Source organism: Streptomyces sp. NBC_00647, from assembly GCF_045207245.1.
Taxonomy (GTDB): domain Bacteria; phylum Actinomycetota; class Actinomycetes; order Streptomycetales; family Streptomycetaceae; genus Streptomyces.
In genome coordinates this window covers 3839730-3955072 of sequence record NZ_CP109040.1, presented here as the reverse complement: position 1 = coordinate 3955072, position 115343 = coordinate 3839730, and the positions used below count along the sequence as shown (strand labels likewise).

General features: G+C 69.6%; 93 protein-coding genes, 4 tRNA genes and 2 pseudogenes (3 of these 99 running past the window's edge). 70 read left to right on the top strand and 29 right to left on the bottom strand.

Features of this window, described 5'->3' with window-relative positions:
* Positions 1-17, bottom strand: a pseudogene (locus OG788_RS17335) (ABC transporter ATP-binding protein); its annotated part reaches 712 nt to the left of the window's first position; the annotation flags it as partial.
* Positions 1-1087, bottom strand: partial view of an ABC transporter permease gene (locus OG788_RS17330; protein ID WP_406371823.1) — the 5' portion only. It extends 8 nt beyond the left edge of the window; 1087 of the gene's 1095 nt are visible here — the first part of the coding sequence; it begins with the start codon at positions 1085-1087; its stop codon lies off the left edge, out of view. The pseudogene OG788_RS17335 and the gene OG788_RS17330, both read right to left, overlap by 25 nt.
* Before the next feature lie 5 nt (positions 1088-1092).
* Positions 1093-2196, bottom strand: coding sequence for an ABC transporter substrate-binding protein (locus tag OG788_RS17325; RefSeq protein ID WP_406371821.1), 1104 nt, complete (start codon positions 2194-2196; stop codon positions 1093-1095).
* Between the two features lie 646 nt (positions 2197-2842).
* Positions 2843-4039 (bottom strand): ROK family protein, encoded by a 1197-nt coding sequence (locus OG788_RS17320; protein WP_406371820.1) that lies wholly within the window; start codon positions 4037-4039, stop codon positions 2843-2845.
* Between the two features lie 587 nt (positions 4040-4626).
* Between OG788_RS17320 and OG788_RS17315 the strand changes: the two genes are divergently transcribed.
* Positions 4627-5211, top strand: coding sequence for a biotin transporter BioY (locus tag OG788_RS17315; protein WP_266758755.1), 585 nt, complete (start codon positions 4627-4629; stop codon positions 5209-5211).
* Between the two features lie 122 nt (positions 5212-5333).
* Here the strand turns inward: OG788_RS17315 and OG788_RS17310 are convergent, their stop codons facing one another.
* A complete protein-coding gene (locus OG788_RS17310) occupies positions 5334-6053 on the bottom strand; it encodes a hypothetical protein (RefSeq protein WP_351548184.1) in 720 nt (239 codons plus the stop codon).
* Between the two features lie 231 nt (positions 6054-6284).
* On the opposite strand from OG788_RS17310, the gene OG788_RS17305 reads away from it, so the two are divergent.
* Complete coding sequence (locus OG788_RS17305; RefSeq protein WP_406376778.1) at positions 6285-9524, top strand: protein kinase domain-containing protein; 3240 nt, start codon at positions 6285-6287, stop codon at positions 9522-9524.
* A 124-nt stretch (positions 9525-9648) separates the two neighbouring features.
* Here the strand turns inward: OG788_RS17305 and OG788_RS17300 are convergent, their stop codons facing one another.
* Positions 9649-11136, bottom strand: coding sequence for an amino acid permease (locus OG788_RS17300; RefSeq protein WP_406371818.1), 1488 nt, complete (start codon positions 11134-11136; stop codon positions 9649-9651).
* 259 nt (positions 11137-11395) lie between these two features.
* Here OG788_RS17300 and OG788_RS17295 point away from each other — a divergent pair, with 259 nt between their 5' ends.
* Together OG788_RS17295 and OG788_RS17290 are read left to right on the top strand one after the other, a co-directional pair.
* On the top strand, positions 11396-11890 hold the full coding sequence (locus tag OG788_RS17295; protein WP_406371816.1) for a ribose-5-phosphate isomerase: 495 nt from the start codon (positions 11396-11398) through the stop codon (positions 11888-11890).
* A 47-nt stretch (positions 11891-11937) separates the two neighbouring features.
* Positions 11938-12747, top strand: a complete 810-nt coding sequence (locus OG788_RS17290; protein ID WP_406371815.1) for an Fpg/Nei family DNA glycosylase — start codon at positions 11938-11940, stop codon at positions 12745-12747.
* Positions 12748-12750: 3 nt separating this feature from the next.
* Here the strand turns inward: OG788_RS17290 and OG788_RS17285 are convergent, their stop codons facing one another.
* Positions 12751-13980, bottom strand: coding sequence for a GNAT family N-acetyltransferase (locus OG788_RS17285; protein ID WP_351548193.1), 1230 nt, complete (start codon positions 13978-13980; stop codon positions 12751-12753).
* A gap of 171 nt (positions 13981-14151) precedes the next feature.
* Between OG788_RS17285 and OG788_RS17280 the strand changes: the two genes are divergently transcribed.
* Both OG788_RS17280 and OG788_RS17275 read left to right on the top strand, forming a co-directional pair.
* The gene (locus OG788_RS17280; protein WP_266758744.1) at positions 14152-15324 is read left to right on the top strand and encodes a PP2C family protein-serine/threonine phosphatase; all 1173 of its coding nucleotides are present in this window, start codon (positions 14152-14154) and stop codon (positions 15322-15324) included.
* 62 nt (positions 15325-15386) lie between these two features.
* The gene (locus OG788_RS17275) at positions 15387-15842 is read left to right on the top strand and encodes an HD domain-containing protein (protein WP_356752662.1); all 456 of its coding nucleotides are present in this window, start codon (positions 15387-15389) and stop codon (positions 15840-15842) included.
* A 127-nt stretch (positions 15843-15969) separates the two neighbouring features.
* Here OG788_RS17275 and OG788_RS17270 read toward each other — a convergent pair whose 3' ends face one another.
* Positions 15970-17145 carry an acyltransferase family protein gene (locus OG788_RS17270; RefSeq protein WP_406371813.1) on the bottom strand — a complete coding sequence of 392 codons (1176 nt, stop codon included), beginning with the start codon at positions 17143-17145 and terminating at the stop codon, positions 15970-15972.
* A 645-nt stretch (positions 17146-17790) separates the two neighbouring features.
* Between OG788_RS17270 and OG788_RS17265 the strand changes: the two genes are divergently transcribed.
* Both OG788_RS17265 and OG788_RS17260 read left to right on the top strand, forming a co-directional pair.
* Complete coding sequence (locus OG788_RS17265; protein ID WP_016435177.1) at positions 17791-17985, top strand: hypothetical protein; 195 nt, start codon at positions 17791-17793, stop codon at positions 17983-17985.
* 198 nt (positions 17986-18183) lie between these two features.
* Positions 18184-18630: an NUDIX domain-containing protein gene (locus tag OG788_RS17260; RefSeq protein WP_406371812.1), complete on the top strand. Its 447-nt coding sequence runs from the start codon at positions 18184-18186 to the stop codon at positions 18628-18630.
* A 113-nt stretch (positions 18631-18743) separates the two neighbouring features.
* Here OG788_RS17260 and OG788_RS17255 read toward each other — a convergent pair.
* A tRNA-Gly gene (locus tag OG788_RS17255) sits at positions 18744-18817 on the bottom strand.
* Between the two features lie 151 nt (positions 18818-18968).
* Between OG788_RS17255 and OG788_RS17250 the strand changes: the two genes are divergently transcribed.
* From OG788_RS17250 to clpX, 5 genes are all read left to right on the top strand, one after another.
* Positions 18969-19045 (top strand) — tRNA-Pro (locus OG788_RS17250).
* Positions 19046-19247: 202 nt separating this feature from the next.
* Positions 19248-20621 carry a trigger factor gene (gene tig, locus OG788_RS17245; RefSeq protein WP_406371810.1) on the top strand — a complete coding sequence of 458 codons (1374 nt, stop codon included), beginning with the start codon at positions 19248-19250 and terminating at the stop codon, positions 20619-20621.
* A 465-nt stretch (positions 20622-21086) separates the two neighbouring features.
* A complete protein-coding gene (locus OG788_RS17240) occupies positions 21087-21692 on the top strand; it encodes an ATP-dependent Clp protease proteolytic subunit (protein ID WP_328558268.1) in 606 nt (201 codons plus the stop codon).
* A gap of 117 nt (positions 21693-21809) precedes the next feature.
* Positions 21810-22490, top strand: coding sequence for an ATP-dependent Clp protease proteolytic subunit (locus OG788_RS17235; RefSeq protein WP_266758730.1), 681 nt, complete (start codon positions 21810-21812; stop codon positions 22488-22490).
* 160 nt (positions 22491-22650) lie between these two features.
* Complete coding sequence (gene clpX / locus OG788_RS17230) at positions 22651-23937, top strand: ATP-dependent Clp protease ATP-binding subunit ClpX (RefSeq protein WP_266758728.1); 1287 nt, start codon at positions 22651-22653, stop codon at positions 23935-23937.
* Between the two features lie 294 nt (positions 23938-24231).
* Here clpX and OG788_RS17225 read toward each other — a convergent pair whose 3' ends face one another.
* Positions 24232-25194: a hypothetical protein gene (locus OG788_RS17225; protein WP_351548209.1), complete on the bottom strand. Its 963-nt coding sequence runs from the start codon at positions 25192-25194 to the stop codon at positions 24232-24234.
* Positions 25195-25330: 136 nt separating this feature from the next.
* Here OG788_RS17225 and OG788_RS17220 point away from each other — a divergent pair, with 136 nt between their 5' ends.
* The 11 genes from OG788_RS17220 to OG788_RS17170 all read left to right on the top strand — a co-directional run bounded on the left by OG788_RS17220 (position 25331) and on the right by OG788_RS17170 (position 41820).
* Positions 25331-27982: a valine--tRNA ligase gene (locus tag OG788_RS17220; RefSeq protein WP_351548212.1), complete on the top strand. Its 2652-nt coding sequence runs from the start codon at positions 25331-25333 to the stop codon at positions 27980-27982.
* Between the two features lie 340 nt (positions 27983-28322).
* Positions 28323-29858, top strand: coding sequence for a bifunctional folylpolyglutamate synthase/dihydrofolate synthase (locus OG788_RS17215; RefSeq protein WP_406371808.1), 1536 nt, complete (start codon positions 28323-28325; stop codon positions 29856-29858).
* Positions 29859-29863: 5 nt separating this feature from the next.
* Positions 29864-30229 (top strand): DUF4233 domain-containing protein, encoded by a 366-nt coding sequence (locus tag OG788_RS17210; protein ID WP_351548218.1) that lies wholly within the window; start codon positions 29864-29866, stop codon positions 30227-30229.
* A 254-nt stretch (positions 30230-30483) separates the two neighbouring features.
* Positions 30484-30897, top strand: a complete 414-nt coding sequence (ndk, locus tag OG788_RS17205; protein ID WP_059205347.1) for a nucleoside-diphosphate kinase — start codon at positions 30484-30486, stop codon at positions 30895-30897.
* A gap of 426 nt (positions 30898-31323) precedes the next feature.
* Positions 31324-32343, top strand: a complete 1020-nt coding sequence (locus OG788_RS17200; RefSeq protein ID WP_351548224.1) for a rod shape-determining protein — start codon at positions 31324-31326, stop codon at positions 32341-32343.
* Positions 32344-32565: 222 nt separating this feature from the next.
* The gene (mreC, locus tag OG788_RS17195; protein ID WP_406371805.1) at positions 32566-33504 is read left to right on the top strand and encodes a rod shape-determining protein MreC; all 939 of its coding nucleotides are present in this window, start codon (positions 32566-32568) and stop codon (positions 33502-33504) included.
* 18 nt (positions 33505-33522) lie between these two features.
* Positions 33523-34194: a rod shape-determining protein MreD gene (gene mreD, locus OG788_RS17190; RefSeq protein WP_351548232.1), complete on the top strand. Its 672-nt coding sequence runs from the start codon at positions 33523-33525 to the stop codon at positions 34192-34194.
* A gap of 140 nt (positions 34195-34334) precedes the next feature.
* On the top strand, positions 34335-36593 hold the full coding sequence (mrdA, locus tag OG788_RS17185) for a penicillin-binding protein 2 (protein WP_356752644.1): 2259 nt from the start codon (positions 34335-34337) through the stop codon (positions 36591-36593).
* 34 nt (positions 36594-36627) lie between these two features.
* Entirely contained in the window at positions 36628-37827 is a 1200-nt protein-coding gene (gene rodA / locus OG788_RS17180; RefSeq protein WP_351548240.1) for a rod shape-determining protein RodA, read from the top strand.
* Between the two features lie 127 nt (positions 37828-37954).
* On the top strand, positions 37955-39466 hold the full coding sequence (locus OG788_RS17175) for a CHAD domain-containing protein (protein WP_406371803.1): 1512 nt from the start codon (positions 37955-37957) through the stop codon (positions 39464-39466).
* Between the two features lie 383 nt (positions 39467-39849).
* Positions 39850-41820, top strand: coding sequence for a TIGR03960 family B12-binding radical SAM protein (locus tag OG788_RS17170; protein ID WP_406371801.1), 1971 nt, complete (start codon positions 39850-39852; stop codon positions 41818-41820).
* Between the two features lie 273 nt (positions 41821-42093).
* On the opposite strand, the gene OG788_RS17165 is transcribed toward OG788_RS17170, so the two are convergent.
* Together OG788_RS17165 and OG788_RS17160 are read right to left on the bottom strand one after the other, a co-directional pair.
* Entirely contained in the window at positions 42094-42765 is a 672-nt protein-coding gene (locus OG788_RS17165; RefSeq protein ID WP_406371800.1) for an enoyl-CoA hydratase-related protein, read from the bottom strand.
* A 126-nt stretch (positions 42766-42891) separates the two neighbouring features.
* Positions 42892-43332 (bottom strand): 4-oxalocrotonate tautomerase family protein, encoded by a 441-nt coding sequence (locus tag OG788_RS17160; RefSeq protein ID WP_406371798.1) that lies wholly within the window; start codon positions 43330-43332, stop codon positions 42892-42894.
* 103 nt (positions 43333-43435) lie between these two features.
* On the opposite strand from OG788_RS17160, the gene OG788_RS17155 reads away from it, so the two are divergent.
* A complete protein-coding gene (locus tag OG788_RS17155) occupies positions 43436-44020 on the top strand; it encodes a TetR/AcrR family transcriptional regulator (protein ID WP_406371796.1) in 585 nt (194 codons plus the stop codon).
* 564 nt (positions 44021-44584) lie between these two features.
* Here OG788_RS17155 and OG788_RS17150 read toward each other — a convergent pair.
* The 4 genes from OG788_RS17150 to OG788_RS17135 all read right to left on the bottom strand — a co-directional run bounded on the left by OG788_RS17150 (position 44585) and on the right by OG788_RS17135 (position 48317).
* A complete protein-coding gene (locus tag OG788_RS17150) occupies positions 44585-45508 on the bottom strand; it encodes a TauD/TfdA dioxygenase family protein (RefSeq protein ID WP_406371794.1) in 924 nt (307 codons plus the stop codon).
* Positions 45509-45622: 114 nt separating this feature from the next.
* Positions 45623-46225, bottom strand: a complete 603-nt coding sequence (locus tag OG788_RS17145) for a TetR/AcrR family transcriptional regulator (protein WP_406371792.1) — start codon at positions 46223-46225, stop codon at positions 45623-45625.
* A 146-nt stretch (positions 46226-46371) separates the two neighbouring features.
* On the bottom strand, positions 46372-47043 hold the full coding sequence (locus OG788_RS17140) for an enoyl-CoA hydratase-related protein (protein WP_406371790.1): 672 nt from the start codon (positions 47041-47043) through the stop codon (positions 46372-46374).
* A gap of 338 nt (positions 47044-47381) precedes the next feature.
* The gene (locus OG788_RS17135) at positions 47382-48317 is read right to left on the bottom strand and encodes an XRE family transcriptional regulator (protein ID WP_406371788.1); all 936 of its coding nucleotides are present in this window, start codon (positions 48315-48317) and stop codon (positions 47382-47384) included.
* A gap of 135 nt (positions 48318-48452) precedes the next feature.
* Here OG788_RS17135 and OG788_RS17130 point away from each other — a divergent pair, with 135 nt between their 5' ends.
* The 3 genes from OG788_RS17130 to OG788_RS17120 all read left to right on the top strand — a co-directional run bounded on the left by OG788_RS17130 (position 48453) and on the right by OG788_RS17120 (position 50052).
* Positions 48453-48608 carry a hypothetical protein gene (locus tag OG788_RS17130; protein ID WP_406371787.1) on the top strand — a complete coding sequence of 52 codons (156 nt, stop codon included), beginning with the start codon at positions 48453-48455 and terminating at the stop codon, positions 48606-48608.
* Between the two features lie 256 nt (positions 48609-48864).
* Positions 48865-49431, top strand: a complete 567-nt coding sequence (locus OG788_RS17125) for an ATP-binding protein (protein ID WP_406371785.1) — start codon at positions 48865-48867, stop codon at positions 49429-49431.
* A gap of 324 nt (positions 49432-49755) precedes the next feature.
* On the top strand, positions 49756-50052 hold the full coding sequence (locus OG788_RS17120) for a hypothetical protein (protein ID WP_406371784.1): 297 nt from the start codon (positions 49756-49758) through the stop codon (positions 50050-50052).
* Positions 50053-50486: 434 nt separating this feature from the next.
* Here OG788_RS17120 and OG788_RS17115 read toward each other — a convergent pair whose 3' ends face one another.
* Positions 50487-51242 (bottom strand): GntR family transcriptional regulator, encoded by a 756-nt coding sequence (locus OG788_RS17115; protein ID WP_406371782.1) that lies wholly within the window; start codon positions 51240-51242, stop codon positions 50487-50489.
* A gap of 162 nt (positions 51243-51404) precedes the next feature.
* On the opposite strand from OG788_RS17115, the gene OG788_RS17110 reads away from it, so the two are divergent.
* From OG788_RS17110 to OG788_RS17090, 5 genes are all read left to right on the top strand, one after another.
* Positions 51405-51755, top strand: a complete 351-nt coding sequence (locus tag OG788_RS17110; RefSeq protein WP_406371780.1) for a hypothetical protein — start codon at positions 51405-51407, stop codon at positions 51753-51755.
* Entirely contained in the window at positions 51755-53056 is a 1302-nt protein-coding gene (locus OG788_RS17105) for an FtsK/SpoIIIE domain-containing protein (protein WP_406376777.1), read from the top strand. Before OG788_RS17110 ends, OG788_RS17105 begins: the two co-directional genes overlap by 1 nt.
* Positions 53053-53250: a hypothetical protein gene (locus tag OG788_RS17100; protein ID WP_406371779.1), complete on the top strand. Its 198-nt coding sequence runs from the start codon at positions 53053-53055 to the stop codon at positions 53248-53250. Before OG788_RS17105 ends, OG788_RS17100 begins: the two co-directional genes overlap by 4 nt.
* 299 nt (positions 53251-53549) lie before the next feature.
* Positions 53550-54911, top strand: coding sequence for a replication initiator (locus tag OG788_RS17095; RefSeq protein ID WP_406376776.1), 1362 nt, complete (start codon positions 53550-53552; stop codon positions 54909-54911).
* 860 nt (positions 54912-55771) lie between these two features.
* Positions 55772-57631: an SUMF1/EgtB/PvdO family nonheme iron enzyme gene (locus OG788_RS17090; protein WP_406371777.1), complete on the top strand. Its 1860-nt coding sequence runs from the start codon at positions 55772-55774 to the stop codon at positions 57629-57631.
* Between the two features lie 61 nt (positions 57632-57692).
* Here OG788_RS17090 and OG788_RS17085 read toward each other — a convergent pair whose 3' ends face one another.
* Positions 57693-59312 (bottom strand): recombinase family protein, encoded by a 1620-nt coding sequence (locus OG788_RS17085; protein ID WP_406371775.1) that lies wholly within the window; start codon positions 59310-59312, stop codon positions 57693-57695.
* Between the two features lie 507 nt (positions 59313-59819).
* Between OG788_RS17085 and OG788_RS17080 the strand changes: the two genes are divergently transcribed.
* A complete protein-coding gene (locus OG788_RS17080) occupies positions 59820-60149 on the top strand; it encodes a hypothetical protein (protein WP_406371774.1) in 330 nt (109 codons plus the stop codon).
* 373 nt (positions 60150-60522) lie between these two features.
* Positions 60523-62508, top strand: a complete 1986-nt coding sequence (locus OG788_RS17075) for a hypothetical protein (protein ID WP_406371772.1) — start codon at positions 60523-60525, stop codon at positions 62506-62508.
* A 214-nt stretch (positions 62509-62722) separates the two neighbouring features.
* Here the strand turns inward: OG788_RS17075 and OG788_RS17070 are convergent, their stop codons facing one another.
* Positions 62723-63193, bottom strand: a complete 471-nt coding sequence (locus OG788_RS17070; RefSeq protein WP_406371770.1) for a VOC family protein — start codon at positions 63191-63193, stop codon at positions 62723-62725.
* A gap of 319 nt (positions 63194-63512) precedes the next feature.
* On the opposite strand from OG788_RS17070, the gene OG788_RS17065 reads away from it, so the two are divergent.
* Entirely contained in the window at positions 63513-65033 is a 1521-nt protein-coding gene (locus tag OG788_RS17065; RefSeq protein WP_406371768.1) for an alkaline phosphatase family protein, read from the top strand.
* A gap of 538 nt (positions 65034-65571) precedes the next feature.
* On the opposite strand, the gene OG788_RS17060 is transcribed toward OG788_RS17065, so the two are convergent.
* Both OG788_RS17060 and OG788_RS17055 read right to left on the bottom strand, forming a co-directional pair.
* Positions 65572-66267 carry a DUF899 domain-containing protein gene (locus OG788_RS17060; RefSeq protein ID WP_406371766.1) on the bottom strand — a complete coding sequence of 232 codons (696 nt, stop codon included), beginning with the start codon at positions 66265-66267 and terminating at the stop codon, positions 65572-65574.
* Positions 66268-66372: 105 nt separating this feature from the next.
* Positions 66373-68127 carry a multicopper oxidase family protein gene (locus OG788_RS17055; RefSeq protein WP_406371765.1) on the bottom strand — a complete coding sequence of 585 codons (1755 nt, stop codon included), beginning with the start codon at positions 68125-68127 and terminating at the stop codon, positions 66373-66375.
* An 815-nt stretch (positions 68128-68942) separates the two neighbouring features.
* On the opposite strand from OG788_RS17055, the gene OG788_RS17050 reads away from it, so the two are divergent.
* Complete coding sequence (locus OG788_RS17050) at positions 68943-69467, top strand: potassium channel family protein (protein WP_406371763.1); 525 nt, start codon at positions 68943-68945, stop codon at positions 69465-69467.
* Between the two features lie 36 nt (positions 69468-69503).
* On the opposite strand, the gene OG788_RS17045 is transcribed toward OG788_RS17050, so the two are convergent.
* Positions 69504-70934, bottom strand: coding sequence for a DUF2252 domain-containing protein (locus OG788_RS17045; protein WP_406371761.1), 1431 nt, complete (start codon positions 70932-70934; stop codon positions 69504-69506).
* Between the two features lie 121 nt (positions 70935-71055).
* Complete coding sequence (locus OG788_RS17040) at positions 71056-71382, bottom strand: carboxymuconolactone decarboxylase family protein (protein ID WP_351538683.1); 327 nt, start codon at positions 71380-71382, stop codon at positions 71056-71058.
* A 310-nt stretch (positions 71383-71692) separates the two neighbouring features.
* On the opposite strand from OG788_RS17040, the gene OG788_RS17035 reads away from it, so the two are divergent.
* Together OG788_RS17035 and OG788_RS17030 are read left to right on the top strand one after the other, a co-directional pair.
* Complete coding sequence (locus OG788_RS17035) at positions 71693-73033, top strand: hypothetical protein (RefSeq protein ID WP_351538680.1); 1341 nt, start codon at positions 71693-71695, stop codon at positions 73031-73033.
* A 494-nt stretch (positions 73034-73527) separates the two neighbouring features.
* Positions 73528-74007 carry a barstar family protein gene (locus tag OG788_RS17030; protein ID WP_351538677.1) on the top strand — a complete coding sequence of 160 codons (480 nt, stop codon included), beginning with the start codon at positions 73528-73530 and terminating at the stop codon, positions 74005-74007.
* A gap of 139 nt (positions 74008-74146) precedes the next feature.
* Here the strand turns inward: OG788_RS17030 and OG788_RS17025 are convergent, their stop codons facing one another.
* Complete coding sequence (locus OG788_RS17025) at positions 74147-74986, bottom strand: hypothetical protein (protein WP_406371758.1); 840 nt, start codon at positions 74984-74986, stop codon at positions 74147-74149.
* A 260-nt stretch (positions 74987-75246) separates the two neighbouring features.
* On the opposite strand from OG788_RS17025, the gene OG788_RS17020 reads away from it, so the two are divergent.
* From OG788_RS17020 to obgE, 7 genes are all read left to right on the top strand, one after another.
* Entirely contained in the window at positions 75247-76389 is a 1143-nt protein-coding gene (locus tag OG788_RS17020) for a tetratricopeptide repeat protein (RefSeq protein WP_406371757.1), read from the top strand.
* Between the two features lie 233 nt (positions 76390-76622).
* Positions 76623-77807 (top strand): hypothetical protein, encoded by a 1185-nt coding sequence (locus OG788_RS17015; protein WP_406371755.1) that lies wholly within the window; start codon positions 76623-76625, stop codon positions 77805-77807.
* A 48-nt stretch (positions 77808-77855) separates the two neighbouring features.
* Positions 77856-78644 carry a TIGR03936 family radical SAM-associated protein gene (locus OG788_RS17010; protein WP_351538668.1) on the top strand — a complete coding sequence of 263 codons (789 nt, stop codon included), beginning with the start codon at positions 77856-77858 and terminating at the stop codon, positions 78642-78644.
* Between the two features lie 261 nt (positions 78645-78905).
* Entirely contained in the window at positions 78906-82946 is a 4041-nt protein-coding gene (locus OG788_RS17005; protein WP_406371754.1) for a ribonuclease E/G, read from the top strand.
* A 267-nt stretch (positions 82947-83213) separates the two neighbouring features.
* A complete protein-coding gene (rplU, locus tag OG788_RS17000; protein ID WP_164320786.1) occupies positions 83214-83534 on the top strand; it encodes a 50S ribosomal protein L21 in 321 nt (106 codons plus the stop codon).
* Positions 83535-83550: 16 nt separating this feature from the next.
* A complete protein-coding gene (gene rpmA, locus OG788_RS16995; RefSeq protein WP_030362615.1) occupies positions 83551-83805 on the top strand; it encodes a 50S ribosomal protein L27 in 255 nt (84 codons plus the stop codon).
* A 189-nt stretch (positions 83806-83994) separates the two neighbouring features.
* Entirely contained in the window at positions 83995-85431 is a 1437-nt protein-coding gene (gene obgE, locus OG788_RS16990; protein ID WP_351538662.1) for a GTPase ObgE, read from the top strand.
* Positions 85432-85828: 397 nt separating this feature from the next.
* Here the strand turns inward: obgE and OG788_RS16985 are convergent, their stop codons facing one another.
* A complete protein-coding gene (locus OG788_RS16985) occupies positions 85829-87937 on the bottom strand; it encodes a hypothetical protein (protein WP_406371752.1) in 2109 nt (702 codons plus the stop codon).
* Positions 87938-88346: 409 nt separating this feature from the next.
* On the opposite strand from OG788_RS16985, the gene proB reads away from it, so the two are divergent.
* The 5 genes from proB to OG788_RS16960 all read left to right on the top strand — a co-directional run bounded on the left by proB (position 88347) and on the right by OG788_RS16960 (position 93866).
* A complete protein-coding gene (proB, locus tag OG788_RS16980; RefSeq protein ID WP_351538657.1) occupies positions 88347-89486 on the top strand; it encodes a glutamate 5-kinase in 1140 nt (379 codons plus the stop codon).
* Between the two features lie 278 nt (positions 89487-89764).
* Entirely contained in the window at positions 89765-90223 is a 459-nt protein-coding gene (locus OG788_RS16975; protein WP_266765684.1) for a hypothetical protein, read from the top strand.
* A gap of 61 nt (positions 90224-90284) precedes the next feature.
* Positions 90285-91571, top strand: coding sequence for a glutamate-5-semialdehyde dehydrogenase (locus tag OG788_RS16970; RefSeq protein ID WP_406371751.1), 1287 nt, complete (start codon positions 90285-90287; stop codon positions 91569-91571).
* Positions 91572-92032: 461 nt separating this feature from the next.
* A complete protein-coding gene (locus OG788_RS16965; RefSeq protein ID WP_406371750.1) occupies positions 92033-92674 on the top strand; it encodes a hypothetical protein in 642 nt (213 codons plus the stop codon).
* A 124-nt stretch (positions 92675-92798) separates the two neighbouring features.
* Complete coding sequence (locus tag OG788_RS16960; protein WP_406371748.1) at positions 92799-93866, top strand: hypothetical protein; 1068 nt, start codon at positions 92799-92801, stop codon at positions 93864-93866.
* Positions 93867-93927: 61 nt separating this feature from the next.
* On the opposite strand, the gene OG788_RS16955 is transcribed toward OG788_RS16960, so the two are convergent.
* Positions 93928-95049 (bottom strand): M48 family metallopeptidase, encoded by a 1122-nt coding sequence (locus OG788_RS16955; protein WP_406371746.1) that lies wholly within the window; start codon positions 95047-95049, stop codon positions 93928-93930.
* Positions 95050-95119: 70 nt separating this feature from the next.
* Between OG788_RS16955 and OG788_RS16950 the strand changes: the two genes are divergently transcribed.
* From OG788_RS16950 to OG788_RS16920, 7 genes are all read left to right on the top strand, one after another.
* Positions 95120-95311, top strand: coding sequence for a hypothetical protein (locus tag OG788_RS16950; RefSeq protein WP_351538721.1), 192 nt, complete (start codon positions 95120-95122; stop codon positions 95309-95311).
* Between the two features lie 291 nt (positions 95312-95602).
* A complete protein-coding gene (locus OG788_RS16945; RefSeq protein WP_266758661.1) occupies positions 95603-95764 on the top strand; it encodes a hypothetical protein in 162 nt (53 codons plus the stop codon).
* A gap of 69 nt (positions 95765-95833) precedes the next feature.
* Complete coding sequence (nadD, locus tag OG788_RS16940; RefSeq protein ID WP_351538645.1) at positions 95834-96562, top strand: nicotinate-nucleotide adenylyltransferase; 729 nt, start codon at positions 95834-95836, stop codon at positions 96560-96562.
* Between the two features lie 19 nt (positions 96563-96581).
* Positions 96582-98354, top strand: a complete 1773-nt coding sequence (locus tag OG788_RS16935) for an LCP family protein (RefSeq protein WP_406371745.1) — start codon at positions 96582-96584, stop codon at positions 98352-98354.
* 112 nt (positions 98355-98466) lie between these two features.
* Positions 98467-98910, top strand: a complete 444-nt coding sequence (gene rsfS / locus OG788_RS16930; RefSeq protein ID WP_356462162.1) for a ribosome silencing factor — start codon at positions 98467-98469, stop codon at positions 98908-98910.
* Positions 98907-99593 carry a histidine phosphatase family protein gene (locus tag OG788_RS16925; protein ID WP_406371742.1) on the top strand — a complete coding sequence of 229 codons (687 nt, stop codon included), beginning with the start codon at positions 98907-98909 and terminating at the stop codon, positions 99591-99593. The genes rsfS and OG788_RS16925 overlap by 4 nt, the downstream gene beginning before the upstream one ends.
* Positions 99594-99709: 116 nt before the next feature.
* Positions 99710-99782, top strand: a tRNA-Ala gene (locus tag OG788_RS16920).
* 30 nt (positions 99783-99812) lie between these two features.
* Here the strand turns inward: OG788_RS16920 and OG788_RS16915 are convergent.
* Positions 99813-99986, bottom strand: coding sequence for a hypothetical protein (locus tag OG788_RS16915; RefSeq protein ID WP_406371740.1), 174 nt, complete (start codon positions 99984-99986; stop codon positions 99813-99815).
* Between the two features lie 77 nt (positions 99987-100063).
* On the opposite strand from OG788_RS16915, the pseudogene OG788_RS16910 reads away from it, so the two are divergent.
* The 4 genes and pseudogenes from OG788_RS16910 to OG788_RS16895 form a co-directional block, all read left to right on the top strand.
* Positions 100064-100261, top strand: a pseudogene (locus tag OG788_RS16910) (MFS transporter); the annotation flags it as partial.
* A 69-nt stretch (positions 100262-100330) separates the two neighbouring features.
* Positions 100331-100504 carry a hypothetical protein gene (locus OG788_RS16905; RefSeq protein WP_261702676.1) on the top strand — a complete coding sequence of 58 codons (174 nt, stop codon included), beginning with the start codon at positions 100331-100333 and terminating at the stop codon, positions 100502-100504.
* A 3-nt stretch (positions 100505-100507) separates the two neighbouring features.
* Positions 100508-100741 (top strand): hypothetical protein, encoded by a 234-nt coding sequence (locus OG788_RS16900; protein WP_010986886.1) that lies wholly within the window; start codon positions 100508-100510, stop codon positions 100739-100741.
* 436 nt (positions 100742-101177) lie between these two features.
* Positions 101178-101250: transfer RNA gene (locus tag OG788_RS16895), tRNA-Ala, on the top strand.
* A gap of 113 nt (positions 101251-101363) precedes the next feature.
* On the opposite strand, the gene OG788_RS16890 is transcribed toward OG788_RS16895, so the two are convergent.
* Positions 101364-102983 (bottom strand): NADH-quinone oxidoreductase subunit NuoF family protein, encoded by a 1620-nt coding sequence (locus OG788_RS16890; protein WP_266758651.1) that lies wholly within the window; start codon positions 102981-102983, stop codon positions 101364-101366.
* Positions 102984-104261, bottom strand: coding sequence for a cytochrome b/b6 domain-containing protein (locus OG788_RS16885; RefSeq protein ID WP_351538629.1), 1278 nt, complete (start codon positions 104259-104261; stop codon positions 102984-102986).
* Between the two features lie 424 nt (positions 104262-104685).
* Between OG788_RS16885 and leuS the strand changes: the two genes are divergently transcribed.
* The 8 genes from leuS to holA form a co-directional block, all read left to right on the top strand.
* A complete protein-coding gene (leuS, locus tag OG788_RS16880; protein WP_406371738.1) occupies positions 104686-107574 on the top strand; it encodes a leucine--tRNA ligase in 2889 nt (962 codons plus the stop codon).
* Positions 107575-107773: 199 nt separating this feature from the next.
* Complete coding sequence (locus OG788_RS16875; protein ID WP_351538623.1) at positions 107774-108508, top strand: hypothetical protein; 735 nt, start codon at positions 107774-107776, stop codon at positions 108506-108508.
* A gap of 72 nt (positions 108509-108580) precedes the next feature.
* Entirely contained in the window at positions 108581-109426 is an 846-nt protein-coding gene (locus tag OG788_RS16870; RefSeq protein WP_406371736.1) for a DegV family protein, read from the top strand.
* Between the two features lie 624 nt (positions 109427-110050).
* Positions 110051-110710 (top strand): helix-hairpin-helix domain-containing protein, encoded by a 660-nt coding sequence (locus tag OG788_RS16865; RefSeq protein ID WP_406371734.1) that lies wholly within the window; start codon positions 110051-110053, stop codon positions 110708-110710.
* Positions 110711-110910: 200 nt separating this feature from the next.
* Positions 110911-113460: a ComEC/Rec2 family competence protein gene (locus OG788_RS16860; RefSeq protein ID WP_406371733.1), complete on the top strand. Its 2550-nt coding sequence runs from the start codon at positions 110911-110913 to the stop codon at positions 113458-113460.
* 4 nt (positions 113461-113464) lie between these two features.
* Positions 113465-114295 (top strand): arylamine N-acetyltransferase, encoded by an 831-nt coding sequence (locus OG788_RS16855; protein WP_406371732.1) that lies wholly within the window; start codon positions 113465-113467, stop codon positions 114293-114295.
* Between the two features lie 88 nt (positions 114296-114383).
* Complete coding sequence (locus tag OG788_RS16850; RefSeq protein WP_351119563.1) at positions 114384-114629, top strand: hypothetical protein; 246 nt, start codon at positions 114384-114386, stop codon at positions 114627-114629.
* Positions 114630-114721: 92 nt separating this feature from the next.
* A protein-coding gene (gene holA, locus OG788_RS16845; RefSeq protein WP_406371731.1) for a DNA polymerase III subunit delta crosses the window boundary here: on the top strand, positions 114722-115343 show its 5' portion. It continues 365 nt past the right edge of the window; the window shows 622 of its 987 coding nt (coding positions 1-622); its start codon is at positions 114722-114724; the stop codon falls past the right edge of the window.

The following is a 115343-nucleotide window of genomic DNA, read 5'->3' as shown; positions in this document are numbered from 1 at the left end:
TGAGCGTGCGTCGCCATGACAGCACCTTCCGTTCGATGAGACGAACCGCGCTGTCGGAGACGAGCCCGAAGATGCCGTAGATCAGCAGGCCGACGAGGATGATGTCGGTCCGGCCGTAGTTCTGGGCCTGGAACATCATGTAGCCGAGGCCGCTGGTGGCGTTGATCTGCTCCAGGACGACCAGGGAGAGCCAGGAGCCGGTCACCCCGAGCCGGAGTCCCACGAAGAATCCGGGCAGCGCGCCGGGTATCACGATCTCCCGGACGAAACGGAGCCTCGACAGCCCCTGTACCTCGGCGAGTTCGACGTAGCGGTGATCGATTCCGGACAGGGCGGAGTGCAGGTTCAGATAGATGGGGATGTAGACGACGATGGCGATGATCGCGATCTTGAAGGTCTCGCCGATACCGAGCCAGAGGATGAACAGCGGGATCAGGCCGAGGGTCGGGATCGCCCGGTTGAGCTGCACGGTCCCGTCGATCAGCGCTTCCCCTACGCGGCTGAGCCCGGACGCGAGGGCGAGGACGACCCCGGCGCTCAGGCCGAGTGCGAACCCGTATCCCGCGCGCTCCAGCGAGGTCAGTACATCGGTGGGCAGGGTGCCGTCGGTCCACAGGTGACCGGTGGTCCTCAGCACCGTCCAGGGCGCGGGGATCGCGCCGGGATCGAGTTGCCCGGCGGCGGACGCGAGGGCCCACAGGGCGAAGAACAGTGCCGGCCCGATGAGCCGGGAGGCGGGCAGCCGCTTGCCGGGCGAGAGGCTGCGGCGCCGGGAACGGCGAGGGCGACGCAGCCGGTGGCTGTCCGCGCCGGCGTCGACCGGCGCCGCCGGGGCGACCGGGACAGAGGTCGGCTCGGTGCCGGTGCCGGTGCCGGTGCCGGTCTCGGTCTTTGTCTCGGTGGTTGCGTCCGGCTCGGGGGTCGCGACTGTCCTGGTGGTGGCGTCCGTCTCCGCGCTCGCGTCCGTCTCGGTGGGTGAGGTGGAGGTGGAGGTGGTGGTGGAGACAGAGGCGTCGTCGGTGATCGAGGCCGACGGTGTGGGGGAGGAGTGCGTGGTCGTGGTCCTGGGCGTGGTCCTGGTCGTCATGGCCGTCACCTCTGGTATTCCGCGGGTACGGCCTTGGCCGCGATGGCCTCGAAGCGCCGGTCGAAGAGCGAGTCGACCTTGAACCCCTTCACGAAGCCGCCCTCCGCCAGCAGATCGGCGGTCTCCTGTTCCCACTTGACGGCCTCGTCCCAACTCGGCGGGAAGAGCGGCTTGTTGGCGAGCTCGGTGATCGACTGAGCCTGTGCGAGCGTGAGGTTCTGCGTCTTGACGTAGAACTCCTCGTTCCAGGCGTCGGGGTGCTCGTACGCCCACACCTGGCCCTTCGCCCAGCGCGGGATGTACGCGGCGACCGCGGCGGCCTTCGCGCGGTCGGCCAGGACCGAGGTCGGCGCCCAGAGCAGGTTGAGCAGGTCCACGACATCGGTGTCGATGGTGTGGGCGCCCTTGGACCCGTACTGCTTGAGGTAGGCCGGCGCCTGGCTGTTGGCGAGCGGGGCGATGTCCACCTGGCCGGCCTGGAGCGCGGTCAGGAACTGGTTACTGGTGAGCGGTACCAGATTCACGTCGTCGTAGGCGATGCCGGCCTGCTTCAGGGCGCGCAGCAGGACGACCCCCTGCGCCTGGCCCTGCGAGAAGGCGAGCTTCTTGCCCTTGAAGTCCCGCACGTCCTTGATGTCGCTGCCGGGCTTGGTGGCGAACAGGTAGTTGGGCTTGCGGGTGATGTTGATCGCGACGATCTTCGCGTCGAAGCCCTGGTAGTGCGCCTGGATCGGCGGGATGCCCGCGTTGTTGCCGACGTCCAGGGACTTGGCGCGGAAGGCGTTGATGACATCGGGACCGGCGCCGATGTTCACCCAGTCGGAGACGGCGAACGGCAGATCGGCCAACCCCGCCAGCTTGAACTGGAGTTGCTGGACGCCTTGGTACGAGGCGATCGTCAGCTCGGTACCCCGCGGCACCTTCTCGGACAGGGGCGCGGACGTGTCCGCCTTGGAACCGGAGTCGGCGGCACTGGCGCCGGCGCAACCGCTCAGTCCGGCCGCGGCGGCGACACCGAGCAGGGAGGACAGGAACACGCGCCGGTCGACACCGGACCTGGAGACGGCGGATGCGGATGCGGCGGAGGACAAAGGGGACAGTGGTGGCATGGAAGGACTCCGGGGATTCCAAGTGGCGGGACGGCGCGCGGAGTTCCGGGCAGGGCGAAGCCGGAAGAGTGGAACGCGCGCCGAAAAGGACACACGCCGATGGCGTGCCGATGGGGACGAGCCGATCAGGGGCGACGGCAGCTGAACCGTCCGCGTCGCCACGACGCCGGACCGGCCCTCGGGGCGACGACGGCCGAGGAGACCACGGCACGACGACGGCCGAGGAGACCACGGCACGACGACGGGCCGGGTCGGTCCACGGGCGACGACAGTCGGATCGGTCTACGGAACGACGACAGCCGGATCAGGCTTCGGGGCGACGGCGGCCGGCCGATTCTCGGCTCGACGGCGGCCGAGCGGCCTTCGGAGTGAAGGCTGCCGAGTGAACCTCAGCGCTTCGGCGCGTCAGCGACCTGTCGGCGACACGGGGTCAGCAACAACGTGTGCGTGCGACCCGCATCAGGTCGACCACACGGCACTTGGTGAGCGGAACCTGCACCCGCGCGCTGCTCATGGACACGATGCTCCTGTCCGGGCACGAGCCCTGTCAACATTCCGAGTTTCTGAATTAATTCGCTCCCGGTGGGGGCCCCGGGGGAGTCCGGAGCTGCCCCGGGGCCCCCACGGCCCGGGAGGCAGGAGGCCTTCAACGGGCGGTGAAGCCCGCGGAACCCAGCGGATCGCGGTACAGGACATCGAGCGCGACCGATCCGCCCGCCACGGCCAGCACCGAATCCGGGAAGCTGGTCGGGGCGACCGCCGACGCCCGCTCCGGGCCCACCGCCTCCCGCAGCGCTCCGAGGCAGTCCTCCCGGTACATGGCACCGATCTCGGTGACGACGACCGTCTCCGGGTTGAGCACGTCGAGCAGCAGCCCCGCCGCCCGCCCGACCATCCGGGACCGCTCCATCAGCAGCCGTACGGCCAGTTGGTCACCGGCGGCCGCCGCGGAGACCACGTGCATCGGATTCGAGCCGTCTATGACACCCCGCTCCCGCGCCCGCCGGCACAGGGTCCGCTCGCTCAGCTCGGCCTGGAGGCACCCCGTCCGCCCGCAGTCGCACCGCTCCGACCCGCCGGCCAGGGGCAGATGGGCGATCGCCCCGGCCTGCGAGCGAGGCCCGTAGTGCACCTGGTCATGGGTGGCGAACGCGGCATCCACGACATTGCCGGCGAAGAGATGCAACACGCTCCGGCTGCCCCGGGCCTTCCCGAACAGCCGCTCGCCGTTGACCAACGCCCGCGCGTGCCCGTCCACATGGACCGGCAGCCCGGTGCGCGCCTCGATGACCTCCCGAACGGCGACGTCGCGCCAGCCCAGCAACGCGTGCTCCACGATCGTGCCGGAGTCCGGGTCGACCCAGCCGCCGGTCGCCACCCCGATGCCCAGGGGGGTACGGCCGGGAGCGTCCGCGAGGAGGGTGGCGAGCCCGGCGGCGGCGTTCGCCAGAACGAGGTGCGGCTCGGTGCGGTCGTGCCGCAACCGCTTCTCGGCGACGACGCGTCCGCGCAGGTCCAGCAGCGCGACGGTCGTGTACGGCACGGCCACGTGCACCCCGCCGACCACGAACCGGGCGCGGTCCAGGTCGATCGGGAGATGCGGCCGCCCGACCCCGCCCGACCGGTGGGGCGCGGCGGCCTCCCGGATCAGGCCCCGCTCGGTGAAGCGGGCGCAGTAGTCGGTGACCGACGCGGGGGAGAGCCCGGTGAGCCGGGCGATGGTGCTGCGCGCGACCGGCCCGTGCTCCAGCACGGACCGCAGGATCACGCTGGCGCTGGTCCGGCGCCGGTCGAGGACGGGAGAGGGCGGGGACGTCGAAGGGGGTGCCACGGTACTGGCCATGGAGTTCTTCCTCGGGAGCTGGTCCGGCACTGCGCCGTCACGTACGCCTCGTCACATCGGGTGCGACGTGCGACTGGTGTGGTGTGCTCTGGTCTCGTCTCGGCGAGCCGGATCCGCTCCGCCCCGCCTCAGGACGGGCGGCGACAGACGGCGGTGCCCTGGCGTCGCAGGTCGACATAGCGACGCGACGAGAAGTTCAGGGCCTGGGGAACCATGGGGTGAAGGGTAGGGGGCGGCCCGGGAGGCCTGCCAGGTGTGCCCAAGGGCCGGACAGGGCCGGGCACGTTCCCGCTCCGGCCCGCGCGCCGGAACGGCCCGCTCCGGTCGGGGTTCTCCTTTGGTGAGTCTCCACAGTCCCGGCGCGAACCGCCCCGTAGCGGAAACGACGTCACCTCAGTGACCAGCATCACCTTCGCGCAGGTGTACCGGGCACTCTTTGTAAGGAGCCCACCAAGGTCCGGATCCGCCCTTTGTCGAGCGCTGACGGTGATCACCCGTATACCCCTGGGATAGCGTCACCGTGTCCCGACCTGTCGTCCCCCTGGCTCCGCATGAGCGAGGGGGTATTCCCCTTCGCCGGAGTCCTCATGAGCACCGCTGCCGCCACGCCCTCCCGACCCGGCGAGGTCATCGCCGACCTCCTTCCGGCCTCCCGCGTCCGTGACGTCGCCCTCGTGCTCGGCGGTGCCGTGCTCACCGGCCTCGCCGCCCAGATCTCGCTGCCCGTCCCGGGTTCCCCGGTGCCGGTGACCGGCCAGACCTTCGCCGCGCTGCTCGTCGGCACGGCGCTCGGCGCGGGCCGCGGCTTCCTGTCGCTCGCGGTGTACGCGCTGGTCGGCATGGCCGGCGTCCCGTGGTTCGCGGGCGGGAGCTCCGGCGCGGCGGCGCCGTCGTTCGGCTACATCCTCGGCATGCTTCTGGCGTCCACCGTCGTGGGTGCCCTCGCCCGCCGCGGCGCCGACCGTTCCGTCCTGCGCATGGCGGGCACGATGCTGCTCGGCGAGGCGATCATCTACGCGGTCGGCGTTCCCTACCTGGGCATGGCCACCGGCATGTCGGCGAGCGCGGCGCTCGCGGCGGGTCTCACCCCGTTCCTGATCGGTGATGCCCTCAAGGCCGCCCTGGCGATGGGCGTCCTGCCCACGGCATGGAAGCTCGTCGACAAGAAGTGACGGCCGCGCCGCCCACCTGACGCAAGAGGCCCGCCGGGTCGGTCTTCGACCTCGACCCGGCGGGCCTCTGCGCGTTCCCGCTCGGTGCCGTGCCCGCCCCTAGGGGTGACGGCGCCGGGCGGTCAGTGTTCCTGCCGCGGCCTGCGGCCGGCCCACCACAGCCCCGCCGCTCCGGCCGAGAGCAGCGCCGCGCCCGCCATCCCGAGCGGCAGGACTTCGCCTCCGCCCCCGGTCTTCGGCAGCCGGTCGCCGCCGGGTGCCACCGGCTTGTTGTCGGTGCCCAGCAGCAGCGGGGTCGCCGGGGCGTTCGGCGACGGGTTCGTCGTGCCGAACGGAACCGGTCCCTGCTGCCAGTACGTCTTCTTCCCGTCGCTCGTCTGGACCGGGAGACAGATCTTGCCGGTCCTGCTCAGATCGAACGTCGCGTCGACGTCGTACGATTTCGATTTGCCTGCCGCGAGATTTCCGGTGGAACAGATGAAACCGCTGTTCGACCCCTCGGGCAGATCCTTCTTGGCCATGGCGGTACAGCCTTCGACGTTCTTGACCGTCAGGCCGTCGAAACCGACCACCAGCATCCTGATGTTGCCGCTTTCCTTGGTCCCTTCGTTCTTTACCGTGGCCGTGATCGCCGTTTTCTGCGTACTGTTGTCGACCGAGATCTTCTCCGGCAGCAGCGTGGTCACCTCGACGCCCGTCGGCGCCTTGTCCATCGCCTTTCCGCCCTTGCCGCTCCCCGGTCCCTGGTCGTCCGCGACGGCGGTGTAGGAAAGGATCATCACGGCCGAGAAGCACGCCGTGAGAAGCGATCCCGTAATGGTCGTCGTGCGACGAGAACTCATGTTCGTCCCCCTTGGCTGCGCCTGAATTCGCAGTACTTGAAGAGGTACCACAAGATTTCTCCGCACTATGCTGGTACGGCCTGAAGTGTGACCATTGTGTTTCTGCTGTGACGGGCGATTGTGGCTGATGTTGAGGGGGTGCAGAGATTGTCGGCGAACGTACAGGGTGGTGTTCCGGGATTATTGGTGACCGGACGTTATCGGCTGGTCGAGGTTATTGGTCAGGGGGGAATGGGGCGGGTGTGGCGAGCCGCCGACGAAATGCTCGACCGGCAGGTCGCGGTCAAGGAAATGCGGATAGACGGACTCGACCCCGAGGACACCCGCACGCGCCGGGAACGCACTCTGCGTGAAGCGAGGGCCACGGCCCGGATCGACCATCCCCATGTCGTCCGCATCTACGACGTCGTGGACGCGGGCGAGCGGCTGTGGATCGTCATGGAGCTCGTCGCCGGCCGCTCGCTCGAACGGATCGTGGTCGAGGACGGACCGCTGGACTCGCGCGAGGCTGCCCGCGTCGGCCTCGAACTCGTCGGGGCGCTGCGTCAGGTGCACGCCCAGGGAGTGCTGCACCGGGACATCAAGCCGGGCAATGTGCTGGTCGAGCACTCCGGACGGCACCGCGTCGTCCTCACCGACTTCGGCATCGCCGCGCTCCAGGACGCCGAGGCGCTCACCATGGCCGGCATGCTGGTCGGGTCCCCCGACTACATGGCCCCCGAGCGGATCTCCGGCCGTCCGCAGGGCCCGCCCTCCGACGTGTGGTCCCTCGGCGCCACGCTCTGCGCCGCCCTCGGCGGCCGCTCCCCGTTCTCCCGCTCCACCACCCTCGCGACCTTGCACGCGGTTCTCTACGAGGAGCCGGAACTTCCCGCCGGTGCGGGCGAGTTGCAGGAGATCCTGGCCGCCCTCCTGGAGAAGGACCCGTCCACACGGCCCGGTCTGGAGGAACTGGAGGCGGGACTGAGGGCGATCCTCCGTCCCCCGAGGACGAGCACCACTCCCTTCGGACCCCCGGCAGAGGGGCCCGAGTACGACTTCGCCTCCGGATTCGCCTACGGAACCGCGTACGAGACCCCGTACCGCCCCGTACCTGCATACGACCCCGGGCCTGCCTCGGAGCGGGGCCCCGACCAGGACCCCGGGCCCGTCCCTGAGCCGGGCCCCGACCACGACCCCGGGCCGGAACGCACCCCGGGGCCCGGGCCCGAACCGGAGCGTCAGCCCACTCCGGTGCACCAGCCGGCTCCGGGGGGCGAGGGTGCTCCTGGGGGCGACGGTGCGCCGGGGCGGCGCGAGGGCGAACCGGGGCGTGAAGGTGCGCCGGGGCGCGAGGGTGAGGCGGGGCGCGAGCCCGCTCAAGCGCGCGAAGCGGCGGCGGGGCACGGGGGTGAGGCGGGGCGCGACGGCGCGCCGGAGCGACCCGAAAGCACGACCGGGCAGGAAGCCGCGCCGGGGCAGGGGGGTCCGCCTGGGCAGGAAGGTGCGCCTGGGCAGGAAGGTGCGCCTGGGCAGGAAGGTGCGCCGGGGTACGAGGGCGAGGCGGGGCCCCAGGACCGCCCCGAGCCCACCCCTCGGCCCTACCCCACCCACCGACCCGCTACCGAGCTAGACCCCGCACAGCAACCCGCTACCGAGCCAGACCCCGCACAGCAACTCGCCCCTGAATCCGAGCCCTTGTCGGAACTGGCACCGGATCAGGACAGCGGCGCGGACCCGGAGCAGGCATCCGGCACGTCACCCGATCCGTCACCCGAGCCGTCTTCAGTAGCCGAGCCGACGCCGGGACGAGAGCCGACGCCGGGAGCCGAGCCGACGCCGGGACGAGAGCCGACGCCGGGAGCCGAGCCGACCCTGGCACCCGATCCGGCCCCGGAATCCGATCGGGACCAGCCGCCCCCCGAGCGTGACCGGCGCAAGTCGTCCGCGTCGGCCCCCGGGCACGGCCTGACGGATTCAGCCACGCCCGCCCTGCTCGACGCCCAGCTCGTGCGGGCGGCGCGGCAGCCCCCGGCGGATCTTCCCGAAGCCACTCCGCCGCCGGGCGAACGGCACATCGGCACAAGCGATCCGCGCAGGCCTGCCCCTCGACCCGAAGCCGGACTCGGACATGAAGCCGGACCCGGAACTGGGCCCGGCTCCGAACCTGTACCCGGCTCCGAACCTGTACCCGGCTCCGAACCTGTACCCGGCTCCGAACCTGTACCCGGACCCGGACCCGGACCCGGACCCGGACCCGGACCCGGGCCCGGGCCCGAACCGGAACCCGAACCCGGACTAGAACCCGAACCTGGACGCGGCCCCGGACTAGAACCCGAACCCGGACGCGGCCCGGGACGCGAGCCGGAGCGGCATTCCATAGAGGACGCCGTTCCGATCCAGCGGACTCCGACGCGGAAGCGCGCGCCCGACTTCCGGAAGCGTCCTCACGCACCCGACCCGGAGCACTCCGCGGTCCCCGGACCTGAAGCCGTCACCCGGGGCCCCGACCTGCCGGCGACGGCCAACGCCTCCACCGAGGTCCCCTCCGAACCGCGTACGGAGCCCAGTTCGCAGATCCCCTCGGAACCGCGCTCGGAGCCCGGCTCGCGCCGTGTCTCCCAACTACCCACGGCACCGGTGCCCGTGGTGACGTCCGCGGGTGAACTCCCCGGCCCCGCCGTGCCGTCCGGATCCGACGAGGGTCAGGGGTACGGCCTGTACGGGCAGGATCGTCGCCAGGGCCAGGGCCAGGGCCAGGGCCAGGGCCAGGGCCAGGGCCAGAGCCAGAGCCAGGGCCAGGGCCAGGGCCAGAGCGACGGTGACGACCTCGGCACCCGGGCGGGCTCGCGACGCGGCGGGCGCCGTACCGGTCTCGCCGCCGCGGTCGCGGTCGCGGCGGGAGCCGTCGCCTGGACCGTCGTCGCCCTGACCGGCGGATCGCCCGACGGCGGCAACGGGGCCTCCCGGGGCTCGTCCGCACCGACAGCCGCAGCCTCCACACGTGGCTCCACCGGTGCCTCCTCGTCCCCGGCGCCCACCGTCGAGGGCACCTCACGGCCGCCCAGCCCGCCCCCGGGGGCACGCCGGGAGGCCGGCGGCTACGCGTGGGTGACGCCCAAGGGGTGGCGGCGCGATCTGAAGACCGGCTCCGAGGTGCACTACACCTCGCCCGACGGCGCACAGGAACTGGCGGCCAAGTCCTCCCTCGCCAAAGGGAATCTGATGGACACCTGGCAGGTCTCCGAGCAGGACGCCCGCCAGGGGCGGGACTACCGGAAGATCCGGCTGGAGGAGACGACGTTCCGGGGCCGGAAGGCGATCGTCTGGGAGTACACCTTCACGCTCTCGGGCGTGCGCTGGCACGCGCGACTGCTCGGCTTCGACGCCGACGGGAAGTCGTACCAGATCAACACCTGGTACCACCGGGACATCGAGGACCAGGCCCTCAAGGTCTACAACCAGGTCAAGAACAGCTTCACCGTGCTGTGAGCCGACGCCCGCCGCCGCGGCCCCGCGCAAGGACGCGAAGGGCGGCGCGAGCCGCGGCGCGACAAGGAGAGGGGCCCGCGGCGATGTGCCGCGGGCCCCACCTCTCTCAGGCGTCGGGGGCGGGTCAGGCGCCGACCTTGGCCTGGGTCTCGTCGCGGGACTCGTCCGCGAGCGTCCGCGCGGACGCCGGGGCACCCGCGCCCAGCTTCTGCCGGACGAAGGCGACGGCCAGCACGATCGCCGCGACGAGCAGCGACAGCAGCACGGTCTCCCGGCCGTCGTGCTCGGTGTCGGTCAGCATGTAGCCGAGCACGAAGACGATCATCGCGGCGGTCGCCCAGGTCAGGTACGGGTAGAGCCACATCCGCACGACGAGCTTCTCCGGCGCCTCGCGCTGGATGATCTTCCGCATCCGCAGCTGCGAGAAGCAGATGACGAGCCACACGAACAGGGCCACCGCACCCGAGGAGTTGACCAGGAAGAGGAAGACCGAGTCCGGGAACTTGTAGTTGAAGAAGACGGCGACGAAGCCGAACACGACCGAGACGACGATGGCCGTCATCGGCACACCGCGCCGCGTGGTCCTGGCGAACCCCTTCGGCGCGTCCCCCCGCTGGCCGAGCGAGAAGGCCATGCGGGAGGCGGTGTAGAGGCCGGAGTTGAGGCAGGACAGCACAGAGGTCAGCACGATGAAGTTCATGATCTGACCGGCGTGCGCGATGCCGAGGGAGTCCAGGGCGGCGACGTACGAGCCCTTGTCCTCGATGGCCGGGTCGTTCCACGGCAGCAGGGCGATGACCACGAGGATCGAGCCCAGGTAGAAGACGGCGATACGCCAGATGATGCTGTTCGTCGACTTGGTGACGGCCCGCTGCGGGTCCTCGGACTCGCCGGCGGCGAGGGTCGCGATCTCGCTGCCCATGAAGGAGAAGACGACCAGCAGAACACCGGTGAGGATCGAGCCGGGGCCGTGCGGCAGGAATCCGCCGTGGTCGGTCAGATTCCCGAACCCGGCCTTCTCGGCGTCGACACCGGGCAGCACGCCGAAGATCGCGAGGCCGCCGACGACGATGAACGCGCCGATCGCCACGACCTTGATGCCGGCGAACCAGAACTCGAACTCGCCGTACGAGCCGACGGAGACCAGGTTGGTGGCCGTCAGGACCACCATCACGATGAGTGCCCAGCCCCACTGAGGTACGGCGGGCACCCATCCTTCGAGGATGTCCGCGCCGGCGGTGGCCTCCACGGCCAGCACCACGACCCAGAAGAACCAGTACAGCCAGCCGATGGAGAAGCCGGCCCAGCGGCCGAGCGCGCGGTCGGCGTGCGCGGAGAACGAGCCCGAGGTCGGGTTGGCGGCGGACATCTCACCGAGCATCCGCATCACCAGCACCACGAGCGTGCCGACGAGGGCGTACGAGAGAAGGATGCCGGGGCCCGCGGTGGCGATGCCGGCCTTGGAGCCGACGAAGAGCCCTGCGCCGATGACGCCACCGATGGCGATCATCGACAGATGACGGTTCTTGAGTCCGGCCTGGAGGCCGCCTCCGGGTTCTCCGGGGCCTCCGGGGGCCTGTGCGGCCTTCGTGGGGGTCGGCTGCGAGGTCATGAGGGGGATTCCTTTGCGCCGGATGAGCAGATTCCCGTACGGAGTGCCCATCCCGTACGAGCGGTGTACGGGGCACGCACTCACCCGAGGTATGGGGTGGTGTACGAGTCGGTCCAGTGAAACGGAGGCAAAGGAATTCGTGAACCTTTGAATCCAGATCGTTACTTGAGGTTTCCTTGAGGTTCTGTAGGATGGGTCACGTTTTTCAGGCGCAGCCCCCGGCGAGGCCGATCCGAAACGGGCGTGTCACACTCGGACCATGCGCGTGTATCTCGGCTCCGATCATGCCGGTCTCGAACTGAAGAACCACCTCGTCGAGTGGCTCAAGGCCGCCGGCCATGAACCCGTCGACTGCGGGCCCCACATCTACGACGCCCTGGACGACTACCCGCCGTTCTGCCTCCGCGCCGCTGAGCGCACCGTGGCGGACCCGGGCGCCCTCGGCATCGTGATCGGCGGCTCGGGCAACGGCGAGCAGATCGCCGCGAACAAGGTCGCCGGCGTACGGGCCGTACTCGCCTGGAGCGAGGAGACCGCGGCGCTGGGCCGCGAGCACAACAACGCCAACGTCCTCTCCGTCGGCGCCCGTATGCACACCCAGGAAGAGGCGACGAAGTTCGTCGAGACCTTCCTCGGCACCCCCTTCACCGGCGAAGAGCGCCACGTCCGCCGCATCGAGATGCTCGCGGACTACGAGAAGACCCGGGAGCTCCCGCCGATTCCGGCCCACCACCCGCAGCAGCCGCAGGCGTAGCACCGACGGGCCGACGGGCCGCAGGACGAGAGACAGCAGGAGGACCGGTGCCCGAGGGGCACACCATTCACCGGCTCGCCGAGGACTACCTCGGCGCGTTCGGTGGCCGCGGCGTCCGCGTCACCAGCCCCCAGGGCAAGTTCAGTGACGCCGCGGCCCTCCTCGACGGCTCGGTCCTGACCACGTCGGAAGCCCACGGCAAGCACCTGTTCCTCGGCTTCCGCGCGGCGGAGTGGATCCACATCCACCTGGGCCTGTTCGGCAAGGTCGGCTTCGGCGGCACCCCCGCCCCGCCGCCCACGGACACCGTCCGTCTCCGCCTCACGAACGAGACGGCGTACGTCGACCTGCGTGGCCCCACCACCTGCGCCCTGATCACGGACGACGAGAAGCACGCGATACACGACCGCCTCGGCCCGGACCCGCTGCGCCCGGACGCCGACCCCGCGGCCGCCTACCGCCGGGTCTCCCGCAGCCGTACGACGATCGCCGCCCTGCTGATGGACCAGAAGGTCATCGCGGGCGTCGGCAACGTCTACCGCGCGGAGGTCCTCTTCCGGCACGGCATCGATCCGTACCGTGCGGGCAAGGACCTCGGCGCGAGGGAGTGGGACGCGGTCTGGGCCGACCTCGTGGACCTCATGCGCGAGGGCGTCCGCAACAACCGCATCGACACCGTCCGCCCGGAACACACCCCCGAGGCGATGGGCCGCCCGCCGCGCGTGGACGACCACGGCGGCGAGGTCTACGTGTACCGCAGGGCGAACCTGCCCTGTCACATCTGTGGCGGCGAGATCCGCACCGCCGATCTCGCCGCCCGCAACCTGTTCTGGTGCCCGGCCTGCCAGAAGGCCTGAATTCTAGAACCCGTGCGGCAGCCAGGGCGCGACCACCGAGGTGAACGCCATCGACGTCTCGGCCAGCGCCCCCTGCCGCAGCTCACGCACCCGTCCCCCCGCCGCGAGCGAGGACAGCGACACCCCACCGAGGTAGACCGCGGCCAACTCCCGTACGGACAGGGAGAGATCGGGGGTGTCCTCGGTCCGCACGCACGAAGCGCCCTTCGCGTCACCGGTGAGCCGCCAACGCCCCTCGTTCCAGGGGCAGAAGGAGTCCTCGACCTCGAACACGACGTCCACCGGGGCCTGATAGGTCCGTGCCTCCAGCGCGGCGCCGACATCGACGAGCCGTACATGCAGCGAGTCCTTCATCCGCAGCTGACAGCGGCGGATGTCGGAGACCAGGTACTGCCAGGCCTCGTCCACGGGGCGGCCCCGGGTCCGCAGCGTGGACGTCAGGTCGATGCCGAAGAGGAACCGCCACAGCGCGGCCCGCACCGCGGGGTCCAGTCCCTCCAGGTCGTCCATCATCACCGTCCCGTTGTGCCCGGACGGTCCCCAGTCCGGCTTGACCCGGAAGCGTGTGTAGCCCACGACCTCGCCGTCCCGCTCGGCGACCACGCACTGCAACGGCGAGGCGCCGTTCCGCTCGCCCTCCGGGTCGAGCACCCCGAGCCGCTGCCAGCCGGGCTGGCGGGCCAGCATCCCGGGACGCTCCGCCACGAGGCGGGCGTACACCGCCTCGCACGCGTCCAGCGCGTCCCTGGGCACCGCGTAGCGCAGCCGTACGTCGTCGGTCCCGGGCGGCACGGACAGTCCTACCCGGCTCGTGTCGATCTCCGCGCTGATCTGCAGCGTCCCGATGTCGTAGCCGAACCGCCCGTAGATCGCCGGCTCCGACGCGGTCAGGACGGCGAGCGGCTCGCTCCCGGCACGGATGTCGTCCAGCTGGCGGCGCATCATCGCGGTGAGCACCCCGCGCCGACGGTGCGTCGCCGCGACGCTCACCATCGTGATCCCTGCCGCCGGTACGGAGGCGCCGCCCGGGACCGTGACACGGAAGGAGAAGGCCCCCGCCGTACCCACACAGCTCTCCCCGTCCCACACGCCCAGCGAACGGTCGTACTCTGTGAGCGCGTTCCACAGTTCGCGCTCCTCGGACGACTCGGCCACACCTCCGAAGGCGCGGATCAGGTTCTCGTACCACTTGTCGAAATCGGCCTGCCGCAGCACCCGAAGGTCAGTCGTCATGGCCCATGCCTACCAGGGCAATGCGGTACGAGCGAGGGAATTTCGCCCGTCCGCCGACGCCCCCAACCGGAACACGCCTGTGCAGTTCTCTGTGAAGTTGAGCGCTCGGAGGGGGGACAAGTGGGACCTCCCGTGCCAAGCACCTGGTCCGATGGATAGGGTCCCGAACTAATGGCAGCAGGACGAGAGCGGCGCGCGGAAGCCGATACGTTCACGGCCCGGTTGAAGAAGCAATGGCACCGGGCCCGCACAGGGCTGCGCAGATCCGCTGTCGACTACTTCCGCGGGGACGGTTCGGACTGGATCGCGCTGGCCGGTCTTCTCATCACGATCCCGATCATCGCCTCCACCACCCTGGTCAACTCGGTGTGGTGCTCACCCGCCGCCCTGGTCCTGCCGATCGTGGCCGGCGGCCTGCTGCTGCGCCCCGCGAGCCTGCTCGGGCTGTACGCGGCCGCCGCCACCGCGCTGATAGTCGAGTCCGTGAAGCTCGGCCCGTACACGGAGGGCCCGTCCCGGGTCACGCCGGGTGTGGTCCTGGTGGTCGCGGCCTGCGGCTTCTTCGGACTGCTCATCGCGCAGTTCCGCAGCCGGGTGGGCGTGCCCTGGCGACGCGGCGGCACCATGCTCTTCGACCTGCGCGAACGCATCCGGGTGCAGAGCAAGCTGCCGAAGCTGCCGCTGGGCTGGCACCGCGAGATGGCGCTGCGCCCGGCGGGCGGCCAGTCCTTCTCCGGGGACTTCGTCGTGGCCGCACGGACGAACGGCGGCCGGACCCTCGAAGTCGTCCTCACCGACGTGTCCGGCAAGGGGATGGACGCGGGCTCACGCGCCCTGCTGCTGTCCGGGGCCTTCGGAGGCCTCCTCGGATCGCTGCCGCCGCACGCCTTCCTGCCCGCCGCGAACGGTTATCTGCTGCGCCAGGACTGGGACGAGGGCTTCGCCACCTCGATCCATCTGGTGCTCGATCTCGACTCGGGCGACTACGAACTCTTCTCCGCCGGACACCCGCCGGGCCTGCAGCTCAGCGCGGGCAGCGGCCGCTGGGAGGAGAAGGCGGCGGAAGGCCCCCTGCTGGGTGTGTACGACGGCGCCCAGTTCGACCCGGTGAAGGGCTCGCTGCGGCCCGGGGACGTACTGATGCTGTTCACGGACGGACTGGTCGAAACCGCCGACCGGGACATCGTCGAGGGCATCGACCGGCTCACCGGCGAGGCCGACCGCTATGTCGCCGGCGGCTTCCACGGCGCCGCCTGGCATCTCATCGAAGCGGTGGCCAGGGACGTCAACGACGACCGGGCCCTCCTCCTGATCTGCCGCGAGGGCCTGACACCGGTACGCTGACCGCGCCCCACGGATTTCGGCAACGCGGCGGCAGCGGCCCGTACCGAGGAGACACTGATCCCGTGACGCAACCTCTCCTGACCCTGGCCGAAGTCGAAGCGCTCGCCCGCACGGCGCACGCCGCCCAGACCGACAAGGCCGGCCGCCCCTACGCCGAACATCTCCAGGCGGTGGCGGACGGCGTCCGCGATCGCGGCGGTGACGACGACCAGATAGCGGCTGCCTGGCTGCACGACGCCGTCGAGGACGACGCCCTCTCCGAGGACTGGCTCGGCGAAGCCGCGCTGACCCCTCGTACGAAGGACATCGTGCTGGCGCTCACCAAACAGGACGGCGAGTCCCCGGAGTCGTACGCGCGGCGCATCCGCACCACCCGGGGCGCCCTCCTGGTCAAGGCGTCCGACCTCGCGCACAACGCCGACCCGAACCGGCTCGCGGTCCTCGACGAGCACACCCGGGCCCGCCTGACGAAGAAGTACGCGACGATGCGCGCCCTGTTGGGGCTGCCGCCGGACTGAACCGGCGTTCTCCGCGGACTCCGCGCGCGGCGCCCTCGCGGCACGCAGAAGGGGCGGGCCCGGAGATCCGGACCTGCCCCTGTCGTATGCCCGTCGGCCACGCGCCCGTCGGCCACGCGTCGGCCGGTTACGCGTTGGCCTTCGCCCGCTCCCGTGCCAGGTCCGCCGCGTCCCGTTTGAAGGCCCACGCCATCTTCGGCTCCATCGCGAAGCGGAACACCCGCTGGACGGGCCGCGTGCACAGCACGGTCACGAGCGTGACAGCCGCGAACGTCACGCACACCTCGCCGAGCGGCTTGTGCACCCATCCGTGGTCGAACCAGCCCCAGAAGTCGGACCCCTTGATCACGAAGCCGTGCAGCAGATAGCCGTACAGCGTGCCCGCGCCGAGCGCCGTGAACCACATCTTCCGCCGCGGCACCCAGGCGAAGAAGCACGCGGTGAGCACCAGCGAGCAGCCGTAGAGGGCGAGCGTCATGACGACACCGGCCCACCAGGGAGCGCCCAGCTCCTGCGCGCTGTCGCGGTGGTAGAACCAGGTGGCGTTCATCCGGGGCGCCGCCCAGTAGCCCACGACCAGGGCCGCGGCCAGGATGGGCACCGACAGGACGCGCATCTCGCGACGGCGCACCAGCTGGAAGTGCTCGGGCTTCATGAGCAGGCCGAGAACGAAGAACGGCAGGAACTGCAGTACCCGCTGGAGGTCCAGGTCGTCACCGATCTCGGGCGAGACGGCCGCGAGCAGGGCGAGACACAGGGCGATGGGAAGCGGCCAGCGGACCACCTTCCACAGGGGGGTCGTCAGACGCCAGACGAAGAGCGCGATCAGGAACCAGGTGAGGTACCAGGGGTCGAGCAGGCTGATCTCCTGGTCGGACACGCCCCCGGCCCAGCGGTTGAACAGGGAGTACGCGGTCTCGAACAGGATGTACGGGACGACGACGCCGGTGACGAGCCGCTTCAGGCGGTCGGGGCGCATGTCGAAGCTGCGCGAGAAGTAGCCGGAGATGATGATGAAGGCCGGCATGTGAAACGTGTACACGACCGTGTACAGCGTCTCCGCGACACGGCTCTGACTTTTCAGCGGCTCCCACACGTGCCCCATGGCCACGAACGCGATCGCCAGGTACTTGGCGTTGTCGAAGAACGCGTCGCGCTGCCCGGCGGGCTTGCCGCGCGGTGCGGCACGGGTGGCCGCCGCGGTGACCGGGTGCGAGCGAGGGGCGGGCACTCCGCCCGTCAACGGCTGCGCCGGCGGGAGGGGTGATCTGTGGTGGTCGTGGGGTCGGAGCGAGTTGGTCACAGGCCCTCCCGCCAAGAACTCCGGGAGACGACCCTGGACCTCGCTGCGCGTTCGGGGGACGTGGCGGCGTGGAACATCTGAGGCACCCTAGCCTTGTCTGTGCGTTCTCGTAAAACGCCCGATGTCATTCCTGCTTATCGCCTGCGCCTACCCCGGATTTGGAGATGTGTGCCTACCGGTTCGCAAGTAGTTCCGGATACCGATTTGCTTACCGGCATGGGGCGTTCTGTCCTACTTCATACTGACTAAATGGTGCATAGCACCCGCGGGCGACTCTGGGGTTATGTCCGGTTCGGCAGGCTTTAGTTACCCGCCCTCGGCGTTCGCCGTGTGCCTGTGGCAACAATTCGAATTACCTGCGAACAAGGTGTGTGGACACGGCAACGGTCGCCCTGAATTCCCTGTGCGGCACGCCTTCGAATTGCGCTGCGCAGAGGCGCGGTTGACGTGTTCCGCGGGAGCGGGGGAGCGCGGCGCCGGTCCGTGCCGACGGGTCCCCGGACCGTTCCCGGGTCTGGGCTTGGCCAACGATGCGTCACCTGTCGCATACGAGTGGCCTGTTGGTGGCACGATGGTTCTGGCGGGGGTGTGCGGGGCTGCACCTCCGGGCCGGGAGAGCGGACCGACCGTAGGGTGTGATCAGTTGTGGCCATTTCGCTGTCAGTGGTGCTGCTGTTGGCGATCATCCTCGTGGTGCTGATCCGAGGGGGATCGATCAAGGCGGGACCTGCCATCGTCGCGGTGCTCTTCGGCTTCTTCCTCGCGTCGACCGGCATGGCTCCGTCCATCAACCGGTTCCTCAACTCGATAGCGGAGACCATCAACTCGATCAGTTTCTGAACGGGACCCGACGAAAGGCCCCATCGCCGGCCCGCGGACGTGCGCGGGACGCGCGGCCCGCTGCGTGCCGACCGATGCCGCCGACTCCACCGGCACCGGCCACGGACACCGCTGTCCCCGAAAGAGGCCACGGGGCGGACGCCCTTCCGCCCCGGAGAGACGACGGGCGGCTCCGCCCCCGAAGAAGCGGTGGTCGTGATGATGAAGGGGACGAAGGTCCGCCACAACGTCCGCGCGGTCCTGCGCGACGGGGAGCACCTGGTGTTCCTGCGCCGGGAATGGCCCGGCGGCTCCCCTTACTGCACCACCGTCGGCGGCGGCGTCGAACCCCGCGACGCCGGCCTGGAGGCGGCCCTGCGCCGCGAGGTCATGGAGGAGATCGGCGCCACCATCGGCCCGGCCGTCGAGTTCCTGACCCTGACCGAACCGGGCGGCCGGACGACCGTCGTCCGGCACTACTTCCGCGCCGATGTGCTGGACCTGGACCCGGACCGCCGCGACGGCCCCGAACTCGCCGACCCCGACACGGGCGACTTCTCCACGGTCCGCGTCGCGCCGGAGACATCGGCCCTGAGGGCGCTCGAACTCCAGCCGCCCGAACTGGCCGCCTACCTGTATGAACATGCCGAAGACTGGCGCACGTGACGGCCGACGCCCGACGGAACGGGCACGCAGCGGGCACGGACGGCTGAACGGAGCCCCGGGAAACGACTAGGGCCAGGCGGAGGAATGAACCTCTGGCCTGGCCCTACGTCATATGGAGCGGGCGACGGGAATCGAACCCGCGTAGCTAGTTTGGAAGACTAGTGCTCTACCATTGAGCTACGCCCGCACAGGGTGCGCCGCAGGTCAGCGACCGCGGCACAGAAAGCATCGTAGCGGGTCGGACGCCCACATCGCACACCCCATTCCCACTCGCGTCGGCGCTCGCGAAATGCGGCAGCCGCACTGTCTGCGGGCATGTACCCTACGTGTCGCACCGACGGGGTGTGGCGCAGCTTGGTAGCGCGTCCGCTTTGGGAGCGGAAGGCCGTGGGTTCAAATCCCGCCACCCCGACCACCGGCAGGAACCCGCCAGGGCTCCGGCCCGGACAAGATCACCTTTTGGGGCGTGTACCGCCTGCGGTTACTATGCAAGCTGCGTGCCCGTATGTCTGCAGTGTTACGTCTCTCAAGGGCCGCGAATCCGCCCAAGGCTGCGCCCGACCGGCAGCAGCACGCAGCAGAACCCCCCAAGAAGTCAGCCACAAGGAGACCGAACCGTGAAGAGCGCCGTGGAGACCCTGAACCCGACCCGGGTTCGGCTCACTGTCGAGGTGCCCTTCGAGGAGCTCAAGGACAGCCTCGACGCGGCGTACAAGAAGATCAACCAGCAGGTCACGGTGAAGGGGTTCCGGAAGGGCAAGATCCCGGCGCGCGTCATCGACCAGCGGTTCGGTCGCGGCGCCGTGCTCGAAGAGGCCGTCAATGACGCGCTCCCGAAGTTCTACACCGAAGCGGTCAACGAGGCTGAGCTGAATGTCCTCGGACAGCCCGAGGTCGACATCACCGAGCTGAAGGACGGCGAGACGCTGAACTTCACCGCCGAGGTCGACATCCGCCCGGCCATCGAGATCCCGGACTACTCCGGCATCGAGGTCGAGGTCGACGCCGTCGAGGTCAGCGACGAGGACGTCGAGAAGGCCGTCTCCGACCTGCGCGAGCGCTTCGCCTCGACCTCCCCGGTCGAGCGCGCCGCCCAGGACGAGGACGTCGTCACCCTCGACCTCGAGGCCAAGGTCGACGGCGAGGTCCTCGAGGACGGCATCGCCAGCGGTGTGTCGTACACCATCGGCTCGGGCGAGCTGCTCGACGGCATCGACGACGCCGTGAAGGGCCTGGAGGCCGGTGGCGAGACCACCTTCGCCTCCGAGCTCAAGGGCGGCTCCGCCGCCGGCAAGGCCGCCGAGGTCACCGTCAAGGTCACCCAGGTCGCCGCCCGTGAACTGCCCGAGCTGGACGACGAGTTCGCGCAGCTCGCCTCCGAGTTCGACACCCTCGAGGAGCTCAAGGCGGACAGCCGCAAGCGCCTCGAGAACATGAAGCAGTACGACCAGGCCACGCAGGCCCAGGAGCGCGTCCTGGAGAAGCTGCTCGAGCTGGTCGAGGTGCCCGTCCCCGAGAAGCTGCTCGAGGACGAGATCAACACCCGCAAGCACAACCTCGAGCACCACCAGCTCGGCCAGATGGGCCTCGACCTCGCGAAGTACCTGGAGATCCAGGGCAAGACCGAGGAAGAGTTCGACGCCGAGACCAAGGAAGCCGCGGTCAAGGGCATCAAGACGCAGTTCGTCCTCGACGAGCTCGTCAACAAGGAGAAGCTGAACGTCAACCAGGAGGAGCTCACCGAGCACCTCATGCGGCGCGCCGCCTCCTCCGGCATGTCCCCCGACCAGTTCGCCCAGGCCGTCGTCGAAGGCGGCCAGGTCCCGATGCTCGTCGGCGAGGTCGCCCGCGGCAAGGCACTCGCGGTCGTCGTCGAGGCCGCCACGGTCAAGGACACCAACGGCGAGGTCGTCGACCTCGACGACGAGGAGGACGAGACGGCCGAGACCGTCGAGGCCACCACCGAGTCCGAGGAGACCACCGAGGCCTGATCGCCTCGCTCGTAATCCTGGACGGGCCCCCGGAGACTCCGTGTCCCCGGGGGCCCGTCGGCGTACCCAGGGGCCCCGGGAACCCCCTCCAGGGGTCCCCGTCGACGTGCAGGGGGCGCGGGGATCTGCGCGGGCGACCCCCACCACGCCGCAGCCGTGTCCCGGCCCCCCCGGGCCCCTGGCGGGTGCGGCCTTTCGAGGCCGCCCGCCACGGCCCCGAGCCGGTGGCAGGAGGGCGCCCGGGACTCCGGTCGGGGCGGCGCGGCGCATGCGCTCACAGCGAACAGTTCCCTCTGCGGGATTCCCCGGACGGACCCGCGCGTTAGGGTCCATGAATACGAGGGCAGGGGAGTCCCCGGACGCCGTCGGGAGGCGGCGCGGAACCCGGGGTCCCAGGTCCCTGCAGAAGACGTGAGACGGCCCGGCGCCGTCGTAAGACGAGCAGGTGGATACGTGACGAATCTGATGCCCACAGCTGCCGGCGACCCTATCGGTGGTGGCCTCGGCGACCAGGTCTACAACCGACTGCTCGGCGAGCGGATCATCTTCCTCGGCCAGGCGGTCGACGATGACATCGCCAACAAGATCACGGCGCAGCTGCTGCTCCTTGCCGCCGACCCGGACAAGGACATCTACCTCTACATCAACAGCCCCGGCGGATCGATCACGGCCGGCATGGCGATCTACGACACCATGCAGTTCATCAAGAACGACGTGGTGACGATCGCCATGGGCATGGCGGCCTCGATGGGGCAGTTCCTGCTCAGCGCGGGCACCCCCGGCAAGCGCTTCGCCCTGCCGAACGCCGAGATCCTGATCCACCAGCCCTCCGCGGGTCTCGCGGGCTCCGCGTCGGACATCAAGATCCACGCCGAGCGGCTGCTGCACACCAAGAAGCGGATGGCGGAGCTGACCTCGTTCCACACCGGTCAGACCGTCGAGCAGATCACTCGTGACTCGGACCGCGACCGCTGGTTCGACCCGATCGAGGCCAAGGAGTACGGCCTCATCGACGACATCGTGCCCACCGCTGCCGGTATGCCGGGCGGTGGCGGCACGGGGGCGTCGTAAGCCCTTCCAGCGCCCCCGAGGGCGGCGCAGGGCCCCTTTCCGCCCCCGGGCGGCGCCGGGCGCCCAGCGGGCCCTCAGCCGACCGCTCAGCCCTTTTCAGGCTTTTCAGGAGACACAGTGAACGACTTCCCCGGCAGCGGCCTCTTCGCCCGCACGCAGGCCGAGTACACCGGTCCTCGCGCGGAGTCCCGCTACGTCATCCCGCGCTTCGTCGAGCGCACCTCGCAGGGCGTGCGTGAGTACGACCCGTACGCGAAGCTGTTCGAGGAGCGCGTGATCTTCCTCGGCGTGCAGATCGACGACGCCTCCGCCAACGACGTCATGGCGCAGCTGCTGTGCCTGGAGTCGATGGACCCCGACCGTGACATCTCGGTCTACATCAACAGCCCCGGTGGCTCGTTCACGGCCCTCACGGCCATTTACGACACGATGCAGTTCGTGAAGCCGGACATTCAGACGGTCTGCATGGGACAGGCCGCCTCGGCCGCCGCGATCCTGCTGGCCGCCGGTACGCCGGGCAAGCGCATGGCACTTCCGAACGCCCGTGTGCTGATCCACCAGCCCTACAGCGAGACCGGCCGCGGGCAGGTCTCGGACCTCGAGATCGCGGCGAACGAGATCCTCCGGATGCGTGCGCAGCTGGAAGACATGCTGGCCAAGCACTCGACGACGCCGATCGAGAAGATCCGCGAGGACATCGAGCGCGACAAGATCCTCACGGCCGAGGACGCCCTGGCGTACGGCCTGATCGATCAGATCATCTCCACCCGGAAGATGAACAACTCCGCGGTCGTGTGACGTATCGCTGTATCGTCTGCCGCTCCTTGGCACGGTTCACGACAAAGTGAACCGCGCCAAGGGGGGCCCGAACGAGGGGCTCGGCAAGGTACCGTCGGACATAAGGCAGCACCAGGAGCCGCTGGACCTAGGCGTCTCCCAGGCGAAGGGGAAGCACACCGTGGCACGCATCGGTGACGGCGGCGATCTGCTCAAGTGCTCGTTCTGTGGCAAGAGCCAGAAGCAGGTCAAGAAGCTCATCGCAGGCCCCGGTGTGTACATCTGCGACGAGTGCATCGATCTCTGCAACGAGATCATCGAGGAAGAACTCGCGGAGACGAGCGAGGTGCGCTGGGAGGAACTCCCCAAGCCCCGCGAGATCTACGAGTTCCTCGAGGGGTACGTGGTCGGTCAGGAGTCGGCCAAGAAGGCCCTCTCGGTCGCGGTGTACAACCACTACAAGCGGGTCCAGGCCGGTGAGAACAGCGCGGGCCAGAACCGCGAGGACGCCATCGAGTTGGCGAAGTCCAACATCCTCCTGCTGGGCCCCACGGGTTCCGGCAAGACGCTCCTCGCCCAGACTCTCGCGCGCATGCTGAACGTTCCGTTCGCCATCGCCGACGCGACGGCGCTGACGGAGGCGGGATACGTCGGCGAGGACGTCGAGAACATCCTGCTGAAGCTGATCCAGGCCGCCGACTACGACGTCAAGAAGGCCGAGACCGGGATCATCTACATCGACGAGATCGACAAGGTCGCCCGTAAGAGCGAAAACCCGTCGATCACGCGCGATGTGTCCGGCGAGGGCGTGCAGCAGGCTCTCCTGAAGATCCTCGAGGGCACGACGGCCTCGGTGCCGCCCCAGGGCGGACGCAAGCACCCGCACCAGGAGTTCATCCAGATCGACACGACGAACGTCCTGTTCATCGTGGGCGGTGCCTTCTCGGGCCTGGAGAAGCTCATCGAGTCCCGGGCCGGCGCGAAGGGCATCGGCTTCGGCGCGACGATCCGCTCGAAGCGCGAGCTGGAGTCGAAGGACCAGTTCGAGGACGTCATGCCGGAGGACCTGGTCAAGTTCGGCATGATCCCCGAGTTCATCGGCCGTCTCCCGGTGATCACCTCGGTCCACAACCTGGACCGCGAGGCCCTCCTCCAGATCCTGGTCGAGCCGCGCAACGCCCTGGTGAAGCAGTACCAGCGCCTCTTCGAACTCGACGGCGTGGAGCTGGACTTCGAGCGAGAGGCCCTTGAGGCCATCGCCGACCAGGCCATCCTCCGCCAGACCGGCGCCCGAGGCCTGCGCGCCATCATGGAGGAAGTCCTCCAGGCCGTGATGTACGAGGTTCCGTCCCGCAAGGACGTCGCCCGCGTGGTCATCACCGCCGACGTGGTCCTGAGGAACGTCAACCCGACCCTGATCCCGCGCGACGCACGGGGCCGGGGCCCGGGGGAGCAGAAGACGGCGTAGCAGATGTAGGAGACACCGCGTGATCGAGGGGCGCCCGGCGAGAACTTCGCCGGGCGCCCCTCGTGTGCGTCCGCCCCGTCCGGCGCGAGCGTTCACGCCGTCCGCTCGGGCGTAGGGAACCCGGTGGTGTCGCGGAACCGCAGGGTCTCGCCGACTCGCGTGTCCGTCGCCCGAGTTGCGTGTGACCTGCCTCATGGCTTCGCCCGGCCGGCGTCCTGGGGGACACGCGAGCGAAACGAGAAGAGGCGCCAAGCCAGGTGGTGCGGCTCGGCGCCTCGTTCGGCGTACGAAGTGCTACGACTTGACGCGGACTTCCTTACGGAACTTGGCCGTGAGGTCGGCCGCCTCGCTCAGGTCGGGGCTCTTGCCCGTCATGGCGGCGGCCAGGTCGACGTCGATGATGACGCCCAGGGTGCTGTGGTCACCCCAGATGCACACCGGCATGTGGATCTCGCTCGGGCCGCTGCCGGACGAGTCGGAGTCCTTGACCGTGGTCTCCTGGCACTTGAGCACCGCGCCGTCGAGTCCGCTCGGCGTGTAGGCCTTCGGGCTGCCGACGACCTCGCCGTCGCCGTCCTTGGTGGCGCCCTTCTTCATCTCGGCGAACATTCCGTCGACAACCGCCTCGGGGTCGTCGATGTCGCCGTACACGCCCATGAAGTTGATCATCTTCAGGGCCAGCGGGTTGTCCTTGTCCCCGGACTGGTATCCCGCGTGCACGTCCTTGGCGTTCTTCACGCCGTGCTTCTCGGCGTCCTTGACGTCGCTCTCGTCGAAGCCGCCGCTGTCCGCGTCGCTCGACTTCTTGTACTCGCCGCCGAGGACCGTCGCCGGCGTCGTCAGCTTGTGCGGGCCGTCGTCCGCGACGTCGGAGCTGCCGCCGCTGTTTCCGGCGAAGAGGAGGTAGCCGCCCACCGCGATCGCCGCCACCACGGCGACGGCGCCGATTATCAGGCCCGTCTTCTTCTTGCCGCCCGACGGCTCGGGCGGCATCGGGACGGTGCCGTAGGGGGGCTGCTGGCCGTACGGGGGCTGCTGACCGTAGGCGGGCTGCTGGCCGTACGGAGGGGTCGGCGGCTGGGCGCCCTGGGGAGCCTGCGGGGGGTAGCCGTAGCCGGGCTGCGCGGGGGGAGCCTGCTGCGGGTAACCGTAGCCGGGCTGAGGGGCCTGCGGCTGCTGGCCGTAGGGGCCCGGCTGACCGTGCGGTCCGGGCTGCTGGGGCTGCCCGCCGTACGGGCCCGGCTGGTTGTAGCTCATTCCTGGGTTCCCCTCCAAATGCTTATGTGTTCCGAACATCCTGACGCACAGGTCAGTCGCCCAAGTCCGCGGGGGCCGCACCGTTACGAAGTAATCGCGTTTCGGGACAGGGGCGTGACGCCTCTAAACTGACCCCGTGACCGAAAACGCTCAGCAGCAGCCATCAGAGCCCAACACCGAACTGCCGACCCAGTACGCGCCGGCCGATGTAGAGGGGCCGCTGTACGAGCGCTGGGTAGAGCGCGGTTACTTCGAGGCGGACGCGAAGAGCGACAAGCCTCCGTTCACGGTCGTCATCCCGCCGCCGAACGTCACGGGAAGCCTCCACCTCGGACACGCCTTCGAGCACACCCTCATCGACGCCCTCACGCGCCGTAAGCGCATGCAGGGTTTCGAGACGCTGTGGCAGCCCGGCATGGACCACGCCGGCATCGCCACGCAGAACGTCGTGGAGCGGGAGCTCGGCAAGGAGGGCAAGTCGCGGCACGACCTCGGCCGGGAGGCGTTCGTCGAGCGCGTCTGGCAGTGGAAGGCCGAGTCCGGCGGGCAGATCTCCGGCCAGATGCGCCGCCTCGGCGACGGCGTCGCCTGGTCGCGTGAGCGCTTCACCATGGACGAGGGGCTGTCCCAGTCCGTCCAGACCATCTTCAAGAAGCTCTACGACGACGAGCTGATCTACCGCGCCGAGCGCATCATCAACTGGTGCCCGCGCTGCCTCACCGCCATCTCGGACATCGAGGTCGAGTACCAGGACGACGACGGCGAGCTGGTCTCCATGAAGTACGGGGAGGGGGACGACTCCATCGTCGTCGCCACCACCCGTGCCGAGACCATGCTCGGTGACACGGCCGTCGCGGTTCACCCGAGCGACGAGCGGTACAAGCACCTCATCGGCAAGCTCATCAGGCTGCCGCTGACCGAGCGTTCCATCCCGGTCGTCGCGGACGAGCACGTCGACCCCGAGTTCGGCACCGGCGCGGTCAAGGTGACGCCCGCCCACGACCCGAACGACTTCGAGATCGGGCAGCGCCACAATCTGCCCAACATCGCCGTCATGGACGAGCACGCGGTCATCACCGTCCCGGGTCCCTTCCAGGGCCTGGACCGTCTCGAGGCCCGTTCCGCCATCGTCGGCGCCCTGCGCGCCGAAGGCCGGATCGTCGCCGAGAAGCGGCCGTACAGCCACTCCGTGGGCCACTGCTCGCGCTGCAAGACCACCATCGAGCCGCGGCTGTCCATGCAGTGGTGGGTCAAGGTCGGTCCGCTGGCGAAGGCCGCGGGCGACGCGGTCCGTGACGGCCGCGTCAAGATCCACCCGCAGGAGATGGAGAAGCGGTACTTCGACTGGGTCGACAACCTCCACGACTGGTGCATCTCGCGGCAGTTGTGGTGGGGCCACCGGATCCCGGTCTGGTACGGGCCGAACGGCGAGATCGTCTGTGTCGGTCCCGACGACGAGGCGCCGACGGGCGAGGGCTGGCACCAGGACACCGACGTCCTCGACACCTGGTTCTCCTCCGGCCTGTGGCCGTTCTCCACGCTCGGCTGGCCCGAACAGACCGAGAGCCTCGCGAAGTTCTACCCGAACTCCGTCCTGGTCACCGGCTACGACATCCTCTTCTTCTGGGTCGCCCGGATGATGATGTTCGGCCTGTACGCGATGGACGGCACCCCGCCGTTCCACACCATCGCCCTGCACGGCATGGTCCGCGACCAGTTCGGCAAGAAGATGTCCAAGTCCTTCGGGAACGCGGTCAATCCGCTGGACTGGATGGACAAGTACGGCAGTGACGCGCTGCGGTTCACGCTCGCGCGCGGTGCCAACCCCGGTGTCGACGTGCCGATCGGCGAGGACTGGGTCCAGGGCTCGCGCAACTTCGCGAACAAGATCTGGAACGCCACCCGCTTCGCGCTGATGAACGGCGCGACGGTCGAGGGTGAACTCCCGCCCGCCGAGGAGCTGTCGGCCACCGACCGCTGGATCCTGTCCCGGCTGAACGCGACGGTCGCCGAAGTCGACGCCCTGTACGACGACTTCCAGTTCGCCAAGCTGTCGGACGCCCTGTTCCACTTCGCGTGGGACGAGGTCTTCGACTGGTACGTCGAGCTCTCCAAGACGACGTTCATGGCGGGCGGCGAGCCCGCGAAGGTCTCCGGCCGGGTCCTCGGCGAGGTCCTGGACGTGACCCTGCGCCTCCTGCACCCGATCGTCCCGTTCGTGACGGAGACCCTCTGGACCACCCTCACGGGCGGCGAGTCGGTCGTCATCGCGGAGTGGCCGAAGGCCGTGTCCGTTCCGGGTGCCGAGGCGGCGGGCGGCTTCCGCGACACCGCCGCCGAGCAGGAGATCGAGAAGCTCCAGCAGGTCATCACGGAGGTCCGCCGCTTCCGTGCCGACCAGGGCCTCCAGCCGGGCCAGCGGGTCCCGGCCCGGCTGACCCTCGACGGGACCGCGCTGGCCCCGCACGAGGCGGCCATCCGTCAGCTGCTGCGTCTCCAGCCGGAGGGCGAGAGCTTCTCGGCCACGGCGACGCTGCCGGTGGCGGGTGCCACGGTCGCGCTCGACCTGTCGGGCACGATCGACTTCGTCGCGGAGCGCAAGCGTCTGGCCAAGGACCTCGCCGCCGCCGAGAAGGAGAAGGCCCAGGCGAACGGCAAGCTCGGCAACGAGGCGTTCCTCGCCAAGGCGCCGGACAACGTCGTGGACAAGATCCGCGGACGGCTCGCCAAGGCGGACGAGGACATCGCCCGCATCCAGGCGCAGCTGGAGCGCCTGCCCGAGGCGTAGCGGCTCGCCCCTGCCCAAGCCCAGGCGAAGGCCCCCCGGACCGAACGGTCCGGGGGGCCTTCCGCCGTACCCGGCCGGACTTTCTCCGCCCCCTCCGCCCCTTCCCGTCCCTGGGGCTGCGCCCCCAGACCCCCGCTTCGGCCTGACGGCCTCGTCCTCGATCGCCGGACGGGCCAAGACTTTCCAGCGCAGGGCGGGCCAAAATCAGCCCCTCCGGCGATTGAGGAGCGGGGGGTCGGGGGCAGCGCCCCCGTTACGGGACGGGTAGGGGCGGAGGGGGCGAAAAACCCCACACGGCCCCACACGCCCCCACACCCCGCCGCCTCCGTAGACTGGCCCCGTGAGTGACCTCCCCCCGCACGACAGCAGCGCGTCCGACGACTCGGAGCGTGATCCGCTCGGTCTCTTCGAGGAGATCGTCGAGGCCGAGACCGACCGCGACCCCGACCTCGCGGTGATCGAGGCCGGCAGCCGTACTCTGCGCACCCAGGGCAGCGGCGGCCCGCAGGCCGATGTGCCCGGGCGTCCTTCCGACCCCGAGGTCGACAAGGCGCTGCGCGAGGTGGAGGCCGAGCTCGCCACCCGCTGGGGCGAGACCAAGCTGGAGCCGTCCGTCAGCCGGATCGCGGCCCTGGTGGACGTCCTGGGGGAGCCGCAGCGCGCGTACCCCTCGATCCACATCACGGGCACGAACGGCAAGACCTCCACCGCCCGCATGATCGAGGCGCTGCTGAGCGCCTTCGACCTGCGCACCGGCCGCTACACCAGCCCCCACGTGCAGTCGATCACCGAGCGGATCAGCCTGGACGGGGCGCCGATCCCCGCAGAGCGGTTCGTCGAGACGTACAACGACATCAAGCCCTACGTCGAGATGATCGACGGGCAGCAGGAGTACCGGCTGTCGTTCTTCGAGGTGCTCACCGGCATGGCGTACGCCGCCTTCGCCGACGCGCCCGTGGACGTCGCCGTCGTCGAGGTCGGCATGGGCGGGAGTTGGGACGCCACCAACGTGATCGACGGGGACGTCGCCGTCGTGACCCCCATCGATCTCGACCACACCGACCGGCTCGGCGAGACACCCGGCGAGATCGCCGTCGAGAAGGCGGGAATCGTCAAGCAGGACGCCACCGTCATCCTGGCGCAGCAGCCGGTCGACGCGGCCCAGGTGCTGCTGAAGAAGGCCGTCGAGGTCGACGCGACCGTGGCCCGCGAGGGACTCGAATTCGGTGTCGTCGGGCGCCAGGTCGCCGTCGGCGGGCAGCTGCTCACGCTGCGCGGTCTCGGCGGGGAGTACGAAGAGGTGTTCCTGCCGCTGCACGGCGCCTACCAGGCCCACAACGCCGCCGTGGCGCTCGCCGCGGTCGAGGCGTTCTTCGGGGTCGGCTCGGCGCACGCCCAGCGGCTCGACATCGACACCGTGCGCAAGGCGTTCGCCACGGTCACCTCGCCGGGTCGCCTGGAGATCGTGCGGCGGTCGCCGACCGTCGTGCTCGACGCCGCGCACAACCCGGCGGGCGCCCGCGCCACCGCCGAGGCGGTGAGCGAGGTGTTCGACTTCAGCCGGCTGATCGGGGTCGTCGGCGCGAGCGGCGACAAGAACGTACGGGGGCTGCTCGAAGCCTTCGAGCCGATCTTCGCCGAGGTCGTCGTCACGCAGAACTCCAGCCATCGCGCGATGGACGCGGACGAACTGGCCGGGATCGCCGTCGAGGTCTTCGGCGAGGACCGGGTGCAGGTCGAACCGCGGCTCGACGACGCGCTGGAGGCCGCGATCACGCTCGCCGAGGAAGAGGGCGAGTACGCGGGCGGCGGCGTGCTGGTCACCGGATCCGTCATCACGGTCGGCGAGGTCCGACTGCTCCTGGGGAGGGGCTGACTCTCGTGCGTACGCTCTGTGCTTCGACACTGATCGGCGAGTTCTTCGTCATCGGCTTCGCCGGACTCGTCGCCATGAAGGAACCCGATCTGTCCACGGCCACGGTCTGGACGGTCTGCGGGGTCCTGATGGCGCTGAGCGTGCTGCTGTGCGGCATGATCACGCGGCCCGGCGGTGTCCAGCTCGGCTGGGCGCTGCAGATCCTGCTCATCGCCGGCGGCTTCGTCGTCCCGTCGATGTTCGTCCTGGGCGCGGCCTTCGCCGCCCTGTGGTGGGCGTCGGTCCACTACGGCCGGAAGATCGACGAGGCGAAGGCCAGGTTCGCCGCGCAGGCCCAGCCGCAGACCGAAGCGGGCGGCACCCCGGCGTGACCTCGCCGGGGCGGTGGCCTTCGGCGTGACCCCACCGGGTCGGCGACCCCCGGCGTGACCCCACCGGGTCGGTGACCCTCGGCGTGACCGCGCCGGGGCGGTGCCTCGCTGCGGGCCGGTGGTGGTGGTGAAGGCGCGGGCCGGTCGTGGTGGTGAGGGCGCGGGCCCGTATCACCTGACGCTGTGTGACAGCCACCCGGACACGCCCTGTAGCCTCGGTCTTCCGCACCAGTGTGACCCGAAGGAGCCATCCCGTGAGCCAGCGCACCCTCGTCCTTCTCAAGCCCGACGCCGTCCGTCGCGGCCTGACCGGCGAGATCATCAGCCGTATCGAGCGCAAGGCCGGCTGGCAGATCACCGCGCTGGAGCTGCGGACGCTGGACCAGGACACGCTGGAGCAGCACTACGGCGAGCACAAGGGCAAGCCCTTCTACGAGCCGCTGGTGGAGTTCATGGCCTCCGGCCCGGTCGTGGCGCTGATCGTCGAGGGCGAGCGGGTCATCGAGGGCGTGCGCGCCCTCGCCGGCCCCACCGACCCGATCGCCGCCGCCCCCGGTTCCATCCGCGGTGACTTCGGCGTGATCGTCCGCGAGAACCTGATCCACGCCTCGGACTCCGAGGAGTCCGCCGAGCGCGAGGTGAAGATCTTCTTCCCCGGCCGCGCCTGAGCGTACGGACGCCGCGTCCGCGCGCACGGAGGGTCACCCCCTGGCGTACGGACGGTCGCGTCCGGGGTTCCGGGCGGCCTCGGCGGGGCCGTCCGGACGATCTTCCGGGCGCGCCGGGTGCCACGTTTTGAAGAAATTTTCTGAGACTGCGTCAGCGCTGCTCGGACAGCCTGACCTGGGGCGGCCGTGAAAAATCCGGCCGTCCCGTGGCATATGCGTGCTGATCGGGGGAACGCGTGCCCCCGATGGCCCGTCTCCACAAGCGAGTCGGCTCGTCATCTGCTGACAATGGCGAAGACCCTCGCGCAGTGTTCGGGCAGGCGCGTCTACGATGGAAGCCTTCACCTCACTGCACCCACCTCGCCGTCCTAAAAAGCCGTCAAAGCTCCACTTGGGAAGGCCAGACGAATCCTGATGGGGAACTCAATGTCGTTCATCGGCCGTGACATGGCTGTCGACCTCGGGACCGCCAACACGCTGGTGTACGTCAGGGGTCGCGGGATCGTACTCAACGAGCCGTCCGTCGTCGCGATCAACACCAACACCGGCGGGATCCTCGCGGTCGGCGTGGAAGCGAAGAAGATGATCGGGCGGACCCCCGGCAACATCGTTGCCGTGCGTCCGCTGAGGGACGGTGTCATCGCCGACTTCGAGATCACCGAGCGCATGCTCCGCTACTTCATTCTGAAGATCCACAAGCGGCGCTACCTCGCCCGCCCCCGTGTCGTCGTCTGTGTGCCCTCCGGCATCACGGGCGTCGAGCGCCGTGCCGTCATCGAGGCGTCGTCCCAGGCCGGCGCCCGCCAGGTGCACATCATCGAGGAGCCCATGGCCGCGGCCATCGGCGCCGGCCTGCCGGTCCACGAGGCCACGGGCAACATGGTGGTGGACATCGGCGGCGGCACCACGGAGGTCGCGGTCATCTCGCTCGGCGGCATCGTCACCGCGCAGTCCATCCGCGTCGCGGGCGACGAGCTGGACAACGCGATCATCCAGCACATCAAGAAGGAGTACAGCCTCCTTCTCGGTGAGCGGACGGCCGAACAGATCAAGATCACGATCGGTTCGGCGTACGACCTCGACACTGACGAGCACACCGAAATCCGTGGCCGGGACCTGGTTTCCGGACTGCCCAAGACGGTCGTCATCTCCGCGGCGGAGGTCCGCAAGGCGATCGAGGAGCCGGTCAACGCGATCATCGACGCCGTGAAGACGACGCTCGACAAGTGTCCGCCCGAGCTCTCCGGTGACGTGATGGACCGCGGAATCGTTCTGACCGGCGGTGGAGCCCTGCTCCGCGGCCTCGACGAGCGACTGCGCCGCGAGACCGGCATGCCGATCCATATCGCCGAGGACCCGCTGGACAGCGTGGCGCTCGGCTCCGGCAAGTGCGTCGAGGAGTTCGAGGCGCTCCAGCAGGTTCTGGACGCCCAGCCCCGCAGATGAGGTAACACTTCGATTCCGCCGTACGAGATCATCCCTTCTCGTACGGCGGATCGTTGGTATGGAGGCATAAACTCTCGCGACAAAGAGTCATAACCTCGCCCATAACACCCACCCGTCACGCACCCCCACCTCATCCCAGCCTCATCGCACCGTGGGCATCGGTTTCGCCCAGGGTGCGCCCCTGTTGACCCACTTACAACGAGGAAGGCACGGCCGCCGCACGTGAGGGACACACGAGAGAGCCGGCTGCTCCTGGTGCTGCTGATCGCCATCGCGTTCGCACTGATCACGGTGGACATCCGCGGCGGGCAGGACTCACCGGTCGACGGTGCCCGCCAGGCCGCCGCGACGGTCTTCGGCCCGATCGAGAACGGGGTGTCGTCCGCGGTCGACCCCGTCGGCAACGCCATCTCCGCGGTCCGCGACTCGAGCACACGCCACGATCGCGTCGCCCAACTGGAGCACGACAACGCGGCGTTGAAGGCGAAACTCGGCAGCGACGACCGCAACCGCAGCCGCCTCAAGCAGCTCGACAAGATGATCAAGGTGGCGGGCGAGGGCCAGTACGGGATCAAGGGCGCCGAAGTGATCGCCATAGGGGCGGCGCAGGGCTTCTCCTGGACCGTCACCATCGACGTGGGCGCGCACGACGGCATCAAGCGTGACATGACCGTCCTGAACGGCGCCGGGCTGGTCGGCCGGGTCACCACCGTCGGCCCGGACACCGCGACCGTGCTGCTCGCCAACGACCCCGACTTCACCGTCGGCACCCGCATGGAGTCGACCGACGAACTCGGCTTCGCCTCCGGGCAGGGCGACCGCCCGCTGCGCGTCGAACTCCTCAACGCCAAGGCGAAGATCAAGAAGGGCGACCGGCTGGTCACCTTCGGCTCGCAGGCCGACAAGCCGTTCGTGCCCGGCGTGCCCGTCGGTGTCGTCTCCCGTGTCGACCCGTCCGGCGGCGACCTGACCCGCACGATCTACGTCAGGCCGTACGTCTCGTTCACCAAACTCGACATCGTCGGCGTCGTCGTCGCGGCTCCCAAGAGCGATCCGCGCGACACCGTACTGCCGCCGAAACCCAGACCCACGCCCACGCCGACGGTGACCGTGACGGTCACCCCCTCGGCGAACGCGCCCGTCGACGGCCAGCAGCAGTAGCAGGAGGAGCCGAATCCCATGCGTTTCAACAGGATGCTGCTCTCCGTCACCCTGGTGGTCGTCGCCCTGGTGATCCAGGTGAGCGTGCTTGCCCGACTTCATCTCCCGGGCGCCGTCCCGGACCTCGTGCTCCTGACGGTGCTCGCGTTCGCCATGGTCTACGGCCATGTCGGCGGCGCGCTCATCGGCTTCGGCGCGGGGCTGCTCTCCGACCTCGCCCCGCCCGCCGACCACGCCGCCGGGCGCTTCGCCCTCGTGCTCTGCGTCATCGGCTATCTCGCGGGCCTGGTCAAGCCGGAGAACGGCCGGCTCAAGTCGGCCACCGGACCCATGATCGTGGTCGTCGCCGCCGCGATCGGCTCCACCCTGCTGTACGCGAGTGTCGGCGCCCTCGTCGGCGACACCGCCGCCCGTCATGTCGGGCTCGGCAGCCTGCTGTTCACGGCCGCCCTCTACGACCTGCTGCTCGCGCCGTTCGTCGTCCCGGTGCTGATGGCACTGGCCCGGCGCGCCGAGAACGATCCGCTCGCCGAGGGCGGTTCGGCGTCCAAGGCGGCCGACGTCTCCACGGGCTGGCTGTCCTCCGGTACCGGGCTGCGCATCGGCAGCCAGCGCGGCGGACTGCGCGTGAAGGCGGCCAAGGCACGGGTCGCCCGCGCCGGACGCATCAAGGGGGTCAAACGGCTGTGACGACAGCGAAGAGGGCCGCCCGGCGCACACCTCAAGCGCCGCACGGGTCACGGAACTTGACCGGCCGGGGTGTCGCCGCGCACAGGTTCGCCGTGTACTCGTATGTCTCGTACACACACTGAGAGGGGGAGGCAGCAGCAGTGACCAATATCCCCGAGACCGGTCGGACCCCACGGGTCCAGATCCGACTCGTCGTCATCCAGATTCTCGTACTCTCCCTCCTGGGCACTCTCGGCGGACGCCTCTGGTACCTCCAGATCCGCAACGGCGACGAGTACGCAAAGGAAGCCTCCGGCAACCACGTCCAGCAGGTCGTCCAGCCCGCAGTACGGGGCTCGATCCTGGACGCGCGGGGCGTTCCGATCGCCGACAACGAGACCCGCCTGGTGGTCTCCGCCTCGCGCACCGACCTGCTGAAGATGCCGGACGACGGCAAGGCCGTCCTCACCAAGCTCGCCGGTGTGCTGGGCATGAAGGCCGACGACGTCATCCAGAAGGTCCGCCTCTGCGACGCCAAGACCCCGCAGCCCTGCTGGAACGGCTCGCCCTACCAGCCGATCCCCATCACCGACGAGGCCACCGCCCGCCAGGCCCTGCAGATCCGCGAGCGCTCCGAGGACTTCCCCGGCATCACCGCCGAGCCGGAGGCGATGCGCCGCTACGCGGCCCCCGGCAAGGCCAACACCGCCCAGGTGCTCGGCTACCTCTCGCCCGTCACCGACGACGAGATCACCAAAGCCAAGGACACCGACTCGCCCTACCTCCGCTCCGACCAGGTCGGCCGCTCCGGCCTGGAGCGCCAGTACGACAAGGCGCTGCGCGGCAAGGCAGGCGTCACCCGCTACGAGGTCGACAACCTCGGCCGCGTCATCGGCAAGGCCAAGAGCGACAAGGCCGAACCCGGCGCCAACCTCGTCACCAGCATCGACGCCCGCGTCCAGCGCGTGGCCGAGTACGAGCTGAACTACGCGATGGAGTTCGCCCGGACCCAGTTCGACAAGATCACCGGCGAGAACTACAAGGCCGACTCCGGCGCGGTCGTGGTGATGGAGGCCAAGACCGGCCGCGTCGTCGCCATGGCCTCCCAGCCGACGTACGACCCGAACGCCTGGGTCGGCGGCATCTCCGGCAAGGACTACACCGCGCTCACCGGCAAGAAGTCCAACTACCCGCTGCTGAACCGCGCCATACAGGGTCAGTCGGCGCCCGGTTCTACGTTCAAGGTGGTCTCCACGGCCGGCGCGGTCGAAGCCGGTTACGACTTCGACGGCCGCTACCCGTGCACCAGTTCGTACTCCGTCGGCGGCCAGGTCTTCAAGAACTTCGAGGGGGAGAGCTTCGGCCCCATCTCGCTCGGCCGGGCGCTCGAGGTCTCCTGCGACACCGTCTTCTACGGCCTCGCCGACAACGAGTGGAAGAAGGACGGCGGGATCAACCCGAAGAAGACCCCCAAGGACTACTTCTACAAGGCCGCCCACCAGTTCGGACTCGGCAAGGAGACCGGCATCGACCTCCCCAACGAGGTCACCGGTCGCGTCCCGGACCGCAAGTGGAAGGCGGACTACTGGAAGGCCAACAAGGACGCCTGGTGCAAGAGCGGTAAGAAGGGCGGCACCTACGTCCAGCAGATCGCGTACGAGAACTGCCTCGAGGGCAACAAGATGCGCGAGGGCGACTCGATCAACTACTCCATCGGACAGGGCGACACCCTCGTCACCCCGGTCCAGGAAGCCGCCATCTACTCCGCGGTCTCCAACGGAGGCACCCTGTACGCCCCGACCATCGGCAAGGCGATCGTCAGCGCCGACGGCAAGTCCGTCCAGGAGATCAAGCCGAAGGTGAACGGCAAGCTGCCGGTCAGCAAGGCGACGCTCAAGGGCATGAACGAGGCCTTCGCGGGTGTCGTCACCCGCGGTACGGCCGCCTGGAAGTTCGGCGGCTGGCCGCAGGACAAGATTCCGCTGCACGCCAAGACCGGTACCGCCGAGGTCTACGGCAAGCAGACCACGTCCTGGCTCGCCACGTACTCCAAGGAGTACACGATCATCATGACGATCTCCCAGGCCGGTACGGGTTCCGGCGCCTCGGGTGAGGCCGTGCGCAAGATCTACAACGCGCTCTACGGCGTTTCCCCGGACGGCGCCATCGACAAGAAGAAGGCCCTGCTGCCGACCCCGCAGAAGAGCCTGCCGAAGATCCAGACCGACGGCTCGATCGACTCCCCGGCCATCTCCAAGGACCCGGCCAAGGACCAGCAGGCCAGCGAGGCTCCCAAGGACGGCTCCGCAGACCAGCAGTTGCCCGCCGGCACCACTGCCTCACCCGGCACCGGCAACCGCGACACCCGTAGGCGCGCGGCCCGCCCGAAGAAGAGGCGGGGAAAGAGGATCCTGACATGACGACCGCGGCGACCAAGGTGCTGAGGTTCCTGACATGACCGGAGCCAACAACTTCTCCGTCTCCGGGTACGGACCCGAGCGCGCGGGCTGGACACGGCTGTTCGCCCGCGACTCGCTCGCCCGCCGTCTCGACTGGCCGATACTCCTGTCGGCCGTCGCGCTCTCGATGATCGGCTCGGCCCTCGTCTACTCGGCGACCCGCAACCGCACCGAGATCAACCAGGGCGACCCGTACTACTTCCTCATCCGCCACCTGATGAACACCGGCATCGGCTTCGGCCTGATGATCGGCACGATCTGGCTCGGCCACCGCACCCTGCGCACGGCCGTGCCGATCCTGTACGGCCTCTCGGTCTTCCTGATCCTCATGGTGCTGACCCCGCTGGGCGCCACCGTCAACGGCGCCCACGCGTGGATCGTCTTCGGCGGCGGCTTCTCGCTCCAGCCCTCGGAGTTCGTGAAGATCACGATCATCCTGGGCATGGCGATGCTGCTCGCGGCCCGGGTCGACGCCGGCGACAAGCCGTACCCGGACCACCGCACCGTGCTGCAGGCCCTGGGCCTCGCCGCCGTCCCGATCATGATCGTGCTGCTCATGCCCGACCTCGGCTCGGTCATGGTCATGGTGATCATCATCCTCGGCGTGCTGCTCGCCTCCGGCGCCTCCAACCGCTGGGTGTTCGGCCTGATCGGCGCGGGCGCCCTCGGAGCGATCGCCGTCTGGCAGCTGCACATCCTCGACGAGTACCAGATCAACCGCTTCGCGGCCTTCGCCAACCCCGAGCTCGACCCGGCCGGCGTCGGCTACAACACCAACCAGGCCCGGATCGCGATCGGTTCCGGCGGCCTCTTCGGCACCGGCCTCGGCCACGGCTCCCAGACGACCGGCCAGTTCGTCCCCGAGCAGCAGACGGACTTCGTCTTCACGGTCGCCGGCGAGGAACTGGGCTTCGTGGGCGCGGGCCTGATCCTGGTGCTCCTCGGCGTGATCCTGTGGCGCGCCTGCCGCATCGCCCGCGAGACGACCGAGCTGTACGGCACGATCGTCGCCGCCGGGATCATCGCCTGGTTCGCCTTCCAGTCCTTCGAGAACGTCGGCATGACCCTCGGCATCATGCCGGTCGCCGGACTACCCCTCCCGTTCGTCTCCTACGGCGGATCCTCCATGTTCGCGGTCTGGGTCGCGGTGGGTCTCCTGCAGTCGATCAGGGTGCAGCGCCCGATGTCCGCGTAGAGGAAGCCCGGGTGTCGCCCCGGAGAACGCGAGGCGACACCCGGCCCAACGGGAAAAGACGGTCCATGAGCAAGCAGGGGCCGATTGGGTACTGCCCACGGCCCGCAATCGCGTCTAGATTCGGTTCATGGCGGACACAAAGCGCGAGATCGAGCGTAAATACGAAGGTCCCGCGGCCGAGGGCGGCACCGACCTGCCGGACCTGACCGGTGTCTCCGGAGTCGCGGGCGTCGTCGACAAGGGCGTCGCCGAACTCGACGCCACCTACTACGACACCCCCGACCAGCGCCTCGCCGCCGCCTCCCTCACCCTGCGCCGCCGCACCGGAGGCGACGACGCCGGCTGGCACCTCAAACTCCCCGTCTCCGAGGGCGTACGCGACGAGATCCGCGCCCCGCTCTCCGACACCGTGCCCCGCGCACTGTCCAGCCTGGTGCGCTCCCGCGTGCGCGACGCCGAACTCGTCCCCCTCGTACGGCTGCTGTCCGCCCGCGACATCCGCCACCTCGTCGACGGCTCCGGTGCCCTGCTCGCCGAGGTCAGCCTCGACCGCGTCCGCGCCGAGCGCCTCAGCGGAGGCGAGGGCACGGCCGAATGGACCGAGATCGAGGTGGAACTCGCGGACGACGGCGACCCCGGCTTCCTCGACAAGGTCGAGAAGAAGCTCCGCAAGGCCGGTCTGAACCGCTCCGCCTCGTCCTCCAAACTGGCGAAGGCGCTCGGCGAGACCGGCAAGCGCCCCGAGAAGCCCGCCCCCGAGAAGGAGCCGGTCACGGCGGGCGATCACGTCCTCGCCTATCTCCGCGCCCAGTACGACGCCATCGTCGAGCTCGACCCGGCCGTCCGCCGCGACGTCCACGACTCCGTGCACAGCATGCGCGTCGCCACCCGCCGGATGCGCAGCACCTTCCGCTCGTACGGGAAGATCCTCGACCGCACGGTCACCGACCCCATCGGCGACGAGCTGAAGTGGCTGGCCGGCGAGCTCGGGGTCGACCGCGACCAGGAAGTCCTCACCGAGCGGCTCACCGAATCCCTCGACCGTCTGCCGCGCACCCTCCTCTCCGGCCCCGTCCGCACCCGGCTCCGCACCTGGGCGCACGCCCGCCACGGCGGCTCCCGGCGCCGCCTGATCGCCGTCCTGGACGGAAAGCGCTACCTCGCGCTGCTGACCGCGCTCGACGCGCTCATGACCGACCCGCCGCTGCTCAAGGCGGCCGCGGGCGACCCCGCGAAGGTGATCGCCAAGGCCGTCCGCAAGGACTTCACCAAGGTCTCCGACCTCGTCTCGGAGGCCCTCGACCGGCCACCGGGTGCCGACCGCGACACCGCGATGCACGAAGCCCGCAAGAAGGCCAAGCGCACCCGCTACGCCGCGGAGGCCGCCGCCCCGGCCCTGGGCGGAGGGGCCGCCGGCCTGGTCAAGTCGATGAAGTCGCTGCAGACCCTGCTCGGCGACCACCAGGACAGCGTGATGACCCGCGACGCCCTGCGGGAACTGGCGGCTCTGGCACACGCGGCGGGGGAGAGCTCGTTCACCTACGGAGTGCTGTACGGGCGCGAGGAGCAGCGCGCGGCGGCGGCCGAGGCTGCCCTGCCGGAGGTCTGGGAGGCGATCGAGGGCCAGACGTCCGTGTGACGACGGTGTGGCCGGAGGCCCGGGGCCGGGGCGACTGAGGGGCGGTGCCCGTCCGGCGGTGCGGCGGGGAGACCGGGGTGTCCGTCCTGCGGGTCGGCCTGGGGCGGCCGGCGCTGGTGTCCGTCCTGCGGACCGGCCCGAGTGGCCGGGGCTGGTGTCCGTCCGGTGAGGCTGCCGGAGAGCCGGGAGGCCGCTGAGGGCGGATGTCCGTCCGGTTCTGCCGGGGCCGGGAGGCGGCTGGGAGCGGTGTTCCTCCGGTCGTGCCGGAGGCAGGTCGGCGTCCGGCGGTGCGGTGGGTCCCTCCGGCCGCGTTACGCTAGATGGTCACCCTCCCCTTGCCTCCGGCAGGGGGCGCCCCCAGTCAGCTCACGAAGGTTCGCGAAATGCCTGCCGAAACCGCCGTGTCGGTCTTCCCACAGCTCGAAGCTCTGCTCCCGCATGTGCAGAAGCCGATCCAGTATGTCGGCGGAGAGCTCAATTCCACGGTCAAGCCCTGGGACGCCTGCGACGTCCGCTGGGCGCTGATGTACCCCGACGCCTACGAGGTCGGCCTGCCCAACCAGGGCGTCATGATCCTCTACGAGGTACTGAACGAGCGCGAGGGCGTCCTCGCCGAGCGCACCTACAGCGTCTGGCCGGACCTCGAGGAACTGATGCGCGAGCACCGGGTCCCACAGTTCACCGTGGACAGCCACCGCCCGGTGAAGGCCTTCGACGTGTTCGGCCTGTCCTTCTCCACGGAGCTGGGCTACACGAACATGCTGACCGCCCTCGACCTGGCTGGCATCCCGCTGGAGTCCAAGGACCGCACGCTCGACGACCCGATCGTCCTCGCGGGCGGCCACGCGGCCTTCAACCCCGAGCCGATCGCCGACTTCATCGACGCGGCGATCATCGGCGACGGCGAGCAGGCCGTGCTCGACATGACGGAGATCATCCGCGCCTGGAAGGCGGAGGGCCGCCCCGGAGGCCGCGAAGAGGTCCTCTTCCGCCTGGCGAAGACGGGCAACGTCTACATCCCGGCCTTCTACGACGTCGAGTACCTCCCCGACGGCCGGATCGCCCGCGTGGTCCCGAACAAGTCGGGCGTCCCGTGGCGTGTGTCCAAGCACACGGTCATGGACCTCGACGAATGGCCCTACCCCAAGCAGCCGCTGGTCCCCCTGGCCGAGACGGTCCACGAGCGCATGTCGGTGGAGATCTTCCGCGGCTGTACGCGCGGCTGCCGCTTCTGCCAGGCGGGCATGATCACCCGCCCGGTGCGCGAGCGTTCCATCACGGGCATCGGCGAGATGGTCGAGAAGGGCCTGAAGGCGACGGGCTTCGAGGAGGTCGGCCTGCTCTCGCTGTCCTCCGCCGACCACTCGGAGATCGGCGACATCGCCAAGGGCCTGGCGGACCGGTACGAGGAAGACAAGATCGGCCTCTCCCTCCCCTCCACCCGCGTGGACGCCTTCAACGTCGACCTGGCCAACGAACTGACCCGCAACGGCCGGCGCTCGGGCCTGACCTTCGCCCCCGAGGGCGGCTCCGAGCGCATGCGCAAGGTCATCAACAAGATGGTTTCGGAAGAGGACCTCATCCGGACCGTCTCCACCGCCTACGGCAACGGCTGGCGCCAGGTGAAGCTGTACTTCATGTGCGGCCTGCCGACCGAGACGGACGAGGACGTCCTGCAGATCGCCGACATGGCGATGAACGTGATCGCCGAGGGCCGCAAGGTCTCCGGCCAGAACGACATCCGCTGCACGGTGTCGATCGGCGGCTTCGTCCCCAAGCCCCACACCCCCTTCCAGTGGGCGCCGCAGCTCTCCGCCGAGGACACGGACGCCCGCCTCACGAAGCTCCGCGACAAGATCCGCGGCGACAAGAAGTACGGCCGCTCGATCGGCTTCCGCTACCACGACGGCAAGCCCGGCATCGTCGAGGGCCTGCTCTCCCGCGGCGACCGGCGCATCGGCTCCGTCATCCGCGCCGTCTACGAGGACGGCGGCCGCTTCGACGGCTGGCGCGAGCACTTCTCGTACGACCGCTGGATGAGCTGCGCCGACAAGACCCTCCCCGCCTTCGGCGTGGACGTCGACTGGTACACGACCCGCGAGCGCACCTACGAGGAGGTCCTGCCCTGGGACCACCTCGACTCGGGCCTCGACAAGGACTGGCTCTGGGAGGACTGGCAGGACTCCCTCGACGAGACCGAGGTCGAGGACTGCCGCTGGACGCCGTGCTTCGACTGCGGGGTCTGCCCGCAGATGGACACGGCCATACAAATCGGCCCGACCGGCAAGAAGCTGCTGCCTCTGACGGTCAAGGACGCGGGTCCGACTCCAGCTGCCAACGGTCACTCTCACTGACGTGAGCGGGCCACTCGATCGGGTGATTGAGGCGCTGGCGGGGGCGAGCAAGGACGAGGTGGCGGCTGCGTTGGCTGCTGCTGGCGCTTCGCGCCCACGCCCTCCTGCGCCGCCCGTCTCGTCCCGGACCCCGCTGCCGGGCCCTGGAGGCGCCGCACAGATTGTCTCCGAGGTGGAGTGGGTCTGAGAGCCAGTTCCAGGCTCGTGTACGGCTTTGAGCCCCTTCCCGATTCGGGAGGGGGCTCAGTGGTCTGGGTTACTCCCCAGCAGCGTCTAGCCGAGGGGGTTGGACCTGTCTCGCAGGGTGGCCAGGGCCTGGGCGTACATGCGGGTCTTGATGGTGCCGAGGGTGTCGCCGGCCTTGGTGGCCTGGCTCTGGGCGATCTCGATGGCGGTGGAGCGGACGGCGTCCTCGGCCACCGCGGCGTCGACGACGCCGGAGGCCAGCGCGTCGGTGCCCGGGTAGCGGCGGGCGGAGAGCATGGCCTCGTGTGCGGTCTGCGGTGTGAGCCGGGACTGGATGAGTGCGGACATGCCCCGGGTGAAGGGGATGTTGATGTCGGCTTCGGGCAGGCACCAGAAGCCGCGGTCGGCGCGCATCACGCGGAAGTCGTGTGCCAGGGAGAACATCGCGCCGGCCGCGAAGGTATGTCCTTGCAGAGCGGCCACGGTGACGACCGGCAGGGACAGCATCCGCGCGAAGAGTTCGTGGACGGAGACGACGTAGGTGTCGTGCTGGTCGGCGTGGGCGAACAGCCAGTCCAGGTCCAGGCCGTTGGAGTAGAACTTCCCCGTGGCCGCGGTCACCAGTGCCCGGGGGCCTTCCGTCTTTTCCACTTCGTCCAGCGCGGCGTTGGCAGAGGCGATCCAGTCGGGGTGGAAGCGGTTCTCTCCGTCTCCGAGATCGAGGACGAAGACGTTGTCCTGGCGGTCGAGCGTGGGCATGGCGGCTCCTTCAAAGTGGGCGAGCGGGGGACGGGCGAGGTGGCAGATCTCGGGGGCAGCGCCGTACCGGTCCTGGGCCGGTTTCGCAGCGCGCGCCGGGTGTGCGCCGCTTGACGTACGGCCGTGTCACGCGTCGGTCTTCGGTCCCTTTGCATCCTGGGCGAGAGCGACCAGGTCGGCGAAGCGGATGACGGATCCCCCGGCGCCCCAGGTGCCGTCGGCCTGCTCGTGGATGAGCACCCAGACCCGCAGGGCGTCCGCTTCGGACAGCCCGGCGGCCTTGAGGACCACAGACGTTACCTCGGTGACCATCCCGGATTTGCGCCGCTCGGAGAGAGCGCCCTGCGGCACCGTCACGTCCACGAGGAAGCGCGGAGCGTCGTCCTCAGCGGTGGTCTGCGCGCCCTCGGGCAGCTCGTTCAGATAGCTCCACGCCTGAGCCCTGAAGAACGGCGTGTCCGGCGCACCCTCCCAGCGCAGCAGTACGTCGGCCAGGGCGCCCTGAACGCTTTCACGGCCTTCGGGCGTGAGGGATCCGCAGGGAGCGGTGAGCTGGATCATCGGCATGGCGGGTCCTCCTCGGCGTCGACCATCACAAGGTTTATGACAGTCGTTATATCGAAGGTGCACGCTAGACTATGACGGTCGTTATATCCAGAGGGGGATGTGGATGACCAAGCCCAGCCCGCAGGCTCGCGACCGGATCGTCGCCGGTGCGGCCGACATGATCAGCAGACGTGGGCTGAACGCCACCAGCGTGCGTGAGCTGGCCAAGCACGCCAAGGCTCCGCTCGGGTCCACGTACCACTACTTCCCCGACGGCAAGGAGCAACTGGCCACCGAAGCCGTCCGCTACGCCGGCGAGACGGTCACCCGCATGCTGCGCGAGGAACTCCAGGCAGGCCCGGTCGCCGGACTACAGGCGTTCCTCGCCCTGTGGCGCGGCATCGTCGTCGCCACGGACTTCCGTGCCGGCTGCCCGGTGCTCGCGGTGTCCATCGAGGAGCCGTCGGCCGACGAGGTCCCCGCCACTGTCGTTGCGGCGGCCGAGGCTTTCGACGGCTGGGAGACTCTCCTCGCTGGCTCCCTGCGCGAGCACGGCGTGGACCCCGAGCAGGCGGCACAACTCGCCACCCTCGTCGTCGCGTCGGTCGAGGGCGCCATCGTGATGTGCCGCGCCAAACGAAGCGCCCAGCCCCTCGACCACGTTGCCGAGCGGCTCCACGCACTCGTCCGCCGGGCGATCGACAACTGACCCGAGGAAAGCGTCCGGGCTTGGGCATAGGGCTCGCGACTGAGCGCTGATTAATCGCTGTGCCCGCAGATCGACACGGCCATACAGATCGGCCCGACCGGCAAGAAGCTGCTGCCTCTGACGGTCAAGAACGCCGAGCCGGCACCGAGCGGTCACAGTCACTGACGTGGATGGGGCACTCGTTCGGGTGATTGATGCCCTGGCGGGGGCGAGCAAGGACGAGGTGGCTGCCGTGCTGGCTGCGGTGGGCGCTTCGCGCCCTCGCCCTCCTGCGCGGCTCGCCTCGTCCCGGACCCCGCTGCCGGGCCCTGGAAGCGCCTCACAGATCGTCTCCGAGGTGGAGTGGGTCTGAGGGGCGTTCGAGGCGTCTGAAGGATCGAGTGACACAGTGATCCCCCTCTCTGACCGGGAGGGGGATCAATCAGTTGGCCCGCGTTTTCCTACGCGGGGGCCTGAAGGGCCCGCCTTGGTCGCGACTCCCTTGACGCCGGACAGTGCCCACCGGCCTTGCTCGTTGAGTCGGCAACGATGCAGCCAAACCCGCCCACGGTCGAAGGAGTCTGGTCAGGAGAGTGGGACGCCGGCGATGGCGATGCGTTCCATGACGCGGCGCCGCGGGAAGTAGTCGCTGATCGCGTAGTGCTGGGTGGCGATGTTGTCCCACACGGCGACCGAGCCCGGCTGCCAGCGGAAGCGGACCTGGTACTCGGGAATGCGGGCCTGGAGGACGAGCTCGCCCAGCAGTTCGCGGCTCTCCGTGTCCGACAGGCCGACGATCCGGGTAGTGAAGGGCTCGTTGACGTAGAGCACCTTGCGGCCGGTGCGCGGGTGGTGGACGACCACCGGGTGTTCGACGGGCGGCAGGTTCTCGCGGTGTCCCGCGATCTGGCTCTCGGTCATCAGCAGGCCGTGGCTCACCACCCAGTCGTGCACGGCGGTGAGTCCTTCGATGCGGGCCTTCATGGACCCGGTGAGGTTGTCGTAGGCGGCTGCCATGTCTGCCCACATGGTGTCGCCGCCGGCGGGCGGGACTTCGACGGCGCGCAGGACGGAGCCGAGTGCCGGCGCGGCCATGAACGAGTGGTCGCTGTGCCAGATGTTCTCCGTGCCCATGAGCATGTCGTCTTTGGCCAGGCGGGTGACCTCGTTGGTATCGCCCTTGGGGAAGAAGGGGTTCGGTTCCGGCTCGCCCCACAGAGCGGAGAACGCGAGCTGGGACTGTGGGTCGAAGGCGTCCTGTCCGCGGAAGAAGAGCACCTTCCATTCCAGCAGGGCCTGTCGGATCTCCTCCGCGACGTCCTCTCCGATCGGGAGTGAGAGGTCGACGCCTTCGACCTCGGCGCCGATGTGCGGGGTGAGCGGGCAGATGTCCAGGAGCCGGTAGTCGGGCTGGGTCATGCCGGGCGTGATGCGGTCGAGCGTGCGCTTGCCGTAGTGCATCAGTGGCTTGTCGAGTGCGGGGGCGGGGGTGGTGACGGCGCTGTCCATGAGTCCTCCGTAACGAGCCGGAATATCGTTACCGGCAGTATCGTTATTGGGGTGTGGGGAGGCAAGAGCCTGGCTGCAGAAAAAGTGAGCCGTAAATCCGCGGCCGAGAGAGCGTCAGTGAGCCGAGCCGACAGCGCGGGCGACGAGGTCCACCAGCGCGTCCACGAATCGCGCGTCGGGGAGCTCCTGCTCGCCGATCAGTCGGAAGAGCAGCGGTGCGGCCACCAGTGTGGCGGCGGCCCGTACGTCGGTGTCGGGTGCCACGTCGCCGCGGGCGATCCCGCGCTCGAGGATGCGCCTTGTCTCGCCCATGATCCGCTCGGTGTACTCCGAGTACTGGCCCCCTGCCGTGCCCGTCTCGGCCGCCGCTCCGATCAGGCCCGAGATCAGCCGGTCGGATCCCGGCAGCCGGTACGCCTCCAGGCGGGCGGTGAGTACGAGGTGGAGTTCGGCGCGGAAGTCGCCCAGATCGGGCACCGCGAGGACGCCGAAGCGGGTTTCGGCAGCGGCGATGATCAGATCCTGCTTGGTGGGCCATCGCCGGTAGATGGCGGGCTTGCTCACCCCGGCCCGTGCGGCAACGGCGTCCATCATGACCGCCCCGATGCCCTCCTCGGTGACCAGATCGACGACGGCCTCCAGGACCGCCCCGGTGACCCGCTCCTCCCGCGGTCGCCCCGGTGTCCGCTCCGTAGCGCGCGACTGTCTACCCATCATGCATCGAGCCTACGATCTCCACGGGACCACGCGGTCCACCCCAGGAGGTATGGGGCGGTCGAACCGCGGGACGAAGCAGGAGCGCGATGCGCCCGAGGCGGCGGGGCCGTTGCCCTCCTCCCTGTCGCCTCGCGAACCATTCGTGTCTAGCCGAGGGGGTTGGTCGTGTCCCGCAGGGCGGCCAGGGCCGGGGCGTACATCCGGGCCTTGATGGTGCTGAGGGTGTCGCCAGCCTTGCCGGCCTGCGCCTGGGCGATCTCGATGGCGGTGGCGCGGACGGAGTCCTCGTCGACCGCCCGGTCGACGATGCCGGCGGCCAGTGCGTCGGTGCCCGGGTAGCGGCGGGCGGTGAGCATGGCCTCGTGTGCCGTCTGCGGTGCCAGCCGGGACTGGATGAGTGCGGACATGCCCGGGGTGAAGGGGATGTTGATGTCCGCCTCGGGCAGGCACCAGTAGCCGCGGTCGGCGCGCATCACGCGGAAGTCGTGTGCCAGGGAGAACATGGCGCCGGCCGCGAAAGTGTGTCCCTGCAGAGCGGCCACCGTGACAACCGGCAGGGACAGCATCCGCGCGAGGAGCTCGTGGACGGAGATGACGTAGTCCTGGTGCTGGTCGGCGTGGGCGAACAGCCACTCCAGGTCCAGGCCGTTGGAGTAGAACTTTCCCGTGGCGGCGGTCACCAGGGCGCGGTGCCCATCAGCCTTCTCCACCTCGTCCAGCGCGGCGTTGGCGGAGGCGATCCAGTCGGGGTGGAAGCGGTTCTCGCCGTCTCCGAGGTCGAGGACGAAGACGTTGTCCTGACGGTCGAGCGTGGGCATAGCGGCTCCTTCAGAGCGGGTCGTTCGCAAGGTGACAGGTCAAGGCCGCGGCGCGACTGTTCAGGTCAGAGGCCGCGCCGCCCGGGCATATAGGGCGACTAAGGCAGGCTGACGACTACCGGCCTGGGCCCAACAATAACGGAACTGCCAGTAACGTATCTAGAGGGTCAGGCCCTGGACGCCGGGCTGGAGGCTCGACACGGACGTCGCCACCGATAGGGACTTCCGGGTGGGCAGACGGCCCAGCATGATGAACGTACGTGCGGCTGTGACAGCGGAGCTCTCCCGACATCCGCAAGGGGGTCCGCACCCCTCTGACGGACGATCGGCGTGAATGGTCAGAAGGGAAGTTCCGGTGCCGTTGCGCCTCGCGTGATGGTCAAGACGCGCTCGTGGAAGTCGCGCGAGGCGGTCTCGCGGGGGTAGCGAGAACGGAGTTCCCTGTCCAGTTCGTTGGCGACTAAAAGCAGGGAGGGAAGTGACCTGCGATCGGCTGCAAGGGCCGTGGTGCCTAGGCCGACGGCTTCCTCTATGTCCCCGGTGCGGGCGGCGGCGACTCCGAGAGTGAGGCGAGCCTCTGCAGCGCGCATGGGGGAGATCTCGGTTCCGTCGGGTCCGGTGCTGATGCGGATCACGGACCGGGCGTGAACAGCGGCGCGTTCATCGTCTCCGAGTAGCCGGTAGGCGTCCATCTCGTAGAAGTCCCACTTGTCAGGGTCGATGATGAAGTGGTGTTCGGGGTGATCCGGGCGGGGCAATCGGTCCAACCTCGCGCGTCCGGCGTCGAGGGAGTCGCGGACGAGCCGGGCGTCTCCCATGCGGGCGGCAGCGCGCGCTTTGTGCGCGTAGAGCTGTACGCCGACTGAGTGTGACTGGTCCGCGGAGTGGCCAGCCTCTACGGCGTCGAGCATGTCAGTCCAGCGGCTTTGGGTAAGAGCGAACCATGCCTCGATCTCCCATGCCCAAGCCTTGATCTCGCCGTGTCCGGCCTCGTCGCCGATTCGGAGCGCTGCGGCTTTGCTGAGGTTGGCGGCCTCCCGCTGCCCGCGGTCGTACTGAACGCATGCGTTCAGCAGGAAGAGCCATCCTGCATCTACGAGGAGCTCGCGGTGCTGACGCAGCGTCATTCGACCTTCAAGCTGCTTTGTGACGTACTGCAAGCCGTTCCGGGTGCGATCGTGGAGGTAGTCGGCATCCGCATATGGATAGGCGCGGGCCAATTGGTCGATGCCCTGCTCGATCGACTCCAGTGCTGCGCTGTTGATGTTGGACATTTCGGTTCGCCGTAACACCTCAGCGACGTCCCGCAGCCCTGAACCACCCTGGGCAATCAGCGTGCTTGGGTCGTCGGGAACCGAGATGGCCGTCCCTCGCTCCAGCTCCCACGGGCGTGGAGTCAGGCCAGCAAGGTGGCCTGGAATGCGCAGTCCATCCACCACTTCGAGGATCTTGCGGTGCTGCGTGATCCGTGGTCGAGCGCCCTTGCCGTCGGTCTCCGGCCGGGCCATCTTGCCGATGTGCTCGCGCTTGTAGCCGATCGCCTCGGCGATCTTGGCGTGTCGTGATTGGCGATCGCTGAGCGCACATCGGCGCGTTCCAGCACGTGCGGCGGCAACGCAGCCGGCGTCGGAGCAGCTTCGGTCATTTCACTTCCCCATTGTGACTGACCTGACCTGATGTTGACTCTGTGTCCGTTCTGCGAGTGTACCCACGCAGGGGGTCCCCAAGAGGGGGGAGCGACGGCCGATACAGGAGGTGCATCCTCTGTCCACCCTGCCGGGAAAGCCCCGGTAGACGTGACCAGAGATGGTGGCTTGTGGCATGGATGCGAGAAAAGCGGCGCAGCACATGCACGTGGTGAGCGAGCTGGATGCCTTCGCTCACTGGTACGCGGCGCCCGATGCGTCCTCGGCCGGGCACTTCTTGACGCTGACGCTCTTCGCCGAGTTCCCCGACACGCTGCGCGTTGCTCGCGACATGACTGCCACGTTCCTTCAAGGCGCTGGCGCGGTCGCTGCCGTTGACGATGCACGGTTGATCGTCTCGGAACTCGTCGGCAATGTGCTGAACCATGCAGTGCCGGACCGGTGCCTTGCTCATCCCGGTGGGAATCGGCGTATCGACGTCACCTTCAAGTTGTGGCCGAAGTGGCTGTTCATCGGGGTCACGGACGAAGACTCGACACCGCCTCTCACGCCGCAGGGAGAGACGTTCTCCCCTCGTCGCATAGGCGAGTTGGCGGAAGCGGTGTTACCGGACAGCGGCCGGGGGCTACTGATCGTTCAGCGCCTGGCCGCGGCGGTCTGGTGGACGGCTGGGGAGCCGGGCGGCAAGACCGTGTGGTGTCGGTTCGACCTGGACAGCGACCCAGGAGACAGCAAGATCTGACGATCTCCGGGCCGTCGGCCCCTCGTTACTCCCTGGCGATCGGGAGTGGGTGGCGGCTCGGGGCCGGAGCTCTATCTCCGGCCAACGGGGCGCGGTCTCCTGGGCTTGATCCTCCGGGTTCCCCACCCGGCTCCTAGGGGACCGCGCTTCACAACCTCATACCGAGACCGGACCACCCCCGCGCCTGGACAGCAACTGGGGTGGTCCGGGAGGGGACGCGACGGTCCCCGGTGCCTGATGGTACCGGGGCCGTTGCGCTGCGTTCTGCCCTGGACCAAAGGAAGTTGACGAACCATTACCTAGATCAGGGCAGAGGTGGGCAAGGTGACTGGCTCGGGTGAGGACTGGCTGAGCGACGGTCTCGACGTCGAGGGCGCGGACTGCGGTCTGTGGGTGTCCGGCGTCGACTACATCGCGGGCTGGCGTGCGGCGCGGGATGCTGCGGACCGGCTCAACCGGGCACTGCTCGGGGCAGGGTTCGAGCTGTCGCAGGTGCGGGCTGTTGCCTCGACGGACGAGAGCGGGCGGGGCGTCGTGCGGGTGGCGGGCCGGCTCGACGCGGCGGACCGGCTTTCCGTGCTCCTGGAGGGGATCTCGGGCGGCGACGGTGGTGCGGCGTGAGGCGTCCTCTGGCTGGTGAGTGGCGCGCGTGGGCACGTCGTCGGTCGCTAAGACTTTGGACGGTAGCTGCCATGGGGCGAGTGAACAGGGGGCTCTACGCTGGCCCGGCGAATCGGGCAGGTACTGGACCTGCCCGCTGGTGTGCCCGATGGGCCCCCTGTTCTTCGAGGCTCGCCCCATGGGAGCTGTCTAAAGTCTCGGCGGCCGGCGACCCCCAGCCCCGCGGGCCCCGGCCCGTTCCGGTGGGTCGATGCCTCGACTCCTTGGGCGTGCTGTGGTGCGGGCAGTCGGGCGACCGGACGGGACCGGCGGCCACGCCGCACGCCCGGCCGGGGCGGCCGGGCTGCCCGGCGCGCCGCAGGCGCGCCCTTGAGGAAGTGAAGACTGTTTCGACCGATCGCCATCCGCTCTTGGCTGCCGAAGTGCCGCGCGGGCTAGTTGTCGGCGTCGATCCGGTAGGTGAGTTCGGTGCGGGCTGCTCCGATGCGGAGTTCTTCGAGGATCAGGGCCTGGTCGTCGGTGCCGCAGGTGACGCGGGAGATGTACAGGACCGGGGTCGCGTCGGGCAGGCGCAGAGTGGTGCGTTCGTCGGGCAGCGGCATGCGGGCCCGTACCGACTCCGACCACCACAGCTCGTGTCCGGCCGCCGTCAGCATGCTGTAGATCGCGGCGGGGGCGGCGTCCGGCCTCTTGCCGAGATCGGATACGGCTTCGACGGTGGCGAATGGGATCAGTGTCCGGAGCATCGCCCGTGCTCCGGTGTCCGGGTCGGTGAGCAGCTGGTCACAGCCGAACAGGGCTTCTTCTGTCTGGAGTCCCAGCAGATGGGCCGTGGCTTGGGTGGTGTGGGTGCGGTAGGTGTGCGGTTCCTCGGCCTGCTGCCACGTGGCTACGCCGTACAGCCTGAAGTGCCCGGCCGGTGTCTTGCCGATGTGGCGGGAGATCGCGGTGACGGGGCCGCTGGCGGAGCGTACGAAACTGCCCTTGCCGTGATGGACGTCGATGAGGCCTTCCGCGCGCAGGGCGGCGACGGCGTTGCGGACGGTGGGGCGCGAGACCTTGTAGCGCTCCATGAGCTGGGCCTCGGAGGGGAGCGGGGCACCGGGTTCGTACTCGCCGGTGAGGATCGCTTCGCGGATCGCGGCGGCGACCTGCTGGTAGAGGGCTCCGGGGCGCTGGATCTCGGTCATCTCGGCATCTCCGGGTGAGGTCGTAGGCACGTCGCACGCGCGACATCACTCGTCAGCATAAGTAGTTGCACCCTCGCCGTACAGAGCCGCATAGTCGTAACTCGTAAGGACAAGTGACGTCCGAACGCGTCGGGCGTCCCGACTGGCCAAGGAGGCCATGCAATGCAGTCCATTCCCGTGGACACGGCACGACTGGGCGTACTGCGGTGCGCCATCACACCCGAAGCGAACATCAGCAACTTCGAGACGCAGGAGGTGAAGAGGGACCGGGACGGCAACCCGGTCTGGACTGTCGCCGTCACCGTGCGGCAGGACGGGCGACGGATCTCCGTCATCGAGATCGCCGTGAGCGGCCAGCCCAAGGGCATCGACGAAGGACAGATCGTCAAGGTCACCGGACTGACCGCGTTCATGTGGTCGATGGGCGACCGGCACGGCGTCAGCTTCCGGGCCGACGCAATCACCCCCGTTCCCGGCAGCCCTGCGGCACACGCGAAGGGCGGTGACGCGTGATGGGGCCGATCCTGCTCGCCCTCGCACTCGCCGTACTGGCCTGGCTGCTCGTCGTCGGTGACCTGCTGCGCCGGCACCGCCCGGCCTGGCACTGGTACCTGATCGGCTACCCGGCCACCACGTGCCGGGTGCTGCTGACCTGGCGCAAGGTCGCCCTGCTCAACGATCTCGCCGTCTCCCACCGTCCGTCGCGTGGGCTTCTCGGGGACCTGGTCGTGAAGGGCGACCCGCTACGGCCGCTCACTCCGCGGCGCTCCTTCCCCAGGGCGAATCGCCTCGGCCTGACGGTGGCCGTGCGCCTGCACGCGGGCCAGACCCCCGCGACGTACATGAAGGCGGCGGACGCGCTGGTGCACGCCTGGAAGGTCCACGCGGTCCGGGTCACCTCCCCGGAACGGGGCCTGGTGCTGCTGACCGCGACGGCCAGCGATCCGTTGGAGCGGCCCGGCTTAGCCACGGCTCCGGCCGAACTCCTCTCCGCGCTCATCGGCGTCCTGGAGAGCGGCGGAGCCTGGGTGATGAACCTGCGCGTGGTGCCGCACTGGCTGATTGTCGGTGCCACCCGGTCGGGCAAGTCCACCCTGCTGGCTCGGTTGATCACCCAACTCGCCACCCAGCGGGTCGCCCTGGTCGGCATCGACTGCAAGGGCGGCATGGAACTCGGCCTGTTCGCCGGACGACTGAGCGCACTGGCCACCTGCCGACGTGAGGCCGTTGCCGTGCTCTCGGCCCTGGTGGTCGACATGCAGGACCGAATGGGCGCGTGCCGGACCGCCGGGGCCCGCTCGATCTGGGAGCTCCCGGAGAAGCTGCGTCCCATACCCGTGGTGGTGATCGTCGATGAGATCGCGGAGCTGTACCTCTCCGACGGCACCCGCGACGGCAAGGCCGAGGCGGAGCAGTGCTCCACACTCTTGCTCCGCCTCGCGCAGCTCGGGGCCGCGCTCGGCATCCACCTGGTCGTCGCCGGCCAACGCGTCGGCTCCGACCTCGGCCCCGGCGTCACCGCCCTGCGGGCCCAACTCGGCGGACGGATCTGCCACCGCGTCAACGACCCCGGCACCGCCGAAATGACCCTGGGCGACCTCAACAAAGACGCCGTGGCCGTCGCCCAGTCGATCAGCGCACAGGAACGGGGCGTGGCCGTGTGCACCGGGCCCGACGGCGGCTGGAGCCGCGCCCGCTCCCACCTCACCCCCACCGATGAGGCCGTGTCCATCACGCGCAAGTACGCCGGTATGACACCCGACCTGCCCGGCCTCGGCAAAGCGCTCGCGGCCCTGGAAGGAGACGGCAAGTGATCAGCGCCGGTACGGCCGTGTCCCTCGTGTTGCTCTTCGGGGTCATCACCTTCCTCCTCGTCCGCTCCCGCGACGTACGGATCTGGGAAGCGGTCTGCATCGCCCTGTTCGGCATGTACCTCGGCCAGACCCCGGTGAGCCTCACCATCAACGGCTTCATGACCTGGATCCTCACCGGCTTCGCCCACTTCTGATCAGGAAGGACGCACGGCTATGCCTATGCCTCGCGTGAGGTGCCCGCACTGCAAGGGCGACGGAGCTCGCAAGACCTGGACCGGACGGACACGGCGCTGCCGCGTCTGCCGGGGCACCGGAACCATCCGCTGACCCATCCGCCCTCAGCCCGACCACGCAAGGGAGCGATCCCCATGACCGACAGCGCGCCACCAACCACCACCCGTGCCGTCTCGGCGGCCCACCCCGGAAGGCCACCACCATCACCCCGGAACTCACCCCGGCTGACAGGCGCGCCGTTCTCGACCGCGCGGCGCGCCTGCGTCAGCTCCCCGAAGCAGACCGCGATGCCATCCGCATCGCCCAAGACCCGAAGTTCCCCCGCTGGCTGGAGCAGATAACCGCAACCGGCGGCTGCGTCCACCCCGTCCACCTCTCCGGTTCCACCACCACCCTGGACGGTGCGACCGGCGAGATCCTTCACCACTACGACACCCGCGACGAACCCGGCGAACGTCTCCTCGTCCGCTGCCGCAACCGCCGCGCCACCGTCTGTCCGGCCTGCTCTCGCCTGCACGCCGGGGACACCTTCCACCTGGTCCGCGCCGGCCTTCTCGGCGGCAAGAACGTCCCCGAATCGGTCCGCTACCGTCCCCGGCTCTTCGTCACCCTCACTGCTCCGTCCTTCGGCCCCGTCCACCGCGCCGGAGAGCGGTGCCGCCCCCGTCGCGATGGCGGCACCTGCGAACACGGACGCCCCATCGGCTGCGGGACGGTGCACGCCCCAGAAGCGCCGGTCGTCGGCCGGCCGCTGTGCCCCGACTGCTACGACTACACAGCCCACGTGCTGTGGCACGCGCACGCCTCCAAGCTGTGGGACCGATTCGTCATCGACGTCCGCCGCCGCCTCGCCTCCTCCGCGGGCCTTGTACAGTCCCATTTCGCCCGGCACGCCCGGCTGTCCTTCGCCCGTGTCGCCGAGTACCAGAAGCGTGCTGCCGTCCACGTGCACGCCGTAGTCCGACTCGACGGCCCGAACGGGGCGGCCGATGAACCTCCGACCTGGGGTACTGCGGAACGGCTCATCAATGCAGTGCGGGCATCCGCCTGCCGGGTCATGGTCTGTACGACCTATAGCCGTGCCGTCGGTGAGTTGACGCTGCGCTGGGGTGCCCAAATCGACGCTCGGCCACTAGTGAGAGACGGCGACGGCCTGGACGATGACGCAGTGGCCGCGTATGTGGCCAAGTACGTCACCAAGGGCGCGAGCGACACCGGTACCGGTACCGACTATCCAGTCACTACCGACGGCGACATCGAGGCTGCACCCGTAAGCGACCACGTTCGCACGCTGATGCGCACCTGTTGGAGCCTGGGTGGCCTCCCTGAATACGAATCCCTCCGCCTCCGAGCCTGGGCCCACACACTCGGCTACCGCGGCCACATCCTCACCAAATCTCGCGCCTACTCGACCACGTATGCAGCGCTACGCGCTGAACGCGCCCGGCACGTGGGCTATGTCGACATGCCCAACGTGATCACCGAACGGCAGTGGCGCTACGTCGGCTCGGGCCATACTCCCGGCGCTGCGTTCATAGCGATGGGAATCGCTGATGACCTCACGGAGTCACTCCGTCTTGGCCTGGAGGCTAGACAGGCAGGGGGTGACGGCGATGGCTGAGGCGCCTCAACTTGAGCCGCCTGGAACCTCGGCACCGCTGCGGAAGGCCGATGACAAGGGTGCGAGTCGGATCACCAGCGAGATAGTGATCATTGACGATGACGGCACAGAGGAGCCGTTCGACGCCAGGGCGTGGTTCTCGTGATGCAGACGGATACCGATTTCAGTTACGGCACGTCTGCATCAGCAGCGTGTGGCTACTCGTCGTCCTCCTCGGCCGATGTGCCTGGCCGCCTGCCGTCAGTCGGAGCCGGCGCGGTGGACCTTTCTTTAGCAGTGGGTCGACGATCATAAATGCGGATTGCGGCGGCGACCCCTGCCCCGGCGACCGTCGCAGCCGCAGCTGCGCGGTCGGGATCCAGTACATCCCCCAGCACGAGCCCGCAGACCACTGCGGTGGCACTCAACGCCGTGGCGACCCATCCTGCTCGCTTCTGTCCCTGCGTCACACCTTTCACCCCTCCGGTGTCAGTTACGGATCATTCGCTGTTCGCGAGAGCGTTCTCGCATGTCAAAACGACCACGTCCGAGGTTGTTTCATGCATTTTTGGATCAAGCTGGAACGGATCGGCACAAGTGGCTCGCGCGCCGCTATCTTGGAACAGGCATGACTTGGACCGGTGACTGCAGGTAGGGGACTGGTGGTGGGACCAGAAAACTCCGCAAGCGGGAGTAGTTCGGCGCGCTCCGTCGCGGACCTGTTGGGCGAGTTGCGCGAGGCGGCTGGGAAACCGCCGCTCCGCGAAATAGTGGCCATCACAAAGAAACTAGAGATGGATCACCGGGCGGAGGACTTGCGATCTCTGGAAGGGCCGCATGCAGAACCTGTGGAAGTACCTCTATCTACCCTCCGGCGTCTCTTGGCGGGCAGCCGAATCACGCAATGGCCGCAGGTCTATACGACGCTTTGGGCGTTGAGCCGCCCGATTCAGCGCCCTGCAAAGGAAAAGGCTGAGGATTTGTGGCGCTCGTGGAACGCGCAATCCGATGCCAGGAACGATGAGGACGATGATGGCGACCGTGAGGCGACCGTCTACCGTACGAGTGTTCGCGAGGTTTGTCGCAATACTCTCAGAGATCCTTCGTTGCCGCTCACAGTCTGGCGGCCATCTCACGGCATTGCCGATTCCCGCGAGGCTTTGCGGAGCTGGCTGACCTCCGCGCAGCGCCTGGGTACCGTCGTGGGTGGGGTTGGATATGGAAAGTCGATGCTTGCCGAGTGGTTGGCAAATGAACTAGCCCTGGAGCTGGACGGGCCCGTACCTGTGCGAGTGTCCGCGCGTCGAGTTTTCGCGGTGCCGGAAGAAAACAGGGGCTCGGCGGTCGAAGTGGATACGCATCTGCTGGGATTTTCTTATCCACCGCTTCCTCTGCAGGTGAGGAAAGGAATCGAGGACGGGAAACTCGATGCTGTAGTAATCCTCGATGACCTAGATGAAGTAGGTGCTCTGACGACTACTGGATTCGACTCGCCGCGTGACGTACTGCAACAGGCCTTCGCCTCCCTAGGGTCGAATGTCCGAATCATCGTTTGTTGTCGCGCAGTTGCACTCAACTATTCAGACTCCCGCCATGTAGTTGAGCGGCGCGCTCTCATGGAGGAGACCGAGTGGGCAATTCGTCAGGTGATCAGTCCCGATACGGTGACATCGACGCTGCTAGGCCTAGACCCTGTAGAAGTGGATGACGCTGAAGAATTTCTGCGCCTCCAGGGTGTTTCGGATGGATGGTTTGCCGGTGTCGCTTGGCCCCTTCCGGTAGAACTCACACCGCAGTTGATCCAGCTTCTCATCACCCTTGGGCGGCACCCTCATGGTAAGGTGCGCGAGCTATCCTTGGACCAAATCTATGAGCAAGTAACTTTTGCCTGGAAGCGAAGTGTGCCCATTCTGGAAGGGATCGATCGTCGAGAATGGTCACACCTTCTCTCATATCTAGAAGGGCGCTCAATTTCTTTCGCGCGATCCGTGCAATTCTCGCCAGAGTTGGATAGGATTGCCGAACTTGCAGGATTTCTGAGTTTTGATCAGTTGGGTCGTTTGAGGTTCAGTCACTTTTCATGGCAGGAGTTCTTTCTGGCCAGGTATCTGGCCTCCGAAATCCAGTCCAACAAAGCTGGCCTGCTTTCGCGACTGAACCTGCTATATGATTCGAATGTTAATCGATTCTTGGTCCCCCAACTCCTCCGTGCCAGAAACCCTGGTCCCAGGATGCTCCGTGAGCAACTCAGAGTCGTGACGGTTGGAGATTTTAAGGAATTTCTCGCCGATACGCAGTGGCGAGACGGGATGGGGTGGGGCATCCATCCTGCGGAAGAGCGAATTCGTGATCGCTGGAAGCCTCAGGGGGAGATGGCTGGGCATTTGAGTGAGCATGGTGGACCATCGCCTGATGCGGCGGACGGCGATCCCATCACCCATGTATCCTGGTATGACGCCGAGCGTTTTGCTGCCTGGCTTGGTTGTCGCCTGCCAAATGGTGCAGCGTCCGTGATGAATGCCCATGATTCGCCTGTCCTTCCTTACGTGTGGACCGAAAAGTGGGCCGACGAATCGATGGCCGAGATGGAACTTCAGCCTCTGCGTCAAGAGCTATCTGCTCGAAAGGCGTCGCGAAATCCCGATTTCAGGAGTTCGCAAATCGGTATCGCGGTTGCGACCGCAGTGCGGTTTTGGTCGGAGGGTGCCTGGGTGTCGGGTATGGGCTCAAGGATCCGTTAATTACCTTTGGGATGATCGCGGATCACTGAGGTGCTAGGCAGGCTGATGCACTCTTGTTGTGTCAGAAGGTTTCCGCGAAGTCGTCTTCCTTGAGTATCAGGCGGTCCCGTACGTCCTTCGGGATCATGAGCTTCATGCGGATGTGCGGAGCGCGTACGCCCTGCACCTTGCTCCTCGTGATCTCGCACTTGACGCCCACCCGGAGCAGATCGGCGGCCATGGCCTCCATGCCGCCTTCTTCCCAGCGGCTACGGAACGTCTTGCCGTTGTGTACGGCGACCCACCGGTCCTGTGTCGACTCCGGGTCGATGGCCTCCAGTTGCTTGATTAGGCCGTCCAGCGTCTTCTCCGCCTTCTCCTTGGTGAAGCGCGTCTTCGTGAAGCGTCCCCCGGGCTCCAGCCCGGTCATGTAGTAGGTGGTGGCCTCTTCCAGGCGCTGTAGCTCCTTGCGGGCCTCGGCACCCTGTCGGTACTCACGCGTCGTGACCGGCTCGTCCCCGAGAACCTTCAGGACGTCGCCCACCAGCTTGCTGTAGATCTCATCGGGATTCGGGGCGCCGTGACCGCCGGCCTTGCACTTGCCGCAGCGTAGGTACGAATACGACCGTCCCTTGACCTGGTTCGTCTGCACGCCCATGTTCGAGCCGCAGTCGTGGCAGATCAGCACGCCGAGGAACTTCGTCGCGCCGCCGGGTTGCCTGGTGGGCTGGTTCTTCCCTCGGCGGTCCAGGGCCTCCTGAAGGCTCTTGAACTGCTCCTCGGTGAAGACCGGCTCGGCTACGCGGATGGGCTGGGCGTCGTCGCCGAGGATCGTCTTGGAGCGGCGTACGCCTCCGTTCTTGTCCTCTTCTACGCGGTAGCCCATGAGTGCGGGGTTCCTGAGGCGACGGAGCAGCGTCGATGTTGTCAGTCCCGGCCCGCAGTAGCCGGCTCGTACAAGGACCTTGGCCATGCGGCGGGCGGAAGCGGGCTTGGGTCGTAGTGCTGCGTCACGGCACCAGTGCAGTGCTCGGTACGCGTCCTTGTCGATGACGAGCGTGACCCTGCCGTCTTCGGCCTCCGCTGTCTCGTACCCGTACGTGGGCTTGCCCACGAGCCAGTCGCTCTGGCTCTTCGTGTAGTCCCAGAGGCTTGCGACGCGGGTGCTCGTGTTGGTTGCCTCGATCTCGGCGATGCCGCCGATGATCGTGATCATGATCTTCCCGGCGGTGGTGGTCAGGTCGATCGAGTCGTTTTTGGAGACGAGGTTCTTCCCGTACTTCAGACACCAGTCGATCATGGTGCTGAGGTCGGTCAGGCGTCGCACGAAGCGGTCCAGCTTCCAGAAGAGGATCTCGTCGAACTCCGGCGCCCGGTTGTTGAGCCAGTCCCCGAGCTCCTTGCGTTTCCACGGCGGAACCTTCATCGCCGACACGTTGAGATCGCTGGCCACTCCTACGACTCGGCAGCCGCGGTCCAGGGCCAGTTTGCGGAGATCGAGCTCCTGGCGGACGGGTGACGTCGTGTCGTCGGTGAGCACGGAAAGCCGTACAGACAACAGGGCCCGTGGGGCGTCGTCGGGTAAGAGTGCTTCAGCCTTCTTCAGCTCTCTCAGCAGGGCTAAGTCTGCTGTCGTCCACTCGGCCTCAACCGAGTACTGGCTGCGGTCAGTTGCGGTGCGCGTCCTTGTTCGCTTCGCCATGACCAGCACGGTAGCGGTTTAGGGCTTGTTGGCATATAGCCGCAGATGGACACCCAGATCCAGATCGGCCCGACGGGCAAGAAGCTGCTGCCTCTGACGGTGAAGAACGCGGCGCCGGCGGCGAGCGGTCACTCTCACTGACGTGAGCGAGGCACTGAGGTCCGTATCGGCCTGTGCATGACTGTGTGGTCGCGAGCCCCTTTCCCTGACCGGGAAGGGGGCTCGCTGGCGAGTTGTTCTACAGGTCCACGGACTGCCCGGCGCGCCGGAAGCTTACGAGGCCATGATCACTCGCGCCAGAGCAGCTCCCGGCCAAAGTCGCTCCGTAAGGTGTTTGGCGGTCCGGAAGAGTGGGATGTGGCTCTAAAGTCGCTTGCCCCCGGTGGCGGCAAGCAGTTCGCTGACACGGGCGCCGAATGCCGCCCGAACTGCGGAGAACGGGCTTCGGCAGCTGTTCGCGTAGCCATGCCTTCGGCGAGCGCGAAGGCGATGTGCTGAGAGGATCCGATGGCCACCCCGGAGCAAGTGAGTGAAGCACTCGCCCGCAAGCTTTCAGGACTGCAGAGTGAGGGAGGAGGAACCTCTCTTGAGATCCTGGAAGTGAAGGTGCCGTCCGTCCTCCCGAAATTGATTCTGGAAATCCAGGTCGGTGTCTCGGGGCAGCTCTGGGAAGTCTCACTCGACTATCAGGGCCATGAAGCGAGTCTGGTCAGCGGAGACCTCACTGAGGACACCCTGAATTACCTCGGATTCCTTGTGCGCACCCACCTGTTCGAGTGGTGGCACACGAAGGACACGGAGAAGTATTCAGCGCGTATGGGAAAGCGACTGAACTGAGCCGCCTCCGCTCGTGAGGCCCGGTCGGGTGGCGCGGAGGCGGGCGGCGGCGACTGGTCCAGGCCGTCCGGCCCGATCGACCCACCTGGTCATGTAGCCCCTCTGGCCCGGGATCGCTGATCGCGGCTGGGCCGCCGTCCGTGGCGTGAAGGCGAAGGATCGGGTCGGGACCCGGCCTGGCTACTCATCTGCCGCGCTCGACGTGCTCATCGTGAGGGGTGTACGTAGCGTGCCGATATGAGCGCGATACGTAGCTGTCAGGTCAGAGTCGGAGGCGTCTCCTCGAGGCCCGGGCCGCCGGTGCGGCGCAAGCTCGGCCGTCCTGAGAGTGGTCCGGGCCGCGCGCTCGGTTGGGGCGGGTGATGGTCCCGTGATGAAGAAGATCTTGGTCGGGCTCGGGGTCGTGCTGGTCCTGCAGAGCCTGTTCGCGCTCTGTCTGGTCAGTTCGCTGCAACTGCTGGTGCTGCGCAACGCCCCGATCGGCGTGACCGGCGCGTCCCCGGTCGTGGACGCCGTCACATCGAAGGTGTCGCTTCAGAGGCTCAGCTATCCGGACGAGTCCGCCGTGCTCGACGCGATCGGCCAGAGCAAGCTCTATGGCGCCTATCTGCCCGGCCCCAAGAGCGACACCCTGATCGTGGTCCCCGCCAAGAGCTTCTTCGGCCGGGTGGAACTGGAAGCCGCGTTCGAAGACGTGGCGAAGAAGCTCCACAGGCCCCTGACGGTGAAGACCGTCAAGCCGCTGCCGATGAGCGACCGTCTCGGCGGGGTCTCCGGACTGCTCCTGATCCCGCTGCTCATCGGCGGCTATCTCGCCGCCGTCCTGGTGCTCAAAGCGACCAAAACGGCTGCCGCGCCCTGGCGTGTGGCGATGCTCCTCGGCTACTCGACCGTCGGCGCCGTCCTGACCGACCTCATCGCCGGACCGGGCATCGGCGCCTACGAGAACAGCCACTTCTGGCCGCTCCTACCGTGCTTCATCCTGATCGCCGCCTCCGTCACCCTCGCCGCCGCGGCCTTTCAACGTCTGGTCGGACCGCTGGGCACCCTCCTGGTGGCGACCCTGTTCATCATCGTGGGCGGCTCGGCCGCCGGTGGGGTCGGAGTCTCGCTGCTCCCCGTCTACTGGCAGCACATCGGCGCCGTCTTCCCGCCCCAGCAAGGCATCACCCTGCTGCGCAACGTCATCTACTTCGACGGCAACAACATCATCACGCCGCTCATCGTGCTCGGCCTGTACGCGCTGGCCGGGAGCATCGTCATCGGCTTTCTGGGCCGCTGGCGACCCGTCAAGAAGGTCGGTAAAGGGGCTCCTTCCCACCGGGCGGGCTCCACACCCGATCTGTCCTCCCGGCGCCCTGTCGTCGCGGTCCTGGCCGCTCTGGCCGTCGCCGCGGTGATGCAGTGCCTGTTCACGGTCAACTACATGAGCTCCGCGCACGAGCCTGTCGCGACCGACCTCCCGATCGGCACCACCGGAGCGTCCCCGATCCTGAACGCGGCCCGCAAGAACCTCTCCCTCAAGGTCACCCAGTACTCCGACGAAACCGCCGTGAAGGACGCGATCGACCAGGCCAAGATCTACGGCGCCATCATCCCCGGAACGACATCGAACACGCTCCTCGTCGTCCCCACCCTCAGCGATGTCGCGCCCCTCGACCTGGCGGGCAACTTCGAGGAAGCCGCGAAGAAGCTGCGGCAGCCCCTCCACGTCGAGCAGTACGCACCCCATCCGCTCGCGAAGAAGGACCCCTTCGGGCTGGTCGAGTCGCTGATGCTGGTCCCGCTGCTCGTCGGCGGATACATGGCCGCGACGATGCTCAGAGCGACGACCGGCACCTCGGTCGGACGCTGGCGCCTGCCCGCACTCGCCGGGTTCGCCGTCCTCGCCGCGCTGCTGGTCAACCTCGTCGTCTGCACCTGGCTCAAGGGCTACCCGGCACAGAAATTCTGGATCGTCTGGCCCATCCTCGCCCTGATCATCGCGGTGGTCGCCCTCGTGGCCGCCGTCCTGCAAAAACTCCTCGGAGCCGTCGGAACCCTCGTGACCGTCATCGTGGTCATGCTCTTCGGCAACCCTTCCTCGGGCGGAGCCAACGGAGTCCCCTACCTCCCGGCGTTCTGGCGCGCCATCGGTCCGTACCTGCCACCGCGCAACGCCTACATCCTGCTCCGCAACACGATCTACTTCGACGGCCACGGCACCACCCAGGCCCTGACCGTCCTGCTCCTCTACCTCGTAGTCCCCGCCGTGGCCCTGCTCCTGCTCTACCGCTTCCGCACCCCTGACAGCCACGTGACCCCGGAGACAGAAGCCGAGGCGACCGCGCTGACGGTCCCCGTCGGCGGCCTCCCGTAGGACAGCGGTCTTCAGGGGACAGCCAAGGGCACCGGGCCGACGGATCCCTGGAGTTGTCAGCCCGCAGATGGATGCTGAGGGCTCGTTCCAGGCGTATGAGAGCCCCTCCCGGTCCGAGAGCCCCTCCCGGTCCGAGAGCCCCTCTCGGACCGGGAGGGGCTCTCGGCGTGGCGGTCGGCCGCACGACGACGGCGCACGTGGGGAACGCGGTGGGTCAGGCCGGGGCGTCGGCGTCCTGCACCGATGCTGCGAACGCCTCGGGGCCCTGCTCCGCCGCCGCCGGGTCCATCCACATGATCTGCCAGCCGTGGCCGTCGAGGTCGAAGAAGCTGCGTGAGTACATGAAGCCGTAGTCCTCGGCGCCGTCCGCCTCGGAACCGCCCGCCGCGAGCGCGGCGGCGGTGACCGTATCGACCTCATCGCGGGATGACACGCTGAAGCAGTACAGCGCCAGCGTGTGTGTGGTGGGATCGGCCATCGGCAGTTTCGCGAACTCCGCGAACTTCTCGCGGCTGAGCAGCATGACGAAGGCCTGCTCGCCGACCAGCATGCAGGCGGCGGTCTCGTCGGTGAACTTCGGGTTGAAGCTGAAACCGAGCTCGGCGAAGAACGCCTTGCTGCGCTCGAGGTCCGCTACGGGGATGTTCACGAACAGCATGCGGCCGGGGTGTGCGGGAGTGGTCATGGTGGGTCTCCAGTCGGTGGCTCGATGGCGTACGTCCTGTTAGACCGGCGCGGCCGGCGGAACTCATCGGCGGATTTCATCGGTGGATCTCGGCCGGGTCGCAGTCGCAGGTTGATCAAGTCCACCGTCAGCGGATGGTGACCTGCGGATTCGGGCCCGGTCTCTCGATGGATCTCTGTTGATTAGCCAGGAATCAGCCGATCCATCACGATTGAGGAAGGTGGGCCAGCGCTCTGCCGAACCTCGGCAGTCTGCTGGTGGTCGCCGCGGGAGGTGCGTCGTGGCCGGAGCCGGGAGCGGGCCCAGGTTCGATCATGTCGTGTCGGTGATGTTCGAGAACCGGTCCTTCGACAATCTGCTCGGCCGGCTGTATCAGCCGGGTGAGGTCGCCTCGTTCGAGGGCGTGATCGGCAAGGACCTGGGCAACCCGATCCCGTTGTGGGCCGAGCACGGCCTCGAACGTGAGGTCGTGCCGTACGGGATCTCGGCGGTCATGGACGCCCCGAATCCGGATCCGGGGGAGGAGTTCACCCACGTCAACACCCAGCTCTTCAGCCTGATCGACCCGGCCGGCAACCGGGGGGTCATGTCCGAGCGGATGACCGCCCCGTTCAACGCGCCGCGCAGTCCCGGGACGGCGCCGACGATGGACGGGTTCGTCACGGACTACATGAGCGCGTTCACCGCGGAGAGGGGACGGCAGCCGCGCTACGAGGAGTACGCGCAGATCATGACCGGCTACACCCCCGAGCAGGTGCCGGTCATCTCGGCGATCGCCCGTGGGTTCGCCACCTTCGACCACTGGCACTGCGAGGTCCCCTCGCAGACGTTCACCAACCGGTCCTTCTACCACGCGGCGACCTCGTCGGGCTTCGTGGTGAACGCCCCGTACGAGAACTTCCCCCTCCACAACGACGCGGAGACCATCTTCGAGCGGCTCGAGGCGGCGGGCCTGACCTGGCGGGTCTACGTCGACCCCGGGATGCGCATGTCGGCGACCGGCATGATCCACGCCGCGCGGCTGTCCCGGTTCTTCGCCACCCGCTTCTCCACCCTCGACGACTTCTTCGACGACGCCGAACGCGGCACCCTGCCCGCCTACTCGTTCATCGAGCCGTGCCTGATCCACGCCCACAACGACTACCACCCCGCCGTCGACGCGGTGTTCCCGGGAGTGGCGGCCGACTCGCCGTCCTCGGTCCTGGGCGGCGAGGAACTGTTGGCCCGCCTCTACGACGCCGTGCGCGCCTCCTCCAGCACCGGTGGCTCCCACTTCGCCAACACGCTGTTCCTGGTCGCCTTCGACGAGCACGGGGGCACCTACGACCATGTGCCGCCGCCCCGGGTGGACCCGCCCGATCCGACGGCCCCGGCAGGTCAGATGGGTTTCCGCTTCGACCGGGCCGGAGTCCGCATCCCCACCCTGGCCGTGTCCGCGTACATCGACCCGCGCACCGTCATGAGCGGCCCGTACCGCAACACGTCCCTGATCGCGACCTTGCGGGACCGCTGGCCACTGGGTCCGCCGCTGACCGCCCGCGATGCCACCGCTCCCAGCGTCGCCCCCGTCCTCACCCGCGCCACTCCCCGCCCGCAGGAGGACTGGCCCGAGATCACGCCCCGACCCGCGCCCCAGTCGGCGGTTCCGCTCGTGCCGCTGGACAAGCCGCTTCCCCCGCTGGGTCAGTACCTGCTCGGTGTCGCCATCACGCTGGACACCAAGTACACCGGGCACGTCCCCGACCTCGACCCCAGGACCGCGACCGGCCGCCAGGCAGACGACTACATGAACGACCGGACCGCCAGGATCTACCCCGGCCTCGTCACCGTTCCCTCCTGACGAGAGGCGTCGGAGAGCTGGATGACGACTGGCTGACGATCGAGGAGGCTGTCCGACGCATCGGGGTACTCCGAGGTGTCCGGGGCTCTCGGCGGTGGTGAGGTGGCCGGTGTCCTGACCGCGCGGCTCTCACCGCACCGCCATCGGCCTCCGGCGATCGTGACCGTGCCGGCCCGGAGAAGGGGGTTCGGGGCCGGCTGTGGTTCACGGCTGAGCGGGCGGCGGGCGGCGGGCGGGGGCGGGTCAGCCGCGGCGCAGCAGCATGACGACAGCGATGATGACGATGATGAGGACGACGGTTCCCAGACCTATGTACACGGGTTTCTCCTTCCCTCGGGGGAGCGGCACCCGTTGGTGCCGCAGGAGCCGAGTGCCCCGGTACGGGGCTTTCAGCCCACCCGGGTGATTCTGTTGCCCGGCGGTGGCGTGCATCCGTACCCACGCCACCGCGGGAAGGCGAGCCGCGAGGGTCCTCGCCTTCCGGTCGCCGCCGCGCCGGCCGCCGTGGTCGCTTCGCCGCTCGTCGGCCCGGATCGGTTCAGCCGCCGCCGGAGCCCGAGCCGTAGAGCGCAGCGAGATCCTTGGACGTCGCCCACCGGCTGTAGGTGGGCGACCGGGGCCAGTCCTCGGGCGAGTCCTGCCATTCCTCCTGCCGTCCGTACGGGAGGACATCGATCAGCGCGAAGGTGTGACCGAGCTGCTCGGTACCTCGGCCGTCGGTGTGCCAGGTGCGATAGACGGTGTCGCCGTCGCGCAGGAACACGTTGACCGCGAATCCTCCGTCGGGCGGTGCGCCGACGTCGGCCCCGAACGAGCTGTCGGCGGTCGAGTACCACGCCATCCGATTGCCGACCCGCTCCTTGTAGGCGAGTGCTTCTTTGATCGGGCCCTGGGTGACGATGACGAATCGCGCGTCGTAGTTGTCCAGGAACTCCAGGCGGGTGTACTGCGAGGTGAACCCCGTGCAGCCCGGGCACTGCCATGTCTTGCCGGCGAACCACATGTGGTTGTAGACGATCAGCTGCCTCTTGCCTTCGAATACGTCCGCCAGCCGTACGGGGCCGTGCTCGCCCTCGAGCGTGTAGTCGGGCATCTCGACCATCGGCAGGCGGCGACGCTCGGCGGCGATGGCGTCAAGTTCCCGCGTCGCGGCCTTCTCCCGGGCGCGCAGTGCCTGGAGCTGGCGCTCCCAAGTTGCGGCGTCGACGACGGGTGGCAGTGCGTGGGTGGTCATGGTCCCCTCACAGAGCTCGTACGCGGCTTTCGCTTGTGCGGAGATAGACCCCGCCGGGCTCCGGAACTCATCGGTCGTCGGCCCGGCGAGGGCAAGGAACTTCCGTCAGTGGCCGTGGGTGCTGCCCGCGTGGGTGCCGCCGCCGTGGTCGCCACCGTCGTGGCCGCCGTGGCCGACGATCGTCCATGGGCGCATCAGGTCGTCGTCCTCGTGTTCGAGGATGTGGCAGTGATGGACGTACGTCGCCGGGAACTCGGTGCCGCTGTCCGGAATCGACGCGAGGGTGTCCGTCGGCGGGGTGAATTCCTGAATGATGATTCTGGTCACCGTCTCCGGATACGACTTGACCGTGTCCTTGTCCGAATGCGCTTCGTCCGGGTCCGGCGGAATCGGTGGGCCGGTGAGATAGTTCGCCAATGCCGGCCGGTCCTCCGGCCTGCGGCCGCCGTCGATCCACTTTTCGTACTGCGCCTGATAGCCCGCCGCGTCGATCGGCTGCCTGTTCAGCACCTGGAAGTTGACGAGGTGGACATGCATCGGGTGGGCGTCATGGTTGGGATTGATGTATTCCCAGATCTCGGTCGAGCCCGCCTTGATGAAATCCTGGGACGGCTCCATGAAGGGCACCGCGTTGAACGTCATGGTGCCGAAGAGCTTGTGCTGGTACAGGACCCATTCCCGTCGACGGGTGTGCGATTTCACCTCGATGGGTGCGACCGCCGGCAGGTCGAGTTCATCGGGCGGTGTCGTTCTGTCCGCGCCGCCGGACAGCCGTTCGGTGACCTGGAACTGCATGACTTCCGAGATTTCCGGTCCGCCGCCGCCGGGGAAGTGGACCGGCGCGTTGTAGTTCGTCAGGGTGACGTTCGTGCCGAGGGGCATCTGGCTGAAGTCGACGATCAGGTCGTACCGTTCGGCCGGCCCGATCAGGAAGTTCAGCATGCGCAACGGCGTACGGAGCCCGCCGTCGGTGCCGATCAGCCAGAAGGGCAGTGTGGGCTGGAGCAGTACGTCCCTGGGTACGTCGAACCTCAGCCGCCAGAAACGCTCGTTCGAGGCGTTGAGAATGCGCAACCGGTAGCGGCGCGGTTCGACGGCCAGGAACGGGTACGCCTTCCCGTTGACGACCGGGGTGTCCTCGCCTTCCCTCTCGGTCATGGTGTAGGCGAGCGAGCCGTCCCGGTGGAAGGTCCGGTCCTGAAGGATGAGGGGGACCTCGAACGGGCCGCGCGGCAGCCCGAGCCGGTTGTCGGCGGGATCGCGGATGACGTAGAGACCGGCGAGTCCCGCGTAGACGTTGACACTGGTCATTCCCATGCCGTGATCGTGGTACCAGAGCAGGCACGAACGGTCGTGGTTGGTGTAGCCGCAGATCGCTTCGTTGGGTTCGACCCGGCTCGGGTCCAGGGTGGTGTAGGACTCGGCGTGGACGCCGTCCGGGCTGAACGAGTGCAGCGGCATGCCGTCGGACTGCGGTGCGGTGAAACCGCCGTGCTGGTGTACGACGTTCCACACGTTGACGTTCGGGGGGAAGGGCGGTTCGCTCTTGTACGGAGGCGGAGCGACCGGGGTGAGCTGGGGGTCCCCGTTGCGGATGGCGTCGATCACGAACTGGAACAGGTGGGTGGTCGGCAGCTCGTTGCGGTACTTGACGACCGTCGGGTGGTCCTTGGTCACGCTGATGGTCGGTCCCAGATAGCCCATCCCGATCGCGTTGTCGGGATCGCGCGGGTTCGTGGCCCAGTAGCCCCACACGTCCGCCGGTCCGAGATCCCGGTGGAAGCGCCACGAGTCCTGCCGCATCGTGATCTCGTAGAAGTCGGCGCCCGGATAGACGGAAGAATCCGGGATGGCTGTCATCGGCCTGGGAAGCGGGTCGACGTATTTCTTCAGCGGAGGGGTATGCGGGGTGTCGGCGGACTCCGTCCCGTGACCCGGCGACGCATGCGCCTGCGTTTCCAGAACACCTCGCGGAAACATGGCCGCACTCCCCATGGCGCCGGCCATGAGGAATCTCCTTCGCCCGAACATCTTCTTCAGCCTTTCATCGGCTCACATGACGTCCAAGGCGTACAGGGCTGAATCGGGACGTCGGTGCAGCACGCCGACCCGGGCCGGGAATCCACTCATTGAGCGGACCGCAGTAATAATTCGACAGGAATCAGAATTGGAAGAGAATTAATACTGCCAGTCTGCATGGATGTAAGCATTCCGAATGGATCGACAATCCACTGAACATTCTTGGCGCGCCATATTCGGCCGCACGGCAGGCTGAAGGATCTGCCGCACGGTGATCGACGACAGGGGCTTGATCACCACGGGCGGAGACGCGGAACCCGGCCGACGTGGACGCGCCGCGGGCGGTCCCGGCCGGGACTCTGTCGTGTGACGGAACGGGGCGATCGAGTGAAATGAGCGCTTCTCCTGGCGCTTGCCGATCAATGGGTCATTTCAGATCAGTACATTCCCCAACATCGGCTCCTCCGCTCACCGCCGGAGCCTGACCGCAGCGGCCCCGCCAGAAATTCCGGCTGAACGCATCCTGAGGCCCATGGAGCGCGTCCGAAGGGCTTTGGAGAGGCCCTGACGGGCGAGCCGGGCGGACGGAGTGGCTGTCCACACGCAGGGAAGGGCTGCGGGGTCGTGCGGCATCGGGTGTGTCCGAGAGGGGGATCGTGGACAGGAAGCCGCGCAGCGGACGTCGGGTGGTCGCGCTCACCATGGTGCGGTGCCTGCTTGTCGCGACCGCTCTGGTCGCCGCCTATTACCTGCTGCCGCTGGACTCGGCCTTCACGGCGACGTCCGTCATCGCTCTCGTCGGAGGGTTGGTGGCAGTGGCGCTGCTCATGGTGTGGCAAGTGCGCGGGATCGTGAGGTCCGAGCGTCCCCGGCTGCGTGCCATGGCGGCTCTGGCGACGGCACTTCCCTTGTTCCTGCTGCTCTTCGCCACGACCGACTACCTGCTGGATCGCAGCGCGCCGGGCAGTTTCAGTGAGGCGATGTCGAGGACCGACGCCCTGTACTTCACGATGACCGTGTTCAGCACGGTCGGATTCGGCGACATCAGCCCGCGCAGCGAGACGGCACGGCTCCTTGTCACGGGACAGATCACCGCCAACCTTCTGCTGCTCGGTGTCGCCGCCCGTGTCCTGGTGAACGCGGTCGAAGAGGGCCGGCGGGCGCAGCGCGCGGCGGAATAGCCGGCCTGCCCCTCGCGCCGGGCGTCCACGGGCCGGTCAGTCGGCCGGGACGTCCTCCGCCGGCAGCCGTCCCGCCCGTACCGCCTCGACGAGTGCCTGATGGTCGCGCTCGTTCTGGTCGGCGTACGCCTCCGCGAAGGTCACGAGGGCCCGGTCGAAGGAGTCCTTCTTGCCCAGGTACGAGGCGATCGCGATCCGGTCGCCGGACCGTGCGTGCGCGCGGGCGAGGGTGAGGCCGCAGACGCCGCCGAAGGTCTCCAGCTGCGTGGGCGACATCGTCTCCGGCATCGCGATGCCCTTCCAGTCGCGCAGTTGCCGTACGTAGAAGTCGCGACGCTTGCCGTCGACGCCGTCCACGCGTTCCCAACCGAGGAAGATGTCGCTCGCCGCCTGCATCAACCGCTGTCCCGCGACGACGCGTTCGCCCTGGTTGCGGTACTGGCTGGCCCCGACGTGGTCGGCGAGGACGGAGGTGTCGGCCTCCTTGGCCTGGAGGAACAGCGGGTCGCGGCCGTCCCGTCCGAGGAGCAGGATGATCCAGCACCGGGTGCCGACGCTGCCGACCCCGACCACCTTGCGGGCGACGTCCGCGAGTTGGTAGTCCTCCAGGAGGAAGCGCCGGTCGGACGGCAGCGTGAGTCCGTACCGCTCGATCAGTCCGCGGAACTGGCGCTCCAGCGCGGCGCGTTCGGTGTCCGGCAGCAGGTCGGTGAGGGGGACCAGCAGCGGGGGGTCCGGCGCGATCATCGGCCGGCCGTCGACCTGGCGCGTGAGTTTGTCGAAGACCTGCACGGTGTCTCGCGACCGGGCCTTCGCCAGGGCGTGGTCCAGCTTCTTCTGTCCGCTCTTGCGGAGCTGGTCCGTCGTGAGGTCCCTGAGGCGCTCGGCGTCGACCTTCGCGTACCAGACATCGAGGTTGCTCATGCCGGCCAAACGGATCATCGCTTCGCGGTACGAGCGCACGGTGCCGCTCACGATGCGGGCGCGCTCGTCGTCGTCGAAGCCGTTCGCCCGGGCGGCGATGACGAAGCTCGCCGACAGCCGCTTGACGTCCCACTCCCAGGGGCCCGGCAGTGTCTCGTCGAAGTCGTTGATGTCGAACATCAACTTCCGCTCCGGCGAGGCCAGCAGCCGGAAGTTGAGCAGATGGGCGTCTCCGCACAGCTGGGCGTTGATTCCCGAGACGGGACTGCCGGCCAGGTCGGACGCCATGATCGCCGCGGCGCCCCGGTAGAAGCGGAACGGGGACTCCGTCATCCGGCTGTACCGGATCGGCACCAACTCCTGCACCCGGGCCCCGGACTGTTCCTCCAGGATCGCCAGCGGGTCCCGTCTCTTCGGACCGGGCCTGTACACCGCGTGTCCCGAACGTGGACAGCGGCGCCGCGCCTCCTTGCCGAGTGCCACGCGCTCCTCGGGGGTCGCGTGAGGTGACGTGCGCATCGCCGTGGTCGCGTGCTGGGGCATCGACGGCTCTCCTGCCTGGCCCTGGGGCCCTCGGATCGCCCGGGGACACGGCACTCGGAGCGCTGCCGTGGTCCCCGTCCTCGGGGGTCGAGCCGATCGTCTGGTCTGGTGGCGGCCGGTCTCAGCCCTGGGCCTCGATCTCGGCGTCGGCGACGGCGATCGCGATGCCGAGTGCTGCTGTGATGTTGCCCGCTGCCGTCATGACGCGGGCTGTGCCGACGATGGGGGCGATGGCGACCAGGACGTCCTGCAACTGGGCCGCGGTGACGCCTGTTTCCATGGCGGGGCCGATATGGGCCATGTAGGAGATCGGCGGAGCGTCCGAGGCGGCGAGGGCCGCGATGCGCGTGAGCAGGAGCATGTCCGGGGCCAGTCCGCACCGTTCGATCGAGTCGACCGTCATCGCGGCGAGCGTGTCCAGGACAGGGGTTTCTGACGCAGTGGCCATGTTCGGGTGCCTTCCCGTGGGCTTTCGGCGCAGAGTGCGTACTGGGTGGCGGAGCATCGAGCATCCGCGAGCGCCGGGCTTCCACCCAACGGTAGATCTGTCCCCGGCACCCCGCATGGCAGCGCGGGCCGCACCGGCCTTGAGCAGTGATGGAGGCCGCTGCGGGCGCCGCGGGGCGCCGCGATCACGGTCGCGGTCCAGCCGGGCGGGCCGACGGCGCCTCCCCCGTACGGCCCGCCTGGGAGTGCCGTTCGGTCGCAGAGCGACGGAAATGGAGGCAGGTAAGCCGCCCAGGAGCCCCGGAGCAGCCATGACCAGCCCCCACGAGCCGTCCGAGTTCGGCGCAACCCCGGAGAAGAACGCGGGTGACGCGGCGCCGAGCGGGCACCAGGGCGGTTCGACGGCTGCGCGGATCGCCAGGAACACCGCGTCGGCGGTGCTCATCGTCCTCACCTGCATCCTCGTACCGATCGCGCTGCTCACCGTGTGGGTGCACGACATCGCGCTGGACACGGACCGGTACGTGGCGACGGTCGCGCCGCTCGCCTCGGACCCCGCGATCGAGGACGCGGCGATCAAACGCATCTCGCATGCCGCCGATGTGCGGGTCGACGGCAACCAGGCGGCCTCGGACATCGCCGCCTGGCTCCAGTCGCAGGGCCTGCCGCCGAAGGCCGCACAGGCCGTGAAGGGGCTCGGCCCGCAGCTCGACGCAGCGGTCGACAGCACGGTGCAGAAGGTGGTCACGCGCTTCGTGCAGAGCGACCGCTTCGAGCAGATCTGGAAGACCGCGAACCGGGAGGCCCACGCCGGGGTCGTCCACGCGCTGACCGGCCAGGGCCGCGGAGCCATCGGCGTGAGCGGCGGAACGGTCACCCTGAACGTCGGCGAAGCCGTCGACGAGGTCAAGCAGGCGCTCGTGGACGCCGGACTGTCCCCGGCCTCCAAGATCCCCGATGTCAACAAGCAGATGGTGCTCTTCCAGTCCGACCAACTCGACAAGATCCGCAAGGGCGCCCATCTGCTGGACGTGATCGGGAACTGGTTCCCCGTGATCGTCGTGCTGATCGGCGCCGCCGGGGTGCTGCTCGCCCACCGGCGCCGCCGGGCCCTGATCCGTACGACGCTCGGCGCGGCCTTCGCCTGCCTGATCATCGCCATCGTCCTGGTCGTCGCCCGCCGCTACTACCTCGACCACCTCCCGGCCCAGGTCCAGTCGGAGGCCGCCGCCGCGGCCGTCTTCGACACGCTGCTGCACTTCCTGAAGGTCAGCCTCCGCACCGCGATCGTGCTCGGTGTGGTCATCGCGCTGGGCGCCTACCTGATCGGTCCCGGACGCCTGCCGGTCGCGGTCCGGGGCACGTCCGAGCGCGCCGCGGACTCCGCGGCTCAGTGGGCGTACGCGCACCAGGTCCGCACCGGCCGGGCGGGAACCTGGGTCCAGGCCCACCGCCGTTGGATCGCCCTGGCCGCACTGCTGATCGTGGCCCTGGTATTCGCGCTCTGGAACCACCCGACGGTCCTGACGATCCTGCTGCTCGTCCTCATCCTCCTGGCCCTGCTCGCCCTGCTCGCGCTGATGGCCGCCTCCGGACGCGCCACCGTCGAGGCCGAGAAGACCGCGCCACCGCGGCCGGGGAACGGCACATGAGGGGCCTCCCGCCGGGTGGCCCACGGTCGCGGACTTCTCGCGATTCTCGCGAGGTGACGCCGCGGCACCGCGTGGGCCGGAGTCCGATGCCGATGCCGAGCCGGGTTCCCGGCGAAGGCACGAACGCGTAAGTCGGATGCCGGAGCCACCGGCCGGCGTTACTGTGGGCGTCGTTCAGGTGCGCAGGCTGCGGCTACTTCTCCTGTCAAGAGAGCGACGCGGGTTCGAATCCCGCCGCCGGCTCCGGCCGGTGTCGTCCAGCGGCCGAGGATGCTTACGTCGCCGCCGCCGACTCCGATCTCTGAACGCCCAGGCATGAGCCGCCCACCACGAGCCGCACAGGTGGGCGGCTTTCGTCGTACGGAGAGGGCGGCGCCCTCGCGCTGGACCACCGGACCGCCGGGACCTGTGCGGGCAAGGACCCTGTCGCGGTTCTTTCCTGACGGACCGACAGGAGTCCTGTCACCACGGTGTGGTGTACTCATCCGGCGATCATGACGAGACTGCTTGCGGGGGACTTGATGAGCACCGAGGACGACATGCTTGACGCGTGGGTGGATGTGGAGGAGCGGCTGCCCTGGCTGCCTCTCGATCCCTACCTCGTGGGTGAGGAACGGCGCGGCCTGCTGGTGGACGAACTGAAGCAGTCCGGCTTCTCCGTACTGGAGATCGACCTCGGGACGGTGCGCGAGGAACGGCAGCTCAAGGCCGCGCTGGGCCGGGCGCTGGTCAAGCCGGAGGAGTACGCGGACAACTGGGACGCGCTGCGCGACCTCCTCCAGCAGCGCGGTGAGAGCAGTCCGTGGCTCATCGCCGTCGTGTTCACCGAGGCCCACGCGTTCCTCCGCGCGGACGTCCATGGTTTCGTGCGGTCCGTGTCGGTGCTGAACAGCCTGGCCGAAGAGCTGTCGAGCCTCGACGATCCGTACGGCCAGCTGGAACTGTTCTACGTGGGGGACTGGACCACGGCCTGACCGGTGAAGGACGGCGCGAAGGGGTGCCCGAGGGTCGCTTGCCGACCTGGCGGGCACCCCTTCCGTGTTGCGGCCGTCCGGCCGGTCCGGCCGGTTCAGGCGCGGGACGTACCGGGAACCGGCGGCGGAGCGGCGGCGGTCACGCGCCGTCGTTGAGGGCGTCGAAGTTGGCGGCGTCGAGCGGAGGCTGCCGGGCGACCAGGAGCCAGGGCTTGGGATGGCCCGTGCGGTCGGCGCAGGTCAGGGTCGCGGGGTGGGTGGTGGTCAGCGCGACGCAGCTTGTCTCCCAGACCTGACCCGTGGTGGTCACGATGTCGAACTTGATGCGGTTCAAGGCGGTCGTCCGGGCGTGCGCGTTGACGGAGACGCCGCAGGGCAGACCTGCCGCGCCGCCGGACGGGTAGTCCGGGTGGGTGCTGAGGTTGGTCCACAGGAAGTGCTGCGTCTCGCCGGTCCGCTGGTCGCGGATGCCCGCGAAGGTCCTTCCGCCGCTCAGGGCGATACGGACCTCGAAGTCCGGCGATTCCTGCGCGGCGTCGATGCCGGAGCACGGGCCCGTAGCGCCCGTCGCGCCGGTCTGACCCTGGGCGCCGGTGGCTCCCAGGGGGCCCGGTGCCCCCGTGGCACCCGGCGCCCCCTGGGGCCCGGGCGCACCGGTGTGTCCCGACGGACCCACCGCTCCCGTCGCCCCGGTGGCGCCCTTGGGGCCGCGCGGGCCGGTCGGGCCCTTGCACCAGTTCCTTCCGTCGGGCCGCTCGTCCGGGAGGGCCCGGTGCTCGTGGTGCGGGCCGGGCCTGCACTTGTCGCCGCCGGACGGGCCCGGCGTCGCTCGGTCGGCCGCGCTGCCGGCCGTCGCCGTCGCGGGGCCGACCACTCCCGACGCCATCACCAGCGCCAGTGAGGCCACCACGCCGGCTCTCTTGAACCGGTCGCGGGCCGGCGGGCCCAGCAGAGGGGTGGTCCTGGACTCAGGATTCATGCGCGGGTGCTCCTTGAATCGATCGGTGGGGAATTCCTCGAAGCCGATCGCGAGCTTGACCCGACGATGCCCGGCAGATCGTCCAACCCCCTCGAAACGCGCCCTATTTATCATCAAATCAGCCCAATTGAGGCGACCTGATGAGGTAATTGGCCTCCGGCGATTCGCAGTTGGATCCGCATCGCCCAATCGGGCGCTGTTCGGCTCCGTGTCCCGCGTGGAGGGGCCCTCGGCGCCCGGTGTGTGTCACATTGGCCGCCGTGAAACCGCAGACCATCTGCCTCTGCATGATCGTCAAGAACGAGTCGCGGGTCATCGAACGGTGCCTCGGCTCCGTCCGCCGTCTGATCGACACCTGGGTCATCTCCGACACCGGCTCGACGGACGGCACCCAGGACCTGATCCGCGCGGCACTCGCCGGCATCCCGGGCGAACTCCACGAGGACCCCTGGGTCGACTTCGGCCACAACCGCACCCGGAACATCCGGCACGCCCGCGGCAAGGCCGACTTCCTCCTCACCGTCGACGCCGACCATGTCCTGCGCCAGGACGCCCCGCTGCCCCGGCTGACGGCGACCTCGTACATGCTGCGCTACGACACTCCAGGCACCCAGCACCGCTTCAAGCACCTGATGCGGGGCGACCGGACCTGGCGCTACGAGGGCGTCACCCACGAGTACCCGTGCACCGACGAACCCGACGTCCAGGAGAACCTCGACGCGCTCGTGATCGAGGACCACGCCGACGGCGGCTGCCGCGGCGACAAGTTCGAACGGGACGCCCGCCTGCTGAGGGGCGAGCTGGAGCGCGAGCCCGACAACACCCGCACGGTCTTCTACCTCGCCAACACCGAACGCGACCTCGGGCACGCCGAAGAGGCGATCGCCCTGTACGAGCGCCGCGCCGCGATGGGCGGCTGGGAGGAGGAGGTCTACTGCTCGTTGCTGGAGGCCGGCCTCCTCAAGGCAGAGGAGACAGGGGACTGGCCGGGGGCGATGGACGCGTTCTCCCGTGCCTGGGAGGCGCGTCCGGAGCGGCTCGAGGCCTGCTACGAACTGGCCTCCCGGCTGCGGGTCCAGGGACGCCACCACACCGCGCACGCCCTGCTGGATGCCGCCTTGGAACGGCCCGAACCCGACGACCTGCTCTTCACCAGGAGCTGGGTCTACCGCTGGGGTCTGCTCTTCGAGTACTCGATCACCGCGTACTGGGTGGGTGACCACGCCGGCTCGATCCGGGCCTGCGACCGGCTGCTGGCCCTGCCCGACCTGCCCGAGGCCATCAGGCGCCAGACCGGGATCAACCGCGAGTTCTCGGTCCAGCGCCTCGCCACCGTCCCGGCGCCGGCCTCCACGCCGCGCCGGCCGAAGGTCTCCCGGGCGGGCAGGGCCGCGAAAAGGTAGCCCGGCACACGACACGGCTTGAGCAGGGCGGAGCAGGGCGGAAGCAGGACAGGGCCGGGGTGGGGCGGACCGGAGCGCCGGTTCAGGCCTCGCCCTCGCCCGCCCGTCGCACCGGGCCCGATGCCGCGGCCGCCATCACTTCACCGAGGTACGAAGCCGACATCACGGCATGGACGTATCAATGGGTGCCGATGCGCCGCATCCATCGAGGTGGCCGGTGCGTCTACGCAGGTATGGATCTGGAGAAGCCGCCTGCCGCGCGGCCCGGCGAACAGGCCGAGGGATGTCTTGCCGTCGCGATCCGCATTCCGGTGCGGATCGTCGTGCTCGTCCTTGTCGTGCCGGTGCGGATGCTGTGGGACGCGCTCGTCGTCGGCGGGAAGTTCCTCCGGGACACCCTGCTGCGGCCGCTGGGGCGGGCGCTCGGGTGGCTGGCACGGGCGCTGTTCGTCTGGCCCTTGGTGGCGCTGTGGCGGTACGCCGTCCTGCCGGTCGGCCGGGCGCTGGCCTGGCTGGGGCAGGTGCTGCTCGTCGTGCCCGCGGTGTGGTTCTACCGCACGGTCCTGACCCCGATCGGCCACGCGATCTCCTGGGCGGTCCGGGGGATCGGCGCCGGGTTCGCCCTGCTGTTCAAGGGCGTCGCGGCCGTGGTCGTCTGGACCGTCGGCGGCGTCGTGACCGTCCTCGACTGGGTGTACGTGCGCCTGCTCACGCCCGTCGGACGATCCGTCACCTGGCTGCTCAAGGGAATCGGGCTGGTCCTCGCGGCCATCGGGGCCGGGGTGTACACCGTCGTGGCCTGGCTGGCGCGGTACCTGCTCGTCGTCCCGGCGCTGTGGCTGTACACCTGGGTCCTCACGCCCATCGGCAGGGCGATCGCCCTGCTGGCCGAGGGGGTCGTGTGGGTCGTACGGATGATCTTCATGGGCATCGGTGCCGTGCTCTACTGGACGGCGCGCGTCCTGCTCGTGCTGCCCGCGCTCGCGGTGTGGCGCTGGGTGCTCGCACCGGTCGGGCGGGCCCTCGCGGTCGTCGCCAGAGAGGTCGGGGAGGCGCTCGGGCACGCCTGGCGGATCGCCGGGCACATCTCGCTCGCCGTCGGACGGTTCTTCGCACGCCTCTTCCGGTGGACGTTCGTGGAACCCGCGCGCTGGGCCTACCGGACCGTGCTGACGCCGGTCGGGCACGCCGTGCGCGACCTGGTGCTGAAGCCCGCGGCCGAGGCGGCGCGCAGCGTCGGGCGGGCGACCCGGCAGGCCCTGGCCGCCGCCCGGGACAGCGCCCGGCAGGCCCGAGCAGACTTCCGGCGGATGGTCTTCGGGACTCCCCGGGAACCGCAGCCGATCGCCCGGCGGGAACCACCGGCCGCCGACACACGTACTCTAGGTAGCAGTACGACCGCACTCACGAAGGACTGAACGACACTGGGCAAGCGACAGCCCGAAGGCCCGCCGCCCGCACCCGCGGTGCAGCGCATCCGACTGCGCTACACCAAGCGCGGCCGCCTCCGGTTCACCAGCCACCGTGACTTCCAGCGCGCCTTCGAGCGTGCCCTGCGCCGTGCCGCCGTACCGATGGCGTACTCGGCGGGGTTCACGCCGCATCCGAAGGTGTCGTACGCCAATGCCGCACCCACCGGCACCGGCAGCGAGGCGGAGTACCTGGAGATCGCGCTCACCGAGAAGCGCGACCCCGAGAAGCTGCGCGAGCTCCTCGACGAGTCGATGCCCCTCGGGCTCGACATCATCGAGGCGGTCGAGGCCAGCGTCTCGGGTCTCGCGGACCGGCTCACCGCTTCCGTGTGGGAGCTGCGCCTCGACGGCGTGGATCCGGCCGAGGCGGAGCGCGCGGTGGAGGCCTTCAACGCGGCCGAGACCGTCGAGGTCAGCCGCAAGACCAAGAACGGCATGCGGACGTTCGATGCCCGCGGTGCCGTGGCAAGCCTCGAGGCGACCTCCGAGACGCACAGTCCACAGGCTGATAGGCCGACCGACCAGCCCTGTGCGATACTGCGGCTGGTTGTTCGGCACGTGACGCCTGCCGTTCGACCCGACGACGTCCTGTCCGGTCTTCGCGCCGTGGCCGACCTGGCGCCGCCGGTCGCCGCTGCGGTGACCAGGCTGGCGCAGGGGCTGTTCGATGAAGAGACCGGCACGGTGACCGACCCGCTCGCGCCCGACCGCGAGGCAGTCGCAGCCGCCCCAGCCGATCGCACAGGGGCCGCCGAAACTGCCGCCGCGAAGGCGTCGGCGTAAGGAAGGTCCCGCGTAAGGACGGATGTCGTAACGCCGCCCTCGTATCCGGGAGCCACCTGGGTCGGGCAGCGCACCGACCAGAAGACTTTCGCCAGGCCGTACGCACACATGGCGTACGGAACCGGCGAGACAGGACACAGAGAGCTCCCGTGCGGCGCCCGCGCCCCGGACGGCGGCACCGCGCATCGCGCGAGCCGCGGACGTCACCGGTACTGCCGGACCAGGCGCGGCGCCCGGGAGCCTGACGGGAGATCCACCCGCATGCTCGAGCCGACCGAACCCACCGAGGGTTCCGAGACCAACAACACCCCCAGCGACACCCTGCCGCCGCGGCGCCGCCGCCGCGCGGCGTCGCGCCCCGCCGGTCCTCCGACCGCCGCCTCCGAGGCCGCGGCCGAGACCACCGCGCCGGCCATACCGGCCGTGGCATCCGCCGACCTCATGGCGGAGGAAGCCTCCGCGCAGACCCCGACCTCCGTGAACGCCGAGGCCGAAGAGCCGGACGAGGCCGAAGAGGCTGTCGAGACGGCCGAGGCCGAGGTCACCACCGACACCGACGACGCCGCACCGCGCCGTACGCGTCGCCGTGCCACCCGCCGTGTCTCCGCCCCCGCCGGTACGTCCGCGGCTGCCGAGACCGCCGAGACGGTCGTGCCCGCCGCCGCGGTCGCCGAGCCCGAGGGCAGGCCCGCCGAGGAGGCCCCGGCCGCCGTCGAGGAGACCGCGCCCGCCGGCCGTACCCGCCGGCGCGCCACCCGCCGTGTCACCGCGCCCACCGGTACGCCCGGCACCGCCGAGGCCGCCGAGGTCGTGACGACCGCCGCCGAGCCGGTGACCGCCCCCGCCACGGAGGCCGAAGCCGAGGCCGAGGCGCCCGTCGCCGAGCCCGCCGCCGAAGAGACAGCCCCCCGCCGCACCACCCGTCGTCGTGCCACCCGGCGCGCCTCCGCGCCCGCCGGCGCGCCCGAGGGCGACGCCGCCGACGAGCGTGTGGAGGCGCCCGTGACCAGCGAGAACCAGCCCGAGGAGGCCGCGCAGCCGGAGGCCGCGCAGACGGAGGCCGCGCAGACGGAGGCCGAGGAGGGCGCCCCGCGCCGTGGCCGCCGCCGTGCCACCCGCAAGGCCGCCGTCGGTTTCTCGGCGCCCGCGCCCAAGAAGTCCGAGGAGTCCTCGCGGCGCCCCGGACGTCCGGCCGTCGCCGTGTTCCAGGCGCCGGTGTTCACCGAGCCGATGTTCCAGACGCCCGAGCGGGCCGCTGCCGCTGCCGCGGCCGAGGCCGCCGAGGAAGCCGCCGAGGTGGCTGAGGCCCCCGAGCCGGTCGAGGTCGTCGAGGAGCCGACGGGTGGCCGTCGCCGCCGCCGTCGCCGGGGCGCCGAGGACGAGCCGGTGACCGTGGCCGCCGAGGAGCCGCAGGAGCCCGAGGAGTCCGCCGAGGACGCCGAAGAAGTCGAAGAGGCTGAAGAGGCCGAGGACGCCGTCGAGGGTGACGAGGGCGAGGAGGAGTCCGCGGGCTCCCGTCGCCGTCGCCGTCGTGGTGGCCGTCGTCGCCGCCGCGGCGAGTCCGCCGAGTCGGACAGCGAGGCCGGCGAGGACGAGTACGCCGCCGAGCAGGCCGCGCAGGACGCCGAGGACACCGCCGAGCAGGTCGAGGAGGACGCCGAGGAGGCCGACGAGCGCGAGGAGTCGGGCGGCTCCAGCAGCTCCCGTCGCCGTCGGCGCCGTCGTCGTCGTGCCGGTGACTCCGGTGGCGACGCCGAGCCCAGCGAGAACGACCCCGAGCGCACCGTCGTCAAGGTCCGCGAGCCGCGCGCCAAGAAGGAAGAGCGGCCCGGCGACGGCACGGACGAGGTGCAGTCCATCAAGGGCTCGACCCGTCTGGAGGCGAAGAAGCAGCGCCGTCGTGAGGGCCGCGAGCAGGGCCGCCGCCGTGTTCCGATCATCACGGAGGCCGAGTTCCTGGCCCGCCGCGAGGCCGTCGAGCGCGTGATGGTCGTCCGCCAGAGCGGCGAGCGCACCCAGATCGGCGTCCTCGAGGACAACGTGCTCGTCGAGCACTACGTCAACAAGGAGCAGGCGACCTCGTACGTCGGCAACGTCTACCTGGGCAAGGTCCAGAACGTACTGCCGTCGATGGAGGCCGCGTTCATCGACATCGGCAAGGGCCGCAACGCGGTCCTCTACGCCGGTGAGGTCAACTTCGAGGCGCTCGGCATGGCCAACGGGCCGCGCCGTATCGAGTCCGCCCTCAAGTCCGGCCAGTCGGTCCTCGTGCAGGTCACCAAGGACCCGATCGGCCACAAGGGCGCGCGTCTGACCAGCCAGGTCTCCCTGCCGGGCCGCTACCTCGTGTACGTCCCCGAGGGCTCGATGACCGGCATCAGCCGCAAGCTGCCCGACACCGAGCGCGCGCGTCTGAAGACCATCCTCAAGAAGATCGTCCCCGAGGACGCGGGCGTCATCGTGCGCACCGCCGCCGAGGGCGCGAGCGAGGACGAGCTGCGCCGCGACGTCGAGCGTCTGCAGGCGCAGTGGGAGGACATCGAGAAGAAGGCGAAGAGCGGCAACGCGCCGACCCTTCTCTACGGCGAGCCGGACATGACCGTCCGTGTCGTCCGCGACATCTTCAACGAGGACTTCTCCAAGGTCATCGTCAGCGGCGACGAGGCGTGGGAGACCATCCACGGCTACGTCTCGCACGTGGCGCCAGACCTGACCGACCGGCTGTCGAAGTGGACCTCCGAGGTCGACGTCTTCGCCACGTACCGGATCGACGAGCAGCTGATGAAGGCGCTGGACCGCAAGGTCTGGCTGCCCAGCGGCGGTTCGCTGGTGATCGACAAGACCGAGGCCATGATCGTGGTCGACGTCAACACCGGAAAGTTCACCGGCCAGGGCGGCAACCTCGAGGAGACCGTCACCAGGAACAACCTGGAGGCGGCCGAGGAGATCGTGCGCCAGCTGCGGCTGCGCGACCTGGGCGGCATCGTCGTCATCGACTTCATCGACATGGTCCTGGAGTCCAACCGGGACCTGGTGCTGCGGCGCCTGCTCGAATGCCTGGGACGTGACCGTACGAAGCACCAGGTCGCCGAGGTGACCTCGCTGGGCCTCGTGCAGATGACCCGCAAGCGGGTGGGCCAGGGCCTGCTGGAGTCCTTCTCCGAGACCTGCGTCCACTGCAACGGCCGCGGCGTCATCGTGCACATGGAGCAGCCGACGTCCATCGGTGGCGGCGGCAAGCGCAAGAAGCGCGGCCGTGGCGGTGCCGAGCAGGTCCACGACCACGAGCACGAGCTCACGCACGAGTCGGCCGATGAGCCGGAGACGGTCGAGACCGAGGCCGAGGTGGCCGCCGAGGTCGCCGCGCCCGTCGCGCTCGTCGACACCGAGTTCCAGCCGGACGAGGAGTTCTACGGCAGCGCCGCCGAGGCGGAGGCCGCGGCCACCCGTGGCCGTTCGCGGCGCCGGGCCACCCGGCGCGCGTCCGCTCCGGCGGGTGCGCCGAAGACCGAGGAGCGTGCGCCCCGCAGCAGGCGCGAGGAGCGGGCGGAGCGGGCCGCGGCCAGGTCCCGTGAGGCCGCCGAGGCCGAGCCGGCCGCGGTCGAGGACCCGGTGGTCGAGGCTCCGGCCGTCGAGCAGCCGGTCGCCGAGCAGCCGGTGGTCGAGGCTCCGGCCGAGGCGGCCCCGGCCGTCGTGGCCGAGGACGAGGCCGCTCCCCGGGGCCGTACGCGTCGTCGTGCGACCCGGAAGGTGTCGGCGCCCGCCGGTTCGCCCAAGGCGGCGGAGGAGGCCGTGGTGACGGTCACGGAGCCCGCTCCGGCGCCCGTCGCCGAGGCCGCCGCACCGGCCCCCGAGGCCGAGCCGACGCCCGAGCCGGTGGCCGAGGCCGCCGCGAGCGCCGCGCCGGCCCGTCCGCGCCGTCGTGCCGTGCGCAAGGCCACCGCGCCCACCGCGTCCGCGGAGGCGGCCGTCACGGTCGTCCCGTCGGCCGCCGCGGAGCCGGTCGCCGCCGCCGAGCCGGAGGCCGCCGAGGCCGACGCCGAGGCCGACGCCGAGGCCGACGCCGAGGCCGACGCCGAGGCTCCGGCCGCCAAGAAGACGGCCGCGCGCAAGACGGCCAAGAAGGTGACGGCGAAGAAGGCCGCCACCAAGAAGGCCGTGGCGGCCAAGAAGACGGTCGCCAAGAAGACCACGGCCAAGAAGGCGACCGCGAAGAAGACGGCCGCCAAGACCCCGGCGAAGAAGACCGTGGCGGCGGAGCAGACGCTCTCCTCCGTCACGGCGTCCACCGACGAGGACTGAGCCTCCACCCGACGTCCCGGGCCCGCGCATCCGCCGGGCCCGGGACGTCGCGTGACCGGTGGCACACCTGCGGGGCCGGACCTGGTTTGACCCTTTCGGCCGTGGCCCCGTAACCTTGACCGTCGGCGTGTCTCCTGACGCGCCGCATCCCCGTAAACCTCTTCCTCCTGGTTTCGAGAGCCTCGTGCTCCGTCTTCCGGGAGAGGCCGCTCGCGCGAGTCGGCGGCTGGACTGCGGGGTCCCGTTCCGAGCGAAAGAGAGATCCGCGTGTACGCCATCGTGCGCAGCGGTGGTCGCCAGCACAAGGTTGCTGTCGGCGACATCGTTGAGGTTGACAAGATTCCCACCGCCAAGGTTGGCGACACGGTCGAGCTCTCGACCCTGCTCGTTGTCGACGGCGAAGCCGTGACGAGCGACCCCTGGGTCCTCGCGGGCATCAAGGTCCAGGCCGAGATCGTGGACCACCACAAGGGTGTGAAGATCGACATCCTTCGCTACAAGAACAAGACCGGCTACCGCCGTCGTCAGGGCCACCGCCAGCAGTACACGGCGATCAAGGTCACTGAGATCCCCGCGGCTGCGAAGTAAGGGTAGGGACTGAGACATGGCACACAAGAAGGGCGCATCGTCCACTCGGAACGGTCGCGACTCCAATGCTCAGCGGCTCGGTGTGAAGCGCTTCGGCGGTCAGACCGTCAACGCCGGTGAGATCCTGGTCCGCCAGCGTGGCACCCACTTCCACCCCGGCACCGGTGTCGGTCGTGGCAAGGACGACACGCTGTTCGCGCTGGACGCCGGTGCGGTCGAGTTCGGCACGCACCGTGGCCGCAAGGTCGTGAACATCGTTCCGGTCGCCTGATCCAGTCCCGTCGAGGCTGATCCGGTCCCTGTGGACCTGATCGAGCGCCTCGGGGCCCAGGCTCCGTAGAACAGAGTTCTTCGCGAGGCGGACCTCACTTCCCCCACGGGAAGCGGGTCCGCCTTTCGCGTGTTACGTAAGAGACATTCCGTACGTACAGAAGTAACCGAAGTGCTGGAGGCACCCCACATGACCACCTTCGTGGACCGCGTCGAGCTGCATGTCGCCGCGGGTAGCGGAGGTCACGGCTGTGCCTCCGTACACCGGGAGAAGTTCAAGCCGCTCGGCGGCCCGGACGGCGGCAACGGTGGCCGTGGCGGTGACGTGATCCTGGTCGTCGACCAGTCCGTCACCACGCTGCTCGACTATCACCACTCACCGCACCGCAAGGCGACCAGCGGCAAGCCCGGCGAGGGCGGCAACCGTTCCGGCAAGGACGGCCAGGACCTGGTCCTGCCCGTACCGGACGGCACGGTCGTGCTCGACAAGGCGGGCAACGTCCTCGCCGACCTCGTCGGACAGGGCACCACGTACGTCGCCGCCGAGGGCGGCCGCGGCGGCCTCGGCAACGCGGCGCTGTCCTCGGCCCGCCGCAAGGCACCCGGCTTCGCGCTGCTCGGCGTGCCCGGAGGCATGCAGGACATCGTCCTCGAGCTGAAGACCGTCGCCGACGTGGCGCTCGTCGGCTACCCGAGCGCCGGCAAGTCCTCGCTCATCTCGGTCCTGTCCGCCGCCAAGCCGAAGATCGCGGACTACCCCTTCACGACCCTCGTCCCGAACCTGGGCGTGGTGACCGCGGGCGAGACCGTCTACACCATCGCCGACGTGCCCGGCCTCATCCCCGGCGCGAGTCAGGGCAAGGGCCTCGGCCTCGAGTTCCTGCGTCACGTGGAGCGGTGCAGCGTGCTCGTCCACATCCTGGACACGGCCACCCTCGAGTCCGAGCGTGACCCGATCTCCGACCTCGACATCATCGAGGAGGAGCTGAAGCAGTACGGCGGCCTGGACAACCGTCCGCGCATGGTCGTCCTCAACAAGATCGACGTACCGGACGGCAAGGACCTCGCGGAGATGGTCCGCCCCGACCTGGAGAGCCGCGGCTACCGCGTCTTCGAGGTGTCCGCGGTCGCCCACATGGGTCTGAAGGAGCTGTCCTTCGCGCTCGCCGAGATGGTCGCGGCCGCGCGGGCCGCGAAGCCCAAGGAGGAGGCGACCCGCATCGTCATCCGCCCGAAGGCGGTCGACGACGCCGGCTTCACCGTGGCGCAGGAGGAGGACGGCCTTTTCCGCGTGCGCGGCGAGAAGCCCGAACGCTGGGTGCGCCAGACCGACTTCAGCAACGACGAGGCCGTCGGCTACCTCGCCGACCGGCTCGCTCGCCTCGGTGTCGAGGAGAAGCTGATGAAGGCGGGCGCCCGCTCCGGCGACGGCGTCGCCATCGGCCCCGAGGACAACGCGGTCGTCTTCGACTGGGAGCCCACCGTCATGGCCGGTGCGGAGATGCTGGGCCGCCGTGGCGAGGACCACCGCTTCGAGGCTCCGCGCCCCGCCGCGCAGCGCCGCCGCGACCAGCAGGCCGAGCGGGACGAGTCGCAGAAGGAGTACGACGACTTCGAGCCGTTCTAGGCAGCAGGAGCGTCAGCAGCGCGGGCCCGACCTCTCCGGAGGCCGGGCCCGTACTTGTTGTGAGGCCGTCCGATCTGTCCCATGGCCAGGCCCGTACTTGCTGTGCGGCCGTCCGATCTGACCCATGGCCGGGCCCGCGCTTGCTGTGCGGGTCGGTGGTTCTCCGGAAGCCGGGACCGTACTTGTGGTGTGGCCGGCCCATCCATCCGGAGGTCGTGCCCGCATTCGCTGTGGGGGCGGCCGACATGGGGCCGGATCCGCGGCCGGGGTCGGCCCCGCGCCGGCCTCCGCGGACGGCGGCGTCGACGGCCGTGGCCGCGTGGAAAACCCCAGGGGCCGGATCGCGTGGATCCGGCCCCTGGGGTTCTGTCCGGCCGCCGGAGGGGCGGCCGAGGTGCTACGCGTTGACCGAGTCCTCGGCTCCGCTGTCCTCCGAGTCCGAGTCCGGGCCCAGTCCCTGGTCGGACTCCTGGGCCGTCTCCTCGGCCGCCCCGCGCTGCGAGGGGATCTCCGCGGCGAGGCGGGAGTTCATGCGCACCCGGCGCTCGTCCGCCTTCGTGCACAGGTCCGCGATCGCCGCGTCGAAGCGGGCGAGGGACGGCGGGTCCGAGGGGCCCAGCAGGTGTTCCTTGAGCTCCGCGCGGGCCGCCGTGAACGTGTCGCGCTCCGGGTGGCGGACCGCGTCCAGGAGGGCCGGGACACCGTCCGCGGCGGGCGTGAGGATCGCGCCCGCGGACACCGTGGGGAACCCGGCGCGGAAGGCCGCCTCCGGCAGACCCGAGGTGTTCGCGACCGCGTAGGGCTTCTCGCTGGACAGCCAGTCCGAGACGACCGACGAGACGTCGCTGATCAGCAGGTCGGCCCGGTTGAAGCAGGCGAAGATCGCCGGACGCGCGTCCGTGATGATCTGGTGCTCCCACTCCGGGAAGGACGCCCAGAACGCGGACTCCCACGCCGTCGTCGCCAGGGCGATCTCCGCCTCGCGGTCACCGCGCGGCGCGCCCTGCAGCAGCATCCGCTCCATCTCGTCCGCGCTGTTGCGGAAGGCGGTGGAGGTCAGGGTGTCCAGCTCGGCCGTACGGCGGGCCAGTTCGGCCGCGGCCTCCGGGCCGGGACGGGCGCCGGAACGCCGGGTGTTGGCCTCGCGGATCATCGCCATGATGCGCTCGTTGGCCCGGCCCGCGCGCGGGTCGACGGAGCCGGTCATCGGGTGCGGCTTGTACAGCAGGCGCACGCTTTCGTCGGCCAGCAGGTGGCGCACTATGTTCTCGCCGGCCAGGACCACGGAGGTGTTGCCCGGGTTGCCGTCCCAGCCCTCCCAGGTGGGGGCGTACAGGACGGTCGTGTACGTGCCCGTCGGCGGGCCGGAGTAGAGGCGTATCGGCGTCAGCTGCGGCCGGCCGACCTCGACGATGTTCTTGTCCTCGACGCCGACCTCGGCGAGCGCGTACCGCTCACGGGCGGCGGGACCGGCGACCCACACCTCGTCGTACGCCTTCGCGTACGGGTTGCAGGAGGAGAGCTTGTCGCTCTCGCCGTGGTTGATGAAGGCGTGCTTGATCGTGGGGATGCGCAGCACCTGCGAGGTCTTCGCGGCGTTGGCCGGGTGCAGCATCATCTTCAGCGTCGAGTTCTCCAGCGAGAACATCGTGGAGACCTTCGGGAAACAGATGATCGGGACGTCGGTCGCGTCGATCTTCTGCACCATGAAGCGCTCACGCAGCACGATCAGCGGCCTGGCGTCGATCTGCGAGAGCGTGGAGAGCCACATGTTCGCCTGGTACGCGGACGAACTGCCGCCCGAGAAGTACATGGCCACCGTCGGCTGGTAGTCCGCCAGCCACTGGTCGACCCACTCCATGACCTTCGCCTCGCCCTTGGCGCGCTTCTTGGGAAGCAGCCAGGTGCCGAGGTACACGGTGCCGCCGAGGGCCAGTACGAGGGCGATGCCCTCGCCCACGGCGCCCCAGACGGCGTTCGTGGTGGCGGCGGTGACCAGCAGACCGGCCGTCGTGGGGAGGGAGAAGGCCAGCAGACGGTGGCCCTGGCGACGGGCCAGGATGCGCGGCGGCGCGGCGGTCAGACGCAGCGTGGACGCGTCGATGTTCCGGGTGACGATCGGCAGCGTGCGAGTGCGGCGCACCAGGACCGAGACGGCGTGGCAGGAGAAGTGCAGTGCGTAGAAGGCGCATATCCCGACCAGCAGGGGTGCCTGCTCGTGCGTCGGGTTGATGCCGTCGATCCGCAGCAGCCCCACCAGGACCAGCATGTCGCGCAGCAGCTGGCGGACGGTGACGTCGAAGCGCACCTTTCCGAGGACCGAGACCAGACCGGGGTCGCGATACTGCAGGTACAGGTCCAGAAGGAGTCCCGCCGCGCTGGCGGCGACGAACACCTGGACGTTCGGCAGCAGCGCGGAAGCGATCTGGGCCGTGAAGAAGGCGAGCATCGCGAACAGCGCGGAGAGCTGCACGATGCGGCGGGGGGCGAGGCCTGCGGAAGGCACGGGCTGGGCTCCTGCGAGGGGGATGCAGCGGATGGGGAATCGAGTGCGGCCGCGCTGTCACCAACGGAGGCCGAAGACTCACCGTATGACCTGAAGACCCGGCTAACAATCTTCCGTGGGGACAATCACTGCATAGCGCACATATTGCCCGCAGACTCTGTGCGCGGGCCGTGTGCGGGCGCTTCCGGGAGTGGTCTCGCCCACACGCGAACCCCCGGTCGTCGTCCTACGGGAACAGAGGCCGTCGTCCTGCCGGAACCGTGGTGGTCGTCCTGCCGGAACCGTGGTCGGCGTCCTATGGGAACCGCGGTCGCACCCGGGTCGTCCGCCCGTCGAAACAGGGAGACGCCCGGCGCCCCCGCTCGCGTAGATTGCACACACCGGGCTCGTCGGAACATTGGGGAATCGCGTGTCAGCGGCAAGGAAAGCGGAGCGAGCGGGCGTTTCCGAGGCCCACAGGATCGTCGTCAAGGTGGGCTCCTCGTCGCTCACCACCGCCTCGGGCGGCCTCGACGCGGACCGGGTCGACGCCCTCGTGGACGTCCTCGCCAAGGCCCGCAGCGGAGGCGAGAGGGAGATCGTCCTCGTCTCGTCCGGCGCCATCGCCGCCGGGCTCGCGCCGCTCGGACTGCGCCGCCGCCCCAAGGACCTCGCCCGCCAGCAGGCCGCCGCCAGCGTCGGCCAGGGCCTCCTGATGGCCCGCTACACCGCCTCCTTCGCCCGCTACGGCATCCGCGTCGGACAGGTGCTCCTCACCTCCGACGACACCAGCCGGCGCGCTCACCACCGCAATGCCTCGCGCACCCTCGACAAACTCCTCGCGATGGGCGCCCTGCCGGTCGTCAACGAGAACGACACGGTGGCCACGGACGAGATCCGCTTCGGAGACAACGACCGTCTCGCCGCCCTCGTCGCCCATCTCGTACGCGCCGATCTGCTCGTCCTGCTCTCCGACGTGGACGGGGTCTACGACGGCGACCCCAGCAAGCCCGGCACCTCGCGGATCGCGCAGGTACGGGACCCCGCGGACCTCGCCGGGATCGAGATCGGCAGCACGGGCAAGGCCGGCGTCGGCACCGGTGGCATGGTCACCAAGGTCGAGGCGGCCAGGATCGCCGCCGCGGCCGGTATCCCCGTGGTGCTGACCAGCGCGGTCCACGCCGCCGACGCCCTCGCGGCCCGGGACACGGGCACCTACTTCCACGCCACCGGCAAGCGGTCCGCCGACCGGCTGCTGTGGCTCCAGCACGCCTCCACCCCGCAGGGCGCGCTCACGCTGGACGACGGAGCCGTGCGCGCGGTCGTCCAGCGCCGCACGTCGCTGCTGCCCGCGGGCATCGCGGCCGTCGAGGGCGAGTTCACCGCGGGCGACCCGGTCGAACTGCGTGACAGCACGGGCCGGGCCGTCGCACGAGGACTGGTCAACTTCGACGCCAAGGAGATCCCCCAGCTGATCGGCCGCTCCACCCGGGAGCTGGCGCGCGAGCTGGGTCCCGCGTACGAGCGCGAGGTCGTGCACCGCGACGACCTCGTCCTGCTGAACCCGTGAAGCTCGCGCTCCGGCGCGTTCCCGGACCGCGTCCGTGAGACGCGCGTCCCGCTCCTCGGATGCCACGGGGACCTCATGCGCCAGACGCCGCTTCCGGAGCCCCAGTGGCATCCCTGAAACAGCTGTCCACTACACCCGTAAACGGCCGAATCCCCCGCCCCCACCGGGGGACGTTCCGTAAAACCGCCACACGGCGGCTTCTCACCTGCTCAACTTTGTGGCAGGGAGAGTCCGGGATCCGGTACGACCATTGGGTAAAGGAGGCCGTCGTGAGACGAGTGCGCCCTGGGGCGGCGGCGTCCCGCGGTGGTCCCGCCTCCCGTGCGCCGGGCGAGGAACGGGCCCTGACCAGTGTCGCGGCCGGTGACACCTACGAGGGCGAGCGACCGGCCGACCAGCCCCGGCTGTGGCACGTCACGCTGAGCGTGTCGGGCGGCGAGGCCCCGCTGACCGAGGTCAGGCGCGCTCTCGAACAGCTGGCCCACGACCACCCCTTCCTGCTGACCAGCCGGTACGCCAACGACCACGCGGAGATCCGCTACTGGGAAGAGGCCCGCGACCTGCACGACGCGGCGGCCGTCGCGCTGCGCCTGTGGGGCGAGCACCGCCAGACCGCCAAACTCCCGCCCTGGGAGATCGTCGGCCTGGAGGTCATCGACCGCGAGACGTACCACCAGCGGATCGCGGAAGGGTACGGGCCGCTGCCCGCGACTCCTGTGGGAGTTCACCCGTTTTGAGCCTGTCTCGTCGTATGGGACAACCGCTGGACGGGCCCGCCGGGCGCACTACCCTTCCCTCATGACCACGCTCTCGCCGTACGACTCCATGTCCCCGGTCGCCCAGGCCGCCTATCGCGCGAAGTCCGCCGCCGCCGACCTGGCACCCCTGCCGCGGGCCGAGAAGGACGACGCGCTGCTCGCGATCGCGGACGCGCTGGAAGTCCGTACGAGCGAGATCGTCGCCGCCAACGCCAAGGACATCGCGAAGGCCCGCGAGGCCGGGACCAGCGAGACCGTCATCGACCGGCTCACGCTCACCCCCGAGCGCGTGCGCGCCATCGCCTCCGACGTCCGTGACGTGGTGGCGCTGCCCGACCCGGTCGGCGAGGTCGTCCGCGGCTCGACCCTCCCGAACGGCATCGACCTGCGCCAGGTCCGCGTCCCGCTCGGCGTCGTCGGCATCATCTACGAGGCCCGCCCGAACGTGACCGTCGACGCGGCCGCCCTGTGCCTGAAGTCCGGCAATGCGGTCCTGCTGCGCGGCTCGTCCTCCGCCTACGAGTCGAACACGGCCCTCGTCCGGGTCCTGCGCGACGCCGTGGGCGGCGCCGGACTGCCCGCCGACGCCGTCCAGCTCGTGCCCGGCGAGGGCCGGGAGTCGGTCCGCGAGCTGATGCGCGCCCGCGGCCTGGTCGACGTCCTCATCCCGCGCGGCGGCGCGTCCCTGATCCGCACGGTCGTCCAGGAGTCCACCGTCCCGGTCATCGAGACCGGCACCGGCAACTGCCATGTGTACGTCGACGCGAACGCCGACCTCGACATGGCGATCGACATCCTGATCAACTCCAAGGCCCAGCGGCCCAGCGTCTGCAACTCCGCCGAGACCCTCCTGGTCCACCAGGACATCGCCGCCGACTTCCTGCCGCGCGCCCTGGACGCCCTCGCGGACGCCGGGGTCACCGTGCACGCCGACGAGCGCGTCCTCGCGTACGCCAAGGACTCCAAGGCCACCGCCGTCGAGGCCACGGCGGAGGACTGGGACACGGAGTACCTGTCCTACGACATCGCCGCGGCCGTCGTGGACTCCCTCGACCGGGCCGTGACGCACATCCGGCTGTGGAGCTCCGGCCACACCGAGGCCATCGTGACCACCTCGCAGCAGGCCGCCCGCCGCTTCACCCAGCTGGTCGACTCCACGACGGTCGCGGTGAACGCCTCGACCCGCTTCACCGACGGCGGTCAGTTCGGCTTCGGCGCCGAGATCGGCATCTCCACCCAGAAGCTGCACGCCCGGGGCCCGATGGGGCTGCCGGAGCTGACGAGCACGAAGTACATCGTCACGGGCGACGGCCACATCCGGCGCTGAGACACCGGCAGGGGCCGGGGGTACGCCCGCCGGGCCGCGAGTCGCGGCCCACAGGCCGAGGGGCCGCGGGGCGGACGTACGTCGGCCGCGGAACGGCGCGTAGGGCGAGCCGTGGCTCCCGGAGACCGGCGCGCGCCCCGAAAGGCCGGAGGCGAGCCTGTGGGGCCGTACGGGCGCTCTTGAGTCGTGCGCGGAGGGCGCCGGCGGATGTTCCAGGGCACCCCGGCGAGCCGGACAAGGGGCCCGCGGAGCTCGCGTGGACGAATGAGGCGGCTTCGCGGAAGGGTCGCTCTCCGCCGGACGCCGGACGCCGGACGCGCGGTGGGCGTGCGGAGGGCGTGCGCGGGGCGCACAGGTGGCATCGTGCCGCGCGCCGGGGCGTGCGGTGGGCGGTTCACGGCCCGCGATCCGAGCAAGGCGCGTCTCGTCAGGTGGATGAATTTCCATACCGTCTGCCCAAATTGACCCCCCAGGTCTACTCTGGATCCGTGCCGGAGGACGTGGGGGGCACGCCGTTCCCTGACGGCTGGGAGCCCGACGACGACCGCGACCGCGGGGGTGCGGACGAAGAGTTCGCCTCCGTGGTCTTCGACGAGGACTTCGTACGGGCGGCGGTGATTCACGAACCGACCGCCGTGGAGCGACTGCTCGCCGCGGCCCAGGCTCGCGCGGATGCCTCCGAGGCCGAGGCGCGCCGGGCACGCACCCGCGGCGCCCGCAGTGACGACGAGCGCTACGAGGACGGCTTCGGCCCCGACGACCACGGCGATTTCGACCACGACTCCGACCTGGACGACCCGGACGACACCGAGGTCCTGGAGGGTCGCTACGGCGTACCGGGCATGTACGGCCGGCCCTACGGCAGGCAGACCCGCTGGCACCGCCCCGTCGCCTGGATCCTCGCCCTCGTCATGGGCGTCGGCATGGTCGCCCTCGCCTTCACGGCGGTCTACCGGGGTGCCTCCTCGGGCCGTCAGGAGCAGGTCCCCTCGCCCGCCTCCTCCGGCCTCGAACAGGGCCGGGAGAAGGTCACCGGCACCGGACCCTCGGCCTCGGCCGACTACTCCCAGCCGGCCGTGTCGGCGGTACCGCGAACGCCCTGAGGCCGGTCCGCCCGTCGAGGCGCGGACGATCCCTCGAACAGCGTGACCGTCCTGGTGAGAACCTGTCAGAACTTGTCGCATACCACAGCGTTTACCTGGGCTCCCGGCGACCTACTCTGAATGTATGGGCGGGCCTGGAGACCCACCTGAGGGGACACCCGAGGGCGCCCCCACTGGTGGAGAGGACGAGTATCGATCCGTCGTCTTCGACGAGTCGTTCGTCCGTGCTGCCCGCCTCCAGGAGTTCTCCGCCCAGGAACGCATGGCCGACCACAGCCCGGCCGTACGCCGCCGCCCGCCCCTGCAGCGCGGGCTGTCCCGGCAGGCGCTGATCCTCGTCCTGTTGATCGCCATCGCCTTCGGCACCGCGATCTACATGGGCGTACGCCACCCGTACCAGACCCCCGCCACCCAGCCGGCCGAACCGCTGCGGATGACGGTGATCCCCCTCGCCCCGCAGACCGCCGTGCCCGGCGCCAGGAGCACCGCCAAGCTGTACGCCGACAGCCCGGCCGCCCAGTTCCGCATAGGTGCCGACGGCGTCACGATGCCCGCCTCCCGGCGCACCGCGCACTTCTCCGACGGCCAGGTCGTGACCGCTCTGACCACCGCCAAGGACTACCTCGTCGAGTCGTCCCTCGACCCGAGCGTCCTGACCGGAGGCGCCACCCGGCCCGTACGGGTCCTGCTCGACCCGCAGCAACTCGACCAGTTCGACCAGAGCTTCGAGCACCCCGTCGCCGACGGACGGCACGCGCCGACCGGCTGGCTGGTCCGCTTCGACGCGACCCGGGCGCAGCTCGCCGACAAGAAGATCCGGGTGCAGGGCACCCTCCAGGCCGCCGAGTTCGACGCGAACACCCTGGAGGTCATCGCCGACCACACCTTCGTCTACGCGCTGAAGCCGGCCGGCGCGAACGCCGAGGCCAAGGCGTCACTGTTCACGGTCCGGCGCGAGCTGCACTTCCGCTTCGACCGTGACGACCTGCGCATGCACCAGGCCCAGCTGGCGGTGTCCTACGTCCAGGCCGGCCCGCTCGCCTGTTCCGAGGACTCGGTGAGCCGGTTCCGGCCGCTGCTCGCGGGCCAGACGGCCAAGGCGGGCGGCCCGGCCGGCACCGACCCGTACGCCACCGGCAGCGCGACGGCCCTGTGCGGTTCGCTGGCCAGGAGCGCCCAGCCGAAGGTGTAGCCGGACTGCCGGACTGCCGGGCGGCGCCGCGAGGTCAGGGCGGCGGCACCCGGCGTGGTGATCAGGCGCGGCCGTCGGCGTCCTCGTCGCCGGAACCACCCTCACGCGGCGCCTCCTCGGCGCCCGCGTCCTTGGGTGCGCCGGTCCCGAAGCCCCCGAAACCGCGCCGTACCCGGCCCCCGAGGTCGCCCGCACCGCCCGCGATGTCGCTGACCAGCTTCATCAGCGGGTCCTTGGAGCTCTTCATGTCGCTGGCGTAGCTGGCCGCCGACTGCCGGAAGGAGTCCGACACCGAGGTGTCCTTGTCCGCGTCGCGCCGCGGGTAGTGGCCGTCCATGATCCGCTGGTAGTCGCGGGACTCCGACCACTTCTTCAGCTCGGCCGCGCGGACCGCGGTGAAGGGGTGCGTGCGCGGCAGCACGTTGAGGATCTTGAGCACGGAGTCGCGCAGGTCACCCGCCGACTCGTACTCCTCGGCCTGCGCGAGGAACGCGTCCACGTTCATCTCGTGCAGATGGTTGCCGCCCGCGATCTTCATCAGGCCGCGCATCGAGGCCCGCAGGTCCTGGCCGACCAGGAGCCCGGCGCGGTCCGCGGACAGTTCCGACTTGCGGAACCACTCGCGCAGCGCGGTCACGATCGCCATGATCGCGAGGTTCCCCAGCGGGATCCAGGCGACCCGGACCGCGAGGCTGGTGAGGAACAGCAGGATCGTGCGGTAGACGGCGTGACCGGACAGCGCGTGGCCGACCTCGTGGCCGATGACCGCCCGCATCTCCTCCTCGTCCAGCAGCTCGACGAGCCCGGTCGTCACCACGATGATCGGATCGTCCAGACCGATGCACATCGCGTTGGGCTGCGGGTCCTGGTTCACGTACATCGGCGGGACCTTCTCCAGGTCCAGGATGTAACAGGCGTCCCGCAGCATGGCGTTGAGGTGCGCGAACTGGGCGTCCGAGACGCGCACCGAGTCGGACAGGAAGAGCAGCCGCAGGCTGCGCTCGGGCAGCAGGCCGCTGAGCGCCTTGAAGACCGTGTCGAAGCCGCTGAGCTTGCGCAGGGCCACCAGGGCCGAGCGGTCCGCCGGGTGTTCGTAGGCCCGAGAGGAGATCCCCTCGAAGCGCCTGCGCTGCCTGCTCGGCACCTTCTCGTGCCCGTTCTGCTCGTGGCCGTCGTCGGACATGTGTTCCCCCATGTGCGTCTGAGTGCCCTATGTGCCCCCAAGGCAGGGCCCAGCCTAGGCGGAGATACCGTTGACGGGCAGTACAGAGAAGGAGTCGTACGCCATGGAGCACATCCCCGCAGCCGCCTGGCTCACGGAGGCCGCGAACGCGGCAGACAAGCAGGGCCCGGGCAATCTGCTCCGAGTCGTACTGATTGTCATGATCATCGGTGCGGTCCTGGGCGCCTGGTTCCTGCTGCGCGGCTACAAGCGCGACAACTGAGGACAAGCAGGCGGCATCGGCCGAAGCCGCCACAGGCGGGGCGACCGGTCGGCCGGCCGCAAAGAACCGCTTCCGTCGAGGCGGTCACGGCCTCAGGGGCGACCGCATCGAGGGGGCGGGCCGCGGCGGACGGTCCGGCGACGCGGTCACGGCAACCGGCTTCCCCAACGGCGGAGTCGGCGTGTTCGCGGCCGAGGCGCCCGCATACGATGGGCCGACGTCTTTATCCCGCCCTCCCCCACTCTCGACTTCGCTCGAGCGGGGGACCCCCATCGGATAGGTCCTGCCGAGATGAGCTTCCAGAGCACCGCTGCACAGTTGGTCACCGTCGCCGCCGAGGGCGAGAACGGCGGGAACCACGAAAGCCTCAGCCCGTACCTGACCGGCGGCGGGGCCCTGTTCATCCTGCTTCTGCTGCTGTGGATCACCACGCGCTTCAACCGGGACCGCTGAGCCCCGTCGGGCCCGCTCGGGGCCCCTGTCGGCCGGAGCCCGTCGGCCGGGCCGGTAGGGTCTGCACGCATGGGAGAGCAGGACATGCCTACCGGTCCGGCGAGTGACACGGAGAGCGGCGCCGTCGGTGCCGCCACGGGCCGTGCGAGCGGCACGGCCGGCGGCACGGCGAAGCGCCTGACGGTCGGCCCCGGCAACGGCCCCTCGAATCCGGGCAAGCGCCGCCTCGGCGTCATGGGCGGCACCTTCGACCCGATCCACCACGGACACCTGGTCGCGGCCAGCGAGGTCGCCGCGCAGTTCCACCTCGACCAGGTGGTGTTCGTACCGACCGGGCAGCCGTGGCAGAAGACCGACCGCAAGGTCACTCCGGCCGAGGACCGCTACCTTATGACGGTCATCGCGACCGCCGAGAACCCGCAGTTCTCGGTCAGCCGGATCGACATCGACCGCGGCGGCCCGACCTACACGACGGACACGCTGCGCGACCTGCGCGCGCTCAATCCGGACGCGGACCTCTTCTTCATCACCGGCGCCGACGCTCTCGGCCAGATCCTCACCTGGCGCTACACCGAAGAACTGTTCTCCCTCGCGCACTTCATCGGGGTCACCCGGCCCGGTCACACCCTGACCGACCCGGGACTCCCGGAGGGCGGTGTCTCGCTGGTCGAGGTTCCCGCGCTCGCCATCTCGTCCACAGACTGCCGTGCGAGGGTCGCCAAGGGCGACCCCGTCTGGTACCTGGTTCCGGACGGTGTGGTGCGCTACATCGACAAGCGTGAGCTGTACCGCGGCTAGTGAGCCGAGAGGGGCACCGGTGAACGACCGATACGACGGATACGCGGGCGGCGACCAGTACGAACTCGTCGGCTACGACGAATTCGGGCAGCCTGTGTACCGACAGGTGCCGCAGCAGCCTGCGCAGGGGTACGACGGCTACGGCGCCCAGCAACAGGGCTACGGCTACGACCCCTATGCGACGGGCCGCCAGGAACCCGTCCAGCCCTACGACACGGGCCGGCAGCAGCCTGTGGCGCCGTATGACACCGGTCAGCACGAAACGGTGTCCTCCTATGACACCGGTCAGCAGCCGGCCGCCCCTTCGTACGACCGCTTCGACGCCTTCGGCACCGGCGCGCCCGGAGCCGGCGGGACCACCTCGACGTCGTACGACCCCTATGGGCGGCAGAACCCCGGCACGGCGGGCGCCGCGAGCACCGGTCAGCAGCCCCGGGTGGCCGAGCAGACCGCCTACATCCCGCAGCAGGCCGGGCCGGCGGAGGACGGTGCTCCCCGGGCCGACCGTGACTACGGCACCGAGCAGTTCGCCTTCGTCGAGGAGCAGGAAGCCGAGTCCGAAGACGTCATCGACTGGCTGAAGTTCACCGAGAACCGCACCGAGCGCCGCGAGGAGGCCAAGCGCCGCGCCCGCAGCCGGGTCGTCTCCCTGGTCGTGGTCATCGCCCTGGTCGCGGTCGGTGGCGCCGGCTACCTCTGGTACGCGGGCAAGCTTCCCGGCACCACCTCGGACAGCAAGCCGGGGACCACGACGGCCGTTGCCGCCCAGAAGCGCGACGTGATCGTCGTCCACCTGCACAACACCAAGGGCAGCGGCACCTCCACGGCCCTGCTCGTCGACAACACCACCACCAAGCAGGGCACCACCGTCCTGCTGCCCAACTCCCTCGCCCTGACGGACGACAACGGCACGACGACCACGCTCGCCAAGTCCGTCGACGACGACGGCTCGTCCGGGACCCGGGACGCGATCGACACCGTGCTCGGGACCGACATCCAGGGCACCTGGCGGCTCGACACCCCCTACCTGAACAACCTCGTCGAGCTCGTCGGCAACATCGACATCACCACCAACGCCGACGTGCCGGACCCCGCCTCCAAGAAGAAGGGCGAGGACCCGCTCGTCAAGAAGGGCGAGGACCAGACCCTCAGCGGCAAGATGGCCGTCGCCTACGCCACCTACCGGGCCTCCGGCGAGGCCCAGAACGCGCAGCTGGAGCGGTTCGGACAGGTCATGCAGGGGGTGATGCGCAAGCTGTCCTCGGACAAGCAGGCCGCGACCACCACCGTGCAGACCCTGGCGCAGATCCTCGACCCGTCCCTGACCGACCAGGACCTCGGCGCCTTCCTCGCCCAGCTCGCCGATCTCGCCAAGGGCGGCGACTACAAGACCGCGCTGCTGCCCGTGCAGCAGGACGGCACCCTGAGCGAGAGCGCCTCCGACAGCGTGATCAAGGACGTCCTGGGCGGTACGGCGAAGAGCCCCGAGGCAGGCGCCGCGGTCCGCGTGGGCATCAAGAACGCCAGCGGCGACAAGGCGGCCGCGAGCCAGGCCCGTGTCGTCCTGGTCAACGGCGGCTACACCTACCTGGACTCCGGCACCGCCGGCGCCGCCCAGGGCGTGTCGCAGATCACCTACAGCGACGCGGCCAGGAAGGCCGACGCCGTCGAGGTCGCCAAGACCCTGGGTCTGCCCACCAGCGCGGTGAAGAAGGGCAAGGTCACCACCAACGCGGATGTGTCCGTCGTCCTCGGCCAGGACTACGAGGTCAGCAGCACCCCCAAGGGGTGACCGGCATCACGCCCCGGGGCCGCCCGGGGCGTGATCGTCGAAACGCGTGGGGTGTCCTCGGCGGTCCGTGAGACCCTTGAGTCATTACTGACCGCCGACGGAAAGCCGCGTAGTGACCGCCACGGACCGCTCCATCGAGCTCATCAACACCGCCGCACAGGCGGCCGCAGACAAGCTCGCGCACGACATCATCGCCTACGACGTCAGCGACGTGCTCTCCATCACCGACGCCTTCCTGCTGGCGTCCGCGCCCAACGACCGCCAGGTCAAGTCGATCGTCGACGAGATCGAGGAGCGCCTGAGCAAGGAGCTCGGCGTCAAGCCGGTACGCCGCGAGGGCGACCGCGAGGCGCGCTGGGTGCTCCTCGACTACATCGACATCGTGGTGCACGTCCAGCACAGCGAGGAGCGCGTCTTCTACGCCCTCGAGCGCCTGTGGAAGGACTGCCCGGAGCTGGACCTGCCCGAAGAGGCCAAGGCGACCCGCGGCAAGGGCGCCGAGCACGCCAAGCTCCAGGCCGAGGAGGACTCCGCCGAACTGGGGGAGCTGCGGTGAGCGCCGAGGTCGCGAACACGGCGGGCGTGAAGGACGGCGGGAAGCCGGGCCGGGGCCGCCGCGTCATCCTGTGGCGGCACGGCCAGACCTCCTGGAACGTGGACCGCCGCTTCCAGGGCTCCACGGATGTCGAGCTGACCGAGACGGGCATCGGGCAGGCCCGTCGCGCCGCCCGGCTGCTCGCCTCGCTCAAGCCCGACGCCATCGTCGCCTCGGACCTCAAGCGCGCCGCCGCCACGGCCGCCGAGCTGGCCGAGCTCACCGGCCTCGACGTCACCCACGACGAGGGCCTGCGCGAGACCTACGCGGGCGTCTGGCAGGGGCTGACGCACGAGGAGATCATCACCCGCCACGGCGACGAGTACGCCGCGTGGAAGCGCGGCGAGCCGGTACGCCGCGGTGGAGGCGAGCTGGAGACCGAGGTCGCCGACCGCGCCGCCCCCGTGGTGCTGCGGCACACGGACAAGCTCCCCGACGACGGCACCCTCGTCGTCGTCAGCCACGGCGGCACGATCCGCACCACCATCGGCCGCCTGCTCGGCCTGGAGTCCCAGCACTGGGAGAGTCTCGGCGGCCTTTCCAACTGCTGCTGGTCCGTCCTCGGCGAAGGCGCCCGCGGCTGGCGGCTCCTGGAGCACAACGCCGGCACGCTGCCGGAGCCGGTGCTCGGCGACGACGACTGAGCGGTGCCGGAGGGCCCCCGTCCGGTCCCGCGGGCCCGGCGGGACCGGATTTCACTTTCCGGCTGGTCGCAGGCTAAAGTTCTTCTTGTTCGGCCCGCAGGGCGGGAAGAACGCAAGGGGCTATAGCTCAGTTGGTAGAGCGCCTGCATGGCATGCAGGAGGTCAGGAGTTCAATTCTCCTTAGCTCCACAGATCGACTCTCCGTCGAGTTGTCGAAGATCAGTGATGAAGAATCCCGTTCCCGTCAGGGAGCGGGATTTTTCGTTGCGCCGAAGCGGTGCCCACCGTCGCCAGGGCTGCCGCCACCACCGGGAGTTCGCCCTCCGGGGAGGCGAGCCGGCCGTCCGGCTCGCGCACAGGCACCGTGAACGGCGTCCACAGCGCGTTGTCCACGCCCGAGTTGAGGGCCTCGCGTGTGAAGAGGACGTCGCGGCAGGCGCGGTTGGTGGCGTACGTCGTCGACGCCGAGAGGCCGCTCGTCGACCGTCACGCGGCCCGGTCGGCTCACGGGCGTCGCGGTCTTCGGCACACTCTTCTTGAACCGGCTTGAGTCACTTGGGGCCCCCGGGGCGTATACCTCTGCGGACGCGCTCCTGGCGTGCACGTATGCGCCGGCCGTGACGGCTGTGCTGGGTGCTGTGTCCGGACTGGTACGAAGGCGTCGCTGACCGTATTGCTCCGGCCGTGGCAGAATCAAACGGCCGGAAGGGGGCGCGGCCCGACGGGAGGGAGAAGCGATGCCTGCCAGCATCCTCGAGGAGGTCGACGATCTCCTCGAAGTGGCACTGAACCGGAAGAAAGCCACCCTCCTCGACTGCCCTTCCTGCGGATCGGTCCACGTTGCCCAGGTCCTTGGCGACAACGGTGGAATCTCCTACGTGTGCACGGCCTGCGGCCACAGCTGGAGCTGATTGATGGGTGCGCACAGGCGGAAATGCGATTGGTGCGGCAGTGGTACGCCGATCGTCCGCGACATGGAGCCGGTCAACCACGACTACCAGTACTGGTGTGAGGAGTGCGCGCGGGCGCTGATCATAAAGGGCGACCCGATCGAGACGTACCGCGAGCTGGAGGGCGAGCCGATCTACGGACGGCTCCTCGACGAGCACTGCACCTTGAAGCGGTTCTACTCGTTCGCCACGGCCTGACCCCGCGGTCGGCCCTGGTGCCCCGCAACCAGGTGCCGTTCAGGTGCAGTTCCCGCCTGCCCGTCTGCGAGGTCCTCCTCCTGGCGCGTACCGGACCGACGGCGAAGCCGTCACCGCGCGCCGCACAGCCGCCCAGGAGCGGCGTTCGCGCCGCTCGCGGCGGAACGGGCCACCGCGGGGCCGGTAGGGCCCGTAGGGGCCATGTGGCGGTCCGGGGGTATCGGTCTCCCTGCCCTCCTCCCTGCCGACCCGGCTGTGTCTCCGGAAACCCGGCTCGGTGGCCCTCGGGAAGTCGCCCTGAAACAGACATGAGAGCCCAAATCTGTACACACGGGAAACGATTTGGTGGTGCACCAGGGGGACCGTGTAATGTTGGCGTCGCCGCCGGGGAAACCGGGCGACACGGTGAATACGCGGCCTCGCCGCGTGGCCACGAGGGGCTATAGCTCAGTTGGTAGAGCGCCTGCATGGCATGCAGGAGGTCAGGAGTTCAATTCTCCTTAGCTCCACAGACGTTGAAAGCGGGCCACCCGATCAGGGTGGTCCGCTTCTTCGTTGTCGGGCGACCTTCGAGGGGCGTGTCGAAGCGGGCCACCGTTTCTGGTGGCCCGCCGCTTCGTGGTCAGCGGCCGCTGCCGAGTGCGCGGCGGCCGCGTCCCTGGGAGAGGACCGGCAAGTTGTTCCGCGCCGGCGCGGAGGACCGGGTGTCCTCCTCGAGGCGCAGGGCGAGCGCCGGGCAGCGGCGCACCGCACGCAGGGCCTTCGCCTCGGCGTACCGGGGCACCGCGGCCTGCGCGACGGTGGGGAAGCCGTCGGCGCCCAGTTCGAAGACCTCGGGGAGGATGTCGGCGCACAGGCCGTGCCCGCGGCACAGCGTCCAGTCGACGTAGATCTTCTGGCGGCTGGGACCCGTCTCCTGCTCGCTCTGGCCGCCGGGGATGCCCGTGGGCAGCTGGCCGCCCTCGAAGAGCGGCAGAACGCCCTCCACGGGCCTTCCGCAGCCGTTTCCGAGGACATGCGCGGCCAGGTCGTCGGTGAAGGCCTTGAGGGTCGACTCGATGAACATCGCCGAGCCGTCCGGGTGGGAGCACGCGCCGCGCCGCTTCACGGACTTGGCGACCTGCTTCACGGCCTCGAGGGCCGCCGGGCCGCCGCCGTTGAGGATGTCCTCCAGGCCGCGTGCCGCGGCGGGCAGGCCCAGGTAGCAGGGACCGCACTGTCCCGCGCTCTCCTCGGCCAGCCACTGTGCCACCCGCAGCGACTCGCCCAGGGGGCAGGTCTGCTGGGTGATCGGGAGGATGGCGCCGGCGCCGAGCGCACCGCCCACCGCGGCCAGGGAATCGCGCGAGACGATCGCCTCGTTGACCGTCGCCGCGTCCAGCCACTTGCCGTGGTAGCCGCCGGTCAGCACGCCCTGCGGCATCGGCGGGGCGCCGGCCAGCTGGAGGACGTACCGCAGCGGTACACCGGTGGGGACCTCGATCACCATGGGGCGCCCGACGGCGCCCGAGACGGTGAGCATGACGGTGCCGGGTTCGTCGTACAGGCCTGTGTTGCGGTAGCGGTCCGGGCCGATGCGGGCGGCGATGGCCAGCTGTGCGAACGTCTCGGCGTTCGACAGCAGGGTGGGCGCGCCCCCGACACCGGTCTGGGACGCGCTGACCTTGCGGCCCGGCGGAATGGCGGGCCCGCCGTCGATCGAACGGATCAGCGAAGCGGCCGCGCCGGTGACCATCCGCACCGGATTGCGCTGCACGCGCGCGCGGAGCGGTGATCCGCGCCGGTTGCTCAGCCCGCGCTCGGCCAGCGCGGCCTCCATGGAGCGCTGCGTGGACTCGCGGGTCACGCCGATCACCAGGGTGCGCGCGCCCATGGCCTCCGCGGCCAGCAGGGCGCCGTCGAGGATGAGGTGCGGAGCACGGTTGATGAGCACCGTGTCCTTGCGGCAGGCCGGTTCGTCCTCGCTTCCGTTGACGACCACCACCGGGCGGATGCCCTTCTTGATGGCCGATTCGGCGACTGAGCGCAGTTTCTTGGCGAAGGGGAAGCCCGCGCCGCCGCGGCCCTTCAGGGAGATGGCTTCGGCAAGGCCCGCGAGCTGTTCTCCGCCCATCGGTTCGAGCGGCCCATGCACCTTGAGGTGCATGGGGAGATCAAGACGTTCAACCAGGTCGAAGCCCGACGTGAGCTGCGGCAGTCCGACCACGCGGACTTCCGGGACGTCGGGCAGGGCCTCGTTCACTTAAAAGCCTCCGGAAGGGGCGTTCCATGATTCACCGGAGCCAGGAGCGTCGAAGGCGCCCGGCAGTACGTCAGTCGTGGGACCGCTGTCGTACGTGTCGTTGGTGTTGTACGTGCGGTAGGACGCGTTCGTCTCACCGGTGTTGTACACATCACTCGTGCCGTAGGCGTTGGCGGGCGGATTGTTGTAGACCGGGACGGTATATCCGGTGTCGTTCAGCGGGTCGTACGCCGACTGCGGCGCCTCGCCGACGGGGGGCGGCGTGGGGACGGGCCAGCTGCCGGACGTGCTGCCGTTGTCGACGCGGGGAAACGTCTCGGTGGGCTGCATGTTCATGGGCATCTGGAACTGCTGTGTCGAGGTGGGCGCGGAGCCGTCGCCGGGGGACATGGCCCGGTAGGCCGCGGCGAAGCCGTTCGTGGCGGCGCCCGTGGCCGCGGGGTCGGGGGTGCCGCCGTACTGCGGGGAGGGGGACGGCGTGCGCTGGGGCGGCACGAAGTTGTCGCCCGCGGACTGGGCGGAGCGCGACTCGCCCACGGCGGCGCGGGACGCCTCCAGGTCCTCGCGGAACCCGCGGGCACCGGGGCTGTTGTTGTCGCCGATGATCGCCAGGACCCGCGCCGCGACCTTGCGCTTGAACGGGGAGGGCGCCGATCGCAGGGCGAGGGCCGCCATGACCGCGAGCAGGCACAGGCTGTAGAGGATCGTGAAGATCGGCTTCGCGGCGCGACCCGCGTAGAGGCCGTGGATCAGCGCGGCGCACCAGGCCGGGTAGGCCAGCATGTGCACCGCGCGCCAGCGGGCCGCGATCGGTGCCGGCGAGGCGAAGGCGCTGCGCAGCGCGCCGGTGATGGCCGTGAAGATCATGAGCAGTCCGGCCAGCGAGCCGAAGCCGATGAGCCCGGCAGTGCCGGTGACGCCGAGGCCGAAGGGGACCAGGGCGGCGAGCAGGGTCGTGTGGTCGAGCGCGATCTTGACCGTGATGTGCAGCAGCAGGAAGGCCACCGAGGACACGGCGGTCGTCCGGTGCACGGCCTGCGCCACCAGCCGCTGGCGGGTGTTCAGGAAGACGCGGTCGGTCGCGACCAGCCCCCAGATCACGGAGCACGACAGAGCGACCAGCGACAGCACGCCGGCGCCGAAGTTCAGGAAGTCACGGACTTCATTGCCGCCGACCAGCACCACCACGGGTATGAGGAGCAGGACGGCGGCGCTGGCCGCCCCGTAGGCCGAACGGCCCGCCCGGGGAAGCGAGCTGTTGTTGCGACGAGGGTTCATGGAGGGGGTACTCCCAACGGTTCGGGGAAGCGGTCCCGAAGCCGCACTCTAGGTCGAGAAATACCGACGAGTTCGAGGTTTCAGTTATTGCGTTGTTACCAAAGGGCAATGAGGTCTTTGTGTTGTCCCTAAGAGTCCGTTACGCGAAGTAAAATTTGAACTTCGTTCAACTATTTCGGTGGTCACGGCGGGCGGCACGGGGTGCCGTACGACCCCGAAAGCTCGTCGCGGCTCCCGCGGACGCTGGGGTACCCTGACGCCATGCGTGCCGTACGCCTTCTGCTTAGCGAGCCGCGCTGATCAGTCCCGACCACTGACGCATCGTGGTCGGCATCGGCGCGGCGTCCCCTCCTGTGCGAGGGGCTTTTTCATTTCTTGAGTGTCACAGCCGCTGGCAGAGACGATCGATGGAGCTTTGAGGATCATGAGCGAGACGAACACCGCTGCCACCGCCGACGTGGCCGCGCCGCACCGCTACACGGCCGCCCTGGCTGCTGACATCGAGGCACGCTGGCAGGACTTCTGGGACGCCGAGGGCACGTACGAGGCTCCGAACCCCAGCGGCGACCTGGCCGGGGACCCCGAGCTGGCCGCCAAGCCCAAGAAGTTCATCATGGACATGTTCCCGTACCCCTCGGGTGCGGGTCTGCACGTGGGTCACCCCCTGGGCTACATCGCCACCGATGTGTTCGCCCGGTACCAGCGCATGACGGGCCACAACGTCCTGCACACCCTGGGCTTCGACGCCTTCGGCCTGCCCGCCGAGCAGCACGCCGTCCAGACGGGCGAGCACCCTCGGATCACCACCGACGCGGCGATCACCAACATGAAGTCCCAGCTGCGCGCGCTGGGCCTGGGCCACGACAAGCGCCGGTCGTTCGCCACGATCGACCCGGAGTACTACAAGTGGACCCAGTGGATCTTCCTGCAGATCTTCAACTCCTGGTACGACGACGAGGCCGGCAAGGCCCGTCCCGTGTCCGCACTGGTCGCCCAGTTCGAGAGCGGTGAGCGTGCCGTCCCCGCCCTCGGCGGCACCACGCGCGCGTGGAACGAGCTGAGCGGCACCGAACGCGCCGACGTCCTGAGCGGTTACCGCCTGGCGTACGCCTCCGACGCGCCGGTCAACTGGTGCCCCGGTCTGGGCACCGTGCTGGCCAACGAGGAAGTCACCGCCGACGGCCGTTCCGAGCGCGGCAACTTCCCCGTCTTCAAGGCCAAGCTGCGCCAGTGGAACATGCGCATCACCGCCTACGCGGACCGTCTGCTGGACGACCTGGACGCGCTGGACTGGCCCGAGGCCATCAAGCTGCAACAGCGCAACTGGATCGGCCGCTCCGAGGGCGCGCGCGTCGACTTCCCGATCGACGGCGACGCCATCACCGTCTTCACCACCCGCCAGGACACCCTGTTCGGCGCCACCTACATGGTGCTGGCGCCGGAACACCCGCTGGTCGAGAAGTTCACCCCGGCCGCCTGGCCCGAGGGCACCCACGACGTGTGGACCGGCGGTCACGCGACGCCCACCGAGGCCGTCGCCGCCTACCGCGCGCAGGCCGCCTCGAAGTCCGACGTCGAGCGGCAGGCCGAGGCCAAGGACAAGACCGGCGTCTTCACCGGCACGTTCGCGACCAACCCGGTCAACGGCGAGAAGGTCCCGGTCTTCATCGCCGACTACGTACTGATGGGCTACGGCACCGGCGCGATCATGGCCGTCCCGGCGCACGACACCCGCGACTTCGCGTTCGCGCGCGCCTTCGAACTGCCGATGCGCTGTGTGGTCGAGCCCTCGGACGACCGCGGCACCGACGCCTCCACCTGGGACGACGCCTTCGCCTCGTACGACGCGAAGATCGTCAACTCCGCCGGCGACGAAGTCTCCCTGGACGGCCTGGGCGTCGTCGACGCCAAGGCGCGCATCACGGAGTGGCTGGAGCGCCGGGGCATCGGCGAGGGCACCGTCAACTTCCGGCTGCGCGACTGGCTGTTCAGCCGCCAGCGCTACTGGGGCGAGCCCTTCCCGATCGTCTACGACGAGGACGGCGTCGCCCACCCGCTGCCCGAGTCGATGCTGCCTCTGGAGCTGCCGGAGGTCGAGGACTACTCGCCGCGCACCTTCGACCCGGACGACGCGAACACGTCCCCGGAGACCCCGCTGTCGCGCAACGAGGACTGGGTCGCCGTCACCCTGGACCTGGGTGACGGCCGTGGTCCGCAGAAGTACCGCCGCGAGACCAACACCATGCCCAACTGGGCCGGTTCCTGCTGGTACGAGCTGCGCTACCTGGACCCGCACAACGACCAGAAGCTGGTCGACCCGGCCATCGAGCAGTACTGGATGGGCCCGCGCGAGGGCCGGCCGACCGGCGGCGTCGACCTGTACGTCGGCGGCGCCGAGCACGCCGTGCTGCACCTGCTGTACGCCCGCTTCTGGTCGAAGGTCCTGTTCGACCTGGGCCACATCTCGTCGGCCGAGCCGTTCCACAAGCTGTTCAACCAGGGCATGATCCAGGCCTACGTGTACCGCGACAGCCGCGGCATCGCCGTAGCGGCGGCCGAGGTCGAGGAGCGCGACGGCGCGTACTACTACCGGGGTGAGAAGGTCTCCCGGCTGCTGGGCAAGATGGGCAAGTCCCTGAAGAACGCGGTCACCCCGGACGAGATCTGTGCCGAGTACGGCGCGGACACCCTGCGCCTGTACGAGATGGCGATGGGTCCCCTGGACGTGTCCCGTCCGTGGGACACGCGCGCGGTGGTGGGCCAGTACCGGCTGCTGCAGCGGCTGTGGCGCAACGTCGTCGACGAGGCGACCGGCGAGGTCACGGTCGTCGACACCGAGCCGGACGAGGACACGCTGCGTGCCCTGCACAAGGCCATCGACGGCGTACGGCAGGACCTGGAGGGCATGCGGTTCAACACCGCCATCGCCAAGGTCACCGAGCTGAACAACCACCTGACCAAGACGGGCGGCCCGATCGCGCGCCCGGTCGCCGAGGCCCTGGTGCTGATGGTCGCGCCGCTGGCCCCGCACATCGCCGAGGAACTGTGGCGCAAGCTGGGCCACACGGAATCGGTCGTCCACCGGGACTTCCCCGTCGCCGACCCCGCGTACGTCATCGACGAGGCCGTGACCTGCGTCGTGCAGATCAAGGGCAAGGTCAAGGCGCGCCTGGAGGTCTCCCCGTCGATCTCCGACGAGGAGCTGGAGAAGGTGGCGCTGGCCGACGAGAAGGTCGTCGCGGCGCTGGGCGGCGCGGGAATCCGCAAGGTGATCGTGCGCGCGCCGAAGCTGGTGAACATCGTCACGGCGTAGCCGCCACGGCGAGACGGGCATCAGGCCTCCGGGCGATGCCTGCCGGTCCGGGCGATGCCTGCCGGTCCGGGCGCGGCCGGGGCTCGGGGTAGTCCCCTACGGGCAGGTTCGGGGTTCTTCTGGAACTCCGAACCTGCCCGCAGCGTTTACCGTTGAGAGCGCGGCGACAGCTGCCGCGACCGGTCCGAGGAGGAGTGTGATGGGTACCGTGATCACAGTGATCGCCCTGCTCTTCCTGCTGTTCGTCGTGCTCGGCGCGTATGCGACGGTGAAGGTGATCGGCGCCGCCAAGCGCGGCGTGGACCGCACGATCTCGCAGGCCCGCCGCACGGTCGAGGACACCACCCTGCGCGCGAAGACCTTCGCCCAGCCCGGGCCCCAGGGCGAGCTCGCCCAGCTCCGGCTGACGCTGCGCACCTCGATGCGGGCCACCCAGGAGGCGCTGCACGCGAGCGTGGCGGAGGACGAGTCCCTCAAGGAGTCGCTGAGCCTCTTCGAGCGGCTCAGCGCACACGGGCACGAGCTGGACGCCGAACTGAAGCGCCTGGAGACGGAGCCCGACCGAGGAACGCTCGCCACACGGCTGCCCGGCCTGCGAGAGCGCACCCAGCGGATCACGCAGTCGGCCGACTCGCTTCGCTGGGCCGCGCGCGACCGGGCCCACCGCTTCGCCGGTGACGACCTGGACACGCTGAGCGCCCAGATCGACGTGGAGGCCGGCGCGCTGCGTCACTGGACCAAGGAACCCGGGGCCGCCGCGTCCTGGCCCGAGGCTCCCGCGGCGGACGCGAGCACCTCCGGTGGGCAGACCTGGCCGCCGCAGACCCCGGATTCCGCTGGGGCGGAGCGGCCGGAGCGTTCCGCCATCACGCCGCCGGGCCAACGGCCCGCCTACCCTTGGCAGAAGAAGCCCCGCCCCGAGAGCACGACATGATCCGGCCGTCCCGACCGCAGGTGGAAGGGGCCGGGCTGCCGCCCGCCCGCCACGCCAGGTAACCTCCAGCTCATGTCCCGCCATGTCGCGATCGTCACCGATTCAACGGCCTACCTGCCGCCGCGGACGATGGAGCGCCACGGCATCACAGCGGTCCCCCTGACCGTGGTCCTCGGTGACCAGGCGCTCGAAGAGGGGACCGAGATCTCGGCCCGCTCCCTCGCCCAGGCGCTGCAGAAGCGGCGCCCCGTCACCACCTCCCGGCCCAGCCCCGAGATGTTCGCCGCGACCTACCGCAAGGTCGCCGAGTCCGGCGCCACCGGCATTGTCTCCCTGCATCTGTCCTCCGAGTTCTCGGGCACCTACGACGCGGCGGTGCTCGCGGGACGCGAGGCCCCGGTACCGGTGCGCGTGGTGGACACCGGGATGGTCGCGATGGCCCTCGGGTTCTGTGCGCTGGCCGCGGCCGAGTCCGCGGAGGCGGGGGGAACCATCGACGACGCGGTCACGGCCGCGGAGAAGCGGGCCGCGGGCACGGCCGCGTACTTCTACGTCGACACCCTCGACTACCTCCGCCGTGGCGGCAGGATCGGGGCCGCGCAGGCTCTGCTGGGCTCGGCCCTCGCGGTGAAGCCGCTGCTGCAGCTGAACGACGGCCGGATCGAACTTCTCGAAAAGGTCCGCACGGCCTCCAAGGCGATCGCCCGCCTGGAGGAGATCGTCGCCGACCGCGCGGGCAGCGCACAGGTCGACATCGCCGTTCACCATCTGGCAGCTCCCGATCGTGCGGCGGCACTCGCGGACCGTTTGCGGGCGCGGGTGCCGGGGCTGGCCGAATTGCACGTGAGCGAGGTGGGCGCGGTGATCGGAGCCCACACCGGGCCCGGGCTGCTCGGGGCGGTTGTGTCGCCTCGCTGAGGTCGCCCCCTCCGAGGCTCGTGCGCGTCGTCCGTCCGGGTGGCTGTGTTATCCACAACTGGACCGCTGTCCACTGGAATTGAGCAAGATCATCGCGATGGTGCCGAGATGCCGGATCCTCGGCGCATGGCACTTCGATCAAGCACACGCACTGCCGCACCGACCAGCGGCCCGGGTCGCGGCCCCGCATCGGAAAGCCGCAGCCGCCATCGCCGTCGCCACCCGCGAGGCCGGGCCCGTCGCCGCGAGGTGTCGGCCGCGGCCCTCCGTCTGCGCGCCGAGGCACTCTTCACCGAACACGCTCAGGGGCGGCGGGAGTCGGGGAAGGCGCCGCCTGGGGCGGACCACGATGTCGGGGCCGGCCCGAGGGCGAACACGGCCGTGGGTGCGGGTGTTCCGGCCGATGTCCGGCGACTTCGGAACCGTCCGGGTGGGGCCGACGGCCGTGACCCCGGTCCGGACGGGGGCGGCCCCCCGCGGGCCGACCGCTCGCGAACCGACGGGTCGGCGACCGCGATTGAGCCGGCCATGGGGGCGGGCGTATGGCGGGATCGGGCCGGGCTCGCCGTGCGGGAGCGGCTCCCGTTGTGGTTGCAGTCGAGGTGCGGTCTCGAGCGCAGGAGCGTGACCGCACTGACCGTGCTGCTGGTCGTGGCCGCCGTCTTCGCCGTGCAGCACTTCTGGACCGGCAGGACACAGCCGGTCCGAGCCCCTGAAGTGGTGCGCGCGGCGGCACCGTACGGCGGGAAGAGCGGGTCGCGGGAGCGGTCGGGCGCGGAACCCGCGTCCTCGTCCGGAGCTTCGGGCGCCGCCGGCGCTGCCGGGAGCGCGATCGTCGTGGATGTCGGCGGAAAGGTGCGCACTCCCGGACTCCGGCGGTTGCCAGCCGGTTCCCGCGTCGAGGACGCCCTGCGAGCCGCCGGTGGGGTACGGCCCGGCACGGACACCGACGGTCTCAACCGCGCGCGTCTCCTGGTGGACGGCGAACAGATCGTGGTCGGCGCGTCCGCGCCCCCGGCAGGAGTGGGAGCGGGAGCGGGTGGTCCGGGGCCGGTCGGCGCCGGAGGATCCGCGGCAGGTGCGGCACCCTCCGCGCCGATCTCCCTCAACGGTGCCACGGTCGACCAGCTCGACAGCCTGCCCGGCGTCGGTCCCGTCCTGGCCCGGCACATTCTCGACTACCGCACGACGCACGGCGGTTTCCGCTCGGTCGACGAACTCCGCGAGGTCAACGGAATCGGAGACCGTCGCTTCGCCGATCTCCGGCCCCTGGTGCAGCCATGAACGGTTCCCGGAGGAGGGCTGGGCGGGCCCGTCCGACGCCGAGGATCCGGCATGGCGGGCCGGGTGCGCTGGGCGAGTCAGGGGTGTCGAGCCGGAGGGGTGGGTCGGGCGAGTCAGAGGTGTCGAGCGGGCCAGGTGTGCTGGGCGAGTCAGAGGTGTCGAGGGAGTCGGGTGGGCCGGGCGAGCGGGAGAGTGTCCCGATGGGCCCGCCGGGTGTCCCCGGTAGCGCCGGGCGGAGGTCCGTGCACGTTGCCTCGGGAAGGCGGCTGGGGGCCGCGCACCCCCGGGCGGAGGGGCCGACCGACCTCCGGCTCGTGGCGCCCGCCGCGGCGGCCTGGCTCACGGCGGCCGTGACGGTCGGGGTGTCGCCGGGCTGGGTCGCGGGTGTCGTCGTGGTGTCCCTGGTCGGCGGTGGCCTCCTGCTGGTGGCGGGGCGCGGAGGCGCGCGCTCGGAGCGGGGACGGGCGGCCGCGCGGCCGGGTTCGTGGCCGTGGGTGTCCGTCGCCGCCGTGCTGCTCTGTGTCGGAGCGGCCGCAGCCTCCGCGGGGTTGCACGGAGCGGACCTGCGACGCGGACCTGTTCCCGCGCTCGCGACGCAGTTCGCCCACGTGACCGCGGAGGTGGAGGTCACCTCCGATCCACGGCTCACCCGGCCCCGCGTCATCGGGGACCGTGTCGCTGCGACGGCGCTGCTGTTCGACGCGGACGTCACGCGGATCACCCGGGCGGACGGCACGGTGGTGGCGACGCGGACGCCGGTGCTGGTGATCGTCGACGCGCGCTCGCGACGGGGCTCGCCCCGGGAGGCCGGTGGGCGCTCGCCCTGGCTGTCGCTGCTGCCGTCCACCCGGCTGCGGGTTGCGGCGCGGGTCGTGCCCGCTCTGTCGGACGGCGACGACGTCGCGGCGGTGTTGCGGGTGCGGGGGAGTGCCCCGCCGGAGGTGGTGGGGGAGCCGTCCGGGCCTCAGCGGTTCGCCGGCCGGCTGCGCGAAGGGCTGCGGAAGGCGACAGACGGCCTGGACACGGACGCCCGCGCGTTGCTGCCAGGACTGGTCGTGGGGGACACCGCACGCGTCACGCCGGAGCTGGACAACGCCTTCAAGGCCACCGATCTCACCCACCTCCTCGCTGTCAGCGGCGGGAACTTCACGATTCTGCTCGCGCTGTTCATCGGGCCACCGGGTCTCGCCCAGCGAGTCGAGCGCCGGGGCCTCGCACCCCGGCTCGGTGTGCCGCTCCGGGCGACCGCCCTGTTCGGCGGGGCGCTCACTCTCGCCTTCGTGATCGTGTGCCGACCGGACCCGAGCGTGCTGAGAGCGGCGGCCTGCGGATCGATCGCGCTGCTCGCCATCGCGACCGGGCGCCGCAGATCGCTGGTCCCGGCGCTGGCCGCCGCGGTTCTGCTTCTCGTGCTGTACGACCCCTGGCTGGCCCGCAGTTACGGATTCCTGCTGTCCGTCCTCGCGACCGGAGCCCTGCTCACGCTCGCTCCGCGCTGGAGCGCGGGGCTCCGGCGGCGCCGCGTGCCTCCGCGTCTTGCCGAGGCGCTCGCCGCGGCCGCCGCGGCGCAGGCACTGTGCGCGCCGGTGGTCGCCCTGCTGTCGGCCCGGGTGAGCCTGGTGGCGGTGCCGTGCAATCTGCTCGCGGAGTTCGCGGTGGCGCCGGCCACGGTGCTGGGGTTCGGAACGCTGGGGACGGCTTCCGTGGCGATGCCCGTGGCCGAAGTCCTGGCATGGTGCGCGAGTTGGCCCGCCCGGTGGATCGCGGACATCGCGCGCACGGGGGCGGCCCTGCCCGGCGGGGGAGTGGACTGGCCGGGCAGTTGGACGGGCGCCCTGCTGCTGGCCCTCGTGACGGTGGTCGTCGTGGTCGTCGGTCGACGGCTGCTCGGACATCCGTTGCTGAGCGGTGCCTGCGCGGTGCTGTTCCTGCTGGTCGTGGTGCAGCCACCGCCCCTCACCAGGGTGATCACGGGCTGGCCGCCACCCGGCTGGAGGTTCGTGATGTGTGACGTCGGGCAGGGCGACGCCACGGTGCTCGCGGCGGGCGACGGCAGCGCGGTGGTCGTGGACGCGGGGCCCGACCCGGTGTCGGCCGACCGCTGTCTGAGCACACTCGGCGTCACCAGGATCCCCCTCGTCGTTCTGACGCACTTCCATGCCGACCATGTCGGGGGGCTGCCGGGCGTGCTCCACGGGCGTTCGGTGGGCGCGATCGAGACGACCGGCTTCGAAGAGCCGCTGGACCAGGCCGAGTTCGTGCGGAGAGAGGCGGCCGCACGGCACATTCCCATGACGCGGGCCGTGGCGGGGGAGCGGCGGCGCACGGGAAGCGTCGACTGGCGGGTGCTGTGGCCGCCGCCGGATCCGGCCCCGACCCCGGACGGTCCGAACGACGCCAGTGTCACCCTGCTCGTACGGTCCGCGGGGCTGCGGCTGCTGTTGCTCGGTGACCTGGAACCGCCCGCGCAGCAGGCCTTGTCGAGATCGCCGGTGGCCGCGGAGCTGGGTGGAGTGGACGTGCTCAAGGTCGCCCACCACGGGTCGGCCTATCAGGATCCGGAGCTCATACGCAGGGTGGCTCCGCGGCTCGCGCTCATCTCGGTCGGCCGCGACAACCCCTACGGACACCCTGCCCCGAGTACGGTCGCGGTCCTGCGGGCCGGGGGTGCGGTGGTCCTGCGGACCGACGAGGACGGGGCACTCGCGGTCACCGGTGAGGGCGAAGGGCTGAGCGTGGCGGGACACTGAATACATGAACTCCGCACAGGCCGACGCCTACCTTCGCCGCATCGGGGCCCAGCACCCGGCATGGCCCACGTCCGATGTGCTCCGCGAGCTCCAACTGCGCCATCTGCGGACCGTGCCGTTCGAGAATCTGTCGATCCACCTCGGCGAGGAGATCGTGCTGGAGGAGAAGAGGCTGCTGGACAAGGTGGTGGGCGCCCGCAGAGGGGGCTTCTGCTACGAACTGAACGGCGCGTTCGGGGCGTTGCTGGGGACGTTGGGCTTCGATGTGACGTATCTCGCGGCCCGGGTGTACGGAGACGAGGGGAAGCTGGGGATTCCCTACGACCATCTCGCCCTGCGGGTGCGGACGGTGGACGGCGGAGACTGGCTGACCGACGTCGGGTTCGGGGCGCACAGCCACTACCCGTTGGCCTTCGGGGAGCGAGGGGAACAGCGGGACCCCGGCGGGGTGTTCCGGGTCGTGGAGTCGGGGCCGGACGCGGCCGGGGTGCGGGGTGCCGGCGGGTCGCGGGAACGCGAGGATCTCGATGTCCTGCTGGGCGACAAGCGCCAGTACCGGCTGGAGGTGCGGCCGCGCGCGCTCGGGGACTTCGTCGCGGGAGCCTGGTGGCACAGCACTTCGCCGCTGTCGCACTTCACCCGGTCACCCGTCTGCTCGCGGATCACGGAGGACGGGGAGCGGATCACGCTCAGCGGACGCAGCTTCACGCTGACGAAGGCCGACGGGACCAAGGAGGTGTCGGAACTGGCCACCGACGAGGAGGTGCTGGCCGCCTATCGAGAGCGCTTCGGGATCGAACTGGACCGGGTGCCGGAGGTCAGGGGCGCTCAGTAGTCCGGGGCGAGCGGATGGGGGCTGGGCCGGGCTGTCGCCAGGGCCGACCCCGGCGTCGGGCCCGTCGGGCGTATCGGAAAATGGTCACGTGAGCGATGTGAGACATGTGCTGGTTCTGCCCGACCGTGATGCCGCGGAAGAGGCGGCGGAGGCCGTCGGTGACCGGTTCGGGCTCTTCGAGGAGCCGCAGCTCGTCCGGGACGCGCTGGCGGGGGAGGACGATGCCGAGGACGCGCAGTGGCTGGTGGTGCTGACGGACCCCGAGGCGCGGCTGGACCCGAAGGAGCTGGACGAGTTCGCGGCGGAGTGGGACGGCTGGCACGAGGAGCCGTAAGCCGAGCCCGAGGGGGAGTGGGCCGCCGGGGCGGGGCGGGGCGGGGCGGCTTGCGGCATGCGTTGTCGGTGGCGCGTGGGATGCTTTCGGTGATGGCCAAGAAGACCGCACAAGACGACCCTCTCGCCCCTGTCACGCTGGCAGTGGGCCAGGAGGATCTCCTGCTCGACCGTGCCGTGCAGGAGGTGGTGGCCGCCGCCAGGGCCGCCGACACCGACACGGATGTACGGGACCTCACTCCGGACCAGTTGCAGCCCGGCACGCTGGCCGAGTTGACGAGTCCCTCGCTCTTCTCCGAGCGCAAGGTCGTGGTCGTACGCAACGCGCAGGATCTGTCGGCCGACACGATCAAGGACGTCAAGGCGTACCTGGGGTCGCCCGCCGAGGAGATCACCCTGGTGCTCCTGCACGCGGGCGGGGCCAAGGGCAAGGGGCTGCTCGACGCCGCGCGCAAGGTGGGGGCGCGGGAGGTGGCGTGTCCCAAGATGACGAAGCCGGCGGACCGGCTCGGGTTCGTGCGCGGTGAGTTCCGGGCGCTGGGCCGGTCGGCCACGCCGGAGGCCTGCCAGGCGCTGGTGGACTCCATCGGAAGCGATCTGCGCGAGCTGGCGTCCGCCGCGTCGCAGTTGACCGCGGATGTCGAGGGGACGATCGACGAGGCCGTCGTCGGGCGGTACTACACCGGGCGGGCCGAGGCATCCAGCTTCACCGTGG

Excerpts from the sequence above, each read along its gene's own strand:
- OG788_RS17325 (WP_406371821.1), bottom strand. The coding sequence starts at position 2,196 with ATGCCACCACTGTCCCCTTTGTCCTCCGCCGCATCCGCATCCGCCGTC.
- OG788_RS17320 (WP_406371820.1), bottom strand. The coding sequence starts at position 4,039 with ATGGCCAGTACCGTGGCACCCCCTTCGACGTCCCCGCCCTCTCCCGTC.
- OG788_RS17315 (WP_266758755.1), top strand. The coding sequence starts at position 4,627 with ATGAGCACCGCTGCCGCCACGCCCTCCCGACCCGGCGAGGTCATCGCC.
- OG788_RS17310 (WP_351548184.1), bottom strand. The coding sequence starts at position 6,053 with ATGAGTTCTCGTCGCACGACGACCATTACGGGATCGCTTCTCACGGCG.
- OG788_RS17305 (WP_406376778.1), top strand. The coding sequence starts at position 6,285 with ATGGGGCGGGTGTGGCGAGCCGCCGACGAAATGCTCGACCGGCAGGTC.
- OG788_RS17300 (WP_406371818.1), bottom strand. The coding sequence starts at position 11,136 with ATGACCTCGCAGCCGACCCCCACGAAGGCCGCACAGGCCCCCGGAGGC.
- OG788_RS17295 (WP_406371816.1), top strand. The coding sequence starts at position 11,396 with ATGCGCGTGTATCTCGGCTCCGATCATGCCGGTCTCGAACTGAAGAAC.
- OG788_RS17285 (WP_351548193.1), bottom strand. The coding sequence starts at position 13,980 with ATGACGACTGACCTTCGGGTGCTGCGGCAGGCCGATTTCGACAAGTGG.
- OG788_RS17280 (WP_266758744.1), top strand. The coding sequence starts at position 14,152 with ATGGCAGCAGGACGAGAGCGGCGCGCGGAAGCCGATACGTTCACGGCC.
- OG788_RS17260 (WP_406371812.1), top strand. The coding sequence starts at position 18,184 with ATGATGAAGGGGACGAAGGTCCGCCACAACGTCCGCGCGGTCCTGCGC.
- OG788_RS17240 (WP_328558268.1), top strand. The coding sequence starts at position 21,087 with ATGCCCACAGCTGCCGGCGACCCTATCGGTGGTGGCCTCGGCGACCAG.
- OG788_RS17225 (WP_351548209.1), bottom strand. The coding sequence starts at position 25,194 with ATGAGCTACAACCAGCCGGGCCCGTACGGCGGGCAGCCCCAGCAGCCC.
- OG788_RS17200 (WP_351548224.1), top strand. The coding sequence starts at position 31,324 with ATGTCGTTCATCGGCCGTGACATGGCTGTCGACCTCGGGACCGCCAAC.
- mreD (WP_351548232.1), top strand. The coding sequence starts at position 33,523 with ATGCGTTTCAACAGGATGCTGCTCTCCGTCACCCTGGTGGTCGTCGCC.
- rodA (WP_351548240.1), top strand. The coding sequence starts at position 36,628 with ATGACCGGAGCCAACAACTTCTCCGTCTCCGGGTACGGACCCGAGCGC.
- OG788_RS17175 (WP_406371803.1), top strand. The coding sequence starts at position 37,955 with ATGGCGGACACAAAGCGCGAGATCGAGCGTAAATACGAAGGTCCCGCG.
- OG788_RS17170 (WP_406371801.1), top strand. The coding sequence starts at position 39,850 with ATGCCTGCCGAAACCGCCGTGTCGGTCTTCCCACAGCTCGAAGCTCTG.
- OG788_RS17165 (WP_406371800.1), bottom strand. The coding sequence starts at position 42,765 with ATGCCCACGCTCGACCGCCAGGACAACGTCTTCGTCCTCGATCTCGGA.
- OG788_RS17160 (WP_406371798.1), bottom strand. The coding sequence starts at position 43,332 with ATGCCGATGATCCAGCTCACCGCTCCCTGCGGATCCCTCACGCCCGAA.
- OG788_RS17155 (WP_406371796.1), top strand. The coding sequence starts at position 43,436 with ATGACCAAGCCCAGCCCGCAGGCTCGCGACCGGATCGTCGCCGGTGCG.
- OG788_RS17150 (WP_406371794.1), bottom strand. The coding sequence starts at position 45,508 with ATGGACAGCGCCGTCACCACCCCCGCCCCCGCACTCGACAAGCCACTG.
- OG788_RS17145 (WP_406371792.1), bottom strand. The coding sequence starts at position 46,225 with ATGATGGGTAGACAGTCGCGCGCTACGGAGCGGACACCGGGGCGACCG.
- OG788_RS17140 (WP_406371790.1), bottom strand. The coding sequence starts at position 47,043 with ATGCCCACGCTCGACCGTCAGGACAACGTCTTCGTCCTCGACCTCGGA.
- OG788_RS17135 (WP_406371788.1), bottom strand. The coding sequence starts at position 48,317 with ATGTCCAACATCAACAGCGCAGCACTGGAGTCGATCGAGCAGGGCATC.
- OG788_RS17125 (WP_406371785.1), top strand. The coding sequence starts at position 48,865 with ATGGATGCGAGAAAAGCGGCGCAGCACATGCACGTGGTGAGCGAGCTG.
- OG788_RS17115 (WP_406371782.1), bottom strand. The coding sequence starts at position 51,242 with ATGACCGAGATCCAGCGCCCCGGAGCCCTCTACCAGCAGGTCGCCGCC.
- OG788_RS17110 (WP_406371780.1), top strand. The coding sequence starts at position 51,405 with ATGCAGTCCATTCCCGTGGACACGGCACGACTGGGCGTACTGCGGTGC.
- OG788_RS17105 (WP_406376777.1), top strand. The coding sequence starts at position 51,755 with ATGGGGCCGATCCTGCTCGCCCTCGCACTCGCCGTACTGGCCTGGCTG.
- OG788_RS17085 (WP_406371775.1), bottom strand. The coding sequence starts at position 59,312 with ATGGCGAAGCGAACAAGGACGCGCACCGCAACTGACCGCAGCCAGTAC.
- OG788_RS17080 (WP_406371774.1), top strand. The coding sequence starts at position 59,820 with ATGGCCACCCCGGAGCAAGTGAGTGAAGCACTCGCCCGCAAGCTTTCA.
- OG788_RS17075 (WP_406371772.1), top strand. The coding sequence starts at position 60,523 with ATGAAGAAGATCTTGGTCGGGCTCGGGGTCGTGCTGGTCCTGCAGAGC.
- OG788_RS17070 (WP_406371770.1), bottom strand. The coding sequence starts at position 63,193 with ATGACCACTCCCGCACACCCCGGCCGCATGCTGTTCGTGAACATCCCC.
- OG788_RS17060 (WP_406371766.1), bottom strand. The coding sequence starts at position 66,267 with ATGACCACCCACGCACTGCCACCCGTCGTCGACGCCGCAACTTGGGAG.
- OG788_RS17055 (WP_406371765.1), bottom strand. The coding sequence starts at position 68,127 with ATGACAGCCATCCCGGATTCTTCCGTCTATCCGGGCGCCGACTTCTAC.
- OG788_RS17045 (WP_406371761.1), bottom strand. The coding sequence starts at position 70,934 with ATGCCCCAGCACGCGACCACGGCGATGCGCACGTCACCTCACGCGACC.
- OG788_RS17040 (WP_351538683.1), bottom strand. The coding sequence starts at position 71,382 with ATGGCCACTGCGTCAGAAACCCCTGTCCTGGACACGCTCGCCGCGATG.
- OG788_RS17035 (WP_351538680.1), top strand. The coding sequence starts at position 71,693 with ATGACCAGCCCCCACGAGCCGTCCGAGTTCGGCGCAACCCCGGAGAAG.
- OG788_RS17030 (WP_351538677.1), top strand. The coding sequence starts at position 73,528 with ATGACGAGACTGCTTGCGGGGGACTTGATGAGCACCGAGGACGACATG.
- OG788_RS17025 (WP_406371758.1), bottom strand. The coding sequence starts at position 74,986 with ATGAATCCTGAGTCCAGGACCACCCCTCTGCTGGGCCCGCCGGCCCGC.
- OG788_RS17015 (WP_406371755.1), top strand. The coding sequence starts at position 76,623 with ATGGATCTGGAGAAGCCGCCTGCCGCGCGGCCCGGCGAACAGGCCGAG.
- OG788_RS17005 (WP_406371754.1), top strand. The coding sequence starts at position 78,906 with ATGCTCGAGCCGACCGAACCCACCGAGGGTTCCGAGACCAACAACACC.
- rpmA (WP_030362615.1), top strand. The coding sequence starts at position 83,551 with ATGGCACACAAGAAGGGCGCATCGTCCACTCGGAACGGTCGCGACTCC.
- obgE (WP_351538662.1), top strand. The coding sequence starts at position 83,995 with ATGACCACCTTCGTGGACCGCGTCGAGCTGCATGTCGCCGCGGGTAGC.
- OG788_RS16970 (WP_406371751.1), top strand. The coding sequence starts at position 90,285 with ATGACCACGCTCTCGCCGTACGACTCCATGTCCCCGGTCGCCCAGGCC.
- OG788_RS16960 (WP_406371748.1), top strand. The coding sequence starts at position 92,799 with ATGGGCGGGCCTGGAGACCCACCTGAGGGGACACCCGAGGGCGCCCCC.
- OG788_RS16955 (WP_406371746.1), bottom strand. The coding sequence starts at position 95,049 with ATGTCCGACGACGGCCACGAGCAGAACGGGCACGAGAAGGTGCCGAGC.
- OG788_RS16945 (WP_266758661.1), top strand. The coding sequence starts at position 95,603 with ATGAGCTTCCAGAGCACCGCTGCACAGTTGGTCACCGTCGCCGCCGAG.
- nadD (WP_351538645.1), top strand. The coding sequence starts at position 95,834 with ATGGGAGAGCAGGACATGCCTACCGGTCCGGCGAGTGACACGGAGAGC.
- OG788_RS16905 (WP_261702676.1), top strand. The coding sequence starts at position 100,331 with ATGCCTGCCAGCATCCTCGAGGAGGTCGACGATCTCCTCGAAGTGGCA.
- OG788_RS16900 (WP_010986886.1), top strand. The coding sequence starts at position 100,508 with ATGGGTGCGCACAGGCGGAAATGCGATTGGTGCGGCAGTGGTACGCCG.
- OG788_RS16885 (WP_351538629.1), bottom strand. The coding sequence starts at position 104,261 with ATGAACCCTCGTCGCAACAACAGCTCGCTTCCCCGGGCGGGCCGTTCG.
- leuS (WP_406371738.1), top strand. The coding sequence starts at position 104,686 with ATGAGCGAGACGAACACCGCTGCCACCGCCGACGTGGCCGCGCCGCAC.
- OG788_RS16875 (WP_351538623.1), top strand. The coding sequence starts at position 107,774 with ATGGGTACCGTGATCACAGTGATCGCCCTGCTCTTCCTGCTGTTCGTC.
- OG788_RS16870 (WP_406371736.1), top strand. The coding sequence starts at position 108,581 with ATGTCCCGCCATGTCGCGATCGTCACCGATTCAACGGCCTACCTGCCG.
- OG788_RS16860 (WP_406371733.1), top strand. The coding sequence starts at position 110,911 with ATGGGCCCGCCGGGTGTCCCCGGTAGCGCCGGGCGGAGGTCCGTGCAC.
- OG788_RS16855 (WP_406371732.1), top strand. The coding sequence starts at position 113,465 with ATGAACTCCGCACAGGCCGACGCCTACCTTCGCCGCATCGGGGCCCAG.